The sequence below is a fragment of the Superficieibacter sp. BNK-5 genome (assembly GCF_047456055.1).
GTDB lineage: Bacteria > Pseudomonadota > Gammaproteobacteria > Enterobacterales > Enterobacteriaceae > Superficieibacter.
This window is the reverse complement of sequence record NZ_CP179893.1, coordinates 4,017,919-4,131,399: the sequence shown is the minus strand read 5'-3', so window position 1 is coordinate 4,131,399 and position 113,481 is coordinate 4,017,919. Positions and strand designations below refer to the sequence as shown.

Annotated in this window: 115 protein-coding genes, 2 pseudogenes and 1 riboswitch (2 of these 118 cut by a window edge); of the genes and pseudogenes, 64 read left to right on the top strand and 53 right to left on the bottom strand. The window is 54.9% G+C overall.

The genetic code is table 11. The annotated features are described in order from the left end of the window. Together edd and kdgA are read left to right on the top strand one after the other, a co-directional pair. Positions 1-1,464 carry the 3' portion of a phosphogluconate dehydratase gene (gene edd / locus ACMGGS_RS19855; protein WP_414164052.1) on the top strand. It extends 348 nt beyond the left edge of the window, so 1,464 of the gene's 1,812 nt are visible here — the last part of the coding sequence; the start codon falls outside the window, past its left edge; it ends in the stop codon at positions 1,462-1,464. Between the two features lie 38 nt (positions 1,465-1,502). Further along, the gene (kdgA, locus tag ACMGGS_RS19850; protein ID WP_194206609.1) at positions 1,503-2,144 is read left to right on the top strand and encodes a bifunctional 4-hydroxy-2-oxoglutarate aldolase/2-dehydro-3-deoxy-phosphogluconate aldolase; all 642 of its coding nucleotides are present in this window, start codon (positions 1,503-1,505) and stop codon (positions 2,142-2,144) included. A gap of 34 nt (positions 2,145-2,178) precedes the next feature. On the opposite strand, the gene purT is transcribed toward kdgA, so the two are convergent. Then, a complete protein-coding gene (purT, locus tag ACMGGS_RS19845; protein WP_414164051.1) occupies positions 2,179-3,357 on the bottom strand; it encodes a formate-dependent phosphoribosylglycinamide formyltransferase in 1,179 nt (392 codons plus the stop codon). Positions 3,358-3,498: 141 nt separating this feature from the next. On the opposite strand from purT, the gene ACMGGS_RS19840 reads away from it, so the two are divergent. The 4 genes from ACMGGS_RS19840 (at position 3,499) to ptrB (ending at position 7,132) form a co-directional block, all read left to right on the top strand. Beyond that, positions 3,499-3,786, top strand: a complete 288-nt coding sequence (locus ACMGGS_RS19840) for a YebG family protein (protein WP_414164050.1) — start codon at positions 3,499-3,501, stop codon at positions 3,784-3,786. Between the two features lie 79 nt (positions 3,787-3,865). Further along, the gene (gene yebF, locus ACMGGS_RS19835; protein ID WP_414164049.1) at positions 3,866-4,225 is read left to right on the top strand and encodes a protein YebF; all 360 of its coding nucleotides are present in this window, start codon (positions 3,866-3,868) and stop codon (positions 4,223-4,225) included. A gap of 100 nt (positions 4,226-4,325) precedes the next feature. Beyond that, a complete protein-coding gene (locus ACMGGS_RS19830; protein WP_414164048.1) occupies positions 4,326-4,985 on the top strand; it encodes a tellurite resistance TerB family protein in 660 nt (219 codons plus the stop codon). Between the two features lie 86 nt (positions 4,986-5,071). Beyond that, positions 5,072-7,132 carry an oligopeptidase B gene (ptrB, locus tag ACMGGS_RS19825; RefSeq protein WP_414164047.1) on the top strand — a complete coding sequence of 687 codons (2,061 nt, stop codon included), beginning with the start codon at positions 5,072-5,074 and terminating at the stop codon, positions 7,130-7,132. Here ptrB and exoX read toward each other — a convergent pair. Continuing rightward, positions 7,129-7,791 (bottom strand): exodeoxyribonuclease X, encoded by a 663-nt coding sequence (gene exoX / locus ACMGGS_RS19820; RefSeq protein WP_414164046.1) that lies wholly within the window; start codon positions 7,789-7,791, stop codon positions 7,129-7,131. The two genes, ptrB and exoX, sit on opposite strands and share 4 nt — an antisense overlap. Before the next feature lie 33 nt (positions 7,792-7,824). Beyond that, complete coding sequence (locus ACMGGS_RS19815; RefSeq protein ID WP_176918866.1) at positions 7,825-8,055, bottom strand: DNA polymerase III subunit theta; 231 nt, start codon at positions 8,053-8,055, stop codon at positions 7,825-7,827. Between the two features lie 136 nt (positions 8,056-8,191). Between ACMGGS_RS19815 and yobA the strand changes: the two genes are divergently transcribed. Genes yobA through ACMGGS_RS19800 form a run of 3 tightly spaced genes read left to right on the top strand, consistent with a single transcriptional unit; the run spans position 8,192 to position 9,795 of the window. Beyond that, positions 8,192-8,566: a CopC domain-containing protein YobA gene (gene yobA, locus ACMGGS_RS19810; RefSeq protein WP_414164045.1), complete on the top strand. Its 375-nt coding sequence runs from the start codon at positions 8,192-8,194 to the stop codon at positions 8,564-8,566. Next, entirely contained in the window at positions 8,567-9,436 is an 870-nt protein-coding gene (gene copD / locus ACMGGS_RS19805) for a copper homeostasis membrane protein CopD (RefSeq protein ID WP_414164044.1), read from the top strand. 17 nt (positions 9,437-9,453) lie between these two features. Then, the gene (locus ACMGGS_RS19800) at positions 9,454-9,795 is read left to right on the top strand and encodes a YebY family protein (RefSeq protein ID WP_414164043.1); all 342 of its coding nucleotides are present in this window, start codon (positions 9,454-9,456) and stop codon (positions 9,793-9,795) included. Positions 9,796-10,297: 502 nt separating this feature from the next. Here ACMGGS_RS19800 and ACMGGS_RS19795 read toward each other — a convergent pair. The 5 genes from ACMGGS_RS19795 to yebS form a co-directional block, all read right to left on the bottom strand. After that, positions 10,298-10,489: a YebW family protein gene (locus tag ACMGGS_RS19795; RefSeq protein ID WP_194206616.1), complete on the bottom strand. Its 192-nt coding sequence runs from the start codon at positions 10,487-10,489 to the stop codon at positions 10,298-10,300. Positions 10,490-10,594: 105 nt separating this feature from the next. Next, on the bottom strand, positions 10,595-10,834 hold the full coding sequence (locus ACMGGS_RS19790) for a YebV family protein (protein WP_194206617.1): 240 nt from the start codon (positions 10,832-10,834) through the stop codon (positions 10,595-10,597). A gap of 115 nt (positions 10,835-10,949) precedes the next feature. Next, positions 10,950-12,428: a 16S rRNA (cytosine(1407)-C(5))-methyltransferase RsmF gene (gene rsmF / locus ACMGGS_RS19785; RefSeq protein ID WP_414164042.1), complete on the bottom strand. Its 1,479-nt coding sequence runs from the start codon at positions 12,426-12,428 to the stop codon at positions 10,950-10,952. A 34-nt stretch (positions 12,429-12,462) separates the two neighbouring features. Then, entirely contained in the window at positions 12,463-15,096 is a 2,634-nt protein-coding gene (locus ACMGGS_RS19780; RefSeq protein ID WP_414164041.1) for an MlaD family protein, read from the bottom strand. Continuing rightward, positions 15,065-16,348 (bottom strand): membrane integrity lipid transport subunit YebS, encoded by a 1,284-nt coding sequence (yebS, locus tag ACMGGS_RS19775; RefSeq protein WP_414164040.1) that lies wholly within the window; start codon positions 16,346-16,348, stop codon positions 15,065-15,067. The genes ACMGGS_RS19780 and yebS overlap by 32 nt, the downstream gene beginning before the upstream one ends. 144 nt (positions 16,349-16,492) lie before the next feature. On the opposite strand from yebS, the gene ACMGGS_RS19770 reads away from it, so the two are divergent. From ACMGGS_RS19770 to prc, 3 genes are all read left to right on the top strand, one after another. Beyond that, complete coding sequence (locus tag ACMGGS_RS19770; RefSeq protein ID WP_414164039.1) at positions 16,493-16,990, top strand: GAF domain-containing protein; 498 nt, start codon at positions 16,493-16,495, stop codon at positions 16,988-16,990. Between the two features lie 98 nt (positions 16,991-17,088). Continuing rightward, the gene (proQ, locus tag ACMGGS_RS19765) at positions 17,089-17,775 is read left to right on the top strand and encodes an RNA chaperone ProQ (RefSeq protein ID WP_176918855.1); all 687 of its coding nucleotides are present in this window, start codon (positions 17,089-17,091) and stop codon (positions 17,773-17,775) included. A 19-nt stretch (positions 17,776-17,794) separates the two neighbouring features. Continuing rightward, on the top strand, positions 17,795-19,843 hold the full coding sequence (prc, locus tag ACMGGS_RS19760; RefSeq protein WP_414164038.1) for a carboxy terminal-processing peptidase: 2,049 nt from the start codon (positions 17,795-17,797) through the stop codon (positions 19,841-19,843). A gap of 354 nt (positions 19,844-20,197) precedes the next feature. On the opposite strand, the gene ACMGGS_RS19755 is transcribed toward prc, so the two are convergent. After that, entirely contained in the window at positions 20,198-20,674 is a 477-nt protein-coding gene (locus ACMGGS_RS19755) for a DUF2778 domain-containing protein (protein ID WP_414164037.1), read from the bottom strand. 579 nt (positions 20,675-21,253) lie between these two features. Here ACMGGS_RS19755 and htpX point away from each other — a divergent pair. Beyond that, positions 21,254-22,135: a protease HtpX gene (gene htpX, locus ACMGGS_RS19750; RefSeq protein ID WP_414164036.1), complete on the top strand. Its 882-nt coding sequence runs from the start codon at positions 21,254-21,256 to the stop codon at positions 22,133-22,135. Between the two features lie 46 nt (positions 22,136-22,181). On the opposite strand, the gene ACMGGS_RS19745 is transcribed toward htpX, so the two are convergent. Beyond that, positions 22,182-23,555 (bottom strand): MFS transporter, encoded by a 1,374-nt coding sequence (locus tag ACMGGS_RS19745; RefSeq protein WP_414164035.1) that lies wholly within the window; start codon positions 23,553-23,555, stop codon positions 22,182-22,184. A gap of 177 nt (positions 23,556-23,732) precedes the next feature. Between ACMGGS_RS19745 and kdgR the strand changes: the two genes are divergently transcribed. Next, positions 23,733-24,524: a DNA-binding transcriptional regulator KdgR gene (kdgR, locus tag ACMGGS_RS19740; protein WP_414164034.1), complete on the top strand. Its 792-nt coding sequence runs from the start codon at positions 23,733-23,735 to the stop codon at positions 24,522-24,524. A gap of 41 nt (positions 24,525-24,565) precedes the next feature. On the opposite strand, the gene ACMGGS_RS19735 is transcribed toward kdgR, so the two are convergent. Beyond that, a complete protein-coding gene (locus tag ACMGGS_RS19735; RefSeq protein ID WP_414164033.1) occupies positions 24,566-24,802 on the bottom strand; it encodes a YobH family protein in 237 nt (78 codons plus the stop codon). Between the two features lie 161 nt (positions 24,803-24,963). On the opposite strand from ACMGGS_RS19735, the gene mgrB reads away from it, so the two are divergent. The 6 genes and pseudogenes from mgrB (at position 24,964) to rlmA (ending at position 29,309) form a co-directional block, all read left to right on the top strand. Continuing rightward, on the top strand, positions 24,964-25,107 hold the full coding sequence (gene mgrB / locus ACMGGS_RS19730) for a PhoP/PhoQ regulator MgrB (RefSeq protein ID WP_176918849.1): 144 nt from the start codon (positions 24,964-24,966) through the stop codon (positions 25,105-25,107). A 72-nt stretch (positions 25,108-25,179) separates the two neighbouring features. After that, positions 25,180-25,467 (top strand): YebO family protein, encoded by a 288-nt coding sequence (locus tag ACMGGS_RS19725; protein WP_414164032.1) that lies wholly within the window; start codon positions 25,180-25,182, stop codon positions 25,465-25,467. 642 nt (positions 25,468-26,109) lie between these two features. Beyond that, positions 26,110-26,231, top strand: a pseudogene (locus tag ACMGGS_RS19720) (DUF2627 domain-containing protein). 39 nt (positions 26,232-26,270) lie between these two features. Further along, positions 26,271-26,480: a transcription antiterminator/RNA stability regulator CspE gene (gene cspE / locus ACMGGS_RS19715; RefSeq protein ID WP_001062678.1), complete on the top strand. Its 210-nt coding sequence runs from the start codon at positions 26,271-26,273 to the stop codon at positions 26,478-26,480. A gap of 218 nt (positions 26,481-26,698) precedes the next feature. Beyond that, positions 26,699-28,444 carry a peptidoglycan glycosyltransferase FtsI gene (gene ftsI / locus ACMGGS_RS19710; RefSeq protein ID WP_414164031.1) on the top strand — a complete coding sequence of 582 codons (1,746 nt, stop codon included), beginning with the start codon at positions 26,699-26,701 and terminating at the stop codon, positions 28,442-28,444. 61 nt (positions 28,445-28,505) lie between these two features. Beyond that, a complete protein-coding gene (gene rlmA, locus ACMGGS_RS19705; protein ID WP_414164030.1) occupies positions 28,506-29,309 on the top strand; it encodes a 23S rRNA (guanine(745)-N(1))-methyltransferase in 804 nt (267 codons plus the stop codon). On the opposite strand, the gene mntP is transcribed toward rlmA, so the two are convergent. From mntP to manX, 5 genes are all read right to left on the bottom strand, one after another. Next, positions 29,297-29,860: a manganese efflux pump MntP gene (gene mntP / locus ACMGGS_RS19700; RefSeq protein ID WP_414164029.1), complete on the bottom strand. Its 564-nt coding sequence runs from the start codon at positions 29,858-29,860 to the stop codon at positions 29,297-29,299. The two genes, rlmA and mntP, sit on opposite strands and share 13 nt — an antisense overlap. 1 nt (position 29,861) lies before the next feature. Next, a riboswitch (yybP-ykoY riboswitch) is annotated at positions 29,862-30,040 on the bottom strand. A 199-nt stretch (positions 30,041-30,239) separates the two neighbouring features. Beyond that, positions 30,240-30,695 carry a DUF986 family protein gene (locus ACMGGS_RS19695; RefSeq protein WP_414164028.1) on the bottom strand — a complete coding sequence of 152 codons (456 nt, stop codon included), beginning with the start codon at positions 30,693-30,695 and terminating at the stop codon, positions 30,240-30,242. A gap of 52 nt (positions 30,696-30,747) precedes the next feature. Next, positions 30,748-31,599, bottom strand: a complete 852-nt coding sequence (gene manZ, locus ACMGGS_RS19690; RefSeq protein WP_176918843.1) for a PTS mannose transporter subunit IID — start codon at positions 31,597-31,599, stop codon at positions 30,748-30,750. Positions 31,600-31,611: 12 nt separating this feature from the next. Continuing rightward, positions 31,612-32,412: a PTS mannose transporter subunit IIC gene (gene manY / locus ACMGGS_RS19685; protein WP_414164027.1), complete on the bottom strand. Its 801-nt coding sequence runs from the start codon at positions 32,410-32,412 to the stop codon at positions 31,612-31,614. A gap of 62 nt (positions 32,413-32,474) precedes the next feature. Then, positions 32,475-33,443, bottom strand: coding sequence for a PTS mannose transporter subunit IIAB (manX, locus tag ACMGGS_RS19680; RefSeq protein WP_276157257.1), 969 nt, complete (start codon positions 33,441-33,443; stop codon positions 32,475-32,477). Between the two features lie 440 nt (positions 33,444-33,883). On the opposite strand from manX, the gene yoaE reads away from it, so the two are divergent. Continuing rightward, positions 33,884-35,443 (top strand): CNNM family cation transport protein YoaE, encoded by a 1,560-nt coding sequence (yoaE, locus tag ACMGGS_RS19675; RefSeq protein ID WP_414164026.1) that lies wholly within the window; start codon positions 33,884-33,886, stop codon positions 35,441-35,443. A 3-nt stretch (positions 35,444-35,446) separates the two neighbouring features. Here the strand turns inward: yoaE and ACMGGS_RS19670 are convergent, their stop codons facing one another. The 4 genes from ACMGGS_RS19670 to pabB form a co-directional block, all read right to left on the bottom strand. Further along, the gene (locus ACMGGS_RS19670) at positions 35,447-37,039 is read right to left on the bottom strand and encodes an EAL domain-containing protein (RefSeq protein ID WP_414164025.1); all 1,593 of its coding nucleotides are present in this window, start codon (positions 37,037-37,039) and stop codon (positions 35,447-35,449) included. 129 nt (positions 37,040-37,168) lie between these two features. Then, positions 37,169-38,533 (bottom strand): L-serine ammonia-lyase, encoded by a 1,365-nt coding sequence (sdaA, locus tag ACMGGS_RS19665; RefSeq protein WP_414164024.1) that lies wholly within the window; start codon positions 38,531-38,533, stop codon positions 37,169-37,171. Positions 38,534-38,694: 161 nt separating this feature from the next. Next, positions 38,695-39,273 carry a CoA pyrophosphatase gene (locus tag ACMGGS_RS19660; protein WP_176918837.1) on the bottom strand — a complete coding sequence of 193 codons (579 nt, stop codon included), beginning with the start codon at positions 39,271-39,273 and terminating at the stop codon, positions 38,695-38,697. A gap of 3 nt (positions 39,274-39,276) precedes the next feature. Beyond that, complete coding sequence (gene pabB, locus ACMGGS_RS19655) at positions 39,277-40,638, bottom strand: aminodeoxychorismate synthase component 1 (protein ID WP_414164023.1); 1,362 nt, start codon at positions 40,636-40,638, stop codon at positions 39,277-39,279. 83 nt (positions 40,639-40,721) lie between these two features. On the opposite strand from pabB, the gene ACMGGS_RS19650 reads away from it, so the two are divergent. After that, positions 40,722-40,901, top strand: coding sequence for a YoaH family protein (locus ACMGGS_RS19650; RefSeq protein ID WP_176918835.1), 180 nt, complete (start codon positions 40,722-40,724; stop codon positions 40,899-40,901). 16 nt (positions 40,902-40,917) lie between these two features. Next, a complete protein-coding gene (locus ACMGGS_RS19645; protein WP_414164022.1) occupies positions 40,918-41,979 on the top strand; it encodes a hypothetical protein in 1,062 nt (353 codons plus the stop codon). A 62-nt stretch (positions 41,980-42,041) separates the two neighbouring features. Here ACMGGS_RS19645 and ACMGGS_RS19640 read toward each other — a convergent pair whose 3' ends face one another. Beyond that, a complete protein-coding gene (locus ACMGGS_RS19640; RefSeq protein WP_414164021.1) occupies positions 42,042-42,386 on the bottom strand; it encodes a RidA family protein in 345 nt (114 codons plus the stop codon). A 130-nt stretch (positions 42,387-42,516) separates the two neighbouring features. Between ACMGGS_RS19640 and ACMGGS_RS19635 the strand changes: the two genes are divergently transcribed. The 5 genes from ACMGGS_RS19635 (at position 42,517) to rnd (ending at position 48,905) form a co-directional block, all read left to right on the top strand. After that, complete coding sequence (locus ACMGGS_RS19635; protein WP_414164020.1) at positions 42,517-44,427, top strand: ATP-dependent DNA helicase; 1,911 nt, start codon at positions 42,517-42,519, stop codon at positions 44,425-44,427. Between the two features lie 63 nt (positions 44,428-44,490). After that, positions 44,491-45,195, top strand: a complete 705-nt coding sequence (gene tsaB / locus ACMGGS_RS19630; protein WP_414164019.1) for a tRNA (adenosine(37)-N6)-threonylcarbamoyltransferase complex dimerization subunit type 1 TsaB — start codon at positions 44,491-44,493, stop codon at positions 45,193-45,195. A gap of 37 nt (positions 45,196-45,232) precedes the next feature. Further along, a complete protein-coding gene (locus tag ACMGGS_RS19625; protein WP_414164018.1) occupies positions 45,233-45,814 on the top strand; it encodes a Slp/YeaY family lipoprotein in 582 nt (193 codons plus the stop codon). Positions 45,815-46,019: 205 nt separating this feature from the next. Then, a complete protein-coding gene (gene fadD / locus ACMGGS_RS19620; protein WP_414164017.1) occupies positions 46,020-47,705 on the top strand; it encodes a long-chain-fatty-acid--CoA ligase FadD in 1,686 nt (561 codons plus the stop codon). Positions 47,706-47,786: 81 nt separating this feature from the next. Next, a complete protein-coding gene (gene rnd, locus ACMGGS_RS19615; protein ID WP_414166320.1) occupies positions 47,787-48,905 on the top strand; it encodes a ribonuclease D in 1,119 nt (372 codons plus the stop codon). A 46-nt stretch (positions 48,906-48,951) separates the two neighbouring features. Here rnd and minE read toward each other — a convergent pair whose 3' ends face one another. The 3 genes from minE to minC are packed head-to-tail and all read right to left on the bottom strand — an operon-like array spanning position 48,952 to position 50,758. Further along, the gene (gene minE, locus ACMGGS_RS19610; protein WP_049840897.1) at positions 48,952-49,218 is read right to left on the bottom strand and encodes a cell division topological specificity factor MinE; all 267 of its coding nucleotides are present in this window, start codon (positions 49,216-49,218) and stop codon (positions 48,952-48,954) included. A 3-nt stretch (positions 49,219-49,221) separates the two neighbouring features. Continuing rightward, positions 49,222-50,034 (bottom strand): septum site-determining protein MinD, encoded by an 813-nt coding sequence (minD, locus tag ACMGGS_RS19605; RefSeq protein WP_414164016.1) that lies wholly within the window; start codon positions 50,032-50,034, stop codon positions 49,222-49,224. Between the two features lie 22 nt (positions 50,035-50,056). Then, positions 50,057-50,758, bottom strand: a complete 702-nt coding sequence (gene minC / locus ACMGGS_RS19600) for a septum site-determining protein MinC (RefSeq protein ID WP_414164015.1) — start codon at positions 50,756-50,758, stop codon at positions 50,057-50,059. Positions 50,759-50,884: 126 nt separating this feature from the next. Between minC and ACMGGS_RS19595 the strand changes: the two genes are divergently transcribed. The 3 genes from ACMGGS_RS19595 (at position 50,885) to ACMGGS_RS19585 (ending at position 52,396) form a co-directional block, all read left to right on the top strand. Beyond that, positions 50,885-51,160 (top strand): YcgL domain-containing protein, encoded by a 276-nt coding sequence (locus ACMGGS_RS19595; RefSeq protein WP_414164014.1) that lies wholly within the window; start codon positions 50,885-50,887, stop codon positions 51,158-51,160. Positions 51,161-51,196: 36 nt separating this feature from the next. After that, positions 51,197-51,856 carry a fumarylacetoacetate hydrolase family protein gene (locus ACMGGS_RS19590; protein WP_176918824.1) on the top strand — a complete coding sequence of 220 codons (660 nt, stop codon included), beginning with the start codon at positions 51,197-51,199 and terminating at the stop codon, positions 51,854-51,856. Positions 51,857-51,949: 93 nt separating this feature from the next. Beyond that, positions 51,950-52,396: a YcgN family cysteine cluster protein gene (locus ACMGGS_RS19585; protein WP_414164013.1), complete on the top strand. Its 447-nt coding sequence runs from the start codon at positions 51,950-51,952 to the stop codon at positions 52,394-52,396. A gap of 36 nt (positions 52,397-52,432) precedes the next feature. On the opposite strand, the gene ACMGGS_RS19580 is transcribed toward ACMGGS_RS19585, so the two are convergent. Next, positions 52,433-52,834 (bottom strand): winged helix-turn-helix transcriptional regulator, encoded by a 402-nt coding sequence (locus ACMGGS_RS19580; RefSeq protein ID WP_414164012.1) that lies wholly within the window; start codon positions 52,832-52,834, stop codon positions 52,433-52,435. Positions 52,835-52,933: 99 nt separating this feature from the next. Here ACMGGS_RS19580 and ACMGGS_RS19575 point away from each other — a divergent pair, with 99 nt between their 5' ends. Further along, positions 52,934-53,665 carry an SDR family NAD(P)-dependent oxidoreductase gene (locus ACMGGS_RS19575; RefSeq protein WP_414164011.1) on the top strand — a complete coding sequence of 244 codons (732 nt, stop codon included), beginning with the start codon at positions 52,934-52,936 and terminating at the stop codon, positions 53,663-53,665. Between the two features lie 190 nt (positions 53,666-53,855). On the opposite strand, the gene bdcA is transcribed toward ACMGGS_RS19575, so the two are convergent. After that, positions 53,856-54,569 (bottom strand): SDR family oxidoreductase, encoded by a 714-nt coding sequence (bdcA, locus tag ACMGGS_RS19570; protein ID WP_414164010.1) that lies wholly within the window; start codon positions 54,567-54,569, stop codon positions 53,856-53,858. A 78-nt stretch (positions 54,570-54,647) separates the two neighbouring features. On the opposite strand from bdcA, the gene ACMGGS_RS19565 reads away from it, so the two are divergent. Beyond that, positions 54,648-55,232 (top strand): TetR/AcrR family transcriptional regulator, encoded by a 585-nt coding sequence (locus ACMGGS_RS19565; RefSeq protein WP_414164009.1) that lies wholly within the window; start codon positions 54,648-54,650, stop codon positions 55,230-55,232. A gap of 16 nt (positions 55,233-55,248) precedes the next feature. Here ACMGGS_RS19565 and ACMGGS_RS19560 read toward each other — a convergent pair whose 3' ends face one another. The 3 genes from ACMGGS_RS19560 to ACMGGS_RS19550 are packed head-to-tail and all read right to left on the bottom strand — an operon-like array spanning position 55,249 to position 56,087. Further along, positions 55,249-55,803, bottom strand: coding sequence for a GNAT family N-acetyltransferase (locus ACMGGS_RS19560; protein WP_414164008.1), 555 nt, complete (start codon positions 55,801-55,803; stop codon positions 55,249-55,251). A 4-nt stretch (positions 55,804-55,807) separates the two neighbouring features. Then, positions 55,808-55,906, bottom strand: a complete 99-nt coding sequence (locus ACMGGS_RS19555) for a YoaK family small membrane protein (protein ID WP_103675988.1) — start codon at positions 55,904-55,906, stop codon at positions 55,808-55,810. A 19-nt stretch (positions 55,907-55,925) separates the two neighbouring features. Then, positions 55,926-56,087, bottom strand: a complete 162-nt coding sequence (locus ACMGGS_RS19550) for a hypothetical protein (RefSeq protein ID WP_414164007.1) — start codon at positions 56,085-56,087, stop codon at positions 55,926-55,928. Positions 56,088-56,641: 554 nt separating this feature from the next. On the opposite strand from ACMGGS_RS19550, the gene ACMGGS_RS19545 reads away from it, so the two are divergent. Continuing rightward, a complete protein-coding gene (locus ACMGGS_RS19545) occupies positions 56,642-56,977 on the top strand; it encodes a hypothetical protein (protein WP_414164006.1) in 336 nt (111 codons plus the stop codon). Between the two features lie 147 nt (positions 56,978-57,124). Further along, the gene (locus ACMGGS_RS19540) at positions 57,125-57,265 is read left to right on the top strand and encodes a hypothetical protein (RefSeq protein WP_176918818.1); all 141 of its coding nucleotides are present in this window, start codon (positions 57,125-57,127) and stop codon (positions 57,263-57,265) included. A gap of 451 nt (positions 57,266-57,716) precedes the next feature. On the opposite strand, the gene ACMGGS_RS19535 is transcribed toward ACMGGS_RS19540, so the two are convergent. The 3 genes from ACMGGS_RS19535 to ACMGGS_RS19525 form a co-directional block, all read right to left on the bottom strand. Further along, positions 57,717-58,031, bottom strand: a complete 315-nt coding sequence (locus ACMGGS_RS19535; protein ID WP_414164005.1) for a PTS sugar transporter subunit IIB — start codon at positions 58,029-58,031, stop codon at positions 57,717-57,719. Between the two features lie 513 nt (positions 58,032-58,544). After that, complete coding sequence (locus tag ACMGGS_RS19530; protein WP_414164004.1) at positions 58,545-59,051, bottom strand: ferritin-like domain-containing protein; 507 nt, start codon at positions 59,049-59,051, stop codon at positions 58,545-58,547. A 218-nt stretch (positions 59,052-59,269) separates the two neighbouring features. Beyond that, the gene (locus ACMGGS_RS19525) at positions 59,270-59,443 is read right to left on the bottom strand and encodes a KGG domain-containing protein (RefSeq protein WP_276157232.1); all 174 of its coding nucleotides are present in this window, start codon (positions 59,441-59,443) and stop codon (positions 59,270-59,272) included. A 424-nt stretch (positions 59,444-59,867) separates the two neighbouring features. Here ACMGGS_RS19525 and ACMGGS_RS19520 point away from each other — a divergent pair, with 424 nt between their 5' ends. From ACMGGS_RS19520 to umuC, 3 genes are all read left to right on the top strand, one after another. Then, entirely contained in the window at positions 59,868-60,050 is a 183-nt protein-coding gene (locus tag ACMGGS_RS19520; protein ID WP_414164003.1) for a hypothetical protein, read from the top strand. Between the two features lie 107 nt (positions 60,051-60,157). Further along, entirely contained in the window at positions 60,158-60,574 is a 417-nt protein-coding gene (locus ACMGGS_RS19515; RefSeq protein ID WP_414164002.1) for a translesion error-prone DNA polymerase V autoproteolytic subunit, read from the top strand. 2 nt (positions 60,575-60,576) lie between these two features. Next, positions 60,577-61,848, top strand: coding sequence for a translesion error-prone DNA polymerase V subunit UmuC (gene umuC / locus ACMGGS_RS19510; RefSeq protein WP_414164001.1), 1,272 nt, complete (start codon positions 60,577-60,579; stop codon positions 61,846-61,848). 65 nt (positions 61,849-61,913) lie between these two features. Here umuC and dsbB read toward each other — a convergent pair whose 3' ends face one another. Continuing rightward, positions 61,914-62,444: a disulfide bond formation protein DsbB gene (gene dsbB, locus ACMGGS_RS19505; RefSeq protein WP_176918811.1), complete on the bottom strand. Its 531-nt coding sequence runs from the start codon at positions 62,442-62,444 to the stop codon at positions 61,914-61,916. 286 nt (positions 62,445-62,730) lie between these two features. Here dsbB and fadR point away from each other — a divergent pair, with 286 nt between their 5' ends. Further along, positions 62,731-63,450, top strand: coding sequence for a fatty acid metabolism transcriptional regulator FadR (gene fadR / locus ACMGGS_RS19500; protein WP_176918810.1), 720 nt, complete (start codon positions 62,731-62,733; stop codon positions 63,448-63,450). 49 nt (positions 63,451-63,499) lie between these two features. Here the strand turns inward: fadR and ACMGGS_RS19495 are convergent, their stop codons facing one another. Continuing rightward, positions 63,500-65,032, bottom strand: coding sequence for a SpoVR family protein (locus tag ACMGGS_RS19495; protein WP_176918809.1), 1,533 nt, complete (start codon positions 65,030-65,032; stop codon positions 63,500-63,502). A gap of 321 nt (positions 65,033-65,353) precedes the next feature. On the opposite strand from ACMGGS_RS19495, the gene ACMGGS_RS19490 reads away from it, so the two are divergent. From ACMGGS_RS19490 to ACMGGS_RS19480, 3 genes and pseudogenes are all read left to right on the top strand, one after another. After that, positions 65,354-66,652 (top strand): D-amino acid dehydrogenase, encoded by a 1,299-nt coding sequence (locus ACMGGS_RS19490; protein ID WP_414164000.1) that lies wholly within the window; start codon positions 65,354-65,356, stop codon positions 66,650-66,652. 9 nt (positions 66,653-66,661) lie between these two features. Continuing rightward, the gene (dadX, locus tag ACMGGS_RS19485) at positions 66,662-67,732 is read left to right on the top strand and encodes a catabolic alanine racemase DadX (protein ID WP_414163999.1); all 1,071 of its coding nucleotides are present in this window, start codon (positions 66,662-66,664) and stop codon (positions 67,730-67,732) included. Positions 67,733-67,760: 28 nt separating this feature from the next. Then, positions 67,761-68,337: pseudogene (locus ACMGGS_RS19480) on the top strand (Rpn family recombination-promoting nuclease/putative transposase); the annotation flags it as partial. A 921-nt stretch (positions 68,338-69,258) separates the two neighbouring features. Here ACMGGS_RS19480 and ACMGGS_RS19475 read toward each other — a convergent pair. Next, a complete protein-coding gene (locus ACMGGS_RS19475) occupies positions 69,259-70,995 on the bottom strand; it encodes a potassium/proton antiporter (RefSeq protein ID WP_414163998.1) in 1,737 nt (578 codons plus the stop codon). A gap of 99 nt (positions 70,996-71,094) precedes the next feature. Next, positions 71,095-72,009, bottom strand: a complete 915-nt coding sequence (ldcA, locus tag ACMGGS_RS19470) for a muramoyltetrapeptide carboxypeptidase (RefSeq protein ID WP_414163997.1) — start codon at positions 72,007-72,009, stop codon at positions 71,095-71,097. Between the two features lie 95 nt (positions 72,010-72,104). On the opposite strand from ldcA, the gene emtA reads away from it, so the two are divergent. Then, positions 72,105-72,716, top strand: a complete 612-nt coding sequence (emtA, locus tag ACMGGS_RS19465; protein ID WP_414163996.1) for a membrane-bound lytic murein transglycosylase EmtA — start codon at positions 72,105-72,107, stop codon at positions 72,714-72,716. On the opposite strand, the gene ycgR is transcribed toward emtA, so the two are convergent. Further along, a complete protein-coding gene (gene ycgR / locus ACMGGS_RS19460) occupies positions 72,717-73,448 on the bottom strand; it encodes a flagellar brake protein YcgR (RefSeq protein WP_414163995.1) in 732 nt (243 codons plus the stop codon). Between the two features lie 199 nt (positions 73,449-73,647). Between ycgR and ACMGGS_RS19455 the strand changes: the two genes are divergently transcribed. Further along, the gene (locus ACMGGS_RS19455; RefSeq protein ID WP_176917839.1) at positions 73,648-73,899 is read left to right on the top strand and encodes a GlsB/YeaQ/YmgE family stress response membrane protein; all 252 of its coding nucleotides are present in this window, start codon (positions 73,648-73,650) and stop codon (positions 73,897-73,899) included. Positions 73,900-73,947: 48 nt separating this feature from the next. Here the strand turns inward: ACMGGS_RS19455 and ACMGGS_RS19450 are convergent, their stop codons facing one another. From ACMGGS_RS19450 to ACMGGS_RS19425, 6 genes are all read right to left on the bottom strand, one after another. After that, the gene (locus tag ACMGGS_RS19450) at positions 73,948-76,065 is read right to left on the bottom strand and encodes a TonB-dependent siderophore receptor (protein WP_414163994.1); all 2,118 of its coding nucleotides are present in this window, start codon (positions 76,063-76,065) and stop codon (positions 73,948-73,950) included. 193 nt (positions 76,066-76,258) lie between these two features. Beyond that, on the bottom strand, positions 76,259-77,938 hold the full coding sequence (locus ACMGGS_RS19445; RefSeq protein WP_414163993.1) for an alpha,alpha-trehalase: 1,680 nt from the start codon (positions 77,936-77,938) through the stop codon (positions 76,259-76,261). Between the two features lie 146 nt (positions 77,939-78,084). Further along, complete coding sequence (locus ACMGGS_RS19440) at positions 78,085-78,882, bottom strand: ABC transporter permease (RefSeq protein WP_414163992.1); 798 nt, start codon at positions 78,880-78,882, stop codon at positions 78,085-78,087. Beyond that, the gene (locus ACMGGS_RS19435; RefSeq protein WP_414163991.1) at positions 78,875-79,633 is read right to left on the bottom strand and encodes an ABC transporter ATP-binding protein; all 759 of its coding nucleotides are present in this window, start codon (positions 79,631-79,633) and stop codon (positions 78,875-78,877) included. Before ACMGGS_RS19435 ends, ACMGGS_RS19440 begins: the two co-directional genes overlap by 8 nt. Next, a complete protein-coding gene (locus tag ACMGGS_RS19430; RefSeq protein WP_414163990.1) occupies positions 79,630-80,937 on the bottom strand; it encodes an acyl-CoA thioester hydrolase/BAAT C-terminal domain-containing protein in 1,308 nt (435 codons plus the stop codon). Before ACMGGS_RS19430 ends, ACMGGS_RS19435 begins: the two co-directional genes overlap by 4 nt. Further along, entirely contained in the window at positions 80,934-81,998 is a 1,065-nt protein-coding gene (locus ACMGGS_RS19425) for an ABC transporter substrate-binding protein (protein ID WP_414163989.1), read from the bottom strand. Before ACMGGS_RS19425 ends, ACMGGS_RS19430 begins: the two co-directional genes overlap by 4 nt. A gap of 413 nt (positions 81,999-82,411) precedes the next feature. Between ACMGGS_RS19425 and ACMGGS_RS19420 the strand changes: the two genes are divergently transcribed. Genes ACMGGS_RS19420 through ACMGGS_RS19380 form a run of 9 tightly spaced genes read left to right on the top strand, consistent with a single transcriptional unit; the run spans position 82,412 to position 91,006 of the window. Continuing rightward, positions 82,412-83,107: a GntR family transcriptional regulator gene (locus ACMGGS_RS19420; RefSeq protein WP_414163988.1), complete on the top strand. Its 696-nt coding sequence runs from the start codon at positions 82,412-82,414 to the stop codon at positions 83,105-83,107. Further along, positions 83,107-83,874 carry an ABC transporter ATP-binding protein gene (locus tag ACMGGS_RS19415; RefSeq protein WP_414163987.1) on the top strand — a complete coding sequence of 256 codons (768 nt, stop codon included), beginning with the start codon at positions 83,107-83,109 and terminating at the stop codon, positions 83,872-83,874. The genes ACMGGS_RS19420 and ACMGGS_RS19415 overlap by 1 nt, the downstream gene beginning before the upstream one ends. Next, positions 83,875-84,648, top strand: a complete 774-nt coding sequence (locus ACMGGS_RS19410) for an ABC transporter permease (RefSeq protein ID WP_414163986.1) — start codon at positions 83,875-83,877, stop codon at positions 84,646-84,648. A 4-nt stretch (positions 84,649-84,652) separates the two neighbouring features. Further along, a complete protein-coding gene (locus ACMGGS_RS19405; RefSeq protein WP_194206666.1) occupies positions 84,653-85,633 on the top strand; it encodes an ABC transporter substrate-binding protein in 981 nt (326 codons plus the stop codon). Positions 85,634-85,645: 12 nt separating this feature from the next. After that, entirely contained in the window at positions 85,646-86,662 is a 1,017-nt protein-coding gene (locus ACMGGS_RS19400) for a quinone oxidoreductase family protein (protein ID WP_414163985.1), read from the top strand. A 10-nt stretch (positions 86,663-86,672) separates the two neighbouring features. Continuing rightward, entirely contained in the window at positions 86,673-87,086 is a 414-nt protein-coding gene (locus ACMGGS_RS19395; protein ID WP_414163984.1) for a PaaI family thioesterase, read from the top strand. 10 nt (positions 87,087-87,096) lie between these two features. After that, positions 87,097-87,885: a VOC family protein gene (locus ACMGGS_RS19390; RefSeq protein ID WP_414163983.1), complete on the top strand. Its 789-nt coding sequence runs from the start codon at positions 87,097-87,099 to the stop codon at positions 87,883-87,885. Beyond that, positions 87,882-89,387: a class I adenylate-forming enzyme family protein gene (locus ACMGGS_RS19385; protein WP_414163982.1), complete on the top strand. Its 1,506-nt coding sequence runs from the start codon at positions 87,882-87,884 to the stop codon at positions 89,385-89,387. Before ACMGGS_RS19390 ends, ACMGGS_RS19385 begins: the two co-directional genes overlap by 4 nt. Next, complete coding sequence (locus tag ACMGGS_RS19380; RefSeq protein ID WP_414163981.1) at positions 89,384-91,006, top strand: gamma-glutamyltransferase family protein; 1,623 nt, start codon at positions 89,384-89,386, stop codon at positions 91,004-91,006. The genes ACMGGS_RS19385 and ACMGGS_RS19380 overlap by 4 nt, the downstream gene beginning before the upstream one ends. On the opposite strand, the gene ACMGGS_RS19375 is transcribed toward ACMGGS_RS19380, so the two are convergent. Then, positions 91,003-92,022 carry an AraC family transcriptional regulator gene (locus ACMGGS_RS19375; protein ID WP_414163980.1) on the bottom strand — a complete coding sequence of 340 codons (1,020 nt, stop codon included), beginning with the start codon at positions 92,020-92,022 and terminating at the stop codon, positions 91,003-91,005. The two genes, ACMGGS_RS19380 and ACMGGS_RS19375, sit on opposite strands and share 4 nt — an antisense overlap. Before the next feature lie 59 nt (positions 92,023-92,081). Between ACMGGS_RS19375 and ACMGGS_RS19370 the strand changes: the two genes are divergently transcribed. Continuing rightward, positions 92,082-93,302 (top strand): MFS transporter, encoded by a 1,221-nt coding sequence (locus ACMGGS_RS19370; RefSeq protein WP_414163979.1) that lies wholly within the window; start codon positions 92,082-92,084, stop codon positions 93,300-93,302. A 44-nt stretch (positions 93,303-93,346) separates the two neighbouring features. On the opposite strand, the gene ACMGGS_RS19365 is transcribed toward ACMGGS_RS19370, so the two are convergent. Continuing rightward, positions 93,347-94,225 (bottom strand): alpha/beta fold hydrolase, encoded by an 879-nt coding sequence (locus ACMGGS_RS19365; protein WP_414163978.1) that lies wholly within the window; start codon positions 94,223-94,225, stop codon positions 93,347-93,349. A gap of 156 nt (positions 94,226-94,381) precedes the next feature. Between ACMGGS_RS19365 and ACMGGS_RS19360 the strand changes: the two genes are divergently transcribed. Next, positions 94,382-94,951: a CGNR zinc finger domain-containing protein gene (locus ACMGGS_RS19360; RefSeq protein ID WP_414163977.1), complete on the top strand. Its 570-nt coding sequence runs from the start codon at positions 94,382-94,384 to the stop codon at positions 94,949-94,951. Between the two features lie 120 nt (positions 94,952-95,071). Here the strand turns inward: ACMGGS_RS19360 and ACMGGS_RS19355 are convergent, their stop codons facing one another. Continuing rightward, on the bottom strand, positions 95,072-96,283 hold the full coding sequence (locus ACMGGS_RS19355) for an MFS transporter (RefSeq protein ID WP_414163976.1): 1,212 nt from the start codon (positions 96,281-96,283) through the stop codon (positions 95,072-95,074). 119 nt (positions 96,284-96,402) lie between these two features. Here ACMGGS_RS19355 and ACMGGS_RS19350 point away from each other — a divergent pair, with 119 nt between their 5' ends. Together ACMGGS_RS19350 and ACMGGS_RS19345 are read left to right on the top strand one after the other, a co-directional pair. Then, positions 96,403-97,182, top strand: coding sequence for an AraC family transcriptional regulator (locus ACMGGS_RS19350; protein WP_414163975.1), 780 nt, complete (start codon positions 96,403-96,405; stop codon positions 97,180-97,182). A gap of 34 nt (positions 97,183-97,216) precedes the next feature. Further along, on the top strand, positions 97,217-97,744 hold the full coding sequence (locus ACMGGS_RS19345) for a cupin (RefSeq protein ID WP_414163974.1): 528 nt from the start codon (positions 97,217-97,219) through the stop codon (positions 97,742-97,744). A 15-nt stretch (positions 97,745-97,759) separates the two neighbouring features. Here the strand turns inward: ACMGGS_RS19345 and ACMGGS_RS19340 are convergent, their stop codons facing one another. After that, positions 97,760-98,413 (bottom strand): GntR family transcriptional regulator, encoded by a 654-nt coding sequence (locus ACMGGS_RS19340; protein WP_414163973.1) that lies wholly within the window; start codon positions 98,411-98,413, stop codon positions 97,760-97,762. Positions 98,414-98,651: 238 nt separating this feature from the next. Here ACMGGS_RS19340 and ACMGGS_RS19335 point away from each other — a divergent pair, with 238 nt between their 5' ends. From ACMGGS_RS19335 to ACMGGS_RS19305, 7 genes are all read left to right on the top strand, one after another. Next, positions 98,652-100,031, top strand: coding sequence for an MmgE/PrpD family protein (locus tag ACMGGS_RS19335; RefSeq protein ID WP_414163972.1), 1,380 nt, complete (start codon positions 98,652-98,654; stop codon positions 100,029-100,031). Between the two features lie 12 nt (positions 100,032-100,043). Beyond that, positions 100,044-101,366, top strand: coding sequence for an MmgE/PrpD family protein (locus ACMGGS_RS19330; RefSeq protein WP_414163971.1), 1,323 nt, complete (start codon positions 100,044-100,046; stop codon positions 101,364-101,366). A gap of 11 nt (positions 101,367-101,377) precedes the next feature. Next, positions 101,378-102,139, top strand: coding sequence for a sulfite exporter TauE/SafE family protein (locus ACMGGS_RS19325; RefSeq protein WP_414163970.1), 762 nt, complete (start codon positions 101,378-101,380; stop codon positions 102,137-102,139). Positions 102,140-102,249: 110 nt separating this feature from the next. Continuing rightward, positions 102,250-103,302 carry an amino acid ABC transporter substrate-binding protein gene (locus tag ACMGGS_RS19320; protein ID WP_414163969.1) on the top strand — a complete coding sequence of 351 codons (1,053 nt, stop codon included), beginning with the start codon at positions 102,250-102,252 and terminating at the stop codon, positions 103,300-103,302. Between the two features lie 92 nt (positions 103,303-103,394). Next, positions 103,395-104,540 (top strand): amino acid ABC transporter permease, encoded by a 1,146-nt coding sequence (locus tag ACMGGS_RS19315; RefSeq protein WP_414166319.1) that lies wholly within the window; start codon positions 103,395-103,397, stop codon positions 104,538-104,540. A 9-nt stretch (positions 104,541-104,549) separates the two neighbouring features. Further along, positions 104,550-105,614 (top strand): amino acid ABC transporter permease, encoded by a 1,065-nt coding sequence (locus tag ACMGGS_RS19310; protein WP_414163968.1) that lies wholly within the window; start codon positions 104,550-104,552, stop codon positions 105,612-105,614. Beyond that, complete coding sequence (locus ACMGGS_RS19305) at positions 105,614-106,366, top strand: amino acid ABC transporter ATP-binding protein (RefSeq protein WP_228066021.1); 753 nt, start codon at positions 105,614-105,616, stop codon at positions 106,364-106,366. The genes ACMGGS_RS19310 and ACMGGS_RS19305 overlap by 1 nt, the downstream gene beginning before the upstream one ends. Here ACMGGS_RS19305 and ACMGGS_RS19300 read toward each other — a convergent pair. The 6 genes from ACMGGS_RS19300 to ACMGGS_RS19275 all read right to left on the bottom strand — a co-directional run. Next, positions 106,363-106,542 carry a hypothetical protein gene (locus ACMGGS_RS19300; RefSeq protein ID WP_414163967.1) on the bottom strand — a complete coding sequence of 60 codons (180 nt, stop codon included), beginning with the start codon at positions 106,540-106,542 and terminating at the stop codon, positions 106,363-106,365. The two genes, ACMGGS_RS19305 and ACMGGS_RS19300, sit on opposite strands and share 4 nt — an antisense overlap. Before the next feature lie 395 nt (positions 106,543-106,937). Further along, entirely contained in the window at positions 106,938-109,331 is a 2,394-nt protein-coding gene (locus tag ACMGGS_RS19295) for a phosphoketolase (protein ID WP_414163966.1), read from the bottom strand. A 10-nt stretch (positions 109,332-109,341) separates the two neighbouring features. After that, the gene (locus ACMGGS_RS19290; protein ID WP_414163965.1) at positions 109,342-109,914 is read right to left on the bottom strand and encodes a nucleotidyltransferase family protein; all 573 of its coding nucleotides are present in this window, start codon (positions 109,912-109,914) and stop codon (positions 109,342-109,344) included. After that, entirely contained in the window at positions 109,914-110,846 is a 933-nt protein-coding gene (locus ACMGGS_RS19285; protein ID WP_414163964.1) for an XdhC family protein, read from the bottom strand. The genes ACMGGS_RS19290 and ACMGGS_RS19285 overlap by 1 nt, the downstream gene beginning before the upstream one ends. Positions 110,847-110,851: 5 nt before the next feature. Beyond that, positions 110,852-113,059, bottom strand: a complete 2,208-nt coding sequence (gene paoC, locus ACMGGS_RS19280; RefSeq protein WP_414163963.1) for an aldehyde oxidoreductase molybdenum-binding subunit PaoC — start codon at positions 113,057-113,059, stop codon at positions 110,852-110,854. A 4-nt stretch (positions 113,060-113,063) separates the two neighbouring features. Next, positions 113,064-113,481: the final stretch of an FAD binding domain-containing protein gene (locus ACMGGS_RS19275; protein WP_414163962.1), read on the bottom strand. It continues 533 nt past the right edge of the window; 418 of the gene's 951 nt are visible here — the last part of the coding sequence; its start codon lies beyond the right edge, outside the window; it ends in the stop codon at positions 113,064-113,066.

The following is a 113,481-nucleotide window of genomic DNA, read 5'->3' as shown; positions in this document are numbered from 1 at the left end:
CAGGGCCAGGACGGGATGGAGCTTTCATTGCTGAGCCGTGAAGTCATTGCTATGTCGGCGGCGGTAGGGCTGTCGCATAACATGTTTGACGGTGCGCTATGGCTTGGCGTGTGCGACAAAATTGTTCCCGGTCTGGCGATGGCGGCGCTCTCTTTTGGTCATTTGCCGTCGGTGTTTATTCCGTCGGGGCCGATGGCCAGCGGTCTGCCAAATAAAGAAAAAGTCAGGATCCGCCAGCTTTATGCCGAAGGTAAGGTTGACCGGATGGCGCTGCTGGAGTCAGAGGCTGCGTCATATCATGCGCCAGGCACCTGTACTTTTTATGGTACGGCGAACACCAATCAGATGGTGATTGAGTTTATGGGGATGCAATTACCCGGCTCCTCATTCATTCAGCCCGATGCTCCCCTGCGCGAAGCGTTAACGTCTGCCGCCGCGCGGCAGGTGACGCGTCTGACCAGTAACGGCGCGGAATACATGCCGCTGGGTAAAATGATCGACGAAAAGGTAGTGGTCAACGGGATTGTGGCGTTGCTGGCAACAGGCGGTTCTACCAACCACACCATGCATCTGGTGGCGATGGCGCGGGCGGCAGGCATTCTCATTAACTGGGATGACTTCTCCGATCTTTCCGCCATCGTGCCGCTGATGGCGCGGTTGTATCCTAACGGTCCGGCAGATATTAATCATTTCCAGGCCGCAGGTGGCGTGCCGGTGCTGGTCCGCGAACTGCTGAAAGGCGGTTTGCTGCATGAGGATGTCAACACCGTCGCGGGCTTTGGACTTTCTCGCTATACGCTGGAGCCGTGGCTTAACGAAGGTAAGCTGGAATGGCGGGAAGGCGCAGAGGCTTCGCTGGACGCCAGCATTATTGCCTCCATTGATAAGCCCTTTTCTCAGCATGGCGGCACGAAAGTGATGAGCGGCAATCTGGGACGTGCGGTAATGAAAACGTCTGCAGTGCCGGTTGAAAATCAGGTCATTGAAGCGCCAGCCGTGGTTTTTGAAAGTCAGCATGACGTGCTGCCTGCTTTTGAAGCTGGTCTTCTGGATAAGGACTGCGTTGTGGTGGTTCGCCATCAGGGACCGAAAGCGAACGGCATGCCAGAATTACATAAACTTATGCCGCCACTTGGTGTATTATTGGACCGCTGTTTCAAAATTGCGTTAGTGACCGATGGCCGCCTTTCTGGCGCGTCGGGTAAAGTGCCCTCGGCCATTCATGTGACGCCGGAAGCGTATGACGGTGGACTGCTGGCAAAAGTATGTGATGGCGATATGATCCGCGTGAACGGACAGACGGGCGAGCTGACGCTGCTGGTCGATGAACAGGAACTTGCGAGCCGACAGCCGCATATTCCTGACCTGAGCGCACTGCGTGTGGGGACGGGGCGTGAACTGTTTAGTGCACTGCGTGAGAAGCTATCCGGTGCCGAGCAGGGGGCAACCTGCATCACTTTTTAAGATGATAAATTTGTAATTCTGGCGAGAGAAAAAGTCTGATGAAAAACTGGAAAACAAGTGCAGAAGCAATCCTGACCACCGGTCCGGTTGTACCGGTTATCGTAGTGAACAAGCTGGAACACGCTGTCCCGATGGCGAAAGCGCTGGTTGCAGGCGGCGTGCGCGTGCTGGAAGTGACGCTGCGTACCGCGTGTGCGATGGATGCTATCCGCGCCATTGCTAAAGAGGTCCCGGATGCCATCATCGGTGCCGGTACCGTATTGAATGCACAGCAACTGGCAGAAGTGACCGAGGCAGGCGCGCAGTTCGCCATCAGCCCCGGCCTGACCGAGCCGCTGCTGAAAGCGGCAACCGAAGGAACGATTCCGCTGATCCCGGGGATCAGCACCGTTTCTGAATTGATGCTGGGGATGGACTACGGTTTGAAAGAATTTAAATTCTTCCCGGCGGAAGCTAACGGCGGCACGAAAGCGCTGCAGGCTATTGCTGGCCCGTTCTCCCAGGTCCGTTTCTGCCCGACAGGTGGTATTTCTCCGGCTAACTACCGTGATTACCTGGCACTGAAAAGCGTGCTGTGTATTGGCGGTTCCTGGCTGGTGCCGGCGGATGCGCTGGAAGCGGGTGATTATGACCGCATTACCAAACTGGCGCGTGAAGCCGTTGAAGGCGCGAAGCAGTAAGTCAACGATGACGGGCGCTTACGCGCCCGTTTCTTTATCCCGCTACCTTGATTTTTGCCGCCGCCGTTTTTGCCCGTGCGATGGCGTCTTCAACATTCTCACCGGTTGCCAGCGTCACGCCTAAACGACGCGTGCCTTCAATCTCCGGCTTACCAAACAGACGCACCTGCAAGCCTGCGCCGGTGGCTTCCTCAACGTGACTAAACGTAATGTTCTGGCTGGTCAACTGCGGCAGGATCACCGCCGACGCTGCCGGGCCATACTGACGGATGCCGCCCACCGGCAGGCCGAGGAAAGCGCGAACGTGCAGGGCAAACTCTGACAGATCCTGGGAGATTAACGTCACCATCCCGGTATCGTGCGGACGCGGTGAAACCTCGCTGAAGACGATCTCGTCGCCGCAGACAAAAAGCTCCACGCCAAACAGACCAAAACCGCCGAGCGCCAGCACCACCTCGCGGGCGATGGTGTGCGCCCGCTCCAGCGCAAGCTGGCTCATCTGCTGGGGTTGCCATGATTCGCGATAATCGCCATCTTCCTGGCGGTGCCCTACAGGCGCACAGAAATGGACGCCATCCACCGCGCTCACAGTCAGCAGGGTGATTTCAAAATCAAAATTCACCACCCCTTCAACGATGACACGTCCCGCTCCGGCACGCCCCCCCTGTTGGGCATAGCGCCAGGCGTCGCTGAGCTGATCTTCAGTACGAATAAAAGATTGCCCTTTACCAGACGAACTCATCACCGGTTTTACAATGCAGGGCAGGCCGATTTCGCGCACGGCCTGCACAAAATTTTCTTCATTATCGGCAAAACGATACGCCGAGGTGGGAAGCGATAACGTTTCCGCCGCCAGCCGACGGATACCTTCGCGATTCATCGTCAACTGCGTGGCGCGGGCGCAGGGAACCACTTTCTTTCCGCTCTGCTCCAGTTCAATCAGCATATCGGTCGCAATGGCTTCAATCTCCGGCACGATATAATCCGGTTTTTCGGCTTCGACCAGCGCCCTCAGCGCCTCACCGTCCAGCATATTAATGACGTGCGCACGGTGTGCGACGTGCATCGCGGGGGCGTTGGCGTAGCGATCAACCGCAATCACCTCCAGTCCCAGGCGCTGACATTCAATCGCCACTTCTTTTCCTAATTCGCCGGAGCCTAATAACATCACGCGGGTGGCTGCCGGGCGCAGCGCGGTACCTAATACAATCATCACTTTTTCCCTTCAACGCATTTGTGCGCAGTATAAACGAAAACGTTTGCGTCTGTCTTTGCCGGGATGCTATTCACCAATTGATTCACTAAAAGTGAGGTGCTATACTGTATAAAATTACAGTGATATGGGGCTGCAAAAATGGCGGTTGAAGTTAAATACGTTGTGATCCGTGAAGGTGAGGAAAAAATGTCTTTTGCCAGCAAAAAGGAAGCCGATGCCTATGACAAAATGCTCGATCTGGCGGAAGTATTGGGCAACTGGCTTGGCCAGTCGCCGGTAACGCTGGAAGACGAGCAACGCGAAAGCATGGCGATGTGGCTTGCCGAACAAAAAGATGTTCTCGCTAATCTGCTGAAGGCGGGAAAATTACCTGCGCCAAAAGCCGTGACTGAGGATGCGCCCGCGAAACGGACTAAAGCAGCGTAATAGCCACTTGCACTCCCGCCGTTTTGTACCATGCTTTTTCTTTAACCCCAATGTAACAATGGGTCTTAAGGAGAAAACAATGAATAAGCGTGGAGCGTTTTTCTGTCTGCTACTGTTGGCCGGGAGTGCATCAGTGCATGCGGTAAGTCAGGATCCGCATTCAAAGACGGTTAAATTTCCCAACTGTGAAAAGCTGGATGCGGATGGTATCGCGGCAAGCGTGAAACGTGACTATCAGCAAAACCGCATTGTCCGCTGGGCTGAAGATCGGCAGAAAATCGGCCAGGCCGATCCGGTGGTGTGGGTAGACAACAATGAAATCAAGGGTGAGAAAGGCAAGTGGAAAGTGCCGATCACTGTTCGGGGTAAGAGTGCAGATATCCACTATCTTGTGCAGGTTGATTGCGCCGCAGGCAGTGCCAGCTATCAGAGCCGGTAGTCGACAGTAATTTGCGCACTTTTTGGCGGCTTGACAATTTCTGACGTCCCTTCGCTTACTCTGAACTTATCGTTATCAGGTAACTGAAGGGATCATCCGTATGGCAAACTGGCTTAATCAGCTACAGTCTCTCCTGGCGCAAAATGGCGTCTCTTCCTCCTCCTCTGGTGCCCAGGGGCTGAACAAGCTCCTGGTACCCGGTGCGCTTGGCGGCCTTGCCGGTCTGCTGGTCGGTAATAAATCATCTCGTAAACTTCTCAGTAAATATGGATCTGGCGCGTTGTTAATGGGCGGCGGCGCAGTTGCCGGGACCGTGTTATGGAATAAATACAAAGATAAGATCCGCGAAGCGCATCAGGAAGAACCGCAGTACGGCAGGCAAAGCACACCGCTGGATAAGCGGACGGAGCGACTCATTCTGGCTCTGGTATTTGCCGCTAAGAGCGACGGGCATATTGACGACCGCGAGCGGGAGGCTATTGAGCTGCAGATGCGTGAAGCGGGTGTCGAAGAGCAGGGTAGAGCGCTGGTGGTACAAGCCATGGACCAGCCTCTTGATCCGCAGCGACTAGCACGTGATGTGCCGAATGAAGAAGAAGCCCTCGAGTTATACTTCCTCAGTTGTGCGGCTATCGATGTCGATCATTTTATGGAGCGTAGCTATCTTAGTGCCCTCGGTGATGCACTGAAAATACCTCAGGAGGTGCGTAACGGGGTGGAACAGGATCTTAAGCAGCAAAAACAGGCGCTTCCTGAGTAATTCGTGCGGAAAGTGCCGGCGTTTCGCTTGCATCGCTGGCGTCTTTTGCCACCCTTATAGGATGTAAAACGCAAAAGAACCGAGCTATGCCACCAAAAGCCAGACGTATACCGCACAACATGAACCTTCACGGCGACACGCGCACCGATGATTACTATTGGCTGCGCGATGACACGCGCTCAAATCCTGAGGTCCTTGATTACCTTCAACAGGAAAATAGCTACGGTCATCGGGTGATGGCCTCGCAGCAGGGGCTTCAGGATCGCATTTTGCAGGAAATTGTCGCGCGTATTCCGCAGCGTGAGGTTTCTGCTCCCTGGACCCGAAACGGCTATCGTTACCGGCATATTTACGAACCTGGTTGTGAATACGCTATCTATCAGCGTCAGTCGGTACTGCTTGCGGAATGGGATGAGTGGGAGCTACTGCTGGATGCTAATAAACGCGCGGCGCACAGCGAGTTTTACACGCTCGGTGGCATGGCGGTTTCTCCGGATAATACCATCATGGCGCTGGCGGAAGATTATTTATCGCGCCGTCAATACGGCCTGCGTCTGCGTAATCTGCAAACCGGTAACTGGTATCCGGAATTGCTGGATAACATCTCCCCCGATTTCGTCTGGGGCAACGATTCGCTGACGCTTTATTATGTGCGTAAACATCCGGTCACGCTGCTGCCGTACCAGGTCTGGCGACATATGGTCGGAACCTCATCGGCATCGGACGAACTGATTTACGAAGAGCACGATGAAACCTTTTACGTCGGCCTGCATAAAACCACCTCGCAGCATTTCATCGTGATTTATCTCTCCAGCGCCACCACCAGTGAGATTTTGCTGCTGGACGCGTCGCTGGCTGACGCGCAGCCTCAACCTTTTCTGCCGCGCCGCAAAGATCACGAATACAGCATCGATCATTATCAGCATAAATTTTATATTCGCTCGAACCGCGAGGGTAAAAACTTCGGTCTTTACCGCAGTCGCGTGCGTGATGAACGGCAATGGGAAGTGCTGATCCCGGCGCGGGAAGACATCATGCTGGAGGGATTTACCCTCTTTACCGACTGGCTGGTGGTGGAGGAGCGCCAGCGAGGGCTGACCAGCCTGCGGCAAATTAATCGTAAAACCCGGGAAGTGACCGGCATCGCCTTTGACGATCCGGCGTATGTCACCTGGCTGGCTTACAATCCGGAGCCGGAAACGTCACGTCTGCGCTATGGCTATTCATCAATGACCACGCCCGATACGCTGTTTGAACTGGATATGGATACTGGCGAACGTCAGGTATTGAAGCAATCAGAGGTGGCTGGTTTTGACAGTAGCCTCTATCGCAGCGAGCATTTGTGGATCACCGCGCGTGATGGCGTAGAAGTCCCTGTGTCGCTGGTTTATCACCGGCAGCATTTCCGCAAAGGTAAAAATCCGCTTCTGGTCTACGGCTACGGTTCGTATGGGACCAGTATGGATGCCGATTTCAGCAGTAGCCGCCTGAGCCTGCTTGATCGTGGTTTTGTTTTCGCTATTGCGCATGTACGCGGCGGCGGTGAACTGGGGCAGCAGTGGTACGAAGAAGGTAAATTCCTGAAAAAGAAAAATACCTTTAACGACTACCTTGATGTCTGCGATGCGTTGCTCAGACAGGGCTACGGCGACCCGACATACTGTTTTGGCATGGGGGGCAGTGCGGGCGGTATGCTGATGGGCGCGGCCATTAACCTGCGTCCGGACCTGTTTCGCGGGGTGATTGCTCAGGTGCCGTTTGTCGATGTAGTGACCACCATGCTGGATGAATCTATCCCGCTCACCACCGGTGAGTTTGAAGAGTGGGGCAACCCGAAAGACGAAACGTATTATCACTATATGAAAAGCTACAGCCCTTACGACAATGTCGACGTGAAGGCCTATCCGCATTTGCTGGTGACAACGGGGCTGCATGATTCACAGGTGCAGTACTGGGAACCGGCCAAGTGGGTGGCGCGGCTGCGCGAGTTGAAAACCGATGAAAATTTGCTGCTGCTATGTACTGATATGGACTCCGGGCACGGCGGCAAGTCCGGGCGCTTTAAGAGCTATGAGGGTGTCGCTATGGAGTACACGTTCCTCATCGCTCTCGCCCAGGGCACGCTGCCCGGAAAAGCAGAGCGTTAGGCTTTGTCGAGATAGTGCTTGAGCGTCAGGCGCATTTCCGGACTCATTCGGTCGAGATTATTGAACAGCCAGCGCAGATAGCCCGGATCGCGCTTGGCGACTTCAGCGACCGGTTTACCGCGATATTTTCCGAAGCTGAACGTTGAAATAAGCCCCGGACGCCCGGTCACTTCGACCATTTCTTCCGGCGTCCACCCCGAAGTGTTAATAATATCGATAAGCAACGCGGCTGTGATATAGCAATCATACAGCGCACGGTGGTGATGCAGTCCCGCCGGTGTCTGCACGCTCAGATTCCGCGATTTATACAGACCGATGTTGCTGTATTTAATCCCAGGCCACAGGCGACGCGCCATTTTCATAGTGCAAATCCACTCACCGTTCATCTCGGGTAATACCCGGCGATCAAAACTGGCGTTGTGCGCGACATACCACGTGCTACCCTGATAAAACGGCAGAACGTCTTCAATCCATGGCTTGTCGGCGACCATCGCTTCAGTGATCCGGTGGATAGCCATTGCCTGCGGGCTGATGGGGCGATCCGGGCGAACCAGATGGCTCATGGGATTGGTGATCTTTCCATCCACCACGTCCACCGAAGCGATTTCAACCACTCCTCCCTGCAAATCGCAGGTTTCGGTATCAATAACGCGCAGCATGGTTTACTCCTGAATTAGCATAAAAAATCGCGCTTATTTTGCTTTGGGTTCCCACGGCAAGCGAGACAAATTGACGGACGCAAGGCGGTGGGCGATCAGCCGTTCGCGAAACCAGTCGCGTAAATGTTCGGGCTGCTCTCGCTCCACCACTTCGGCAACGATCGGCATATTGTAGCGCTCTTTAAACGCCACGGAAGCGGCCGCCAGGTCAACGTTGATTTTATCCATTTCCTGCTGGGAAAGCTGGGCCAGATTGGTTTGCATCGGTCTCTCCTTTTTCAAACACGCAAAAGTTACTAAGACTGCCGCAGAATAACAAGCCTGCCGATGACTATTCTCGACTAAGGCATTATACAGCGTTATTCTTTGATGCAATTACATAACAAAAAGGAATGGCATAATGGCCTTTACCACCACTTCTGTGCGTAACACTGTGCTTATGCTGGCGATAGTATTAACATCACCTGCTGTTTTGGCTCATGCCCATCTTAAACATCAATATCCGGCTGCCGATGCGGAGGTTGCCGCAGCACCGCAGGCGCTGACGCTTAATTTCTCTGAAGGCGTGGAAGCCAGCTTCAGCGGCGTAACGTTAACCGGACCGGCGCAAGCGGTTATCGACACCGGTAAAGCAAAGCGTAATGAAAAAGATCAAACCCAGCTGATTGTTCCGCTGAATCAGCCGCTCAAACCGGGGCAGTATACCGTTGACTGGCATGTCGTGTCCGTCGACGGGCATAAGACGCAGGGGCAATATCACTTTAGCGTGAAATAAATGCTGGACCTGGCGTGGGTTGGGCTGCGTTTTTTACACTTTACGGCGCTGATGTTGGCGTCTGGCTGGGCGTTCTTCAGCGCGTGGCTGGCCCACGAGACAATCCGCCAGCGCCTCGCCCGCCGTTTTCGTTTACCGATCCGCCTTCTGCTTGCGTTTAACGCGATAACCGCGCTGCTGTTATTAATGGTGCAGGGAGGCATGATGGCCGGCGGCTGGCCGGATGTCTGGCGGCCCGACGTTTGGTGGGCGGTGATTGGCACCCGGTTTGGTAATATCTGGCTCTGGCAAATTGTGCTGAGCGGGGTAACGCTGGCAATTGCCGTAATGCGGCCCCGGCGCAAACTTGCTTTATTGTTAGTGCTGCTCTGCGCCCAGTTAATTCTGCAGGCAAGTACCGGCCACACGGCGATGCACAGCGGGGTGACCGGACTGCTGCATCGGGCAAATCATGCGCTGCATTTAGTGTGTGCCTCAGTCTGGCTCGGCGGGTTGTTGCCTTTTGTGTATTGCCTGCGCCTGGCGAACGGGCGTTGGCGGCAGCCCGCTATCTATACCATGATGCGCTTTTCGCGCTATGGGCATCTGGCGGTGGCGGGGGTGCTGCTTACCGGCGTTAACAACGCCTGGCTTGTGCAGGGTACGTTGCTAAGCGCGTCAGACTATGGTCGCGCAGTGTTGTTGAAATGTGCGCTTGTCGTGCTGATGGTGGCTATTGCGCTGGTGAACCGTTATGTTCTGGTACCCAGAATGAAGCGTGATAACGCGCGGGTACAGACTTTTTTTATTCGTATGACTCACGCTGAAATGGTCCTCGGCGCACTGGTGCTGGTTACCGTTAGCGTGTTCTCGACATGGGAACCTTTTTGAATAACCTGGCGAAAACTATGAAAAAAATTGTGATCTCTGCTGTTTTACTGGCGACGTCAGCCGCGGCGCTGGCTGCGCCCGGTCTGATTACCGTCAGCCGTTTTGATATAGGTAAAGATAAATGGGCGTTCGATCGTGAAGAAGTGATGCTGACGTGCCGACCTGGCAATGCGCTGGTCGTCATTAACCCTTCGACGCTGGTGCAATATCCGCTGAACGATGTTGCTGAGCAGCAGATCAAAGCCGGTAAGATGAGCGGGCAACCGTTAAGCGTGATTCAAATTGACGACCCGAAACATCCAGGGCAAAAAATGAGTCTGGCTCCGTTTATTGAACGAGCACAAAAACTCTGCCAGTAACGGGAAATATCTGCCTGATTTCCAGTAAAAAAACCGCATGCTTATCTTTATGAAAAGCTGCGGTTTTTTTCTTTTTTGACGCTGATGACAGGGGCTTTTTCTGGTCGTTTTTGCGGCAGACTGGAAAACCTGGCACGGTCAACTATTCTTATAAGGCATGGCGACTAAGCCTGCATTAATGCCAACTTTTAGCGCACGGCTCTATCCCAAGAGCCATTTCCCTGGACCGAATACAGGAATCGTATTCGGTCTCTTTTTATCTGGTTGAATACGCCGGGCTTTTTTGAACCGTCCCTCTAAATGCCCTGAAAATCGCCTGGATTTTCTGTATTCGGTGTAAACCATAGCATACTCGGCCCCACGTGCGTCTACTCTTTTTCGGCACATTAGCCATTTTTTATAGCCAGAAGGCAATGAGTATCTGCGCGCATAGCGGCGTTGAGCACACTATCAGAGAGGGCCAGTAAATGACCCGGAGTGAAAAGCGGGGAGGAAGAGACAATTAAAAGTCGCTATATTCCTGAGCCGGACGCCAGAAACCATCAATGAATTCTTCTACGGGATAGCACCCGCCGTGGCGCAGCCGCTGATCGTGCATTGCCACGATACATTGCTGCTCGGTATTGTAGACATCTACCACGATGTCATCACAGCCGCCATCCAGATAACAAATAAACAATACCAGTGCGTACATCCTGTCCTCAGGCCTGCAAAATATAAACTAAGTGTAGGGGATGAAACGATGCGGGGGAAAGGTCAGAGAATAAATAACCCGCCTCATGGACGGGTTCATTATGGGTCAGGCAAGACGCATTACCCATGAATCGGTCTGTTGATCATAATGCTCGCGATAAAGAACGGAATGCTCCCCGTCAAGAATAGCCGGAACGCTGGTATCGGCATCCCAGGCATCGAGCTGCATACATAAATCCGGGTCTGAGCTACAAGGGATCACTAACGTTCGCTCACCCTGGACATCCCCTTTCAGTTCAGCATCTTCAATCTCGAAGGCACCGATACGCACATTGGTTTTCGTCATATTGCTCTCCGTTGATCCGCTAAAAACGTGGTACGACCAGTTCTGCCGCCCATCTTTTAGCGTAGTCAACGGCACTAAAATAGCCAGTCAGAAGATGCTTAATCTCTGCGTCTCGTCACGAGCTGGCTGCAAACAATCGCCCGTCGCGCACCAGCTCACGAGGATAACTGTTTTTCAAACGCGACCCGATTTTTTTCGCCAGCCCCAGCGGGAAACCCTGAAATGTCACCAGCACATCGGCTGTGGTCGGGGAGTGCTGCGGATAAACATCCCGACCGCGATACCACTCTTCAGCTTCTGCTGCGGTGAGTTCAAACGGCATTTTTTCGCGGTCGGCGAGGGCAATAACCGCCTCATGCTGCCAGCGAAACCCTTTATTGTGAGTTTCGGCAAGCTTAAGACCGATGCGTGAAAAACGGACCTGACCCAACATGGATTCTACATCGACGGGGAAAAGCCAGATCTCTTTATCGCGTTGCCACAGTTTATGGCTGTTGCCCCAGTGAAGACCAACGCTGCTGGCGGCATCGATCGCCTGCGCGGCCTCGCGAGTTTTCATCGGTATAAAAGGGAATTTGCCTACTTTATACCCTGGCGCAGGCAGTGCCTCGATGGCGGCGGTTTTACGTAGCCGGGCGACAAAGAAGCCTTCACAGTCAAAAATTTGCGGGAAGACGTGCAGAAAACCTTCCGGGGTAAGTGCATCTGTGGCCTGAGGGAAAAGATCGCCCAGTGGGGCAACCTCGACGGCCTGTGGAAAGCGCGCCAGCAGCCACTGCACCACGTTTTCGTTCTCCTGCGGGTTCAGGGTGCAGGTGGAGTAAACCAGCGTGCCGCCGGGGCGCAGAGCATGAAACGCGCTTTCTATTAGCTCGCGCTGGGTGGCGGCGATATCGAGATTGCTGTCCGGGGACCAGTTTTTTAACGCATCCGGATCTTTGCGTACCACGCCTTCACCAGAGCAGGGTGCATCCAGCAGGATGGCATCAAAGGCTTCCGGCAGGGCGGCACCAAAGACGCGCCCGTCAAAATGGGTCAGGGCGACATTACTAATGCCGCAGCGGCTGAGGTTGGCATGCAGCACTTTCACCCGGCTGGCAGAAAACTCGTTTGCCAGAATGACGCCCTGATTGCTCATCCGGGCCGCGATCTGCGTAGTTTTAGAACCTGGTGCGGCGGCAACGTCCATGACGCGCATCGGTGCTGCGCCATCAGCAAAAAGGGCCGCGACAGGTAGCATTGAGCTGGCTTCCTGAATGTAAAACAGCCCGCTGAGATGCTCTGCCGTGCTGCCGAGGGGTAATGCGTCTTCATCCTCACGCTCGATCCAGAAACCTTCTGCGCACCAGGGAACCGGCGTTAGTTGCCAACTGTACGGCGCAACCAGCATCAGAAAATCTGCCACGGAAATTTTAAGCGTGTTTACCCGGATACTGCGGCGCAGGGGGCGCTGGCAGGCAGCTATAAAATCATCGAATGACAGATGCGCAGGCATGATCGCCCGCATTTGCGTCAGAAATTCATCAGGGAAGAAGACAGAATGGGTAGACACGGCGCACACCAGAGAAAAAAACGGGTGCGCAGTGTACCACATTTGCTCCGGCGCAGGTACGCCGGAGCAGGGACGGTTAACGCGGCAGGGCTGTTCCCCACTGATGCCACTCTTTCGGCTCGCTTTCCTGCAACAGGAAGTGTTTACCTTCCTGCGCTTTCGGCGACAGCGGCGTCCCCGGCGGGGTCGCAAAAGCAATACCGCCGCGAATGAACTGATTGAAGGTCCCGGTTTTCACCATGCCGCCGGTAATGCCGAAGTCCAGGGTGTAGCCGGAAGCCAGCCAGAAGACCGAATTATTGCGCACCAGATGCTGATAGCGTTTACTGATGCGCAGATTGATCATAATGCGGTCTGAAAGCGAGCCGAGGGTCATTCCGGTCACTGTACCGACTTCAATACCACGGAACAGCACCGGTGTACCGATATTCAGTGAACCCGCTTCCGGCGCTTCCACCACCAGACTCAGTCCATCAAGATAGCGTGAATCAGTGATCGTGGCTTCCTGAAGTTCAAACTCGCGGCGGGCATTGCCCTGACCCGGTTCAACGTTGATATAGGGCTGCAACAGGGTATCCAGATGCTCAACTCCGCCGGCAGAAATCTGCGGTGTCACCACCGAGAAGCGGGTGCCCGCCCTGGCGAAAGTTTGCATATATTCCGGATAGAGTACCGCTTTAGCCTGCACTTCATTGCGCGAGGTGATGAGGTTCAGCGTCTGAACCTGGCCAATATCAATACCTAAATAGCGGATTGGCATCCCGGCGGCCAGCTTACCGGCATCAAAGGCATGCAGCGTGATTTGTCCACCCACCGCGCGTGCTTCGTTCTCTGACGCGTAGAGAATACGTTTATCGCCTTTACGCAGCCCGCCGCCCGCGCCGCTCAGATTATCAAAGCTGATCGCTCCTTTAATGGCGCGAGAGAGCGGGGAAGCCTGAACCGTCAGGCCGCTGCCGTTGAGCTGCACTTTCGCGCCGCCTTCCGCCCAGAAGACGCTGTCTTTGGTGAGCAGGTTTTGATATTCCGGCTTCACGTGAAGTTCAATGTCAAAGGCGTTGGCGCGCGGACGCACGGTGATAACTTCGCCCACTTCAAATTTGCGATACAACACCACTGATCCGGGTTGCACGTCAGGTAACGTATTGGCGGTAAGGGTCAACGTCGTGGTTGGCAAATCGCTCAGGCTATTTTCCAGCGCTTTTTCCAGATTCGCGTACAGCGGATAGCTGGATTTCATTTCCCCTTTCTTGCCCGGCAAAATGCGCACGCCACCGCTGACCCACTCGCTGGCGCTGGCACCCAGAAATTCAACGCCGTCCAGGCCGACTTTGACATCAACGCGGCTGTTCACCACGAATTTGCTATCGCCGTGGACTAAATCGCGATACTGCGGATCGACCGCGACGGCAAACGAAACGCCTTTATCGGAAAGCTTGCGCTCAAGCACCTGACCAATCTGCACGCCGTGGAGGATCAGCGGCTGCCCGATATCGATACCATAACTTTCCGGCGCAGTCAGCGTCAGCGTCAGCACGTTAGGCTCTTGTAATAGCGTTTTGTTAGCCGGGAGCACCACAAAGTGATCGCGCGGTTTACCTTCGCCGGGCACCAGCTCAAAGGTGCTGCCGGTGAGCAGAGAACTGACGCTGGCGTTGTCCAGTGACAGCTTCGGACTGCGCAGTTCAATGCGCGTTTTTTCCCGCAGCAGATTGACTACGCTCGGATCAACGGTCATTTCACCGCTGACGGCACCACCGGGATCAAGCGTGATTTTACTCAGCTCGCCGACTTCCAGCCCCTGATACATCAGGCGAGTAGAACCCGCTTTCAGGCCACTACCGCTGGGCAGGTCGAGCTTGACCAGTACACCGCGTTGACTGTGCGCCAGATCTTCATACAGACCAAATTCATCGTTTTGCGTTGCCGGTTTGGAACCTTCCGGTGAGTCGAAGGCAATTGCCCCGTTGACCAGCGCCGCCAGGCTTTCAAGCTGAATGTTCGCGCCGCTAAAATCCACATCCGCTTTAACGCCCGATACGTTCCAGAAGCGACTGCCTTTTTTCACCAGATTAGTGAAACGCCGTTCAATCAGAACATCAACGGTCACGCCTTCTTTATTGGTATTGATGGCATAATCGTAGACCCGGCCCACCGGGATCTTACGGAAATAGACCAGCGAACCGCTGTTCAGTGAACCCAGATCCGGTGCGTGCAGATGAATCATTAGCTCACCGTTATTCAGGCGATATTTCGGCTGGGTATCCAGGGCGGTAAAATGGTCTTCCGGTTCACCTTTACCGGGCATCATACCGATGTAGTTACCGCCGACCAGCGCATCAAGCCCCGAGACGCCTGCCAGAGAGGCTTTCGGCGTAATTAGCCAGAACTGCGTTTCGCTACGCAGCGCATCTTTCATATCGCTTTTGATGCTGGCTTTGACTTCAATCTTTTTCAGATCGTCACTCAGGCGAATTTCCTGTACCGTACCGATTTCCACCCCCTGATAGCGCACTGGGGTTCGGCCAGCCACAATGCCGTCAGCGGACATAAAATCGATAGTGACCGTAGTGCCACGATCCTCATACGTGTTCCAGATTAACCAGCCAGCGATCAGCAATGCGATCACCGGTAGCAGCCAGAATGGCGAAATACGCCGTTTTGTTTTAATTCGCGCTTCAGTCGTCGAAGCGGGCGTTTCCTGACTCATGTGCATCCCAAAGTAAGCGGCTGTCCAGCCATTCAACAGCAAGAATAGTCAAAATTACCGCTGCGCCGAAATAAAACGCAGCTGGCCCCATGGTAAACGCGAGTAACTGGTCGCGGTTAATAAGCGACATCGTCAGCGAAATAACAAATAAATCCAGCATCGACCAACGGCCGATCCAAATCACCATGCGCAGAAGATTGATGCGTAGCCTCAGCCCATGCGCCCATTTAAAATGAATGCTAACGAGTAGTGTGAACAGCACAATGACCTTGGTAAAGGGCACCAGGATACTGGCGACAAACACCACGGCTGCGACGGCGACATTACTACTGGCAAGCGAAAGGATGCCTGAGAAAATCGTATCCTCCTGACGTCCGCCGTTAAGATAAATAACGGAGATAGGCAGCAGGTTAGCAGGCAGCAAAAAGATTAGCGAGGCGATTAACGCGGCCCAGCACTTTTGCAGGCTGTGACGGCGACGCAGGCGCAGTGGTATATGGCATCGCGGGCAACGGCCACGTTCGTCCGGCAGGCCGGTAAAATGACATCCCAGACACACGCGCAGATTTTCATGCGCGCGGATAGCCGGGCGCGTGGGGTAAAAACGCTCCCAAAGCTGCTCAATGTTGAGGTGAATTAGCGTCAAAATACTCAGTAGCATCAGTGAAATGAACGCCAGCAGGCCGATACCCGGTTGCAGAAAGGCGTAATCCTGGACTTTAATCGCCGCCACGCCAATGCCCACCAGATAGATATCCAGCATTACCCACTCTTTGAGTTTGTCCAGCATCAGCAGTACCGGGCGCAAATTCATCCCCAGTACGTTGCCCAGCCACAGATAAGCGATAGCGCAGACCAGCACCAACGGCGCGGCAACGGTGCAAAATAGCACCATCGCCGCCGTGATAGGATCGCCCATCTCCTTCATCTGCCAGATCCCCTGAAGCACGTTGGCGTCAATACGAATGCCCAGCAGATAGACCCGTAGTAGCGGTTCGCTCCAGGCAAAGGGCATGAGCAGCAGCATGGCAATCGCCATCGCCCCCAGGCGGGTGAGTGACCAGTCGCGGCCGTCGCGGATCTTCGCTTCACACTGCGGACAGTACGCGCTCTGGTGCGATTTCATCACCGGCAACATAAAAAGCGTATCGCATTGCGGGCAACGTTGATAATGTGCGCGAGGCAGCGGATCGCTAACCGAATGTACGATAATTTTTTTTGTCGGTGTAATCGTGTTTGCTTTAAGTGCCATTTAGTGAGAACAGGAATGAATATATGAAACTATATTAACTCATGAATGGGATTCACCTTGAGCATAAACGCATTTAATGCTTATTTTATAGGGCAAAGAGTCGGGCGAAGAACCGACATCCGGATGAATACAAATGGTTGGATAATGAACAAAACAGAATTTTACGCGGATCTGAACCGTGATTTAAAGGCATTAATGGCAGGTGAAACCAGTTTTCTGGCGATTCTTTCCAATACCAGCGCGCTGCTTTTTGAGCGCCTGGAAGGGGTAAACTGGGCCGGATTTTATTTGCTGGAAGGGGAAACCCTGGTCTTAGGGCCTTTCCAGGGCAAAATTGCCTGTGTGCGTATTCCGGTGGGACGGGGCGTGTGTGGCACCGCCGTTGCTGAAAACCGCATCCAGCGGGTTGAAGATGTCCACGCCTTTGCCGGCCACATCGCGTGCGATTCCGCCAGCAATGCTGAAATTGTCCTGCCGCTGACGGTAGAAAATCAGATTATTGGCGTTCTGGATATCGACAGCACCGTCTTCTCGCGCTTCACCGCCGAGGATGAACAGGGGCTGAGCGAACTGGTCGGGCATCTTGAGAAGCTGCTTGCTGCCAGTGATTATCAAAAATTCTTTGCCCTCAAAGCAGGATAATCAACGGATAACGTAGCAATTACCGATAGCGTCATTATAATGACGCCTGTTCATGCCTGCGGGCTTGTTGGCTACGTCCGTTGTAATCAGGAAATTTCATGGAAAATCAACCTAAGTTGAATAGCAGTAAAGAAGTTATCGCTTTTCTGGCCGAACGTTTTCCTCAGTGCTTCAGTGCTGAAGGGGAAGCGCGTCCGCTTAAAATCGGCATTTTTCAGGATCTGGTCTCCCGCGTTGAAGGTGAAATGAGCCTCAGCAAGACCCAGCTCCGTTCTGCCCTGCGTCTGTACACCTCAAGCTGGCGCTATCTGTACGGCATTAAAGCTGGCGCGACGCGTGTCGATCTCGACGGCAACGCCTGCGGCGAACTTGAAGAGCAGCACGTGCTTCACGCTCGTCAACAGCTGGAAGAAGCCAAAGCACGCGTGCAGGCCCAGCGTGCTGAGCAGCAGGCGAAGAAACGTGAAGCCGCAGGTGAAGGCCAGCAGGCTACCGATGCACCGCGTCGCGAGCGTAAGCCACGTCCTCAGGTGCGCCGCAAAGAAGAGGGTGAGCGCAAACCTCGCGCCGCCAAACCTGCTCCTAAAGCGCAGCCTGTGGCTCGTGAAGAAAAACTCACTCCAGTTTCAGATCTGTCTACGTTGTCCGTAGGCCAGTCGCTGAAGGTGAAGGCAGGGAATAACGCCATGGATGCCACCATCCTGGAAATCACCAAAGATGGCGTTCGAGTACAGCTGACGTCTGGTATGTCAATGATTGTACGCGCAGAACACCTGGTGTTCTGAAACGGAGGCCAGGCCTGGCATGAACACATTTTTTAAGCTCACTGCAATCGCAGGCATGTTTTTAGCGGCAGGCCATGCTTTTGCGGTGGACGAGATCACCCGTGCCGATCAAATTCCGGTTCTTAAGGAAGAAGTTCAGCACTCCACGGTAAGTGAGCGCGTCACCTCGCGCTTTACGCGCTCGCATTATCGCCAGTTCGATCTGGATAAGGCTTTTTCCGCCAAAATCTTCGATCGCTATCTGAACCTGCTCGACTACAGCCATAACGTCCTGTTAGCCAGCGACGTAGAAAAGTTTGCCGATAAAAAAACGACCCTCGGCGACGAACTGCGTTCCGGTAAACTGGACGTTTTTTACGCGCTATACAATCTTGGGCAACAGCGACGTTTCGAACGTTATCAGTACGCATTAAAAGTGCTGGAACGTCCGATGGATTTTACCGGCAACGATACGTTTAACCTTGATCGTAGCAAGTCCCCATGGCCGAAAGATGAAGCCGAACTGAACGCCCTGTGGGATGGTAAAGTTAAGTATGACGAGCTGAGCCTGAAGCTGACCGGCAAGACGGATAAAGAGATCCGCGAGACGCTGAACCGTCGCTATAAATTCGCGATCCGTCGTCTGGCGCAATCCAATAGCGAAGATGTTTTCTCACTGGCGATGACCGCGTTTGCCCATGAGATTGATCCGCACACTAACTATTTGTCACCGCGTAATACCGAACAGTTCAATACCGAAATGAGCTTGTCGCTCGAAGGGATTGGCGCGGTATTGCAGATGGATGATGATTACACCGTGATCAATTCGATGGTCGCGGGTGGCCCGGCGGCGAAGAGTAAAGCTATTGCTGTCGGCGATCGCATTGTCGGTGTGGGACAGGTCGGACAGAGCATGGTCGATGTTATCGGCTGGCGTCTGGATGACGTGGTGGCGCTGATCAAAGGGCCAAAGGGCAGCAAGGTTCGCCTCGAAGTATTGCCTGCCGGTAAAGGGACCAAAACGCGCATTGTCACCCTGACTCGTGAACGCATTCGTCTCGAAGACCGCGCGGTCAAGATGTCGGTGAAAAACGTCGGTAAAGAGAAAGTCGGCGTGCTGGATATTCCGGGCTTCTATGTCGGCCTGACGGATGACGTCAAGGTTCAACTGCAGAAGCTGGAAAAACAGAACGTCAGCAGTGTGATCATCGATCTGCGTACTAACGGCGGCGGGGCGTTGACCGAGGCGGTATCGCTCTCCGGTCTGTTTATTCCATCCGGCCCGGTGGTGCAGGTGCGTGACAACAACGGTAAGGTGCGTGAAGACAGTGACACCGACGGCGTGGTCTATTACAAAGGTCCGCTGGTGGTAATGGTCGATCGCTTCAGCGCCTCGGCGTCTGAAATCTTTGCCGCCGCGATGCAGGACTATGGCCGGGCATTGATTGTTGGCGAGCCAACTTTTGGTAAAGGCACCGTTCAACAGTACCGCTCCCTGAACCGTATTTACGATCAGATGCTGCGTCCTGAATGGCCCGCGCTGGGTTCCGTGCAGTACACCATCCAGAAGTTCTACCGCGTGAACGGCGGCAGTACCCAACGTAAAGGTGTCACGCCGGATATTCTCATGCCGACCGGCACGGAAGAGACGGAAACCGGTGAGAAGTTTGAAGATAATGCGCTTCCGTGGGACAGCATTAACGCGGCCACCTTCGTGAAGTCAGGCGATCTCACGCCATTTGGTCCTGAATTGCTGAAAGATCACAATGCGCGTATCGCTGAGGATCACGAGTTCCAGTACATCATCAAAGACATCGCGCGTTTTAATGCGCTGAAGGATAAGCGGAACTCGGTTTCTCTGAACTACGCCCAGCGTGAAAAAGAGAATGCCGAAGATGATGCCACCCGTCTGGCGCGGATTAACGATCGCTTCAAACGCGAAGGTAAACCGCTGCTGAAGAAACTCGACGATCTGCCGAAGGATTATCAGGAGCCGGATCCGTATCTTGATGAGACGGTGCATATCGCGCTCGATCTCGCCCATCTGGAAAAAGAGCAGCCTGCGGCCCAACCCGCGAAAAGCAAATAACGATAAGCACCGAACAATTTACGTTCGGTGCTTTCTTTTTGCCATAGGGTAAGATATTTAAGATCCCCTTTCAAATTATCAGGAACGTTGCTTTGTCCTCACCTCTGGCTTCATTTTTTTAGTGATTTTAATTTTTACTGTTAACCAAACGACGATACAGTTCAAAAAATAACAGAAAGCAAAACTACCATATCCATAAATCTCATTCCAGTTTTCTTCTGGAATAAAGCGGATCTTTTCGGTAAACCAATTAAAGAGAAATAACTCCGGAGAGAACATGTATAGCAAAAAAAGTAATATTAAAAAAGTTATAAAGCTGTAGGTCCAGAATAAAACAAAATGAAAGGGTTTCATTTAATACACCTGTATGGTACCAAAAGCGGTAAATGAACTGATCCGCATTGTTGTCGTGGATAACAGAGCTCTATAAAGTGTCATATAGTCATCAACGTTGGGCAAGGTAATGCAGCCATTGCTGATACCTCTCCAGCCTGCCGGATGAAGCCTGAAGTTTCCTCGCTCGGTATTTTTGTAGAATGTAATATCATCAATTTTATTGTCATCTCTGTAGAGCGCGAACCATACCGTATGATCTGAACCCGATGCCATAGATTTTGCAAACGTTTTAAGCCGGGAGCCAAATGGCCCAGGTTCGCGTGAAACAATATAGTAGCGTCCTGGTGGCAACGGACCAACGTTTTTAATACTTGCAGCATCCGGATTGTTTCTGTTTGGACCAGCGTTTCCTGAATAAGCCAAAAAAAATCCTAATCCGGGGCAGCTTAATGTGGACATTTTTCCACCATTAAGGCGAAATGTGCAACTTATCAATTGGTATTCCTCTAAATTAAAGATATCATGATAATGGACTCTTTCCTGAATAACCGCTATAGAAACTAAAGAACTATTAATGAATTATTGTGTATCTATAATGTTCAATGTAGTTAGGCAGAATGTGTTATTTAAAATACATATATTACCCAAATATATGTATTCCCATCTTTATATGTGCATGCCTAATTAATAAAAAATTTAACTCAACAATCAAAAATGCTGCAAGACGGACAACGTCATACCGCAGAATGATGCCTGGCGGCGCTGCGCTTGCACAGGCCTGGAGATTGCGAATAGAGCGTTAACATTGGTGACTTTCGTAGGCCGAGGAAGGCATAGCTGTTACCCAGCAAAACAGCATCCAGAATAGCAAAACCAGGTTCGTCACCAATCTAAGGCACAAGAAATTGTGCCTGTTTTTTTACATATCTTGCCTGACGTAAGAAATCCCCTTCAAAGTGTAAAGTTGCGTGATTCTCGTGACTTAGCGTTGTGCTTTGCTTGAAAATAGCCGTAATACCCATACGATATGGGTATCGCATAGTGCGTTTTGTTAAACTGAGGTTAAAAAATATTATGATGCGAATCGCGCTTTTCCTGATGACCAACCTGGCAGTGATGGTTGTGTTTGGGCTGGTGCTAAGCCTGACGGGAATTCAGTCGAGCAGTATGACCGGCCTGTTAATCATGGCGCTGCTGTTTGGTTTTGGTGGTTCGATCGTTTCGCTGCTGATGTCGAAATGGATGGCCCTCAAATCCGTCGGGGGTGAAGTCATTGAGCAGCCACGCAACGAAACTGAGCGCTGGCTGATGAAGACCGTTTCAAGTCAGGCAAACCAGGCCGGTATCGCTATGCCGCAGGTAGCGGTCTACCATGCGCCGGATATTAACGCCTTTGCCACCGGTGCGCGTCGTGACGCCTCGCTGGTGGCGGTCAGTACCGGATTGTTGCAGAACATGAGCCGCGACGAAGCGGAAGCCGTCATCGCCCATGAAATCAGCCACATTGCTAACGGTGATATGGTGACGATGACCCTGATTCAGGGGGTAGTGAATACCTTCGTGATCTTTATCTCCCGTATCCTCGCCCAGATTGCAGCCGGTTTCCTCGGTGGCAACCGCGATGAAGGCGAAGGGAACAACGGCAATCCGCTGATCTACTTCGCAGTGGCAATGGTGCTGGAATTGTTGTTCGGTATTCTCGCCAGCCTGATCACGATGTGGTTCTCGCGCCACCGTGAGTTTCATGCTGATGCCGGATCGGCGCGTCTGGTGGGACGTGAAAAAATGATTGCTGCCTTGCAGCGGCTGAAAACCAGCTATGAGCCGCAGGAAGCGAGCAGCATGATGGCGTTCTGTATCAACGGCAAATCCAAATCGTTGAGCGAATTGTTTATGACGCACCCGCCCCTGGATAAACGAATTGAAGCGCTGCGTAACGGCGAATATCTGAAGTAATTTTTCCAATGGTAAAGCCTGGCCGTAACAACACGGCCAGGCTTTTTTATGCCTGCGCCCGTGGCTGGGTAATGCGTAAACCGCTGACGATGGCAGCCACCGTTGCCAGGGTTCCGGCCAGCAGCAGCGAAGTATGCGTACCAGCGTTGCCGGACAAATTAAACATTAACGCAACCAGCGCGGCACCGATGCTCTGTCCCAGCAGGCGTGCCGTACCTAACATTCCGCTGGCACCACCGCTGCGCTGACGCGGGGCGGCAGAGACAATGGTGTGGTTGTTAGGCGACTGGAACAGGCCAAAACCGGCACCGCACAGGATCATCGGCCAGATGATATTCCAGTCAGAGGGTGAGGAAGGCAATAGTGCCAGACCAAACAACCCGCAGGCCATCACGATCAGACCCAGCGCCCCGAGCAAACCCGCGTGGACTTTTTCAATGAGATAGCCAGCCAGCGGCGCCATTACCATCGTTGCCAGCGGCCACGGCGTCAGCAGCAGCCCGGTTTCCACTTCGCTGCGGCCCAAAATGGATTGCAGGAAAAAAGGCAGAGAAACCAGGGCCAGCATTTGCGCGCAGAACGAGCAAATAGAGGTGCAAATGGACAAGGAAAAAATCGGAATGCGCAGCAGATCGATTGGCAGCAGTGGCACCGGCAGATGAAGCTGTCGACGGACAAAGAAAAAGCCCGCGACCAGCATCACCGCGACCTCAACCATGATCAGTTCTTTCGACTGCCCCTGTGCAAAGCCGCTCAGGGCAGCGATCAACAAGCCAAACGTCAGGGCGTTCATCACCGCGCTCGGTAAGTCAAAACGCGGGGTGCTGCTACGTGCGCTATTGGGTGGCAAAAAACGCAGGGCCAGCAGCAGGGAAATCACGCCGAGCGGGACATTGATTAAAAATAACCACTTCCAGGACGCGACGGAGAGAATACCTGCGGCGATGGTCGGGCTGGCGGCTGACGATACGGCGACCACAAAAGAGTTAATCCCCATACCGCGCCCCAACTGATGCGGAGGGTAAATAAGGCGGATCAGGGCGGTATTAACACTCATCAACGCCGCGCCGCCAAAACCCTGCGCAACACGGGCCAGCGTCAACGTTAACAGCGAGTCAGACAGCGCACACGCCAGTGACGAAAAGGTGAAAATTACCAGCCCGATTTTATAAATACGCCGGTAGCCGAACATATCGCCAAGAAATGCCAGTGATAATAGCGAGACAACAATCGCAATTTGATAGGCATTGACTATCCAGATAGAGGCGGCGGGTGACGCATTGAGATCGCCTGCGATGGTGGGCAGCGCCACGTTGGCGATGGCACCATCCAGCACGGCCATGGCGATGCCGAGAATAATGGTGACAATTGCCCCGTAGCGTTGAGCAACGGGCAGACCCTCAGAAAAGGTTTTATCCATAGTGTAAAACGATAAGGTGAGAAAATTATTATTCAGGACATAATTTTAGCACTGATAATTCAACGTTAGTTCGCAGAATTGTAAGGAAGTAGCCGAACAACCGTTGCGGCCAGTGGTGCACGAATTTATAATAAAAACTCGTTCTGATTTTTATAAAACAAACCCCAGAGGTGATAAATGGCACTCGCAGATTTGGACAAGCAGCCAGATTCTGTCTCTTCAGTATTGAAGGTTTTTGGCATCCTGCAGGCGCTTGGTGAAGAGCGTGAAATTGGCATTACCGAGCTGTCGCAGCGCGTCATGATGTCGAAAAGCACCGTTTATCGCTTTTTACAAACCATGAAATCACTGGGATATGTCGCTCAGGAAGGGGAGTCCGAGAAATACTCGCTGACCCTAAAACTTTTCGAACTGGGCGCACGCGCGCTGCAAAACGTCGATTTAATTCGCAGTGCGGATATCCAGATGCGCGAACTGTCGCGTCTGACGAAAGAGACCATTCATCTTGGCGCGCTGGATGAGGACAGTATTGTCTACATTCATAAAATCGACTCCATGTACAACCTGCGTATGTATTCACGCATTGGCCGTCGCAACCCGCTCTACAGCACCGCGATAGGCAAAGTGCTGCTGGCGTGGCGCGATCGTGATGAAGTCGTGCAGATCCTGGAAGGTGTTGAGTATAAACGCAGCACCGAACGCACGATCACCAGCACGGAAGCGTTGCTGCCGATGCTCGACCAGGTGAGAGAGCAGGGCTTTGGTGAAGATAACGAAGAGCAGGAAGAAGGGCTGCGCTGCATTGGGGTACCGGTCTTCGACCGTTTTGGCGTGGTGATTGCCGGTTTGAGTATCTCGTTTCCGACGCTGCGTTTCTCTGAAGAACGTCTGCACGAGTATGTGGCCATGCTGCACATGGCGGCACGGAAGATTTCAGAACAAATGGGCTACAACGCCTATCCATTCTGATGCCCGTCACGCCGCCAGTGGCGGCGTGACGCAGGTGAAAATTACTGCGCTATTACCGTCTCACTTTTACGTAGCAGCGGACAATGCGTCATCCCGATAATGCCGCTATCCGAGTGAACGTACTGGGCGGTGCTGGTGCCGCGGGCGGTTAAATACTGACACTGCAGACCCATCCCCGCCGCGTTAACGTTGCTGCCAATTAACACGCCGTAACCGCTGAGCAGTAAACCAATCCACACCAGCGCCAGTAACAGGATAATGCGTATGATAAGCCGCATGAGGACTCCTTTTGTACTTTTCTCGTTGACGCCAGCTTACCGGTCTGGTTTCCTGGTGCAAGACGATAATTCTTTAAAGAAGGTGATACACATGCAGTTAACGCCCTGTTTAAGATATGCATGTTAACCTGGTCGCCTGGAGTGATGATCTGGAGTCAGGAGTGAAAAAATTTAGGTGGGTGCTGCTGGTAGGGGCAATCGTTCTCGGTTTGCTCATCTGGACCCAGTTGCTCAATATTCTGTGCGATCAGGACGTACAGTTTTTCAGCGGCATTTGTGCGGTAAACAAATTCATTCCCTGGTAAGCATTTTTTTCATCAGTGATTTCCTTCCCCGCCGCGAGTGGTAAGATAGCGTGTTTCCTTTGAGGTGGTGAAATGAATGATTTAATGAGTACCGGGGCGCTTAATCTGGCCTCACTGGTGGTTTCTCTGGTCATACTTGCTGTCGGTCTGGTGCTGTGGTTTTTTGTTAACCGGGCAAGTTCTCGTACCAGCGAGCAAATAGAGCTGCTGGAAGCACTACTCGATCAGCAAAAACGGCAGAATGCGTTGCTACGCCGTCTTTGTGAAGCTAACGAACCTGAAAAGCCTGAAGCCGTTGCGCAGCCTGAAAAGCCTGAAGCGGCAGAGGAGGATTTCATTCGTCTGGTCGCAGAGCGATAAGCCGCACTCTCCGGCAGCGATGCGTTATCGTTGCCGGTCCCCCTGCACGCTATCGGTGCAAATAGCCTGTCTCTGCTGCGGATAAACCTGCCAATTAAAACGACATTATAATCCCTGCTCTGCCGGGGCTGTATAAACCTAAAATCCTGGTGCCATTATCTCTTTAAGAAAGAGCTTATCTTCATCGAAACGTTTTTATTGCCTTCCAATGATGCAATACTTTCCGCGCTTCATTATTTTGGTGCACACTATAAATGTATTTAATTAACATTACGCATTGATTAAATTTTCGCTATTGTGGCTAACAAGTATGCCAGCGCTATTTGCTGTCTATGACTTTTTACGCATAACTATGCACAAAATCATCTAAGTTGCTGATAAACGTTGTAAGAGGCAATGGCGGCCTTTACCGTTGGAATTTAGTGTACTACCGTGCAAAACCCCGCTCCGCCTTCTTCGGCGTGCCGCCAGAAGGAGAGGGTAGTACAACGCTGGCTACCCAAAAAAGCGCATAAAATGCGGGTTGGTGAAAAAAGAACTAATAAATATGTGCGATGGATCGATACCCGTTTAAAAATGGCTTGCCATAATTTACGTTGTATGTGATAACACCTTCAGGTTAAACGAGGTACAGTTCTGTTTATGTGTGGCATTTTCAGTAAAGAAGTCCTGAGTAAACACCTTGCGTTGAATACCGCTTCTCTGCCGAACCTTTTATTAGTGCCTCATGCAGTAATGTAATGTCTCAGGTTTATCCATGTTAGAGCCTCCGGGCGAAGAAAACTCTCTAAGGAATTTTGCAAATGGCGAAGATCAAAGGTCAAGTTAAGTGGTTCAACGAATCTAAAGGTTTTGGTTTCATTACGCCTGCTGACGGCAGCAAAGACGTGTTTGTACACTTCTCTGCCATCCAGGGTAACGGCTTCAAAACTCTGGCTGAAGGCCAGAACGTTGAGTTCGAAATTCAGGACGGTCAGAAAGGCCCGGCTGCTGTAAACGTAACCGCAATCTGAATTTAAAACCACTGATCTTGTCGCGCGCAGGCGCATCACTATCAGCTTTAAAGCCTCGCCAGCGCGGGGCTTTTTTACGACATTTTTTCAAAGTGTTACAGTACGCCTCTCCTCGTCGTGGTTTGTTGCAAAACGACATCATAATTCTCACCGCTGACCCAGCGTACAAGGTATTCTCCTGCCCGATCATAGCCTTGTAATGAACGAATGGAGTCAGCGTGCAGAATAAAAGCATTAATTCGGGTAATCATTTCACTGCACTGCGTTTTGGCCTGGTGTGCGTTGCGATTTTAGGCTGTCTGACCGTTCTGCTGGTGCGTGTCGGCTGGTTGCAAATCGTAGAGCCGGATAAACTGGTTCAGCAAGAAGATATGCGTTCGCTGCGTGAAATTCCGTCAGCGGCACCGCGCGGAATGATTGAAGATCGTAATGGAAGGCCGCTGGCCGTCAGCGTCCCGGTCAGTGCCATCTGGGCCGATCCCTTTACGCTACTGCAAAAAGGCGGTCCGGGAACGGATGCACGCTGGCAGGCGCTGGCAAACCTGTTACACATGCCCTTAGATACGCTTGCACAGCGTATCAATGAACATCCGCGCTCGCGTTTCCTTTACCTGGCACGTCAGGTCGATCCGCAGCAGGCAAAATGGGTTGGCAAACTGAATCTGCCGGGCATTAATCTGCGCGATGAATCCCGACGCTTTTATCCTGCGGGTCACGTGGCGGCGAATCTGATTGGGTTTACCAACATTGATGGTCAGGGCATTGAAGGTGTGGAAAAAAGCTTTAACGCTCAGCTAACGGGCAAGGCGGGCGCACGGCTGGTGCGCCGCGATCGTCACGGGCAGGTGATTGAAAATCTTACCGACGTCACGCCGGTGCCGGCTCACAATATTCAGCTCAGCATTGATGAACGTCTGCAAACGGTGACAGAGGATGCGCTTGATAATGCCGTCCGGTGGAATAAGGCGCAGTCGGGGGCGGCGGTATTAATTAAGATTGATACCGGGGAGATCCTCTCAATGGCGAGCTACCCGGACTTTAATCCGAATAACCGGGAAAATGCGACGCTGGATGATTTTCGCAACCGGGCGATTAGCGATACCTTTGAGCCTGGCTCGACGGTAAAACCGCTGGTGATCATGACCGCACTTCAGCAGGGAATTGTGCAACCCGACAGCGTGGTAGATACCCATCCTTATACCCTGGACGGTCATCGCATTCGTGACGTGGGCTACTACCCGGAACTGACATTGACCGGTATTTTGCAAAAATCGAGTGATACCGGCGTTTCCCGGCTTTCGCTGGCCATGCCCGTACAGCATCTGCTGGATACGTATAAGGGCTTTGGCTTTGGTGAACCGACAGGGCTTGGCCTGACAGGGGAAAGCAGCGGGCTGCTGCCACAGCGTCGATACTGGGGTTTACTCGACCGGGCGACCTTTTCATTTGGTTACGGCCTGATGGTGACGCCGCTACAACTGGCGCATGTTTATGCGACCATTGGCAGTTTCGGTCTTGAGAAGCCGTTATCGATCACCCGTATCGATCCGCCGGTAATCGGCAAGCGGGTGATGCCGGAAGCAATTGTCCATCAGGTTGAGCACATGATGGAAAGCGTGGCGCTGCCTGGTGGAGGCGGGATCAAAGCGGCGGTGCGTGACTATCGCGTGGCGGTGAAGACCGGGACGGCGAAAAAAATTGGTGATGACGGCAAGTACGTTGATAAATACGTCGCGTACACGGCGGGCGTTGCGCCTGCCAGCCACCCTCGCTATGCGCTGGTGGTAGTGATTAACGATCCACAAAATGGCAAATATTATGGCGGGGCCGTGTCCGCACCCGTTTTCAGTCAGATTATGGGTGATGTATTGCGTCTGGAAAACGTGATGCCGGATGGCATGCCTGCCGATTCAAAAAATCTTCTGGTGATGCATACCTCGCCAGCGGAGACTCCCACACTGTAATGATTTCCTCACGGGGCGATAAGCGTTACACTTTCGCCCTTCAATTTTTCCCGGAGTCGTTATGTCCTACAGTTGCCCGCTTTGCCATGCCCCCCTGACCCGGCATGAAAACAGCTATCTTTGCCCGCAGCGGCATCAGTTTGACCGGGCAAAAGAGGGATACGTTAACCTGCTGCCGGTACAGCATAAACGTTCACGCGATCCGGGTGACAGTGCGGATATGATGCAGGCGCGCCGCACCTTCCTGGATGCCGGGCACTACCAGCCGCTACGCGATGCGCTGGTGGAAAAGCTGCGCGTACTGGAACCGGCAGCGCTGCTGGATATCGGTTGTGGCGAAGGCTATTACACCCATGCGTTTGCCAATATTGCCGGCGAAACGTGGGGGCTGGACGTGGCAAAAGCGGCGATCCGTCCGGCGGCAAAACGCTATCCGCAGGTGAATTTTTGCGTCGCATCCAGCCAGCGACTGCCGTTTACCGCGCAGAGTATGGATGTCATTATTCGTATTTATGCGCCATGTAATCCGCAGGAGCTGGCGCGGGTGGTTAAGCCGGGCGGCTGGGTGATAACGGTAACGCCGGGACCGCGACATCTTATGGAATTAAAGGGGCTGATTTACGATCAGGTCCATCTGCATGAACTGTCGAATGAGCAGCTTGCCGGGTTTGTGCTGCGTCAGCATGACACGCTGGGTTATGACATGACGCTCAATGGCGCTGAAGCGGTGGCACTGCTGCAAATGACACCTTTCGCGTGGCGGGCAAAGCCGCAGGTGTGGGAAACGTTAAAGGCGCAGTCGGCGTTTCGCTGCCAGACGGATTTCAGCATCCATTGCTGGCAGCGGGAGAGTTACCCGGCGTAATGGCTCCAGAGGATCTGGATGCCGATACCAATCAGCACAATACCTCCGAGAATTTCAGCCCGTTTGCCCAGTAGCGGGCCAATAAAGCGACCGATCATCATACCGGTAGTGGACATAACCAGCGTTGCACAGCCAATCGCCAGCGCGGTAGCGATAATGTTGACCTGCAGGAACGCCAAACCTACGCCGATGGCCATCGCATCCAGACTGGTGGCAATGGCGGTGGTCACCAGCAGCCAGAAACCGTGACGGTGCGGCGGGGCTTCCTCTTCCTCATTCCCGCGAAAGCCTTCAAATACCATACGGCAGCCTAAAAACAGCAGCAGGAAAAAGGCGATCCAGTGATTCCACTCCAGCACAAACTGGGTCGCCAGCATACCCAGCGCCCAGCCAATCAGCGGCGTCAGCGTTTCAACGGCACCAAAGATAAGGCCAGTTCGCAGAGCTTCAGAAAATTTAGGTTTATGGAGGGTGGCACCTTTTCCGATAGAGGCAGCGAAAGCATCCATCGACATGCCGAGGGCAAGAAGAACGGTAGCGGATAAATTCATAAAAGCGTCCTGACCGGGATCCATTAAACACACCACCACCCCCAGCAAACAGCGGTTGATGCGCCTATGGTCTCGCCTGAACGCAGTGTTGCGAACCGTACGCGCCACGTTTTTCAACGAGTATGTTGACACGTACATTTCCGGGAATATGGAAATCGGCTACTCCCCAATGACGGGCGCAACCTTAACATATTTAATTAATATCAGACAATAACAAAGAATGATTATTTCGCTATCTAGTTGATAACGATTTTCATTTAGTTTTATGGGTAAATAAAACGTTAATAAATATAAGCGTATTACACAGGTAATATAGCCGTGGCTATATTCAGGAACATCAGCGTGAAGAAAATATAGCAGCGGCTATAAATATAACCTGTTAATTTGTAACGAGTAATTTATATATTTTTTCCAGATCGTCTATATTTCGTACCCTTACCAGCAGGCGGCGTTGCTCCAGCTGGATCACCAGCACACCATCCTCGGATAAATTCATCTCTTTAATGCGGTTATATTCTATCCATGCATTGGTAAAGAAAAAGCCCGCTTTTTTGAAAATGACTTTCGGCATGCGGATCCAGAACAGATACAGACCCATTAATGCCAGCGCACTTAATAACCATGTGGTTATAATTGCGCCATGTGCATTCACGTTGTTGTAGATAAGGATGACAATTAAACCGACAAAAATAATACCGTCGATGCGGCTACGGCGCAGCAGCGGCACGGCGAGGAGGGTGGGGCCGTTGCGGCGAGGCATGATGAACTGATCGTAGAGGGCAAATCCCAGCAGCAGGGCGATAAACACGACCAGCACGATATCGGTCAGGGTCATTTATTTTCCTCAAAAAAAAGCCGGGGCAGTGCCCCGGCTGCTTAATACTTAATTACAGACCCAGCAGGCCAACAGCATAACCGGCGATACCGATAACGAAGAAGCCAACGATGATCCACAGCGGATTGACTTTCTTACGCAGCAGCCACATACAGGCAAAGGTCAACAGCAGAGGCACCAGACCTGGCATCAGCTGATCAAGGATTGTCTGTACCGTGGTAACGTTCTCTTTACCAGTCTGGTCCGTGATCCGCGATACCACGAGCGGAATATTCACGTGTGTCCACTTGTTAACCAGTGCCCCCATAACAAACAGGCCGAGGATTGACGCCCCCTCAGTCAGTTTCTGCAGGAAGCCGCCGCCCATATCCTTAACGATATCGATACCTTTACGGTAGCCATAAGCTACGCCGTAATAACGGGTCGCTAAACGTACCACGTTAAACAGAATGAAGAACAGCAATGGCCCAAGCAGGCTACCGCTCATCGCGATACCCGCACCCAGCGCGGCAAACACCGGACGAACGGTACCCCAGAAGATCGGGTCGCCTACGCCTGCCAGCGGCCCCATCAGACCGACTTTGATACCGTTGATGGCACCATCGTCGATCTCTGCGCCATTAGCACGCTGCTCTTCCATCGCCAGCGTTACGCCCAGCACCGGAGCAGCAACGTAAGGATGGGTGTTAAAGAATTCCAGGTGACGTTTGATAGCCTGTTTACGTGCATCGTTGTTTTCCGGATACAGGCGTTTGATGGCCGGTACCATGGAGAAACAGAAGCCCAGCGCCTGCATACGTTCGAAGTTCCATGAACCCTGGAACAGGTTAGAACGAAGGAACACGCCACGAATATCACCCGGAGTCAGTTTTTTCTCGGTGGTAGTTTTAGTGATATCAACCATTTCGCTCACCTGTTAGTCCAGTTCATTATCAAGATCGTTTGCACCAGCCGCCTGAACCGGGGCTGCTGCGGAACGGTTGTATTTCGGGCTGAGCTGGATGTACAGCACTGCCATCACCGCGCCGATAACACCAAGCGCAACCAGGTTAAAGTTGGTAAAGGCCGCAGTGACAAAGCCCAGATAGAAGAACGGCATCAGGTAGCCTGCGCGCATCATGTTGATGACCATCGCATAACCAACGACCACGATCATACCACCGGCGATGTTCAGACCGCTGGTGACCACTTCTGGAATGGCGTTCAGCATGTTCTGGACTTCACTGGTCCCGACAGAAACCGCTACGATAACCGCCGGGATGGCGATACGCATCGCCTGCAGGAACAGGGAAGAAACGTGGATCCAGGAGAGTGCCGTCAGGTTGCCGTTTTCCGCCGCCTTATCTGCAGCGTGCTGGAATGCAACGGTGATGGTACGAACGATAATAGTCAGAACCTGGCCTGCCGCCGCCAGCGGGATGGCCAGCGCGATACCCGCACCGATACCCTGATGACCAGCAATAACCAGAATGGTCGAAATGATAGACGCCAGCGCCGCATCAGGTGCAACCGCAGCACCGATGTTCATCCAGCCCAGGGCGATCATTTCCAGCGTACCACCGATAATAATACCGGTTTTCATATCACCAAGAACGATACCGACGAGAGTACAGGCGACCAGCGGACGGTGGAACTGAAACTCATCGAGTATCGACTCCATACCCGCGATACACGCTACGATAAACACCAGCACAATCTGAAGAAGGGTAATCTCCATTGTACTTCTCCTATAAACGTAAGACTAAAATATGAAAATTGAATGATAACCAGCGCGACGAATTACTTACCGATTTTGCCGATCAGCTCCATCATTTTCAGTTTCGGATCGTTGGAGACCTTACGGACTTCCAGCTCAATGCCACGTTCGTTAAGTTTTTTGAACGCGTCGATGTCTTTTTCATCGACCGAAACGGCGTTATTGACCTGTGTTTTGCCCTGGCGGAATGCCATGCCGCCGATGTTCACGGAGGTAATTTTTACGCCACCTTCCACCAGACGTTCAACGTCGGTTGGATTGGTAAACAGCAGCATAACGCGCTCGCCCGCATATTTCGGGTTGTTGTAAACGCGGATCATTTTATCAACGTCAACCACGTGCGCCGTTACGCCCGGAGGCGCAACCTGAGTTAACAGGGTTTTACGCACGGTATCTGCCGCGACTTCGTCACTGACGACGATGATGCGACGGACGTTGGTTTCTTTCGTCCAGCGGGTAGCAACCTGACCGTGAATCAAGCGGTCATCGATACGTGCAAGACCAATGACCATATAGTCATTTGCACCCATCGGTTTGACCGGTGCAGCGGCGCGTGGCGCAGCAGCGACAGGGGCTGGCGCGGCACTCTCAACCGGTTTCGCTTTCAGCGCTTTCACGCCTTCACGACCCGTTTCGACCGCCAGGGCAACCAGTTCATCAAACGTCGGGTTATCATCACGACCCATTAACGTCTCGACCAGCATCGGAATATTGACGCCAGCGATGACCTCATAGTGCTCTTTATCGACGACAATGCGGCTGGCAGCGTTGAACGGGCTGCCTCCCCATGTATCGACGAGAAATAGCACGCCGTTAGCGGTATCGAGTTTCGCTAACTGAGCATTATATTTTTCAATCAGTGTTTCTGCATTTTCGCCTGGCACAAAGTCAATCCAGCCGACGTTTTCCTGCTCCCCCAACAACATTTCTGCTGTCTTAAGCAGCTGTTCTGCAGCCCAACCATGTGTACCAATTACAATAGCAATCGTCACTTGCTACCTCCTTTATTATCGTTAATACATCGACTATAAGATGCATTGCGAATCGTCGTCAGAAACCGAATCGATTCAGATCTCTGCTCTGGCCCTAAAATGGTTACTACAGTGAATTATTTTAGTTAGTAAAAAAATAAATAATGTGATGAAGATCCGTAATTTAAATTTGTAGGGAGATTAATTTCGCAGCGCAAAAAATCGCACAGATTGCAAAGACAGGTAAATCTTTGCCAAATGTTATTTCTGTCTGTTATGTTTACCTTTCGTTTAACATAGCAGGAGAACAGGGCAGCCGCCCGTCATATGGACCGTCACCGACGTCTCTTTACATTCACGCACGCTCGTGCCACCTGTCACCCGTTCACTATTCCTTTCGTCTTTGTCACGCCTGAAATAACCCCGGCGCTGACCAAACTCGTCGCCAGCAGGAGCAGATCATGGAATTGCTAATGGACCCCTCAATCTGGGTCGGGCTACTCACGCTTGTCGTCCTTGAGATCGTTCTTGGCATTGATAACCTGGTCTTTATTGCCATCCTCGCGGACAAATTGCCGCCTAAACAGCGCGATAAGGCCCGTTTAATCGGTCTGTCGCTGGCGCTGATCATGCGACTGGGGCTGCTGTCGGTTATCTCGTGGATGGTGACACTCACTAAACCGCTTTTCAGCGTCTGGGACTACGCCTTCTCTGGCCGCGATTTAATTATGCTGCTGGGTGGACTGTTCCTGCTGTTTAAAGCGACGACGGAACTTCATGAGCGGCTGGAAAATCGCCAGCATGACGGCGGGCATGGTAAAGGTTACGCGAGTTTCTGGGTGGTGGTCTTACAGATCGTCGTCCTGGATGCGGTGTTCTCCCTCGATGCGGTGATCACCGCGGTAGGGATGGTCAATCATCTGCCGGTGATGATGGCGGCGGTGGTGATCGCGATGTCGGTCATGCTGCTGGCGTCGAAGCCGTTGACCCACTTTGTTAACCAGCACCCGACCGTGGTGGTGCTGTGCCTGAGTTTCCTGTTGATGATCGGCCTGAGTCTGGTGGCCGAAGGGTTTGGCTTCCATATTCCGAAAGGCTATCTGTACGCGGCGATTGGCTTCTCGATTATCATCGAATTTTTCAACCAGGTGGCGCGACGTAATTTTATCCGTCATCAGTCAACGCTGCCGCTGCGCGCCCGTACCGCCGACGCCATCCTGCGTCTGATGGGCGGACGCAAACGTAACGGGACGCAAAGCGAGTCGGACAGCCATACCCATGTTCCGATCCCGGAAGGAGCTTTTGCTGACGAAGAACGTTACATGATCAATGGCGTTCTGACGCTGGCTTCCCGCTCTCTGCGCAGCATTATGACCCCGCGCGGAGACATTAGCTGGGTTGATGCCAACCTGAGCGCTGAGGCCATCCGTCAACAGCTCCTTTCCTCACCGCATAGCCTGTTTCCGGTGTGCCGGGGCGAGCTGGATGAGGTCATTGGTATCGTGCGGGCAAAAGAGCTGCTGGTGGCGCTGGAAGCGGGTGAAGATGTCGCAGCGATGGCGTCTGCCTCTCCGGCTATCGTGGTTCCGGAAACGCTGGATCCTATCAACCTGTTAGGCGTTCTGCGCCGTGCGCGCGGTAGTTTTGTGATGGTGACCAACGAGTTTGGCGTGGTGCAGGGGCTGGTCACACCGCTGGATGTACTGGAAGCCATTGCCGGTGAGTTCCCGGATGCGGATGAAACTCCAGAAATTATTGGTGATGGTGAGGGCTGGCTGGTGAAAGGCGGAACCGATCTTCACGCGCTGCAACATGCGCTGGAACTGGATAACCTGGTTAACGATGAAGACGATATCGCCACGGTCGCCGGTCTGGTGATCGCGGTTAATGGTCATATTCCCGCCGTGGGCGAGGTGGTTGAACTGGCTCCCCTGCGGATCACTATTGTTAAAGCCAATGATTATCGCGTTGACCTGGTTCGCGTTGTTAAAGAACCTTCGGAACACGACGAAGAAGAGTGATCTTTAACGTAGCGGCATAATTGGATTTGGATGACGATCGTGCTGCGCTGGCGGAAAAGACCTTTCCGCCAGCCATTTTGGAAACTCGGCAAGTGGCATGGGTCGGGCATACAGATAGCCCTGCAACAGGAGTACGTTTTTCTGACGCAAATATGTCGCCTGCTGTTCCGTTTCTACCCCTTCCGCTACCAGTTCAATACGCAACCGTTGCCCAAGGGCAATAATAATATCCGTCACCGTCGAATTAACCGCATCGGTACCAATCGCACCGGTGAAAGATTTATCTATTTTCAGCACGTCGGGACGCAGTTTTTCCAGCCACGACAGAGAACTATTGCCGGTGCCGAAATCATCAATCGCCAGTTTAACGCCCTTATGGTGCAGCTCACGCACGAGACGATAATCCACATCGTCCAGCGCGGCACGCTCGGTTAATTCCACCACCAGTTGTTGTGACGGATGCGCGCTAAACCAGTAGTGATTCAAATCTTTCAGCAGGATCCCGCGGCGCAGATGACCGGCGGCCACATTAATACCAATATGAAACTCCGCCGGGAAAACAGCCAGATTACGCACGGTTTCAGCAATGACATACCGTGTCAGGGGAATAATTAAATTATGATCTTCAGCAATCGGAATAAAAACGTCCGGTGAAATCCAGCCCTGGCGAGGATTGTTCCAGCGCAGCAAAATTTCCACGCCGGTGCATTGATCATTTCTGGTATTCAGTAGCGGCTGGCAAAAAACCTCAAATTCTCGGGCGGCAATCCCCAGATTAATTTCCCAGGTAAAACTCATCCGTCCCGCCGTAGCAAGCCAGGCGATCCACGCCAGCAGGCTGCTGAGGATCAGTGCCAGCGGAAGCTGACTGGGCAAATCGCGTAGCGCCAGCGCGGTGGCACCGGGTGTGCTGACGTTGATGGTAAACGGGAAATGGGCCGACGCCAGACGGTAAAAGGGATGATCCGGATCTTCCGGCAACCGATCGACCACGCCGAGGCCCTCTATATAGTGACGGTCACCTAACGTCAGGCTTAAGGCCGAGATGAGCGGGGCGCGCGGACTCAGGATCAGACTGCTCAGCAGCTCAATGTTAATACTTTCCATCACGCCGTCTTCGCCATCAGCCGAGACCGGATACCATTGCAGCATGATCGGCGAGCCTTTCAACAAGGACTGATCGGTTGAGAGCAGTAATCGCGCCTCGCTGGCAGGCAGGGCGGGCTGTAGCTGATTAACCGGCGTATCGCGGCTGCCGAAAATACTGGAACAATACAGGATGCCGGATTTTACCAGCGCAATAGAGCGCACGGTTTGCAGTACCGCTGCTTTTTTGCGGATTAGAGGCTGCGCGTCATCACAGGGCAACCCCACCAGATGCACGATTTCTTCCCGGCCATCTTCGAGTGGCAACAGGATTTTATCAAGTGTCGATACGGCTTGCGTCGCCGCTTCGTGGATCCGTTCCTGATTTAGGCTACGCTGCGAAATAAATCGTATCCCTAACGTCAGGCTAAGCGTAACCAGCGCTACTATCGCACTAACGATAATACGTTTACGCTGATAATTAACGATAATCCGCTGCGCTGTCTGCATAGTTGATTTAATGGTTCTCGCGAAACTGGCGAAGGTGCCAGCGGTACCTTAAATAAAATTGTAGTGCGGAAAGGCTAATGCGACGAGAAAATAGGTTGCCCACCAGTAAGAGGTGGGCAAAGGAAGGTTTTAATCACACTGGACTTTGATCGCCAGGCCACCGCGCGACGTTTCGCGGTATTTGGCGTTCATATCTTTACCCGTTTCGTACATCGTCTCGATGACCTTATCGAGCGAAACGCGCGGCTCGCTGGTGCGGCGCATGGCCATCCTTGCTGAGTTAATCGCCTTAACCGAGGCGATAGCATTACGCTCAATGCACGGTACCTGAACCTGGCCAGCAACCGGATCGCAGGTTAAGCCAAGGTTATGCTCCATGCCAATCTCTGCTGCAACGCAGACCTGCTCAGGACTTGCGCCCAGCAGTTCCGCCAGACCCGCCGCGGCCATCGAGCAGGCGACGCCCACTTCGCCCTGACAACCCACTTCAGCACCGGAAATAGAGGCATTCATTTTATATAGCGCGCCGATGGCACCAGCGGCAAGGAAGTAGCGAATATAGATCTCCGGGCTGACCGACTCAATAAAATGATCGTAATACGCCAGTACCGCGGGCACGATACCGCAGGCCCCGTTAGTCGGCGCAGTGACCACGCGTCCGCCTGCGGCATTTTCTTCATTCACTGCCAGCGCAAACATGTTTACCCAGTCAATAACGATCATCGGATCGTTAGACAGCTTGTCGCTGGACACCAGCATCCGGCGCAGGGCAGGCGCGCGACGCGGCACGCGCAGCGGACCCGGCAGTACGCCTTCGGTATTCAGACCGCGATCGATACAGGCGCGCATCGTCTGCCAGACGTCGGCGAAATAGTCTTCGATCTCTTTTTTACTGTGCAGCGCCAGTTCGTTCTGCATCACCATACCGGACAGCGACAGGCCGGTTTCTTTACAGTAGCCCAGCATCTCTTTCGCCGACTTGAAGGGATACGGTACGCTAACCTCGCTGCTGGCATCCTGACCGAAATGCTCTTCATCAACGATAAAACCACCACCGATGGAATAATAGGTTTTGCTATAAATGACTTTATCGCCGTTCCACGCGTGAATTTGCATGCCGTTCTCATGCAGCGACAAGTTTTCGCTGCGAAAATGCATCCCGTCATTAGCGGGGAAATCCACCTCATGCGCCCCGTGCGCCAGCAGCAGGCGACCGCGCGTTTCGACATCGCGAATAAACGCCGGAATACTGTCAATATCAACGGTGGCAGGCAAATTACCCGCCAGTCCCATAATAATGGCGACATCAGTGTGGTGACCTTTACCGGTCAACGACAGTGAACCGTAGACATCGACGGTCAGGCGAGTGACGCTTGTCAGCAGATCTTTTTCGACCAGATCATCGACGAACTGTTTACCGGCCTTCATTGGCCCTACAGTGTGGGAAGATGAGGGACCAATCCCCACCTTAAACATGTCGAATAGACTAATCACGGTATGTACTCCTGACAGGGTTACTGATTCTCAGTAACGATGTAAAAATTGGGCTTAGTGTAAGAGGGAACGGCAATTTCAGCCCGACTATTCACATGAATTAAACTAATGAGTAACCACTGATTTACTAATGAGTACCGCCCCCGCCATTACAACTATAGTCAGGGTTTGAGTCCCACTTGTAGCGCCAGCTCACGAATAATGCCTGCGGTCATGCCCCAGACAAAATAGTGCTGATACCAGGAGAGCCAGACGCGATGCGAATTACCGCGTCGGTGAATATCGAGAGGATGATAGCGGCCCAGACGCAGGGCTTCTGCCAGCGGCATTTCAAACACGGCGGCAACCTCGTCTTCACTCGCGTGCCACGGCAGGTCGGGCGGAATAATGCCGACCACCGGCGTGACCTGAAACCCGGTAACGCTATCGACGGGCGGTAACACCCCGATCACCTCGACCACATCAGGTGGAATGGCGACTTCCTCCTGCGCTTCGCGCAGCGCGGCAGCAATCAGCGAGGCATCGCTGGCATCCACCGCGCCGCCGGGAAAAGCCACCTGTCCGGCATGTTTGCGCAGGTGAGGGGAACGCTGCGTCAATAATAGTCCCGGCTGCTCCCGGCGAACAACCGGGATCAACACCGCCGCCTGACGGCTGTTAAGCGTGCCGCGACCGGGCTGAGGGCGTAAGAGCTGAAAGCGCGACAGAAAATCATCAAGCGTCAGATTGGGAACATCCACGGATCACTTCTCCAGTTGCTGCAGGATACGATTTACTTTATCAAAGGTTTCCTGGTATTCGGCGTCCTCCTGACTATCCGCCACAATACCACCGCCTGCGGAACAGTATAGCTGGCCGTTATGCGCTGTCAGGGTACGGATAGTAATGCTGGTATCCATATTGCCGCACAGACTTAGATAGCCGATGCTGCCGCACCAGGCATTGCGCCGGTGTGGCTCCAGCTCGTCGATGATCTCCATCGCCCGTACTTTCGGTGCGCCGGTAATCGATCCGCCGGGAAATGCAGCACGCAGCAGATCGCTGGCGTGTAAATGTTCTGGCAGTGTCGCGGTAACGGTACTGACGAGATGATGCACCGCCGGGAATGGTTCAACCACGAACAGTTCAGGGACCTTTACCGTGCCGGGAACGGCGACGCGTCCGATATCATTACGCATCAGGTCGACAATCATCAGGTTTTCGGCGCGATCTTTCGGTGAACGTGCCAGCCGTGCCGCCTGTTGCGCATCTTCATCGGCGCTATTCAGACGAGGCAGGGTACCCTTGATGGGCCGGGTCTGGACATGGCCTTCACGCAACTGGATAAAGCGCTCCGGCGACAGGCTGAGAATTGCGCCCTGCTCAAGGCGTAAAAAGGCGCTGAAAGGCGCTTTATTGGCGGCATTGAGCTGGCGAAACATCGCCCATTCATCACCTTCGTAACCCGCCTGAAAACGCTGCGCCAGATTCACCTGATAGCAGTCACCGCTGTGCAGGTATTCCTGTACCTGGCGGAACTTCTCCCCGTACTGGGCGCCGGTCATATTCGACCGCCAGCCAGAGGTCAGTCGGAAATCCGCCGGTTCCGGTAAGCGTCTGTCTGCCAGCCAGGCCAGCCGCTGATTGACATCACCATGGCTGAGCAGCGTGACCCGCAGGCGCTGATGGTCAACAATCAATGCCCAGTCATAAATCCCCACCGCCATATCCGGCAGCGGAATATCGGCTTCAGCCTTTGTTGGCAGCGTCTCGAAACGTCGTCCTAAATCGTAGCCAAATAACCCCAGCGCGCCGCCCTGAAAAGGCAGATCGTCCTGCGGCGCAGGCTGCCAATGCAGCGCGTCGAGCACGTTTTGCAGCAGGGTTAACGGATTGTCCTGTGAACGGCGTTCTTCTCTGCCGCTGGCTGTTGTGGTGGTATCGCCTTGCGTAATTAGCGTTGTGTGTGGATCGGCGACCAGAATATCAAACCGGCTGTGCGGATGATCGGCATGGCCTGAATGCAGCAGCATCGCCCACGGCAGATGGCTAATCGCGGAGAAATAACGTTCGGCGGCGTCCGGACGCCACGGTAAAGCGATAACGGTGGGAGAATGCGTGTTCATGGTATCTGACTCTTTGCTGTCCTGCTGGCTATGCGCCGGGCAGCATGAAATAATAAGCGCCAATAATGTAGCAGGAGTATGTCATGTTTGCAGGTTTACCTTCGCTCAGCCATGAGCAGCAGCAAAAAGCGGTCGAGCGTATCCAGGAACTGATGGCGCAGGGCATGAGCAGCGGTCAGGCCATTTCACAGGTGGCGAACGAACTGCGTGCAACGCACACCGGCGAGCGGATCGTCGCGCGCTTTGAGGATGAAGACGAGTAACTCGCTGAGGAGGCGTATGTCTGCCGCTGCTTTGCCCGATGCCATTCGCGCGTTTCTTGATGCTGCCGTGACCCCCGGCGAGATGACGCTGCCTTTTCATTACTCAACGCCTGAGCGTTGGGCGGAGCAGCAGCGTGGTTTTCGCGTGCACGGCATTACGGGAGAGGACCTGACCGCCAGCCGCGCGGGAGAGTGGCAGCCCGGATGGTATGTCATCGCGCTTAACGGTTTTGACGATCCTTTTTTTATCGATTTCAGTGAGTCCGCTCAGGGCTTCCCGGTGTATTATGCGCCACACGGCGCGGGTCGCTGGAATGCTGAACGCATTGCGCCGACGCTTGCCAGTTTCAGCGAGCGGCTGCTGGCCCTGCGCGAGGCGGCCGACGATGACGCCGCGTTTCTGAATTACCTCAACACATTCCCCGAAGCTCAGTCGCCGTTCTGGTCCGACGTCCGCAGCGAAAGGCTGGCGCGTGAAGAGGAAGAGGATCACTCCGCGGCACCCGATCCAGCGGCGTGGCAGCAGGGGCGTCTCGTTATCACTGCGCCAGGCCCGCAAAAACTTAAGGTTATTCATCTCCTGCGCAAAACGCTGAACCTTTCCCTCTCTGAGGTGATGGCGTTTGTCGCCCAACCGCCAATCGTTGCCGGAGAGGATTTTCATATCCGCCTGCGCCCGCTGGAAGAGGCGCTCATCGCGCTCGGCGCGAGTGTGGAATTTCAGCCCGACGGTCCGCGCCTGAAAACCTTTCAGCTGGATACCTTCTTCACTCTCGAAGAACTGATCGACTGTGTTAAAGCCGGGCAGGAAACGGACATTGACTACGATATTTATTCTGCCAGCGACGAGCCTTTTCAGGCGGGCGAGCAGGTTTTTACTGCCGTTCCTGAAACGGGCGAGGACGATCCGCTGCCCTTTCAGGTTAACGGCGTTACGCTGCATTATGCCTATGCCGGAGATCAGTTTCGCAGCGTGGTGGAATTAGCCGTCGAGCAGAAGCCGGAAGTCAGTGCAGATGAAATCATCAGGGCGCTGAACCACTATAGTGAATATGATGATTTTCTGGATATGGAGTAAAGGTTGTTCCGGTTTATGAGTTCGCTGTCATAGCAGCGAATGCCGCTATGACAGAAATAACATTACACCGCCGCAATAATCTTAATCTCAACTTTATACTGCGGCTTCATCAGCGTCGCCTGTACGGTACAGCGCACCGGGGCATGGCCTGCCACTACCCATGCGTCCCACGCTTTATTCATCGCCGCGAAATCTTCGGCATTCGCGAGAAAAATCGTAGCATCCAGAATTTTAGTCTTATCGCTGCCTTGCTTCACCAGCATGGCATCAATCTGCGCCAGCGTGTTAGCCGTTTGCTCGAAGGCATCGGCATCAAGATTTTCCGGTACGCCAGTGTAGTACAGCGTCTGATTGTGGATAACGACATCAGACCAGCGGGCTTCGGCGTCGATACGGGTAATGGTCATGGGATTTTCCTTTTTAAATTCTCATAGATAGTGCTTAAGACTGCCATATTGTCTGCGTTTCGTCATCTCTTCGGCTGGCTAAAGCGGCTGTGCCCTGACATAATCACTGGCGATTTAACCAGGGGGTAGCGTGACGGACGATTTTGCAACAGACGGCCAGTTAGCCAAAGCCATACCGGGCTTTAAGCCACGAGAACCACAGCGCCAGATGGCGGTGGCGGTGACGGAGGCGATTGAGAAAACGCAGCCGCTGGTGGTGGAGGCGGGGACCGGGACCGGGAAAACCTACGCTTATCTTGCGCCTGCCTTGCGGGCGGGGAAAAAAGTCATCATCTCCACCGGCTCAAAAGCGTTGCAGGATCAGCTCTACAGTCGCGATCTGCCTACCGTTTCGAAAGCGCTGGAATTTACCGGCAGGCTGGCGCTGCTGAAAGGGCGCTCTAACTATTTGTGTCTTGAACGTCTGGAGCAGCAGGCGCTGGCGGGCGGTGACCTGCCGGTACAGACGCTCAGCGACGTGATCCTCCTGCGCTCGTGGGCTAACAATACCATTGACGGCGATATCAGCACCTGCGCCAGCGTGGCGGAAGATTCTCAGGCCTGGCCTCTGGTCACCAGCACCAACGACAACTGTCTGGGCAGCGACTGCCCGCTCTATAAAGACTGTTTTGTGGTGAAGGCGCGTAAAAAAGCGATGGATGCTGATGTGGTGGTGGTGAACCACCATCTTTTCCTCGCCGATATGGTAGTTAAAGACAGCGGCTTCGGTGAATTGATCCCCGAGGCAGATGTGATGATCTTCGACGAAGCCCATCAGCTTCCGGAAATCGCCAGTCAGTATTTTGGTCAGTCGCTCTCCAGCCGTCAGCTATTGGATCTGGCGAAGGACATCAGCATTGCCTACCGGACCGAGGTTAAAGATACCCAACAGCTGCAAAAATGCGCCGACCGGCTGGCGCAAAGCGCGCAGGATTTTCGTCTGCAACTGGGCGAGCCGGGCTATCGCGGCAACCTGCGCGAGCTTTTAGCGGATGCCAATATCCAGCGTGCGCTACTACTACTCGATGATGCGCTCGAACTGTGTTACGACGTGGCGAAACTCTCGCTGGGCCGCTCGGCATTGCTGGATGCCGCCTTTGAACGCGCCACGCTGTATCGCGCCCGGTTAAAACGTCTGAAAGAGATTAATCAGCCAGGCTATAGCTACTGGTATGAATGTAACTCGCGCCATTTTACCCTCGCGCTCACCCCGCTGACGGTGGCAGACAAATTTAAAGAAGTGATGGCGCAAAAGCCCGGCAGCTGGATTTTTACCTCCGCCACGCTGTCGGTAAACGACGACCTCCACCATTTCACTTCCCGGCTCGGCATTGATGAGGCCCACTCGCTGCTGCTGCCAAGCCCGTTTGACTACGCGAATCAGGCTCTGCTGTGCGTACCGCGTAACTTGCCCACTGCCAATCAGCCCGGGGCAGCTCGTCAACTGGCGGCGATGCTCAAACCGATGATTGAAGCCAACAACGGCCGCTGCTTTATGCTCTGTACCTCCCACGCCATGATGCGCGATCTGGCCGAGCAGTTCCGCGCCACCATGACGCTGCCGGTTTTGCTGCAGGGGGAAACCAGCAAGGGGCAACTTTTGCAGCAGTTCGTCAGCGCCGGAAACGCGCTGCTGGTAGCCACCAGCAGTTTCTGGGAAGGCGTGGACGTGCGCGGCGACACGCTGTCGCTGGTGATTATCGACAAACTGCCGTTCACCTCACCGGAAGATCCGCTGTTAAAAGCGCGAATGGAAGATTGCCGTCTGCGCGGTGGCGATCCGTTTGATGAGGTCCAGCTTCCGGATGCGGTAATCACCCTCAAGCAGGGCGTGGGTCGTCTGATACGCGACGTCGACGATCGCGGCGTGCTGGTGATCTGTGATAACCGTCTGGTGATGCGTCCCTACGGCGCGGTTTTTCTCGCCAGTCTGCCGCCGACGCCGCGCACCCGCGATATTAGCCGCGCGGTGCGTTTTCTGGCCGTTCCACCAGCGCGGTAATTCACGCGCGGCTGTGATAAAATAAGCCCAATTTATTGATCTGGAGTGTAAGACGCGATCCCCATGCGAATTCTGGCTATTGATACCGCCACCGAGGCTTGTTCCGTTGCCCTGTGGAATGACGGTAAAACCGGTGCTCATTTTGAACTGTGTCCGCGAGAACATACCCAACGTATTTTGCCTTTAGTGCAGCAGCAACTGAACGACGGCGGCGTCGCGCTGGCGGATCTCGACGCGCTGGCGTTTGGGCGCGGACCAGGTAGCTTTACCGGCGTGCGTATTGGCATCGGCATCGCTCAGGGGCTGGCGCTGGGTGCCGACCTGCCGATGATTGGCGTCTCGACGTTAATGACGATGGCGCAGGGAGCCTGGCGCAAAACCGGGGCTACTCGCGTGCTGGCAGCCATTGATGCCCGCATGGGCGAGGTCTACTGGGCAGAGTATCAACGCGATGAAGAGGGTGTCTGGCACGGCGAAGAGACCGAATCCGTTCTCAAACCAGACGCGGTTAACGCGCGGTTGAAAAACCTGAGCGGTAACTGGGCTACCGTAGGCACTGGCTGGCCTGCATGGCCTGCATGGCCTGATTTAGCTCAGGGCTGCGGGCTGACGCTGGCCGATGGTGAGATCCTGCTGCCGGCTGCCGAAGATATGTTGCCGCTGGCCTGTCAGCGACTGGCTCGTCAGCAAACCGTCGCAGTTGAGGCGGCGGAACCGATCTATTTACGTAATGAAGTCGCATGGAAGAAACTTCCTGGCCGGGAATGAATCTCAGTATCAGAGACTCATTAAAAGAGGTTGTATCATGGCGGTTCAAAAACAGATTGTACGCTGGATAGCCGCGGGTGCGCTGGCCATGGCATTAAGCGGATGTGTCACCATTCCTGACGCCATTAAAGGCTCCAGTCCCACTCCACAGCAGGATCTGGTTCGGGTAATGAATGCGCCACAGCTTTACGTGGGCCAGGAGGCACGCTTCGGCGGGAAAGTGGTCGGTATTGAAAACCTGCAGGGCAAGACCCGGCTGGAAATTGCGACGGTTTCACTGGATGACGGCGCGCGTCCGGTGCTGGGTGAGCCTTCTCGTGGTCGTATTTACGCGGATGTCAGCGGCTTTCTCGACCCGGTCGATTTCCGCAACCAGCTTGTTACCGTCGTAGGACCGATTACCGGCACGGCAGAAGGCAAGGTCGGCAACACGCCTTACAAATTTATGGTGATGCAGGTTAACGGATACAAACGCTGGCGAGTGACGCAGCAGGTTATGTTGCCACCGCAGCCGATCGATCCCTGGTTCTGGGGACCGGGGCCGCATCCGTGGGGGTGGGGCTATGGCGGCTGGTATAACCCTGGCCCTGCGCAGGTACAGAGCGTAGTTACCGAGTAACTCCCTGTAATATAAAGCAAAGAAGCAGCGGCCGGTCCGCTGCTTCTTTATGCTTAAGCTGAACAATAAAAATAAATAGTGACGTGCTTCGCAACCTGAATTCTGGTTGATTAATAAACTGGTACGCTGAGTTAATATAATGTTAACGGCTTGTTTATTATCTGGGGTTGTGATGACGACAAATTCTGGTTTTAGAGGTGATGCATTGAAAAAGGTTTGGCTAAACCGTTATCCCGCGGACGTCCCTGCGGAGATCAATCCTGACCGTTATCATTCCCTGATTGAACTGTTTGAACATTCAGCGAACCGTTACGCTGACCAGCCCGCCTTCGTTAACATGGGGGAGGTGATGACCTTCCGCAAGATGGAGGAGCGTAGCCGGGCATTTGCCGCCTGGCTACAGCAAGGACTGGGGATGAAAAAGGGCGACCGCGTTGCGCTGATGATGCCCAACCTGCTGCAATATCCGGTGGCGCTGTTCGGCATTTTACGTGCCGGAATGACGGTGGTGAACGTTAACCCGCTGTATACGCCACGCGAGCTTGAGCATCAGCTTAATGACAGCGGCGCAACGGCGATTGTTATCGTCTCAAACTTTGCGCATACCCTGGAAAAAGTGGTTGATAAAACCCAGGTTAAACATGTCATTCTGACCCGCATGGGCGACCAGCTTTCTGCCACCAAAGGCACGCTGGTGAACTTTGTCGTCAAATACGTCAAGCGGCTGGTGCCGAAATATCACCTGCCGGATGCGATTTCATTTCGCAGCGCCCTGCACAACGGTTACCGGATGCAGTACGTTAAGCCGGAAATAGTGCCCGAGGATCTGGCCTTCCTGCAATATACCGGCGGCACGACCGGCGTGGCGAAAGGTGCGATGCTGACCCACAGGAATATGCTGGCGAACCTGGAGCAGGTCAACGCAACCTACGGGCCGCTTCTGCATCGCGGTAGCGAGCTGGTGATCACCGCGCTGCCGCTGTACCACATTTTCGCCCTGACCATGAACTGCCTGCTGTTTATTGAACTGGGCGGACAAAACGTGTTGATCACCAACCCGCGTGACATTCCGGGGCTGGTGAAAGAGCTGGCAAAATATCCCTTCACCGCGATGACCGGCGTTAACACGCTGTTTAACGCGCTGCTTAATAACAAAGACTTCCAGCAGCTCGACTTTTCTACGCTGCATCTCTCTGCAGGTGGCGGGATGCCGGTTCAGCAGGCGGTGGCCGACCGCTGGGTGAAGCTCACCGGGCAATATCTGCTGGAAGGGTATGGCCTGACCGAGTGTTCACCGCTGGTGAGCGTCAACCCGCACGATATCGATTACCACAGCGGCAGCATTGGCCTGCCGGTGCCGTCCACCGAAGTGAAGCTGGTGGATGATGACGATAACGAAGTGGCACCTGGCGATCCGGGTGAGCTGTGCATCAAAGGTCCACAGGTGATGCTGGGCTACTGGCAGCGCCCGGATGCGACGGATGAAATCATCAAAGACGGCTGGCTGCACACGGGTGATATCGCGGTAATGGATGATGAAGGTTTCCTGCGCATCGTCGACCGGAAGAAAGATATGATCCTCGTCTCCGGGTTTAACGTTTACCCGAATGAGATTGAAGATGTGGTGATGCAGCATCCTGGCGTACTCGAAGTCGCAGCGGTCGGTGTACCGTCCGGCAGCAGCGGCGAGGCGGTGAAGATTTTTGTGGTCAAGAAAGATGACACCCTCAGCGAAGACTCCCTGGTCGCATTCTGCCGCCGCCAGTTGACTGGCTATAAAGTGCCGAAGCAGGTAGAGTTTCGTACCGAGCTGCCTAAATCCAACGTCGGTAAGATTTTGCGACGAGAACTGCGTGACGAAGCGCGCAGTAAAGTGGACAATAAAGCCTGAGCCACGATTACGTCGCCAGACGCCGGTTAAGCCGGCGTTTTTTATGGGCGCAAGTTAAGAGAATATGATTTGAATTACCAGATGATCACCACCAACGACGCGCTACTCGCCCTGTGTGAAGAGGTGCGCAATGCCCCGGCTATCGCGCTGGACACCGAGTTTGTGCGTACCCGCACTTACTATCCGCAGTTGGGTTTACTTCAGCTGTTTGATGGACAGCGCGTGGCGTTGATCGACCCGCTCGGCATTACCGACTGGTCGCCGATGCAGGCGTTATTACAGAACGGCGAAGTAACCAAATACCTTCACGCAGGCAGCGAAGATCTGGAAGTATTCCTTCATGAATTTGGCGTGATGCCGCAACCGTTTATTGATACGCAGATCCTGGCGTCATTTTGTGGCCGTCCCGGATCGTGGGGTTTTGCCGCCATGGTCGAAGAGTTTACCGGCCTGAAGCTGGATAAAAGCGAGTCGCGCACCGATTGGCTGGCCCGTCCGCTGACCGAACGCCAGTGTGATTACGCGGCGGCCGACGTCTGGTATTTACTGCCTGTTGCCCATCAGCTGCTGGCCGAAACCGACCGCGCTGGCTGGCTGTCCGCCGCGCTGGACGAATGTGAATTGATGAAAAATCGTCGCCAGGACATTCTTGACCCCGACGAGGCGTGGCGTGACATAACTAATGCCTGGCAGCTGCGTCCTCGCCAGTTAGCCTGTCTGCAACTGCTGGCGGCGTGGCGTTTACGCAAAGCGCGAGACCGTGATATGGCGGTTAATTTCGTGGTTCGTGAAGAACACCTGTGGGCCGTAGCGCGCTATATGCCGGGCAGTCTCGGCGAGCTGGACAGCCTGGGTCTGTCAGGCAGCGAAATTCGCTTCCATGGCAAAACGCTGCTGAGCCTGGTGGAAAAAGCACAGGCCATCGCGGAAGAGGCGCTGCCGGAGCCGCTACTGAACCTGATGGATATGCCCGGTTATCGCAAAGTCTTTAAAGACATTAAGACGATGGTCCAGGACATTAGCGTGGCAAAAGGGCTGAGCGCTGAGCTGCTGGCGTCTCGTCGTCAGATTAACCAGCTACTTAACTGGCACTGGAAACTTAAAACGTCGGCGTTGTTACCTGAACTGATTTCCGGTTGGCGTGGGGAACTGATGAGCGAGCCATTACTGGCGCTACTGGCGGACTATCCGCGTAGTTAAATCAGGAAAGGATACCGGGCGGAACTGACCGCCCGGTAACATGCGGCTACTTTGACTCTTCCGCTTCAGGCAGAGTGACGTTCAGTTCCAGAATAGAGATATCATCCCCTTTCTGTTCCAGTTGCACGGTGACCATTTCAGGGTCGATCTGCACATAGCGGCAAATCACTTCCAGAATATCGCGTTTCAGCTGCGGCAAGTAGTGCGGCTCGGCGTCGCTACGACGACGTTCCGCTACAATGATCTGCAATCGCTCTTTAGCGATGTTAGCCGTATTCTTTTTCCGTGACAGAAAAAAGTCGAGTAATGCCATAACTTATCCTCCGAACAGGCGCTTGAGGAAACCTTTCTTCTCTTCTTCAACGAAGCGGAAAGGGCGTTCTTCTCCCAACAGGCGATCCACCGTATCGGCGTATGCTTTACCCGCATCTGAAATAGTATCCAGAATAACAGGTTCCCCCTGGTTGGAAGCGCGCAGGACAGACTGGTCTTCCGGGATCACACCAACTAACTTGATGCGCAGAATTTCCAGTACGTCTTCCATGCTTAACATATCACCTCTGTTCACGCGCCCTGGGTTGTAGCGGGTCAATAACAGGTGTTCTTTAATCGGATCTTCACCATTTTCTGCCCGGCGGGATTTAGACGCCAGAATACCCAGAATACGGTCGGAGTCGCGGACCGAAGAAACTTCCGGGTTGGTGGTGATGACCGCTTCGTCAGCAAAATAGAGCGCCATCAGCGCACCGGTCTCAATGCCGGCAGGGGAGTCGCAGACGATGAAATCAAAATCCATCCCTTTCAACTCTTCCAGCACTTTCTCTACGCCTTCGCGGGTCAATGCGTCTTTGTCACGCGTTTGTGACGCGGGAAGAATATAGAGATTATCCGTGCGCTTATCTTTAATCATGGCCTGATTCAGCGTGGCATCGCCCTGAATCACGTTAACGAAATCATATACTACACGACGCTCACAACCCATGATTAAATCCAGGTTACGCAGGCCGATATCGAAATCGATAACGATGGTTTTTTTACCCTTCTGGGCTAAACCTGTAGCGATGGCCGCGCTGGAGGTGGTCTTGCCAACGCCCCCTTTACCCGAAGTAACTACAATAATGCGTGCCATAAAAATTCCTTGTTAAAAGGGATTACTCTAAGGGTTCGATCGACAAAGCATCATTCGTCAGACGTAAACGCGCGGCTTTGCCGTTAAATTCGGCTGGTATTTGATCGCTCAGCCAGTACTGCCCGGCGATGGAAATTAATTCCGCCGTCAGGTGCGTACAAAATATTTGTGCATTTCTGTCACCGCTGGCACCTGCGAGAATACGTCCTCTCATCATGCCATAAACGTGGATATTTCCATCGGCAATCAGTTCTGCACCCGCACTGACATGACTTGTGACAATCAAATCACACTGTGGGGCGTAGACGCGCTGGCCAGAACGCACCGGAACGTCAATCAGCCGTGTTTTTGCGATGGGAGTCACCGCCGCTGGCGGTGGCGTCTGCGCTTCAACAGGGGCAGACCGGACCACTTTTTCCTTACCTTCAGTCAGGAGAGGAAAACCCGCTCTGTCGATTTCTGCCTTAAGTGCAGGGTCCTTACAGCCGCTCACACCGATGATACGCAAACCTGTTGCGGCTATTGCTTTCTGAATGGGCAACCAGTCGAAGGGAGCCTCCAGCGTACTTACGTTAACCACAACCGGGGCATGACGTAAAAACGCCGGTGCCTGAGCGATTTTGTCTTCTAACGCCTGACGAATAACTTCCGGCTTTGCCTCATGCAAATGAACCACTGATAAGGTGAAACTACTTCCTTTAAGTTCGATTGGCGTGTTTGACATCCTGGCCTTACTCAATTTGCTTTTTACCATCACCGATGTGGGATGATATTCCGAAGACTCTCTGGCATGTTATAGTCACTATTATATTGAGGCAAGCCACCTCCCTCTTAATTCAGAGTAAAAGTTATGTTTTGTGTGATCTACAGAAGCACCCGACGCGAGCAAACCTATTTGTATGTTGAAAAAAAGGACGATTTCTCGCGCGTGCCGCCTGAACTGATGGACGGTTTTGGCAAGCCGCAACTCACGATGCTCCTGCCGCTCGATGGTCGCAAGAAATTAGCCGGTGCGGATCTGGATAAAGTGAAGCAGGCATTAACGGAGCAAGGCTATTATTTACAACTTCCGCCACCGCCGGAAAATTTACTCAAGCAGCATCTGGCATCTGCGGGCAAAAAATAACGGCAATCGAACATTTGATTAACTGTAGGGGAAAATATGTATCAGCATCATAACTGGCAGGGCGCTCTGCTGGATTACCCGGTTAGCAAAGTGGTCTGTGTTGGTAGTAATTACGCGAAGCATATAAAAGAGATGGGCAGTGACGTGCCGGAAGAGCCGGTACTGTTTATCAAACCTGAAACGGCGCTATGCGATATCCGTCAGCCACTGGTGCTGCTTCAGGGCTATGGCTCGGTGCATCACGAAGTGGAACTGGCGGTGCTGATTGGGGCAACGCTTCGTCAGGCATCGGAAGAACACGTCGCTAAAGCGATTGCCGGTTACGGCGTGGCGCTCGATCTGACCTTGCGCGACGTGCAGGGGAAAATGAAGAAGGCCGGGCAACCGTGGGAAAAAGCCAAAGGCTTTGATAATTCGTGCCCGCTATCAGGTTTTATTCCGGCAGCGGAATTTAGCGGTGATCCCCAGGCCACCCCGCTGGGGCTGAAAGTGAACGGCCAGGTTCGCCAGCAGGGCACCACTGCGGACATGATCCACAAAATTGTTCCACTGATTGCCTATATGAGTCGCTTCTTTACCCTGAAAGCCGGGGATGTGATATTAACCGGCACGCCGGATGGCGTTGGTCCGCTACAAAGCGGCGACGAGCTTGAGGTGAGTTTTAACGGCAACTCTCTGACCACCCGCGTACTGTAACGCTCTCTTGCCGTCGTTTCCGGCGGCAAAACTTGCATCAGGGTGCCAGAGTGGTTATAAGGTGCACCCTGGATCTTAATCGTGGACGTTTTTATGAGCAATTTACCCTTCTGGCAGAGCAAAACCCTCGACGAGATGTCCGATGCAGAGTGGGAATCACTGTGTGACGGCTGCGGACAGTGCTGTTTGCATAAGCTGATGGATGAAGACACCGATGAGATCTACTTCACCAATGTTGCCTGTCGCCAGCTCAACATCAAGACCTGCCAGTGTCGCAACTACGAGCGTCGTTTCGACTATGAGCCGGACTGCATTAAGTTAACGCGCGAAAACCTGCCAACTTTTGAATGGTTGCCGCATACCTGCGCCTATCGATTGCTGGCTGAAGGTAAAGACCTGCCGCACTGGCACCCGCTGTTGACCGGCTCGAAGGCGGCAATGCACGGCGAGCGCATTTCCGTACGCCACATCGCCGTGCGTGAGTCTGAAGTGCATGACTGGCAGGATCACATCCTCAACAAGCCAGACTGGGCGCAGTAAAGCGCGCCATTCTTCCTCAAGCCAGCACATTCGCAATCATGCCCGATTATCAGACGGATAATCCTGCTTATCCGCCTGGTTAAGATCGTACGCGACCTGGGCCTGCTCAAGGGCCGGTCCATATTCAAGCGCCCAGTCATAAAGCGCTAAAAACGGCTGCTGTAATGTCTGCGCCAGCGGAGTGATGCTGTACTCTACGCCTATGGGCGAAACAGGCAGCACTTCGCGATGTACCAGTCCATTTCGTTCAAGCCTCTTCAATGCATCTGCCAGGGCTTTATGCGTAATGCCATCTAAACGCCGGCGGATCTCATTGAAGCGGGACGGCTTTGTACAGAGTACGGTAAGAATTAAAATCGACCACTTATTCGTAATGTGCTCCAGCACCGGGCGCGTTTTTCCTACGTCTCTCAAGCAGTTAACGTGATTTTCTGCCATAGCGATATACTCCGTGATATCTGATATATACAAAGTGCGTAATTGATATTAAGTATAAAATTTATATCATTTGTTTTCCATCCAAATCGGAGATAACAAATGAACAGACTGGAGAATAAGGTGGCCGTCGTACTGGGCGGTGCAAAAGGGATTGGACTGGCAATCAGCCAGCGTTTTGCAAATGAAGCTGCTACCACCTGGTTTACTTCTCGCCGTGATGAAGAGTTAGCGGCGGCCAGTAGCAAAATGTCAGGTACTTTCCGGCCATTGCGGGCAGATGTCAGCCAGCAAACAGAGTTAACTCGCGTTATGCAGACGGTCAAAGCAAGCAATGACCAGATTGATGTGTTGGTGATTAATGCAGGTGTGGCTGGTTATGCGACAATTGATGAGATAAACCCGTCGCACTTTGATCAGATTTTTGACGTAAATGTACGCGCCCCCGTGTTCGCTCTACAGGCAGCTCTGCCATTGCTAAAACCCGGTGCCAGCGTGGTATTAATTGGTTCCATTGCCGATGTGATTGGTACCCCGGGCTATGGTGTTTATGGTGCGAGTAAGGCAGCGCTTCGCTCCTTCGCAAGAACCTGGACGAGGGAACTTTCTACGCGTGGCATCCGTGTTAACGTCGTCGCGCCCGGGCCTGTCGACACGGATATGATGGCTGCTGCTTCTGATGAGATGCGCGCAGAAATAATCAAAGCCATTCCCCTGGGAAGAATGGGTAAACCAGAAGAAATTGCTAATGTCGCGTTGTTCCTTGCCAGTGATGAAAGCCGCTATATTGCAGGCGCAGAAATTTGCATAGATGGCGGCCTGACGCAGGTTTAATCGATTTTATGTGTCGTTTTGCCGGGTGGCTTTTTTGCCTTGCCCGGCCTACGAAAAGCATCAATATCAGAAGGTTACTCGCGATGCGTAGGCCTGTGCAAGCGCAGTGTTGGCAGGCATCATTCCACGGTATAACGTTTTTCAGCAGTCCGGGCGGGCGCGTAGCCCGCGCCGTTTGCGGCAAAAAAATTTATGCGCCGAACGCCCCATCAATGGTATGCATCGCGCCGGTCACAAATGACGCTTCCGGTCCGGCAAGCCAGGCCACCATTCCTGCCACTTCCTCAGGTCGTCCGTGGCGCTTAATCGCCATAAAGCTGTGCATCAGCTCCTTCATCGGCCCCTCTGCCGGGTTAGCGTCCGTATCAATTGGGCCTGGCTGTACAATATTGACCGTGATCCCGCGTGGACCAAAGTCACGCGCCAGTCCACGCGCTAAGCCTTGCAGTGCCGATTTACTGACGGCATAAGATGCCATGCCCGGAATGGGCATCCGGTCACCGTTGACGGAACCGATGACGATAATCCGTCCGCCTTCCGGCATCTGACGTGCCGCTTCCACGGAGGCATGATACGGCGCGTGGATATTGATCCGAAACAGACGGTCTATGGCATCAGGATCCTGCTCCAGAGCGTCACCAAAGAGGGCAATCCCGGCGTTGATTATCAGAATATCCAGCGGTCCGGCGTCGCGCACCAGCTTAATGATGGCTTCTCTGTCAGCGCTGTCCGCCTGAATAGCCGTGCTGCCCGTTTCTTTTGCCAACTGCACTGCCGCGTCGCGGGAGCCGGCATAACTGAAGGTCACAGAAGCGCCTTCAGCGGCAAAACGCTGTACGATGGCTGCGCCAATACCCCGGCTGCCGCCGAGCACGAGAACCGATTTATGTTGAAATACTGACATGCGCGTTTCCTTGAATCATATTGTAGTGATCGTTACAATATGATTCAGAGAAGAAGCCTGTCAAGGAATTATGTATCGATGACTAAAAAACCAGGTCGTACCCCGGGGCGCCCCCGTCGCTTTGATCCCGAAGAGGCGATCGCGACGGCGCAACGGCTATTTCATTCGCGTGGCTACGATGCGGTCAGCATTGCGGATCTCACCGACGCGTTCGGCATTAAGCCGCCGAGCTTTTACGCGGCATTTGGTAGCAAAATGGGGTTATATACGCGGGTTCTGGATCGCTATGCCTGTACTGGCGCGATCCCGCTGCAGGCACTTTTACGCGCCGACAGGCCGGTCGCGGAATGTCTGGCTCGCGTGCTGGAAGAGGCCGCCACGCTTTACGCGGCCAACCCTGATGCTGCGGGCTGCCTGGTGCTGGAAGGGACGCACTGCGACGATCCTTCTGCCCGTGAAGCCGCCTGCAGTTTTCATTCCGCCGCCGAGACGCTTATCCGCTGTTATATCGCAGAACGTCACCCGCAGGACGCCGAGCGGCTCACCGACTTTGTGGGAACCATTATGGCCGGTCTTTCAGCCAAATCGCGGGCGGGATATAGCCCGCAACGTTTGCGGGAAATTGCACGCCTGGCGGGGCAGGCGTTAATAGCGCAGAAATAATCTGGCGGAGCGTCTGTTACCTGTCGCCAGACAGGTGTGAATAATGCTCACGCCATTGTAACGAGGTCAGGCGATAGACCAGGCTGGGGGCCGCATCCGGAACATCGTTTACCGTCGCGGTTTTTATCATGCCTGCTTTTTCCAGCACCCGCTGTGAGGCGAGATGTGCGGGCCTGACCACGGCGGTGACCTCGTGCAAATCAAGAGTGGTAAACGCGTAACCCAGCGCGAAATGGCAAAATTCGCTGGCGATCCCTTTTCCCCATGTCTCAGGCGAGAAACGATAACCCAGATTATGCGTCAACGCGCCCTCAAGCTCCCTGACCGTTATCCCGGCAAAACCGACGATTCGCGCGGGCGTTTCACGCAACGCGATGGCCCAGTTGCCATAACCGTATCGCTCGTATTCTGCCATCCATGCGGCGAGCCGTCGTTGCGCATAATGAAGGCTGGGATAAGGTCCGGCAGGGTTAAACGTATTTGTTTCAGGATCGCCGTAGATACGATAAAGATCGTCGGCGTCCCCGATAGCTAATGGTCTTAGCAGCAAACGCGTGCTGGTTAGCAACATAGCGTTATGAGCCTGGAGTGGCATAGCCGCCAACGACAAACCACGTCAGAAAAGCCACCGCAACAAAAAAGATGACTACTGGAAAAGCAATACCTAATCTCATAAATCCCCTGTCATAAACGTTAACGTTGTACCGCCATCCCTATCACTGCGTTCACCAGCGAAGACGCCATAAATACGCCGCCGAGGATAAACCAGACCTTTTGTCTCTGCCGGAAGGCTAACAAAAGAAAAACGACCGAAACGATAAAAAAGGGTATCGCGATGATAGCAAACGTGGACATTATTCTCTCCTGAATGAAATACTGCCTGATGTTTCATCCTCTGACGACACCGCCGGAAGATGTCACTATAACTTTGAATATAAGACTAATCTATATGTATCTTCTTTTAGGCTATAGGCGTTTTGCTTCTGTTACCTGCGCTGCCTGACCCTTTATAGCCGTTACCCGCCTTCGAGTGAAAGGGTAAATGAATTCATCCACCATTTGTGGTAGGAAAAGTGCGGCTGCGATTTAAAAGGTGTTGGACGTTTATGGGGAAATCAATTTACAATGCGTTTGATATTAGCTGCCGTAAAAACTGAGATAATAACTCTTTGAAATGCTGGAATTTTCTTAAAAAATAACATGCTAATATCTGCTTTTTATAACAAATGCGGTGATTAACTTATTGTTATAGAAGCATTATTTCTTCTGCGCCAGCGATTGTCGTGCTCTTGCAATGAACTACGTCTATTTACCTTTCGTGCGCTTCTAAAAAAAGCGCGGTAAAAAAAATGTAGTATTGAGTTCCAATTTAAAAATTGAAAAGTAACTCATCGCATCGGGAGAGAAATATGACAGAAACACACACAGCCTATACTCATTGCCCTTCATGCAATGAGCTTATCCCCAGCGAAGCTGAGGTTTGTGAGCATTGCCATGCCCATAAAATAAATAACTATGTCTCGCGCGAAGCCCGCACTAAAATACGAATGCTGGCCGGTATTGCAGCGGCTGTTCCTGTCGCTGTGTTTTTGCTGACGGCTTTTTTTACCGAACAGGTGTGGTTACTGGCGGCGGTCTGTGTATTGTTGTCACTGGCGGCGTGGTTTTCGGTTTACCGTTCATTGCTGGCACAAGAAAAAAAGAAAAATATCACCGTATGGAAACGCCGAACACTAACGTGGTAAGAACATGCATAAACCAGCAGGGCGTTGTATTTAGTCGGTTACGGCTGTCAAATGTCAGAACCGGCCTTCAGTATAATGATAATTACTTGTTAAAACGCGTTTTTTCTTCCAGGCTTTACTGACGACAAGCTAAATGGAGGAAGTGATATGAGCCAGCACGACGCCGACCGCGATCGCAAAAAAGAAGACGACCGTCCGGTCACCGGTAGCCCGAAAGAACACGGTGAGATCCCGCGCACGCGTGACAGTAGTAAGGATCACAAAGAAGACCCATATAAAGATAAGTAAATCCTCATCCTCAGGTCAGCATACGAAAGACCTGAGGGTGTCTTTACCGGTTTATTACTGTATATAAAGGAGTGCCTGAGTCTCATCGTAAAAATCGATGATTATTCGGTCAAATAACTGAATGACATTTTGCATAATTTATGCTTTTTTTATTGATTGTTTAAATTTATCTTAGCTAAGCACGCAGAGCTAAAAATAATAGTAATGGACTGTATATTATCCTGCGCACTGACCTCGTCGCCATGGATTGGTAGCTAGTTGGAATATTCCGCGAGGTCAGTCCATTTCCTTTTTTATTGAATCTCTTGATTTATATAAACTTCCTGGAATGCTTAACCATTAATGAGTTCACGGCATTATTGTCTTTTTTGGTTGTTTGATTATTATCCTTTTTATATAAGAGGTGGCCAGATAATGCGTTGAATCTGCACATTATCCAGCCAGTCATTTATTATCCTGCCATTTCTGGCATCCGCGCCAGAGCATAGTCGAGAACACTTTCACCATTCAGCGAAGCATAAGGATAACTTTCAATCACTGCAAAGGGATGTTCTTTTGCTATCTCCTGAGTCAGTTCCTGTAACTTATATTGAATATGAGGAGCGAACAGATAGCCGTCGAACGCTGGAGCAACGCTAACAAAATTTTCGATACCTACGGCGCTGATGATCATTGCGTAGCCGCGCTGGTCAGCCACAGTCTGCATCTTTTTCGCCAGTGATCCTGCCGTCGCGCCATAAATGCAACATATTAGTAACTTTTTCATGAGCCTGTCCTCCTGAGGGGATCCTTACACTATTCCCGCTCAGAGCAAGAAAATGCGCGTGGCTTCTCTTTTTCTCTTTTATTTTTCAACAGATCACTTCAGAGCGTTCTAAGGTGAGTAAAGGCGTAGAAGAATATTTTCCCGCTTTAACACAGACTGCTAATCATATAGCGCAGAATGGTAAGCAAGGAAATATTTTCAACCGATCATGATAACTCTGGGGAATCATTTTTAAGGCCGATTGATAATTTTTGAGGTGGTTGTTTTTTATACTATTGATCGGTTGTGACGATCAATATGATTGTTTTGATTGATAAATATTTTTATCCGCGTAAGATCTCATCTGACTCTGCTGTTATGCCAACACCAGGCGGCAGAGTTGTTTTTGTTGGCATTAAAGTAATGCACTCGGTGGCTCCTGTCGCATTGCTTTTTCTAAGGCCCACGAAAACACATAAATAAAGGTCGCGCCTGAGCGTGACCTTTTCTTTTTCAACGCTAAACGCATTCCGGTTACTTTTTGGCTTCAACCCCGGGCGCTTCAGAGCGTAGAAGGAACTGCTGCGTGACGTCGGGAAGGTGATCCAGCGCCCATTTTGCCATGGCTTCTTCCTCGGCGAGAATGGTCTTAAACACGGAAACCCCTTCGATATCGCCTGCCTTTTCGGCTGCGGCAATTAATGACGTATAGCAGGCAATTTCGAACTGCTCGAAAACGTAACTGCTGATTGCACCTTTGACAATTTCGTCAGAGGTAAACACTCCGCCAATAGACTGGCCGAATGCTGCCATTTTACTCATTGAATCTTTGACTACCGAACGGGAAATATTGTTGCGTTCGATTACGCCTTCAAGAAGAGTGATCTGGTGCTTAGTTTCGGATAAGTGTTGTTCAATACGCGCTCTCAGATCGGGATAGTTATCGATCCTTTTGGCCATGGCTTCAAGCATGGATTCTGCTTGTTTTTCCATAGCATGCGCGTCACGCAACCAGTCATGATAATTTTCTTGATTAGTCATGATCATTCTCCGAATTAAGTTGGATAACCGTAATGAAAATAAACAGCTAATCGTTAGTTTTTATTTAGGTCAGCCATATACATGGCGCGGAATTACGGTGAGGTAAGCATAATAAAACGAATCTGGCGAGCCACTAACGACTCGCCATTGCAGCTATAAAAATAATGTATTTTCAGTTGTGACGTTACATTGCTTTCAAGCGTTATTTAGTAGCAGCCTTATTTTTTACCGCCGCTGCTCTGTCCGCCTTTTTTACCGGCTTCAGAGGCTTTCTGCGGATCGTCTTTGAAGTTACCGCCACCGCCGCTGCTTTGTCCGCCTTTCTTACCGGCTTCCGAAGCTTTCTGCGGATCGTCTTTAAAGTTACCGGAACCACCACGATGTTCAGCCATAATATATCTCCACTGTATGTTAGACATATAATCGATACTTATGATGCATATCGACTGCTTTCAGTATTTAAAGTTAGTCTAAAAAGCCAGACCGTCAAATTATAATAAAAATTTTATTGCCGTTTCGCTTAGCGGATATTACCGCTTCGCTGAGGGAATACTCATTTATAACAATATGAAAACTACTCGTTTTTTTAGTTACGATATTTTTTTCGGCTTTTTTATTTGTGCTATAAACGTGCTGTTGCTTACCTTTGCTTACAGGTTAGTCTTTTTTCTGTGCCGTTTTTAAATATCCGTTTCGCTGGCAGTACGGCGATGTTTTGCCAGTAATAATTGGTAAAATTGGGATGCCTCTTCAGTCCGGCCATAGGTTTTGCGTATATCCTTAAAAGGTTTTTATAAATTCAACAGGAATGGCGGCATGAACTGGATTTTTTACCTGGGCAGATGGTATCAAATTTCGCAGGCATACGAAGGGCGCGAGTATCGTTTAACCGTGCCTGGTGAGCGCGTTTTTCTTATCATATCACGCTCGGGTCTCGAAAAAGCGCTGCGAGATTACTACGGATTACGTCAAAAACACGGCCTTTCGCCTCCCTCATGAGTGGTTTCTTTCAGTGTCAGAAATTAATAGTTATTCCCTGTCTTGATCTCAAGGGCAACTCAAATTACTGTTTAAATATACAGTAATTCATTGAGGTGTTCATTTTGATGTTTATTCAACCAGCGGAACTGCGTCCGGTCGTTTTGCTGCCTTTGTTCAGCGACCTGGTCCAGTGTGGTTTTCCCTCGCCTGCACAAGACTATGTCGAACAGCGCATCGACCTTAATGAACTGATGATCCATCATCCCAGCGCCACCTATTTTGTCCGCGCTTCCGGTGACTCCATGATTGAAGGTGGTATTAGCGATGGGGATTTACTGATCGTCGATAGCTCAAGAAAGGCGAAACATGGCGATATCGTTATCGCCTCGGTAGAAGGGGAGTTTACGGTAAAGCAGCTCCAGTTACGGCCGGTCATCCGCTTAAACCCGCTCAACAAAGCTTACCTCCCCATCCTGATTGGCCATGACGAGGTGCTGGAGATATTCGGCGTCGTCACTTACATCGTCAAAGCGACGGGCTGAACATGTTTGCGCTGGTGGATGTGAATTCTTTTTATGCCAGCTGTGAGACGATTTTCCGGCCCGATTTAAAAGGGTGGCCCGTGGTGGTGCTGTCGAATAACGACGGTTGCGTCATTGCCCGCAGCGTCGAGGCTGCACGACTGGGGATCAAAATGGGAGAGCCGTACTTTAAGCAAAGGGCGCTTTTTCAGCAGCACCGCATTGCCGTTTTCAGCAGCAATTATGAGCTTTACGCCGACATGAGTCAGCGGGTGATGTCGATTCTGGAAGAAATCATGCCCGGTACTGAAATTTACAGTATCGATGAGGCCTTTTGCGATCTATCCGGCGTTAATCACTGTCGGGATTTGACGGCATTTGGCCTGGAAGTGCAGAACATTTTGCAACAGAGAACCCATTTAACCGTCGGCGTGGGTATCGCCCCGACGAAAACGCTGGCCAAGCTGGCGAACCATGCTGCTAAAAAATGGCCGCAAACCAAAGGGGTGGTCGACCTGTCAAATCCCGAACGCCAGCGTAAACTAATGGCTCACCTGCCGGTTGAAGAAGTGTGGGGCGTGGGCAGGCGGATCGCCAAAAAACTGGCAATAATGGGTATCGAAAATGTGCTGCAACTGGCCGATGCTGATATCCGTTTTATCAGAAAGCACTTTAGCGTCATTCTGGAAAGAACCGTGCGTGAACTCCGCGGCGAACCCTGTCTGCAGATAGATGAATTTATCCCCGAGAAGCAGGAGATCATGTGCTCCCGTTCTTTTGGCGAGCGTCTAAGCGATTATCAGCCCATGCGTGAAGCAGTAAGCTGGTATGCTTCGCGTGCGGCTGAAAGAATGCGGGGTCAGCATCAATACTGCCGCTTCATTTCCGTGTTTATTAAAACCTCGCCCTTCGATCCTTATCCCGCGCGCTATGACAACAGCGCTTCTCTGCGCCTGCATGTTCCCACCCAGGATACGCGTGACATTATCGACGCAGCCATAAAGTGCCTTGATGCCATCTGGCGGGAAGGGCATCGCTATCAGAAAGCGGGCGTTATGCTCAGCGACTTTTTCAGCCAAGGGGTTGCGCAGCTCAACCTGTTTGACAGCAACGCGCCACGCGTTAATAGCGAGCCGTTGATGGCGGTACTGGATGCGCTGAATAAGAAGCAGGGGAGAGGAACGCTATTTTTTGCCGGGCAGGGTATTGAGCAGCACTGGCAAATGAAGCGTGAAATGCTCTCGCCGCGTTATACCACGCGTTTTTCTGATTTACCGCGGGTACGCCTGCGATAAACAAAAACAGCCCGGCAGCGCTGCGCTTACCGGGCTTACAAACGGAGGGTACTGATAACGCAGAATTAACGGCCGAACAGATCGCGTTTTTTCGGCTTAAAGGGCTGAGCAATCAGCACCAGAACCGCGACAACCAGGTAAGCGGCAAAAATACCGAGCAGCCATTGCGGCATTTCCAGCGTCAGGAACGACCATTGACGCTCGGCACAGTCGCCGGAGGCAACAAACACCTGCGGTAGCCATTTGTCCAGCGGCAGCCAGCTCGGGAAGCGTGCGGCAAAGTCACAGGTCTGGAACGGCGACGGATGCAGCTGGATCATGGTGTGTTCCCACGCCAGTTGGACACCGCGCCAGGCGCTATACAACCAGATGAGGAGCGCGACATAGCGCAGCGGCGTTTTAGGCGCTATCGCACCCACCAGACCTGCCCCCATCACACCGAACAGCGCGCTACGCTCGTAAATGCACAGCACGCAGGGCTTGAGCAGCATAACGTGCTGGAACCACAGCGCGACCATTTCCAGCGCAAAGGCGGTCAGCGCCATCAACAACCATGCCCCGCGACCGCGTGAGCACTGGTTTAAAAATCGCAACATAATCATTTCCCTGGAACATGCTAAGAGACCGCAGTGTAAACGAAATCATTCAGGACGCCACTAGCAGCACAGAAAATATTGCGTAAATGCGTACTTACTATGCAGAAAGTCAAATCAAACGATAATGCTGCCAGCGAAGGATAAGAAATCGATATGCCAGCCGACGAAATAAAAGCTAAAAAATGAAACGGCGATCCCTTTTTAATTGATTATCCGTGCTATCTGCGTCGGGGTAGCTCTGGTATGATGAGTGAACGTTGCAACGCTGAGTAATGGAAACATCACTATGGTAATTAAGGCGCAAAGCCCGGCGGGTTTCGCTGAAGAGTACATTATTGAAAGCATCTGGAATAGCCGTTTCCCTCCGGGATCTATTCTGCCTGCTGAACGCGAACTCTCTGAATTAATTGGCGTAACGCGCACGACTTTACGTGAAGTATTGCAACGCCTGGCACGTGATGGCTGGCTGACCATTCAGCACGGTAAGCCGACAAAAGTGAATAATTTCTGGGAAACATCCGGGCTGAATATCCTCGAAACGCTGGCGCGCCTCGATCACGAGAGCGTCCCGCAGCTGATCGATAATTTGCTCTCTGTACGCACCAATATTTCAACCATCTTTATCCGCACCGCCTTCCGTCAGCATCCGGAGCGTGCGCTGGAGGTGCTGAATAGTGCCAGGGCAATTGAAGATCATGCCGATGCCTTTGCTGAGCTGGATTACAACATCTTTCGTGGGCTGGCCTTTGCATCAGGCAATCCAATTTATGGTCTGATCCTCAACGGCATGAAAGGATTGTATACGCGCATTGGCCGCCACTACTTCGCCAATCCTGAAGCCCGCAGCCTGGCGCTGGGGTTTTATCATCGGCTGGTGGAGCTTTGCGAGCAGAGCCTGCATGAGCAAGTCTATGAAACGATCCGTCGCTACGGACGTGAAAGCGGTGAGATCTGGCATCGGATGCAAAAAACGCTGCCGGGCGATTTAGCCATTCAGGGGCGTTAATTAAGCATCTGGCCGGGTGAGGCACAATGCTCACCCGGCGCAATCCGTACTATAGCGAACTCATCTTCGACGAACTGCGTTCCAGCAGTTCAATACTGCCATCGGCATTCTGCTGTTCCAGCTGCACATCAAATCCCCACAGACGATGCACGTGTTTCAACACTTCGCGCCGCCCCTTATCCAGCGGTACGCGATTGTGCGGAATATAGCGCAGGGTCAGTGAACGGTCTCCGCGCAAATCCACGTTCCAGACCTGAATATTCGGTTCCAGATTACTCAGGTTGTACTGCGAGGAGAGGCGAGAGCGCAGTTCGCGATAACCCTCTTCATTGTGAATGGCGGAGATCTCCAGATAATTGTGATGATCGTCATCCACCACGCTAAACAGGCGGAAATCGCGCATGACCTTCGGCGACAGGAATTGGCTGATAAAACTCTCATCTTTGAAATCACGCATTGCGAAATGCAATGTTTCCAGCCAGTCGGAACCAGCAATATCCGGGAACCAGTATTTATCCTCTTCCGTTGGCGACTGGCAAATCCGTTTGATGTCCTGGAACATCGCAAATCCCAGTGCATAAGGATTTATCCCGCTATACCACTGACTGTTATACGGCGGCTGGAAAATCACGTTGGTGTGACTGTGCAAAAACTCCAGCATAAACCGCTCGGTCACTTTTCCTTCATCATAAAGATGATTGAGAATGGTGTAGTGCCAGAATGTCGCCCAGCCTTCGTTCATTACCTGCGTCTGTTTTTGCGGATAAAAATACTGGCTAACCTTACGCACGATACGCAGGATCTCACGCTGCCACGGTTCCAGTAGCGGCGCATTCTTCTCCATAAAATAGAGCAGATTCTCCTGCGGCTCGGAGGGATAGCGCCGCGCTTCAATCACCGCTCGTTCTTCTTCGCGTTTGGGTAGCGTGCGCCACAGGGTATTCACCTGGCTTTGCAGATACTCTTCACGGCTTTTTTGCCGCGCCTTCTCCTCCTGGAGCGAGATTTTCTGCGGACGTTTGTAGCGATCCACACCGTAATTCATCAACGCGTGGCAGGAGTCCAGTAATTTCTCAACCTCATCCACACCGTAGCGTTCTTCGCACTGGGTAATATAGTTGCGCGCGAAAATCAGATAATCGACGATGGAACTGGCGTCGGTCCAGCTACGGAAAAGATAATTATTTTTAAAGAAGGAGTTATGGCCGTAGCAGGCGTGCGCCATCACCAGCGCCTGCATGGTGATGGTGTTTTCTTCCATCAAATAGGCGATACAGGGATTGGAGTTGATCACAATCTCATACGCCAGCCCCTGCTGACCGTGCTTATACAGGCGCTCCGTCTCAATGAATTTTTTGCCAAACGACCAGTGCGGATAGTTAATCGGCATCCCAACGCTCGAATAAGCGTCCATCATTTGTTCGGAGGTGATGACTTCAATCTGGTGCGGGTAGGTATCCAGCCGATAGTGTTTTGCGACGCGATCAATCTCCTGGAGATAAACTTCCAGAAGCTCGAACGTCCAGTCGGGTCCATCGCTCAAACGTATCGTGTCCTTATTCATGGAATCAATCGTTGCCATTAGCGCGCCCTCATTGTTGGCGACCCTCTCTGTCTGGAGAGCCTCATTTCAAGCATAGAACACCGGATAAAATGCGTGCAGGGTGAGAAATCTTTTCTTTACCGTCTTTCCCACACAACGTAATAAAAAATGACCGTTTATTGGTTTTTTATGCTGGATAAAAATAACCTCCAGCAGGAGATGCCAAAAGCAGGCTTTCCATAGCTGACGGGCATGATGTGAGGTAGCTCACCATAAAAAAGTCGAATGTTGAATAATATTTTCATCTGGGTTATCAATTTGTAATCAGACGATTGTTCTTTTACTCATGATGGAGTGGATATGCACGTTGTCGTACTGGGAAGTGGCGTTGTAGGCGTGACCAGCGCCTGGTATTTACGTCAGGCAGGGCATGACGTAACGGTAATCGACAGGGCAGCCGGGCCGGCACTGGAGACCAGCGCCGCCAACGCCGGACAAATTTCCCCCGGTTATGCTGCCCCATGGGCCGCGCCCGGCGTGCCGCTCAAGGCTATTAAGTGGATGTTTCAGCGCCACGCGCCGCTGGCCATCTCGCTTGACGGCACGCCGTCTCAGCTCAAATGGATGTGGCAAATGCTGCGTAACTGCGACACCCGACACTATATGGAAAACAAAGGGCGAATGGTGCGTCTGGCCGAGTATAGTCGCGATTGCCTGAAGGCGCTGCGTGCTGAGACTGGCATCCAGTACGAAGGGCGGCAGGGCGGCACGCTTCAGTTATTCCGCACCGCGCAGCAGTATGAAAATGCCGCGCGGGATATTGCGGTGCTGGAAGAGGCGGGCGTGCCGTATCAGTTGCTGGAAGCCAGTCGTCTGGCGGAAGCCGAGCCTGCGCTGGCAGAAGTCTCGCACCATCTTACCGGCGGGCTGCGGCTACCTAATGACGAAACCGGCGACTGCCAGCTTTTCAGTCAGCGTCTGGCGGAAATGGCGCAGCAGGCAGGCGTGGTCTTCCGCTATAACACGCCGGTGGATCGGCTGCTGTATGAAAGTAACAAAATTTACGCGGTGAAATGCGGGGATGAGATTGTCAAAGCCGATGCCTACGTGATGGCCTTTGGCTCGTATTCAACCTCAATGCTTAAAGGGCTGGTCGATATTCCGGTGTATCCGCTGAAGGGCTACTCGCTGACGATCCCTATTGCCGAGGAGGATGGTGCGCCCGTTTCAACTATCCTTGATGAAACCTACAAAATCGCCATTACCCGCTTTGAGCAGCGTATTCGCGTCGGCGGGATGGCGGAGATTGTCGGCTTTAATACCCAGCTATTACAGCCGCGTCGGGAAACGCTGGAAATGGTGGTTCGCGATCTCTTTCCGCGCGGCGGACGGGTTGAACAGGCGACCTTCTGGACCGGTCTGCGGCCAATGACGCCGGACGGCACGCCGATAGTCGGGCGCACCGGGTATAAAAATCTGTGGCTGAATACCGGTCACGGTACGCTGGGATGGACCATGGCCTGCGGTTCCGGCCAGCTTATCAGCGATCTTATCTCCGGGCGGACGCCTGCCATTCCGTTTGACGATCTTGGCGTGGCGCGCTACGAGGCGGGTTTCAGACCGTCATCTTCCACGCATTTGCACGGTGCACACTCATAAGGAGCCGTTATGTCCCGACCTGTTCTGGCCACGCTGGATCTCAGCGCGCTGCGGCAGAATTTGCTCATTGTTCGCCGCGCCGCGCCTGATGCCCGCATCTGGTCGGTTGTTAAGGCAAACGCCTATGGGCATGGACTGGATCGTGTATGGAACGCCTTAGGCGCGACCGATGGCTTTGCACTGCTCAATCTGGAAGAGGCGATTCTGTTACGCGAGCGCGGCTGGAAAGGGCCGATCCTGATGCTGGAAGGCTTCTTCCACGCGGATGAACTGGAGCTGTTTGATAAGTACCGCCTGACGACCAGCATACACAGCAACTGGCAAATTAAAGTGATTCAGAACGCCCGTCTGCATGCGCCGCTGGATGTTTATTTGAAAATCAACAGCGGTATGAACCGTCTCGGTTTTATGCCGGATCGCGTTCACACGGTCTGGCAGCAGTTGCGAGGCCTGAGCAACGTCGGCGGACTGACACTGATGGCGCATTTTGCCGATGCGGAAAAACCGGACGGCATCACCCATGCCATGCAGCGTATTGAACAGGCGGCCGAGGGGATTAATGCGCCACGCTCGCTGTCTAATTCGGCGGCGACGTTATGGCATCCAGAAGCCCATTTTGACTGGGTACGTCCGGGGATTGTGCTGTACGGCGCCTCGCCTTCCGGACAGTGGCAGGATATCGCCGACAGCGGCCTGAAGCCAGTGATAACGCTGTGCAGCGAAATCATCGGCGTGCAGAATTTGAAAGCAGGAGACACGGTTGGCTACGGTAGCCGTTATCGTGCAGGTGGAGAGCAGCGGATTGGGATTGTCGCCTGTGGCTATGCTGACGGTTATCCGCGCCACGCACCTGACGGCACGCCGGTGCTGGTAGATGGCGTGCGCACCCGCCTCATTGGTGCGGTCTCAATGGATATGCTGGCGGTGGATCTCACGCCTTGTCCCCAGGCAGGTATTGGCACCTCGGTTGAGTTGTGGGGGCAGGAGATTAAAATCGATGAGGTCGCGGCAGCCGCTGGCACTATCGGTTACGAATTAATGTGCGCCCTGGCAGCGCGGGTGCCGGTTGTGACGGTGTAACGTTTGCTGGGCTGTACTCATTTGTTGTGGTCTGGATGCATTACCGTTAGTCGTTCCGGTTCTGTTTTTACGCCGGAAAACGCAGCCCTTATCCATACTCTACATGCTGGCTTCAGGAATTTGATAACCCTGCGTTGGCTGAAAAATTATACAATAATGCCTTTCCGCTGGTGGATGTTACGGTCATTCCGGACGATGAGATCATGGAACACCGCAGCATGGCGGCGCTCACCCTGCTGCAAAAACACATTTACCAGCGCGATTTGATTGAACTTATTGATAAACTGGGGCGGGTTTTGCGGGCGGATTACAATACCGGACAACAGGTAATATCGCTGGTAAACTACATTATACAGGTAGGGGAATCGGCAGACGCAGACGCTTTTTTACGCGAACTGGCACAGCGTGTGCCGCAGCACGGAGATAAACTCATGACCATTGCACAACAGCTGGAACAGAAAGGGATTGAGAAAGGTATGGAAAAAGGGCGAATCAATGAAGCGCTGAAAATAGCCCGTAACTTATTGCAACGGGGTATATCGCACGACGTTATTCTGGAAGTCACCGGTTTGAGTGAGCGAGAATTAAAGCAACTGCATTCCTGAGAGTGAAACCGGCTCTCATCATTAATCAATTTGCTCATCCTGTGCTGCCTGCCCGGTGGCGCTGCGCTTACCGGGCCTACACTCTTAGTGCCGCAATCAACCTTTACTGTAGGCCGGGCAAGGCGAAGCCGCCTCCCGGCATAGCGCCCACAATAGCCAATGCCGTACCTCATGCCCGGTGGCGCTGCGCTTACCGGGCCTACACTCTTAGTGCCAGACTCAACCTTTACTGTAGGCCGGGCAAGGCGAAGCCGCCTCCCGGCATAACGCGCACAATAGCCAACGCCGTACCTCATGCCCGGTGGCGCTGCGCTTACCGGGCCTACACTCTTAGTGCCGCAATCAACCTTTACTGTAGGCCGGGCAAGGCGAGGCCGCCTCCCGGCATAGCGCCCACAATAGCCAATGCCGTACCTCATGCCCGGTGGCGCTGCGCTTACCGGGCCTACACTCTTAGTGCCAGAATCAACCTTTACTGTAGGCCGGGCAAGGCGAAGCCGCCTCCCGGCATAGCGCCCACAATAGCCAACGTCGTACCTCATGCCCGGTGGCGCTGCGCTTACCGGGCCTACACTCTTAGTGCCGGAATCAACCTTTACTGTAGGCCGGGCAAGGCGAAGCCGCCTCCCGGCATAGCGCACACAATAGCCAACGCCGTACCTCATGCCCGGTGGCGCTGCGCTTACCGGGCCTACACTCTTAGTGCCAGAATCAACCTTTACTGTAGGCCGGGCAAGGCGAAGCCGCCTCCCGGCATAGCGCCCACAATAGCCAATGCCGTACCTCATGCCCGGTTTCGCTGCGCTTACCGGGCCTACACTCTTAGTGCCGGAATCAACCTTTACTGTAGGCCGGGCAAGGCGAAGCCGCCTCCCGGCATAACGTGCACCATAGCTAACGTCTCTGGCCGCTAACGGCATGTCATCCCACTGATTCATCTTCCGCCACGCGCACGCCGACTTTGCGCACGTCGTTATCTTCTTTTTCTGCCACCGTCCACACCATACCCGCAAATTCCACCTGATCGCCTACCACCGGTGCCGCACCGAGCAGACGCTGTACAATCTCACCCAGCGACTGCTGGCTGTCACGGAATTCTTCGCCGCCTTCCAGCCCATAAATCATCGCCACATCGGCGAATTTGGCGCTGGCTTCAAGGATAAAGTCGCCAAAGAAACGCTGATCGAGCGATACCGGTGGTGAATGGCTGAATAATTTACCGAGCGCCGGGAGATCGCGCTCGCGGCCAATCACGCACAGCACATCGTTTTCCCGCAGCCGCGTGCTGCCGGTCGGATGCAGCAGCGCATTGTCGCGAAACAGCGCGGCGATGCGCGTTTCACGCGGCATATGCAGATCGCGCAGGGCGGCACCGACGCACCACTGATCGGCGCTGAGTTGATAAATAAACTGCTCCCATGGATTATCCGGGTGAATATCCAGCCCGACCCGCGATTCCGGCCAGCCGACGGGTGGCACCACCACTTTGGCCTTTTTCGCCGCCCAGCCGAGCGACGTTCCCTGTAACAGCAGCGAAATCAGCACCACGAAGAAAGCGACGTTAAAAAACAGCCGCGCGTTTTCCAGGCCGGCCATCATCGGGAACACCGCCAGAATAATCGGCACCGCGCCGCGCAGTCCCACCCAACTGATAAAAATACGCTCGCGCAGATTAAACCCGCGAAACGGCAGCAGGGAGGCGAACACCGATAGCGGGCGAGCGACGAAAATCATCCATGCCGACAGGATCAGCGCCAGCACGGCGATGGGCAGCAGATCCGATGGCGTTACCAGCAGGCCCAGCACCAGAAACATGCCAATCTGCGACAGCCAGGCCAGACCATCAAAGTTTTGCAGAATGCCGAAGCGGTTGCGGATGGGACGATTCCCCAGCCAGAATCCGCACAGATACACCGCCAGAATGCCGCTGCCGTCAAGGGAGGTGGTCAGGGCAAACACCAGAATCCCGCCGCTCAGTGCCAGCAGCGGATATAATCCCGCAGGCAGGCTAATACGGTTAATCATCTGCTGTAACAGATAGCCGCCGGAAAGCCCGATCACAATACCCAGCCCGAACTGCTGAATAATATGTACCACGAACATCCAGCTCAGCGCGGTTTCACGCTGCTGGATCATCTCAATCAGAGTGATGGTTAAAAACACCGCCATCGGATCGTTACTGCCGGATTCAATCTCCAGCGTCGACCCCACGCGTTCATTAAGCCCCTTGCCGCCAAGCAGCGAAAACACCGCCGCCGCATCGGTGGAACCAACAATCGCGCCGATCAGCAGACCTTCAATCATATTGAGATGAAACAGCCACGCCGCCATCATGCCCGTCAGCCCGGAGGTGATCAACACGCCGACCGTCGCCAGCGAAATAGCCGGACCCAGCGCCACGCGAAACGAGCTGGCCTGGGTACGCATCCCGCCATCGAGCAGGATCACCGCCAGTGCCAGGTTGCTGATCATATAGGCCAGCGGGTAGTTATCGAAGGGAATGCCGCCAATGCCATCGACACCCGCCAGCATGCCGATAGCCAGAAAGATAACCAGGATAGGAATACCAAGACGCGACGAAAATGAACTCAATAAAATGCTACTGGTGATTAACACCGAACCCAGAATGAACAGACTAATTATCGCCGTGGCGTCCAAAGTTCACGTACTCCTCATCTTCGTGAATGGTCTTTACAAAAAAGTTACCATATTTGCAAGAATTCGATGAGACTAATACGTGCCATGAATGGATTTTTTTTAGGTATTTAGCACCGGATGACCGCTCACCGTCAGCGTCGAGGTTGCCCCGTGGTGAACCAGCGTCGCCTGCGCCCCCAGCGGTAACGTCACGGTGCGCGGCTCATGACCAAAATCCAGTCCGCTAATGACGGGCACGTGAAGGCGCGAACGTAAATAGCGGCACATGCTCTGCAAATCGTAACCGGCATCATAGTCATTGGCGGCAACGCCGCTAAAACTGCCGAGCACGATGGCCTGCTGGCGGTTAAGGACGCCCGCATAATGAAGCTGGAGCAGCATACGCTCAACGCGGAACGGATGTTCGTTAATGTCTTCAACCACCAGAATGCCATTTTCAATCGTGGGCAGCCAGGGGGTACCGATAAGCGAGACCAGCATCGCCAGGTTGCCGCCCCACAGTGTCCCCGACGCCTGACAAGCCGGGCCTTCACCGTTCCACTCAAGCGTAAAGACAGGATTACGCAACGCCTGCCAGAAATGGTATTCGGTAAATGCGTCCAGCGTTTCAGCTCCGAAATTGCCGGCCAGCATCGGGCCGCTAAAGGTAATTACGTTACCGGCCGCCAGCAGACCCATCTGAATGGCGGTGAAATCACTGTGGCCGCAAATCAACAGCGGATCCTGTTGCTGGCGCGCGACCAGCGCTGACCAGTCTATATCCTCCAGCAGACGGCTGGCCCCGTAGCCACCGCGTACCGCCATCACGATCCGGTTTTGTCCTTCAAGGGTCGCCAGACTATTAATATCCGCCAGTCTGGCCTGCTCCGTACCAGCAAAACGCTGCTCGCGGCGCAGAATAGCCTCACGATTTTCCACCTGATGCCCGGCGGCTTCGAGACGTTCAACGCCGCGTGCGGCAGCAACCTGGTTAATGCAATAGCCGGAGGGGGCAATAAGATGAATCAGAGACATGGCATTTCCTTGCTGGGAATGAAACGGTTATCATGCATTTAACCCCAACCGTTGTCATCCGCAGCGGCGGATCGCAGGTATAAAAGGATTGATGCGTGAAATTAAGATGGTTTGCTTTTTTGATTGTATTACTGGCCGGATGTTCTTCAAAACAGGATTATACCAACCCGCCGTGGAACCCTGAGGTGCCAGTGAAACGGGCAATGCAATGGATGCCGATAAGCCAGAAAGCGGGGGAGGCGTGGGGTGTCAGCCCGCGGCTGATTACGGCGATTATCGCCATCGAATCCGGCGGTAACCCGACGGTGGTCAGCAAATCGAATGCCGTAGGATTGATGCAGCTTAAAGCCTCAACGTCGGGGCGCGATGTGTATCGTCACATGGGCTGGAGTGGGCAGCCATCCACCAGCGAGCTGAAAAATCCGGAGCGTAATATCTCTATGGGCACCGCCTACTTAAGCATTCTGGAACATGGCGCGCTGGCGGGGATCAAAAATCCTGAAACCATGCAATACGCGCTGGTGGTGGCGTATGCCAACGGGGCAGGCGCATTGCTCAGAACCTTTTCGTCCGATCGCAAAAAAGCGATTGAAGAGATTAATGATTTAAGCCCGGATGAATTTGTTGAGCACGTTGCCGACAAGCATCCTGCACCGCAGGCTCCGCGCTATATCTGGAAGGTGCAGAAAGCCATGGACGCCATGTAATCAGCGAACTTTTTTGGCGCGTTCGCGCGCCTCGCGCTCCAGCGAGAAAATAATTCGCTGAAGCTCGCGTTCCGCCGCCGGGTTGACGTTAAGGAAACGGAAACTCAGGCGCGGCGTGCTGATGGTTTCATTCTTGCCGTCCACCACCTTGCGCTCGGTAATGGCAATCAGCTGCACATCAAAATGAAAACGACCCCATTCACCCATATCCAGTTCAATCTGTGACAGACGCACACCCGGCTGCAAACTGTCCGGCGGCGCGTTGTCCATTAATGCGCCCATCCCGCCCAGCGACAAATCGTATAAACGGAAGCGAATGACACTGTTATCGGCAAGTTTTGCGTGGCAGAAATAGGCCGGATGCAGCGGCGCGCTGATGCGAAAATATTCCCGGCGCTGTAAAAACCACAGCGACGGTGGCAGAGGGGTGACAAACGCCGGAAGCTGCTGCCAGGCGGCACAGCGCAGCGCGGGCAGGTGAAATTCCACCTTCGCGCCCTGGGTTTCGGCGGTGATCTCAATATTCTGCGCGCGCTGAACGGCGCTATTTTCATAATCCTGGCTGCCGAAATCGATGATCAGCTGTTCCTGCGTCACGTCCAGAATGCGACTGATAAATTGTCCGGATGCCCAGCACACGCGGATCGGAATCTGCTGCTTGTGCAGATCGCGCAGAACGCCCAGTACCGCCAGCGGGTTCTGTTTAAGAAATTGTTCACTGTGATGAGTCACGCTCAATAATTCCCTGATGATATTTCTTTGCTGAAGTATCGGCGGCTGGCGGCAGAACTTCATAGCAGTGATTTTATTTTTTTGCCAGTGAGAAAAATTTTCTCCTTCGCCGCACTTTTATCAGGATCTACCTATACTTGAAACGTTAGCGCAGGGAAACAACACCTGCATTTTGTGTGACTTACAGGAGGATGGACTAATGGGTATTATTGCCTGGATCGTATTTGGACTTATCGCAGGTATTATTGCCAAACTGATCATGCCGGGACGCGATGGGGGTGGTTTCTTCCTCACCTGTATCCTCGGGATTATTGGTGCGGTGGTCGGTGGCTGGCTGAGTACGCTGTTTGGTATCGGTGGCCCGGTAAGCGGCTTTAACCTGGGTAGCTTTATGGTCGCGGTGGTGGGTGCCATTGTGGTCCTGGCTATCTTCCGTATGGTACGCCGATAACCTGCATTGCCGTTTTCGCCGGGCAGCGTCTGCTGCCCGGCACATTCATCAGAAGTCGTAACCTACCGTCGCAATCACGCTACGTTCCGCGCCTACATAGCAGTTTCCCGTGCCGTAACAGCCCGCCACATAGTCACGATCGGTCAGATTGTTGGCGTTAACCTGGACAAACGCCCCTTTCAGAGAAGGCGTCCATGCGCCCAGATCGGCTCGCACCGACGCATCCAGCAGCGTTGTCGACGGCAGACGCTCGGTATTCTGATCGTCAGCCCATTGCTTACCAATGTAACGCACGCCGGTGCCAACACTGATCCCACCCGCAAACTGGTAGTGCGCCCAGAACGAGGCCATCTGATCCGGCGTCAACTGCGGCATATTACCGTCGTTGCCGTCGAGCGAATCCTGGAAACGCAGGCGGTTCCAGGTATATGAAGCAATGGTGCTCAGCTCAGGGGTGAGTTGATTACGCGCTTCCAGCTCCACGCCCTGTGAATGCACCTTACCGGCCGGAATAAAGGTCGCGGTGGCGATGTTAATATCGCGGGTTGCCACATCTTTCTGCGTTAAATCATAAATCGCCACGCTATACAGATCGGACGTCCCCGGCGGCTGGAACTTCAGACCGGCTTCATACTGCTCGGCGGTGGTCGGTTTCAGCAGCGTGCCGTCGGCACCCGCCAGCGTGGCCGGGGTAATGGCTTCACTGTAGCTGATATACGGCGATAAACCGTTTTCGAAAGCATAAAGCAGTGACGCGCGCGTGCTGACATGATCGTCCGAGCGACGGCTTTTGGTGCTGTTGGTATCACTGACCTGCTCAGACACAATGCGGTCGAAGCGCCCGGATAAGTCAAGATGCCAGCGGTTCCACACCATCTCATCCTGCAGATACGCCCCGGTCTGATAGTAACGACGATTGTTATAGTCGCTGTAGGTAATAGTGTGTCCGGTTTGCGGCGTATAGCCGGTATACGGATTCAGCGCGGCGGCATCACCTGCGCCGGTCCACAAATCATTGCGGAAGCGGTGATATTCTCCGCCGAGGACGACGGTGTGTGCCACCTCACCGGTGGAGAAATCAGCCTGAACGCGGTTATCGGTTGACCAGGCATCCAGCGAGCCGCGCGAGCCGCTGTACCCGCGAGACAGATTGTCGGAACCGTCGATCCAGCCGACCTGGTAGACCTGATCCAGCGAGACATTGGAGTGGGTGTAGCTGCCGCTGGAATGCACCGACCAGATATCATCAAACTGATGGTCGAACTCCATGCTGTAAATCTGCTCGCGGCGCTTATAGCCATCGCCCGGATCGCCTTCATTGGTGCTGTTCGACAGTTTGCGACCGTTGTGCGCATAACGCGTACCGTCCAGCGGCAGCGAGCCGTGATAGCCTGCAGACGGATCTTTTTGCAGATACGCGCGCAGCAGCAGGCTGGTGTCAGTGTCCGGCTGCCACAGCAGGGAAGGCGAAATGGCATAACGCTCTTCGCGGGTATGGTCGTACTGGGTATCGCTGGTCCGGGTCATGCCGATAATGCGGTATGCCCACTGGTCGTTGATGGCATCCGTATAATCAAACGCGCCACCTTTGGTATTCTGCGTCCCCCCGCTCAGACGGAAATGGCCTTCTGACGTAAACTGCGGGCGCTTAGAGGTCAAATTCACCAGTCCGCCCGGCACGCTCTGCCCATACAGCGCCGACGAGGGGCCTTTCACTACGTCCACGCGCTCAATGAACCACGGGTCGATCTGAATCACGTTATGGCTGCCGCCATCGCTCATCAGGCGCATGCCGTCGAGGAACAGGTTGTCCACGTCGCCGCCGTGGAAACCGCGCAGTGATACGGTGTCAAAACGGGTCGCGCCGCCGCTAAAATTGGAGTACACCCCCGGCGTATAATTGAGTGCCTGACTGATGGTATTGGCACCCTGATCGTCCATCTGCTGACGCGTGACCACTGAGACTGACTGAGCGGTAGTAATCAGCGGTTCATCTGTTTTAGTGGCGCCGCGCGAGGTTTTCGCGGTATAGCCTTTGGTTGGCGCAACGGCAGATTCAACGGGAGCGGCGGTCACCACCACCGTTTCTTCCGCCAGCGCAAAAGGGGGCAGCGCCAGCGCCAGGGCGCAGGCCAGCGTGGAGCGTTTAGCAATCAATCGGGTCATCGCACATTCCGGGGTTGTGTAAAATCGTAACAATGGAATGCGAATTATTATTGTTATCGTTTCTGTATTCAAGCGTTTTAAGCGTAGAAAGCCTTGCCAAATCAAGGGATTCAGCATTAAGTCGATATCAGAAAAGGAAAATTAATGATGCAAGAGATGGCCCACTACCAGAACGGGTAGTGGGCAAGAGCGATTACTGCGCCTGTTTTTGGGACAGGGAATCGTCATTGGCCGCCTGAGGGCGAGCGGAAGGCACATTGTCGCAGGGTTTTTCTTTCGGACAGACCAGGTCGAGCATTTTCAGCGTGACGCCGTTAGTCCAGCCAAAGCCATCCTGAAGCGGATACTCGCCGCCGCCACCGCCAGTTCCCGTGGAGCTGACATCATATTTTTCCACCAGCTTCTTCTCCCTGTCGTAAGTGTGCTGAACGTTAGTCAGGAAGCGCCAGGTGACATCCATCGCCACTTTTTCATGACCATAATTTTGCAGACCTTCGGTCGCGACCCACTGGAGCGGTGCCCAGCCGTTCGGCGCATCCCACTGCTGCCCGGTGTTGACGGTGGTGGTGGTAATGCCGCCGGGTTTCAGCAATTGTGATGCGGTGGCGGTGGCAACTTTATCCGCCCGATCTTTCGCCGCCGCATTCACGTACAGCGGGAACAGGGCGGCGGCAGTAAGCTGATTACGCACCTTCTTCGTTTTCAGATCGTAATCGGCGTACCAGCCCTCTTTATCGTTCCACAGGTAAGTTTCCATCGCCCGCTGGCGCGCGCTGGCCTCGGCGTCGTACTGACTGGCTTTGGCGCTATCGCCTGCGGCTTTACTGGCGCGGGCCAGCACTTTCTCCATCTTGAACATCAGCGAGTTCAAATCAACCGGCACGATGCTGGTGGTGCGCAGGGTGCCGAGCTTATTCGGATCGTCCATCCAGCGCGAGCTGAAATCCCAGCCGGAAGCCGCCCCGGCGCGCAAATCGCGATAAACCTCGGTCGCCGGACGATTCGGCGTATTTTTCGCGGTGGTCACATCGTCAAGCCACGATTCGGTACGCGGCGCGTCGCGCTCATCCCAGTAACGATTGAGCACCGCGCCATCATCCAGTTTAACCACCCGTTTATTGGTTTGTCCGGCGGCCAGCGAATCCGCACCTTCCATCCAGTAGTTATGCTCTTTTTCCAGCTGCGGCAGATACTGTTTTAACACCTCATCGCCTTTGTGATCGGCCAGCAATTCCACCATAAACGCAAAGAACGGCGGCTGCGAGCGGCTGAGATAGTAGCTGCGGTTGCCGTTCGGAATATGGCCGAAGGTATCAATTTCATACGCGAAGTTGGCGATCATATCCTCGATTTTATCCCAGTGACCGCTCTCTGCCAGACCCAGCATGGTGAAGTAGCTGTCCCAGTAATAGACCTCGCGGAAGCGCCCGCCGGGGACCACATAGGATTTGGGCAACGGCAGCAGGGAATCCCACTTACTCGCGCGATCGGTGGTGCGGGTCAGCACCGGCCACAGGTCGTCGATATGTGCGCGCAGACTCTGGCCCGCAGGCGGCACGTACTTGTCGCCTTCGCCCGGCAGCGTAAAGTTCACGTCGACAAAGTGGCGCAGATCAAAACCTTTCTGGCTGCGCTGCATCCGGTAATCGGCGAGGATCATCAGCGGATCGCCTTTTGGCACCGCGTCGGCAAAGGTCTTCTGATCGGGGAACAGTTTGGCGCTCTGCACATCGGTAAAAAGCGGGCCGAGCAGGATATCTGGCGGTTGTTTGACCGCATCATCCGCCAGTGCGGATCCGGCAGCGAACAGCAGCGTGCCGAGGGCAATGTTCAGCGCCAGCACAGAAGGGCGGCGCGTAGCAGGTATTGTCATCGATTATTCTCCTTAGGCCAGGCAATCAGCGGATCCGCTGCAATCAACCATCTGAAAACCTTAGACGAATATCGCCCGCTGCGCGTGACGAATGTGGCATTTTGCGGGGTGGCAGACATTTTCGCGCGGCAAAACGGCGCTAAAAACTATTCGCCACCTGGCATTTTGCGTCGCTGGTGACGTACCGTCGCGCCACTCTCCCAGAATACGACCCGGTGCTGAAGCCAGCGCACCGCCTGTGCGCCGCATAAGCCAATCAGTGCCAGCAATACGACGCCAGCAAACATGGTCGACAGACTCATACTGACCGAACTTGAGGCGATCAGATAGCCGAGCCCGCTCTGCGCCGACAAAAATTCCGCCACCACCGCCCCGATTAACGCCAGCGCCACACCAATCTGTAGCCCGGCAAAAATCTCTCCCGCCGCTGAGGGAAGCTTAACGTGAAACAGCAGATAAATGCGCGACGCCGAAAACGCGCGGCAGGCATCCAGCAGGTCGACATCGGCACGACGAATGCCGTTCACGGTATTGACAAACAGCGGAAAGAAACAGACCAGCGTTACCAGCACGATTTTCGACAGCATGCCAAAGCCGAACCACACCAGAATGATCGGCCCCAGCGCCACTTTTGGGGTGGCCTGAAGGGCAATCAGCAGCGGATAAACAAATTGCTCAAAGGTTCGGGATTCTGCCAGCGTCACGCCAAGCACAATTGCCAGCAGGCTGCCGATCGCATAGCCGCTCAGCGTTTCACCCAGCGTGGTGGCGATATGCGGCCACAGACTGCCGTCGCGAAAGCCATTAAGCAGCGCCTGCCAGACCGCCGCCGGAGAGGGCAACAAATAATCCGGAATGGCGAAAAAACGCACGCAGCCATCCCAGATCAGCAGCAATACGGCGAGGCTAATAACAGGATACAGCAGCGGCAGAAATCTACGCATGGGTAAAATACCTCCTTAAATGCTGGCACAGAGCCATAAATTGCGGATCGGCCAACGTTTCAAGGGTTCGCGGGCGCGTCAGCGGAACGGCCAGTTCCTCAACGATGCGTCCAGGACGTGGCGACATCACCAGCACCCGGTCGGCGAGAAACACCGCCTCCTGAATGCTGTGAGTAATGAACAGTACGGATTTACGTTGCTGCCCCCAGATGCGCTGTAATTCCAGCGTCAGCGCCTCCCGCGAGAGCGCATCCAGCGCGGCAAAAGGTTCATCCATCAATAAAAGCTGCGGATCGTGTAGCAGCATCCGGGCAATGCCCACCCGCTGCTGCATCCCGCCCGACAACTCAAAAGGGTAATCCCCTGCAAACTCGGCCAGCCCCACCAGATCGAGCATCTGGCGGGCTCGGACTTTTGCCGGTTTGAGTGGCATTCCCAGCGTGCGCGCAGGAAGGAGAACGTTATCCAGCACGCTTTTCCACGGCAGCAGGTTAGGTTTCTGAAACACCACACCCGCATCGCGGCCTGGACCGTTAACCCGTTGTGAGGCCAGTAACACCTCGCCACGGGTGGCGTTTATCAGCCCGGCGGCAAGCTTAAGCACGGTGGATTTCCCACAGCCGGAAGGCCCCAGCAACGCAACAAACTCCCCATCGCCCACCTGTAAATCCACACCATTAAGAGCATCGATTTCACCCCGCCGGGTCGCATAGGTCAGGCCGACCCCGCGCAGTTCGAGGGCGGCACTCATGTTTCCTCCCGATGGGCAGCGACGGCTTCAGCGAGAAAGTCGAGTACCTGCGCCCAGCTTTGGCGATTCGCGCGGGCATTAGCGGCCGGTGTTCCGCCACCGTCAATGACCACGCCCGCGACCGGATGGACCCTGGCAATTTCGGTAGTGGGAACAAAAGGAAAACCGATGGCATGCCCGCTGCGATCGTTTTGCTGATGTATTACCGGCCAGCGATGCTGGCGCGCGGTCAGCTCTGCGTTAATCCGTTGGCAGTAAACGTCAGAGGGCCAGAAGCCATCGTCCGTGCCGGAGATCAGCAGTACCGGCCCGGCAATACGCTCCACCGGAATACGCGCCGCTGCCAGACTTTGTGCATCCCGTTCGACATTAACAAACGCCGGGGCCTGGCGAATATGTACGCCAGGCTGCGCGGGGTGATCGAAAGCGTGCCAGTCGGCATGCGGGTTATCCTGCCAGATATTACGCAGCGGCTGACCGCGCCACGTCCAGGCAGTGGCATCACGAGGTTCATCCGGGCGGCCCGCCCGCAGCGTGCCGTGGATCACCGCGCTGGGGACGTAGCCAATCACCGCAGAAACGCGATCCGGGAAAGTGGCCCCCAGCAGCAGCGCCAGTTCACCGCCGCGCGAATGTCCGGCCACAGCAATAAAGCCGTTTCGGGGATGCAGCGTTTCATGGACCCAGTCCAGCGCGGTGGCAAAATATTCCAGCGGCGTGGCGGAAATCGTCTCCGGCCGACCGGGGGCCTTAAAATACGCCAGCGCAAAACCGAGATAGCCGTGAGCGGCCAGCAGCGCCGCCCGCTGCTCGGGCGTTCCCCCGCCGGAGCCGTTTAACACGATCACCAGCGGATGAGGGCCGTCACCTGATGGGCTAAACAGCGTACCGGAAAGCCCGTTAGCACGTACTTCGTGGCGGATGACGCCCGCCGCCAGAAAACGCTGGATGATGACTGTATCCGCCGTCTGACCTGCGGCGTCAGTGATGCTCAGCGTAACATGTCGTGGCTGAAGAGTATCACTGAACGTCGGGTCCACCGGTGGCGTGATCCGGCGCAGCGCCCAGATCGGTGCCATCGGCTCGCTTTCCGCCCAGTCGCCCTCAAGCGGCAGCGCAGTATCAGGATCCAGAGCGCCATCTTCCCCTACCAAAAAGGTGGCGCTACTCTGCCAGCGGCTGCCGTCAGGATGGTCCAGCGACGCCGTCAAGCGGGCGATGCCCGGCGTTAACTGATAGGCATGAAAATGACGCGGCTGGTCTATTAACCCGTCGATTACATCAACCTTAATGACCGGACTCACCTGGCTGCCTCCGCCCTGGCACGCAGGGCTTGTTTATCAAAATCGTCAAATGCCGGGACAAAGTCATTAGAGAAAATTTTCTCGACCGGCACCTCGGCGCTGGGGAATTCTCCCGCCTTTGCCATTGCTGCGATGGCATTGCGGATCACCGCCAGATCGTACTCGCCAGGCTGACGGCGGGTACCGTCCGCGCGGTAGAGCGTGCGCTGGAGGCGGTTAGTGAGCAGCGTTTTGGCTTCGATAAAACCTTTGCCGTCGGCATCCGCTGGTTTGCTTTCCGGATGCTGTCGCCAGAAGGCGCGCACGCAGTAACCGGGGTTAATTTCGCAGACGTACTGCGCCTCGGTGTAAGCACGGCCAAAACGGCGGATCAGGTCGGGATGTTCTTTAAACGTATCCTGATGGGCAATAAAGCCATTACCCGGCGCTTCCTGGAACACGTCAGGGTAGGGGATGCGGTGAATTTTGCTGCCGGTGAGTTCAAAGATATCGCCCCAGCTATTGTTGTAATTCAGGGCGTCAACCTGATGACTGCGTAAGGCCTGGAAGCCAGAACCCAGCACGCCGACGGCGACGAATTGCACGTTTTTGCCGGGTTTCAGCCCGGCTACTCGCAGCGCTGCACGACTGCCAGGCAAAGTGCCCCAGGTGAGGGCACCTACGCCGATGGTTTTTCCTTTTAAATCGGCCAGCGTTTTAACTGGCGAGTCGGCCAGTACGGTATATTCCATCGTTTGAGCGGGCGTTCCGTTATAAAAATAGCGCAGCGGCAATGGATTTTTGCCATTGAAATAGCTGGAGATAACAGGCTCTGCCACTGGATAGCCAAACGTCACGCGTTTACTGGCAACCTGCGGCAGCAGCGCGCCCGCTCCCTGAAAAACCAGTACCTTGACGGCGAGATTCTGCTCTTTAAACAGTCCCAGCTCTTCCGCCGCCGCATAAGGTGCGCCATCGTGAACAGCAGGCGGAATGGCTAAGGCTACCGTTACGTCATCCGGCGTCTGTGCGTGTGCGACACCGATAACGCTGACAGTAAGTAATAACGAGGTTAAGCGCATGGTAAATCCTTGACCGTGTGAAAACGGCCAGGTTAGAGCATGCCTGTCTTCAGCAGAACGAACATTTCTCGCTATTGATATGAGCAAAATGTGTCAACTGAGGTGCTTAACCCATAATCGTCTTTTTGCGCTCCTTTTACGGTAGAACCACACGACCAATGATTCGCCGCCCATATCCCTGCAACCCTGCGTCAATCCTGGACGGATGCATTATTGAGCAGACGTTTTAGTCCGCAGTAGCCCCTTCTCATCATAATAGTGAGCATCCCAGAACAGACAAATTTGCGCATTCGATTGCTGTTTTTGTTATTAGAATTCCGCGCGAAACCGATCCTAGAATGGCCCCACTAAGAACATCAACGTCAGGCGGTGGGATGCCCACAGAGGCCACGTGATCCGCTGAGAGGGGAAGAATGACGCAGTCTTTATCATTGAGCGATCGGGCGTATCAGGCTATCCGCCGCGACATTCTGACCTGCCGCATGATGCCGGGCGCGCTGGTAACAGAATCTGAGCTGATGGAGCGCTACTTGCTGGGAAAAAGCACCTGCCGTCTGGCGCTGGCGCGGTTAAGTCATGAATATCTGATCGAGTCCCGGCCGCGCAAAGGCTATCGCATTGCGCCAATCACTCTTCAGGATGTGGAAGAGATCTTTACCCTCCGCGCTCAGCTTGAACCGCTGGCGGCACGGTTGGCGGTAGGGAAGGTGAATATCGACCTGCTTAAGCGACTTGAGGCTGACTGCCGGGTCGAAGTGGCCGCTCCGCTCTCCACGCGGATCGACGTCTTTATGAATGCCAATAAACGTTTTCATCTGGCGATTGCTGAAGCGGCGGGGAATCAGCATCTGCTGCGCACGCTCTCCACGCTGATGGATGAAATGTCGCGGCTGGTGGCGCTGGGCTTTAACGTTCAGCAAACCAAGCCGGAAATTCGCCACGATCACAACGCCATGATCCAGGCGTTTGAAGATCAGGACCGCAAGCGGGTGGAATTTATCGCCCGTCGGCATATTGAGACCTTCCAGGCGATGACTCTGGAAAAAATCTACGCCACTTTAACCTCCGGCGGCACGCTGCTGCCCATCCAGAACAGGAGTCCCGGCTGATGAGCGCACTGCTAAACGAGTCACCAACTCCCGTCGCGCCGGTGATCCAGCTTGAAGGCGTTAACAAACGTTTTGACGGTCAGACCGTGCTGGAGAATATCTCTCTGCAAGTGTGGCCTGGCGAAATTGTGGCGCTGCTCGGGGCTTCAGGCGGCGGGAAAAGCACGTTGCTGAATATTATCTCCGGACTGTTGTCCGCTGATGGGGGCGACATCACCCTCCAGGGAGAGAATATCGCCCGCTTCAGCCAGTGGCACGACGTGGCGTATCTCTTTCAGGAGGACCGCCTGCTGCCGTGGCGGACGGTGCGCCAGAACGTCAACTTTGCGCTGGAAAACACGTCGCTCACGCGACGGGAGCGGCAGCAACGAGTGGAATCTGCGCTGCAACTGGTGGGAATGGAAAACGTCGCTGCGAAATGGCCGCACCAGCTCTCCGGCGGAATGCGCAGCCGTATCGCGCTGGCCCGCAGTCTGGTCGCCGAACCGCAAATATTGCTGATGGATGAACCGTTCTCACGGCTCGATCCGCAAACCCGCAGCGCGATGCATGGTGAACTGCTGCGCATCTGCGCGCTGAAAAAAATGACGGTGGTCATTGTGACCCATGACGTCGAAGAGGCGGTGATCCTTGCCGACCGGATCGTCATTTTGCAACCCAATCCGGGACGCATAAAACAGAGCGTAGCGCTCTCGCTGCCGCGTCCGCGACTGCCTACCGGACGGGACGTTGCGGAAAAAGTTCGCCTGCTGCGACTGGAGGTCTAGATGCATTTGCTGCGTAAAAAAGGCTCGCTGATTATTCAGCGGCTGATCCTGCTGGGGATCTTCTTCCTGCTGTGGCTGCTGGCCGCACACAATATGCCTTCCTTCGTCCTGCCGGGGCCGGAAAAAACCTTTCAGGCGGTGCTGGCGCTATGGCGAAATCAAACGCTGCTACAGGATATCGGCGTGACCTTTTCGCGCGTATTCAGCGGATTTCTGCTGGCGACGCTGGTGGGGACGCTCGCCGGGTTAGCACTGGGCGCAAGTCGTCGACTGGCGCAGTTTTTTGAGCCGTTGCTGGCGGTATTTAACACCGTGTCCTCTGCAATTTGGGCCATCTTCGCCATCATCTGGTTTGGCATCTCTAACGCCACCACCATTTTCGTGGTGTTTATGACCGCCATGCCGCTGATCCTGACTAACGTCTGGCAGGGGGCGCAAACCGTCGAGCGACAATACGTTGAACTGGCGCGCAGTTTTCGCATGAGCCGCCTGCAAACCCTGATCAAAATTTATCTGCCTACCATCCTGCCGTATTTCTTTTCCGGTGCGCGACTGGCATTTGGCTTTGGCTGGCGCGTGTCGCTGGTGGCGGAAACTTTGGGCGCGTCGGACGGTATTGGTTACCGACTGCGCCAGGCCGGGGATTTAGTACAGACCGATCAGGTCTTTGCATGGACGCTATTGCTTGTCTCATTGATGCTGCTGCTGGAAGGTGGACTACTTAAGCCGCTGGAGCGTCATCTTTTTCGCTGGAAATCACTCACACAGGACTAACAGTATGAAAAACGGGTTAAAGGCGGCCATCCTGGCTGCCGGGGCGCTCTTTGCCCTGCATACGGCGGCAGCAGAAAAGGTTCGCATCGGCTACTGGAGCAGTGGCGTCAGCCTCGGCTACGGTACCGTGCTGGAAAATAAAGACTTTTTAGCAAAACGCGGCATTGACGCTGAGTTTGTTCACTTCCCGGACGTTAACGCGCCGATTAAAGCGCTGGCATCTGGCTCTATCGATCTTGCTTTTGGCGCACCGCTGGCAGGTGTCTTCAGCAGTGCGGCACAAGGCGTGCCCATCAAAATCTTTGCTGCCACTCAGCCTGCCGACGTGCAGTTTGTGGTGCCGCAAGGCTCACCGATCACCTCGCTCGATCAGCTTAAAGGCAAGAAGATTGGTATGTCGCCTGCGGGATCATCGGTGGCGGTGATCGCCTCTACGCTGTTGCAGAACAATCACCACATCGGCGCGAACGAGTTCCAGTTGATCGGCGGTAACGAGTCGCGTCTGGCACAGTTCCTGGTGCAGAAACAGGTGGATGCGGCTGCGCTACGTTCGTTGACTATCGCACAGCTTGAGGAACTAAAAGTGACCCCGCTTGGCAGCTTTGCCGACGAATGGAAAAAGCTGACTCACAGCGACGCGGTACCGTATATCGGCGTCGGCGCGGTACGCAGTCAGCTGATTGATGAGCATCCTGAGACCGTCGCCCGGGTGATTGCCGCACTGCGCGACACGCTGGCGTGGGGAAAATCTCACCCTCAGGAGGTGATTTCGCTGCTGCAAAAAAACGCCAATCTTCCGCAGCATGACGCCGAAGTCTATTTCAGCCGTTGGGACAGCATGAACCGCATCACCTTTGAGGCTGCTGATATCGCCACTCTCAAGCGCCAGCACCAGGTGTTTGTCGCCAGCGGGACGGTACAAGGCGACGTACCCGACAGTCTGTATAACGATTCCGCGTACCGTGCGGCCCAATCCATCAAATAACCGGAGATAACCGTGAGCCATACCATGAAAGCGCTACAGCTTAACGAACACGGCAGCCTGGACAATCTGTCCGTAGTGACGGATAAGCCACGCCCCACGTTGCAGGCCGGGCATGTGATTATTCGCGTCAAAGCCTCGTCTTTTAACTACCACGACGTATTCACCGTTAACGGCATGCCGGGCATCAAAGTGCCGCTGCCGGTGGTGCCGGGTCTCGATTTAGCCGGGATCGTTGATGACGTGGCGGATGATGTGACGGGCTGGAAAACGGGCGATCGCGTACTGGTGAATCCACTCAAACCCGGCGTGGGCCTGATGGGAGAAATGATTGACGGCGGCATGGCTGAATATGCACTGGTTGACGCCGCGCAATTGATCCCGCTGCCGGAGGCGGTGAGTTTTTCCCAGGCTGCTGCGCTCCCGGTCGCTTACGGCACCGCGCACCGGATGTTGGTCACCCATAACACGATCAGGAAAGGGGACAGGGTACTGATCCTCGGTGCCAGCGGCGGGGTGGGTACCGCCTGCGTCGTACTGGCAAAAAAACTGGGGGCTGAAGTGATCGCCTGTGCAGGCAGTGCAGAGAAAGGTGAGGCCCTGGCCGCGCTGGGAGCAGATCACGTGGTCAACTACCGGGAGGAAGATTTCTCGCGCTGGGCTATTAACCGCTACGGCAAGCCGCAGCGTCGAACCTATGAGGGGGGCGTGGACGTGGTGATTAACTTCACCGGCGGTGACACCTGGCGTCCGTCGCTGAAATGCCTGAAGCGTGGCGGCACCCTGTTGGTCTGTGGGGCGACGGCAGGCTACGACCCGGCGGAAGATCTGCGCTACGTCTGGAGTTTTGAGCTGAACATTAAAGGCTCCAACAGTTTTTATCAGGAAGATCTTGAAGCCTTACTGCACCTGGTGGCCGACGGCGACATCGTACCGTTGATTGACCGGGAAGTGCCGCTGGAACAGGCAACGGAAGGGTTGCGCCTGATCCGCGACCGGGAAGTGTTGGGCAAAGTGATTGTTACCCCTTAAGGAGACCGCGATGAGCGAAACACGATTAAACGCCGCAGAGGTGCAGGAAAAACTACTGAAAGGGCCGTATCACCAGTGGCTTGGACTGGAGGTTGAGGCGGTGGCGGAGGGGGAAATTACCCTGCGCGCCCGCTTTCGTGAAGAGTGGGTGGTGAATCCGGCGGGCGGCTACATTCACGGCGGTATCCTCGCCGCGCTGGTGGATCTGACCGCCGACTGGGCGCTGGTGGCCTGGACCGGCAAGGGCGTGCCGACGCTGGATATCCGTGTCGATTACCATCGTGCGGCGCGCGGGGATCTACGCGTTAAAGGCAAAGTCATCAAAGTCGGTAAACAGGTTTCCAGTGCGGAAGCCTGGGTCTATGACGCGGAAAACCGCCTCGTGGCGAGCGGGCGCGGCCTGTACGCCATGCCCGCAGCCTGAGGAGATCAACATGCCACAGGTTCTCGATCATCTGGTGATTAACAACCATTTTAATCTGACGCCCACCCGCGAGCTGTTCGCCGCGCTGGGATTTACCCTGACGCCGGAGAGTCACCATTCTCTGGGATCGATGAACCAACTGGTGATGTTCAACGATCACTATCTGGAGTTGATTGGCCTGCCGCGTCATAGCGCGACGGTTCGCCAGGAACTGCTCGACAGCCCGCGCGGCATAGACGGCCTGGTCTTTCGCAGCAACGAGGCGGAAAGCACCGCCAGGCAATTGGCAGAACAAGGGTTTTCCGTACAGCCGGTGCAGCATTTTTCCCGCGAGGTGGAAGCAAACGGCGAGCGCGGTGAAGCGCGTTTCAGCACCGTGCGCCTGGCACCGGGTAGTTTCGCGGCAGGAAGAGTCTATTTCTGCCAGCATCACACCCCGCAGTGGTTATGGCGTGACCCATGGCTACAGCATGCTAATGGCGTGGAAGGGATTGAGAGCCTGACGCTGGTGGCGCAGAACCCTGAACAGGAACAACAGGCGTGGCAGCGTCTTGGCCCGCTGGCCCCCGGATTTGTACTCCGGATACTCACCCCGGAGCAGTGGTCACGGTATTGCGCCGGGCTACCGGGACGGGATGAGACGCGGCGCAGCCAGTTTGCGGCAATGACCTTTCGCGGCGGTGATCCGGTGACACTCGTCCAGGCCGCAGAAAATGCCGGGTTGCCGCACGTTCATACTGCGGAGCGGTTACTTATCGCCGTTCCGGCGATCCACACTTTACTTGAGTTCAGGCTATGACCCTTATCAACCTTGGTTCGTTACCCTTGACGGCCCGTCACAATTCACAACCGGCATTTATCTATTCAACAGAAGGCGGCGCGCAAACTATCACCTTCGCTGAGCTGGATGCCCAGGCCGATGCGGTAGGGGCCGCGTTACGTCAGCAGGGCTATCAACCGGGCGAACGCGTGGCGCTGCTGGGACGCAACTCAATAGCCTATATGGCCGCCTTTTTAGGCATCTTGCGTGCCGGCCTGGTGGCCGTGCCGGTGAGCATAAAATTTCCGCCAGCGATGCTGGATAAACTGCTTGCCGATTGCGATGCCCGGCTGGTGACAGGCGAACGTGAGCACCTGGACAATCTCGCATTTTCCGGTCCAACGTGGGAGTTTGAAACCCTAAACGCGCTTCCTCCCGCCTCCGATTTCACCGTCTTTCAGCCACAGGCAGACAGTCTGGCGATGCTGCTCTATACCTCCGGCTCCACCGGAATGCCAAAAGGCGTGCGCCTGACCCACGCCAGCCATCGCTGGGTAGTAGAGACGCGTCTGGCTGCTAATGAATTAACCGACCAGCGGGTACTGATTGCCGCACCGTTTTACCATATGAACGCCCTCGCGCTGGCGCTGCTGACCCTCGCCAGTGGCGTAACCACCGTCCTGCTGCCGCAGTTTCAGGTGCATGACTACGTTGCAGCTATTGCTCGCTACCGTTGTACCTGGCTGACCGCGGTGCCGCCGATGATCGCCATGATGATGAAACAAAAAACGCTGCTCGCCCAGCACGATCTTTCTTCGGTACGGGTGGTACGAATGGGTTCGGCACCGGTCAATGAGGGCTTGTTCCAGCAGATCCGCCAGATTTGGCCGCGGGCACGGATTATTAATGCCTACGGTACGACTGAAGGCGGGCCGATTGTCTTTGGTTCGCATCCGCAGGGACTTGAGACGCCGTTATCGTCGAATGGTTACCCGCATCCGGCAGTCTCCCTGCGTCTGCGCGATGAACAGGGAGCGTCTGGCGATCATGGCGTGCTGGAGATCAAAAGTCCGGCCCTGATGCAGGGCTATCACCAGCGACCGGATGTCGCCAGCCCGTTTACCGCTGATGGCTATTACATCAGCGGCGATGTTTTTTACCGTGATGAGCAGGGCTTTTACACCTTTGTCGGGCGTCGGGACGATATGTTTGTTTGCGGTGGGGAGAATATTTATCCCGGCGAAGTCGAGCGGTTGCTTGAACAACATCCCGATGTCCAACAGGCGTGCGTGGTGGCAGTACCTGATGAGATCAAAGGCAGTAAGCCGGTAGCCTGGGTGATCCCGCGTGAGGGGCGTTTTCCTGACCCGAAGGCGATAAAAACCTGGACGCTACAGCACGGACCGGCCTATTTACATCCCCGGTTTATTTGGCTGGTTGAGCACTTTCCGCTGGCGGGTACCAACAAAGTCGACCGTCACGCGTTACGCATGCAGGCCATAAAGTTGCTTGCTGAAAAAACCACAGGAGACGCGGCATGACATTTAACTGGGAGAATCCTTATTCAACCACCCGAACGCCGTTATTTGCCCGCAATGCCGTCGCAACCTCGCATCCGCTGGCGGCGCAGGCGGGAAATCAGATCCTTATCAGCGGAGGAAATGCCGTTGATGCGGCGATTGCGGCAGCAGCGACATTAACCGTCGTTGAGCCGGTCTCTAATGGCCTGGGCAGCGATGCCTTTGCGATGGTCTGGGACGGACACCAGCTTCACGGTCTGAATGCGTCGGGCACAGCCCCTTCGCACTGGGATAGCGAATGGTTTGCCCGACGATATGGTCTTGATGAACGTGGCCATGCCCGGCGACCGGAGCGCGGCTGGGACAGTGTTACCATTCCCGGTGCGGTTGCCGCGTGGGGCGCGCTGCATCAACGCTTTGGTAAATTACCTTTTTCCCGCCTGCTGGACACCGCCATCGATATTGCCGAGCGCGGCGTCACAATAGCGCCGATGGTGGCACGAAAATGGCAGGCGGCGGTGCCCATTCTCAACGATCAGCCAGGTTTTGCCCGCACCTTTATGCCCCATGGCCGCGCTCCTGTGGTCGGGGAAAAATTTGTGATGCCGGAGGCAGCACGCACCTTACGACTGCTGGCGGACCAGGGCGCTCGCGCCTTTTATGAAGGAGAAATCGCCGGGTCTATCGTGCGCTTTGCCGCGCAGAGTGACATCCCTCTCTCAGGGGAGGATTTTGCCCGTTATCAGCCAGAGTGGGTAACCCCTGTTTCGCGTAACTATCGGGGGTACGAGGTTCATGAATTGCCGCCTAACGGACAGGGGATCGCGGCGTTAATCGCGCTTGGCATTCTCGAAAAATTCGATCTCAAAAGCCATGAATGTGACAGCGTCACCTCTCAGCATTTGCAAATCGAAGCCATGAAACTGGCGTTTGCTGATGTTTACCGCTACGTTGCCGATCCCCGGTCAATGGACATAACGCCAGAGCAGATGCTGGACGATAGCTATCTGAGTGAACGGGCGAAATGTATTGATCTGCATCATGCCAGCCAGCCGCTGGCCGGAATACCGCGCAGCGGAGGCACAGTTTACCTGACCACCGCCGACGAGAGCGGAATGATGGTTTCGTTTATCCAGTCCAACTATATGGGATTTGGGTCTGGCGTAGTGGTGCCGGAGTTTGGGATCAGTTTGCAAAACAGGGGCGCGGGTTTCTCCAGCGATCCGCGTTCGGCGAATGTCGTTGCGCCAGGAAAGCGTCCGTTTCATACCATTATTCCGGGCTTCCTGACTAAAAACGGGCAGCCACAAATGAGCTTCGGCGTAATGGGGGGCGATATGCAGCCGCAAGGGCATGTGCAAACGTTGGTACGAATGCTTGATTATCAGCAGCAGCCACAGGCCGCCTGCGATGCGCCGCGCTGGAAGGTTAATCGTGATTTTACGCTGGATCTGGAAGCGCGATTTGACCCCACCGTAATGCAGCAGTTAGCCGGACGCGGACACCAGTTTAAATCTACCCACGTTCCGTATATGGATTTCGGCTCGGGACAGTTTATATGGCGACTGTCCGATGACCGCAGCGAAGGCTACGTGGTCGCCAGCGACAGCCGCCGCGACGGGCAGGCGGTTGGCTTCTAGTCGCTCCCGGCAGCCAGTAGCGATGATTTCAGTCGGCTGGCTCCCGGCGGCTGTCCGGTAACCCGTTTAAACGCCCGGCTGAACGCGGCCTGTGAGGTATAGCCCAGCCGCTGAGCCACAGTATCAATCGGCAGACGATGTTCGGTAAGCCACTGGCTCGCAAGGTGCATGCGTAATTGGGTCGCATAGCGTAATGGGGAAGTACCGATGGTGGCCTGAAAGCGGTCGGCAAAGACGGAGCGCGAAATATGGCATTCCGCTGCCAGCTCGCTCACCGTCCAGTCGCGGCCCGGTTCACGGTGCAGCGCCAGAATGGCGCGTGCCAGCCGAGGATCGCGCAGGGCAGCCACCAGCCCCGACGCGTTATCGCAGCCGCATTCCACCCAGCCACGGACGATCATCGCCGCCACCACATCGGCCAGCCGGGCGAGGATCCCGGCAAAGCCAACGCGGGAGGAACACATCTCCCGCTGCATCGATTCCAGAATCGGCACTAATCCGGGGTAGCGGCCGCCAGTGGTATCAACCAGCATAAGCTCCGGCATCAGCGGACCCAGCCCCTGCATGCCCCCCAGATCGAACTCCATACAGCCGTAAAAGAAAACGGCCCCCGATGCCGGGTCAGCTTTTGCGCAGGTCTTTACCGCGCACACTGTTTCACCCAGCGGCGCGGCATCAAGACTTTCCAGACACTGCACCGACGCCTCGGGATGCGACAGAAGCTGGTGCGCCGATCCTTTGGGCAGAAACACCGCGTTCCCTGCGCTTAGCGGGTACAGCTGACCATCCTGCATGCGCAGCATCACGGAACCGACGGCGAGAAAATGGAAATAGGCGTGTCCGGTTTTGGCCGGGAAATGAAGTCCGAAGGTCTGACCTGTCACCACGCGACGGTACTGCACGCCGCGCAGGCGCATCCCGGTTAACAATTCGCTGATGAGTTCGGATGACAGGGCAAAAGAGGGTGATTGGTTCATTTCAGGTGTTTCGGTCAAAAATAACGGGTTTATCATCATAGACCATCCGGCGTTTAGTCTCCAGAATTTCACCTCTCCCTTTTTTCAGGATATTTACGATGAGTCACACTGTTTGCGATAGCCGCGCGCCGTCACCTGAGCACGTTGCGCCCATTACACCGGCCTGGATGGCGGTATTTTCTCTGGCGATGGGAGTATTTGGTTTATTGACCGCCGAATATCTGCCCGCCAGCTTATTAACGCCGATGGCAGCGGAGCTTGGCGTTTCTGAGGCACTGGCGGGGCAGGCCGTTACTGTTACTGCCGCGGTGGCGCTGTTTGCCGGATTGCTGGTGCCGGGGCTTACCCGCGGCATTGACCGCCGGACGGTGCTGCTGATGTTTACTACCCTGATGATCGCCTCAAACCTGCTGGTCGCCTGGTCTTCCAGCCTGGCGGTGCTGCTGTTGATGCGCGTGCTGCTGGGTATTGCCCTTGGTGGTTTCTGGAGTATGGCGGCAGCGGTGGCGATGCGGCTGGTGCCGTCGGCACTGCTGCCACGCGCATTATCCATCATCTTCAGCGGCGTGGCGGTAGGCACCGTCGTCGCCGTACCGCTCGGCAGTTATCTGGGTGGATTGTACGGCTGGCGTAGCGCGTTTATCGCCTCGGCCGCCGTGGGGGCGATAACGCTGGCGGTTCAGTTCTTCGCCTTACCGTCGCTGGTGCCCGGCAAGCCTGCGCGGCTGCGAACCATTATTGAAGTATTGTTGCGTCCCGGCATTGCGATGGGGATGTTCGCCTGTATCCTGGCGCATGCCGGTCACTTTGCCTTATTTACCTATATTCGTCCTTTTCTGGAGAGTACCACCCGCATGGACGGTGACGGCATCGCGCTCATGCTGCTGGGATTCGGGGTGGCCAATTTTTCCGGGACGCTGCTCGCGGGCTGGCTGCTTGAACGCAGCGCCCGCGGCACGATGGCTTTAATGCCCGCGCTGGTGGGCCTGGCGGCGCTGGCGTTGGTGATGTTCCCTGACTCCGTGGCCGTACAGACCTTACTGGTCGCGCTATGGGGGCTGGCGTTCGGCGGTATTCCGGTGGCCTGGTCAAACTGGGTAACGCGCGCCGTGCCTGACCGCGCCGAGAGTGCCGGCGGCATGGTCGTGGCATCGGTACAGTCCGCTATTGCCACCGGTGCCGCAGGCGGCGGAATGATGTTCAGCTTTAGCGGTATCACCGGTGTCTTTATTGCTGCGGGCATAGTGATGCTGGTCGCGGGCGTGCTGACAGGACTTCGGGTGCGGGTAGATGTCGCCACCGCACCGACACAGGATTAATAAAACTGCCGCGCGCACTGTCGCCGCGCGGCGTTTTCACCTGATTACACCGCCTCGCCAATGACCTCGCGAATGCGTTTAGCGATATAACCCACATGGGTTTCCAGCGCAAAATGACCGGTATCCAGCAGTTCCACCACCGCGTGCGGATTATCACGTTGCCAGGCTTTCGCGCCGGGGGGAATGAAGAACGGATCGTGTTTGCCCCAGATCACCAGCGTTGGCAACTGTCTGGCGCGGAAAAAAGCCTGAAAATCCGGGTAGCGGGTTAAGTTGTTGGCATAGTCGAGGAACAGATCCAACTGGATCGCTTTGTTGCCCGGCCGCTCCATCAGCAGCGTATCCAGATGCCAGGTTTCCGGCGCGACGCTCTGCGGATCCTGCACGCCATGCAAATACTGCCAGCGTATTCCTTCCATATTTAACACCGCGTCGTTGACCACCTGCCGGTTTGCCGCCGACGGATCGTCCCAGTATGCGCGCACGGGTGCCCACGCATCGCCCAGCCCTTCAAGATAGGCATTACCGTTTTGCGAAATCAGACCGCTGACCCGCTCAGGATAATTCAGGGCCAGACGCAGCCCGGCGGGCGCACCGTAATCAAACACGTAAAGCGCATAACGCTGCAGGTCCAGCGCATCAACAAACGCGGTCAGCGTCTGGCCGAGGGCGTCAAAGGAATAGGGATAATCGCGCTCATCCGGCACCTCGGTAAAACCAAAGCCCGGCAGGTCGGGGGCTATCAGATGGAATTTATCGGCCAGCAGCGGGATCAGCTCGCGGAACTGATGAGAAGAGCTGGCAAATCCGTGGACCAGCAGCAGCACAGGTAGCGAGGGTTCGCCTGCTTCCCGGTAAAACACGCGCACGCCGTCGGCCTCGGCAAACTGATAGCGAACCGGATAATGGATGTTGATAGTCATCAATGCCTCCAGAATGTAACTGTTAAAATGATAATAAAAAGGTTACATGGTTGAGTATGCGCGAAATAAGTAACCAGTCAAATTATTTTTTAGAGGTTACAAAGGCGCACGTTTCGGCTACCATTAGCGAAAGTGTCTTTATCATTGAGGTGTTCTATGGCTTCTGACCACATCCCACTATTTCTGGCAGATCATGGTGCGCTGGATTTTCTGAATACGGTCATGCAGGTAAACGGCCAGCCGCAGGACATGTGGCAATCCGACGAGGATGTGATGGACTGGCTTACCCGTGCAGGTCTGGCGAGTCCGGGTGAGAAAGCATCGTGGACCGCGGGAGAGTTACTGCAACAGGCGCGACGACTGCGGGAGATGATTCGCGCCCTGGTGGCGCAAAAGAAAGCAGGGGAAACATTGCAGCCAGAGGGCTTAAATGATTTCCTGGCCTCGATCCCCGCCTGTAAACAACTGCGTAGCGGCAGCGGTAGTAGCGTAGAGATAGTGAAAATCTATCCTGGCCACAGTGCGACGCATTTGCTGGGACCGGTGGCGGAACTGGCGGCCTCTTTGCTCGCGGAAGCCGATTTTGAACTCATCAAAACCTGCGAGCATCCCGACTGTAGGCTGTGGTTTTACGATCGCACCAAATCACATCGCCGCCGCTGGTGCAGTATGGCGCTGTGCGGCAACCGGGCCAAAGTCGCGCGTTTTCGCCAGCAGCAACATTAGCGGCGGGAAAGGTTATAGCATGAAAAAAGGGAGGACTCGTCGGATAACAGAGCGCCTCCCAAAACATCAGTCATATGGATGGCGTCGGTGCGCACATCTCTTATAACCACTCACATTGCACTACGCGTGTTGCTCAGGCGTTACTGCGTCCACAAGCGGCAGATGACGCGCTCTGCCGGCCAGATAGCCGAGCACCGCCAGTACCAGTGCCAGCACGGTGCAGCCAGTCAGCGGCAACGTCCAGCCACCCAGACTGTCGTGCAGCAGGCCCACCAATGGCGGCCCGCCGGCTGCCAGCAAATAACCCACGCACTGCGCCATCCCGGAGAGCGTCGCCGCCTGTACCGCATTACTGGAGCGCAGGCTGATAAAAGCGAGGCCGAGGATCACGCCTGCGCCAGTGCTGATCCCAATCAGTACCACCCATAATGTTGCCAGCGATGGCAGCAGCAGCAGCCCGCCCAGACCGGTCGCCCCGATCAGGGCAAAACCTACCCCCGGCACGCGCTGATCGCGCAGTCGGCCGAGCAGCGGCCCGATAAAAAAGCCGGGGACCGCCGTTGCCAGTTGCAGAACGCCATGCAGCGATCCGGCTTCTGCCGTACTAAAGCCGAGGTTTGCCAGCATTGCGGGTAGCCAGGAAACAATGATGTAATAAATAAACGAGTTAAGGCCGAAAAACAGGGAGACCTGCCAGGCCAGCGCCGCGCGCCAGACCCCGGATGCGTGACGGCGATGCTCGCTGTGCTGTGCCGCAGGCCGCGGCGTATGACGCGATAATTGCGGTATCCAGACGGCTAATGCGATGAGCGGAAGCAGCAATGTGCTTAGTAGCGCATGGTGCCACCCGGCGTGAAGTGATTGTGCCAGAGGGATCATGACCGCTGACCCCAGCGCGGCGGCAAGGCCCATGGTCAGGGCATATAGTCCGGTCAGGCTCGCCGCGCGATGCGGCAGATCGCGCTTTAAAATGCCCGGCAGCAGCACATTACCGATAGCGATGCCCGATCCCACGATCAGGGTCCCGGCATACAGTCCGGGCAGCCCGGCATACGAGCGCACTACGATGCCGACCGCAATAACGATCAGCGCCAGAAATAACGCCTTCTCCATCCCCAGCCGGTGCGCGACACCGGCGGCAAATGGTGAAAAAGCGGCAAAGGCCAGTAATGGCAACGTCTGCACCAGGCCCGCCAGGGTCGCCGTTAAGCCCAGTTCAGCACGGATCATCTCCAGCAGCGGCGCGACGCTGGTAAACGGCGCGCGCAGGTTGGTGGCGATCAGCAGGATGCCCAGAATAAGCAGCAGGTTTTTTTTATGCACGTTACGCATGATTTTTGCTCTGAATCAAATTTCAGCCTTACTATAAAGGCTTGCCGCTTTGCCGTAATATCGATATAACAACAATCCATCGCTACATTTCGCCAATAGTGGCGCACGAAACCTTTCCTATGTCTTTACTGCATTCCCTTAAAAATTTTGCTATCGATCACAATCCCAATCCGGTAGTGGCGCTGAAGGTGCACTCTGCCGGGCAGCAGGAAGAGGTACCGTTTCACCGCCATCGTAAAGGGCAGCTGATTCTGACGCTGCGCGGCGGTGTCACCTGTCTGGCTCCGACGGCGTACTGGATGGTTCCGGTCAACTGCGCCGCGTGGATCCCCGCCGGGGTTGCTCACAGCAATCGGGTGACGACCCATGGCGACGTTCTGTTTTTATATATTGAGCCGGATGTACAGGGTATGCCGCAGGCGTGTTGCACCCTGCAAATCAGTCCACTGCTGCGCGAGATGCTGAAACATTTTGCCGATCTGCCGCAGGATTATTCGCCCGATAGCCCCGTCGCCCGTTTTGCGCAGGTGATGCTGCATGAGTTGACCCTGATGCCGGTAGAACAACTGAGTCTGCCAATCAGCGAGCATCCCCGGATCAAACAGCTGGCGGACAGTCTGATGGCCAATCCGGCAGATCGTAGCCCGCTCGCGGTGTGGGCCAGCCGCCTGGCGATGAGTCCCCGCAGCTTTGAACGTTTTGTACTGAAAGAAACCGGCATGACCTTTGGCCGCTGGCGGCAGCAGCTTCAGGTACTGGTGGCTATTCGTCTGTTGGTGACCGGAATGTCGGTGCAGAATACCGCCTGGGAGCTGGGCTACGACTCGGTAACGGCCTTTATTACCATGTTTAAAAAGACGCTGGGCACCACGCCAGGGCAGTATCTCAATAACGACTAGTGTTAAAGGGTGTCGACAACAACGGAGAATAACGATGCCCGACCATCATCAACACCCGGTTTTACCGCAGACGCAACATTTTGTGGCCCATGAATGGGTCCCCAATCATCCTTCTCTGACCGTGCTGCTTTATCAGCGCGTGGTGAACGAAGGGGATATCGCCAGCCAGTTTGAGCAGCGCTTTACTGATAACGGCTGGCCAGCGCAATGGCGCGATGGTGTCTTCGATTATCACCATTACCACTCTACAGCGCATGAAGTGCTGGGCATTGCCGCCGGCTCTGCTCGCCTGCTGCTGGGTGGTCCAGGCGGTAAGGAGTTCAACGTGCGTAAAGGCGATGTGATATTACTGCCGGCGGGCACCGGGCATCGTCGGTTATCCGCCTCCGACGATTTTCTGGTGGTTGGTGCGTATGCACTCGGGCAGGAGGCAGATTTGTGCACAGCGGCGGCGACGTCGGAGATGCTGGCCCGGATAGCCTCGCTGCCGTTTCCTGAAAGCGATCCGGTGAATGGGGAAGCACATGCGCTTAGCGAATACTGGCAGCGGGCAGAGCAATAGTGCCTCGCACGTATTTTAGTTATCCAGTTGACTGATAATCGCGAGGCGGGCGCGATAGCCGTTGCGGATATGTTGACAGGCGGCGTCCTGCGCCGCCTCAGCATCGCGGCGGGTGAGGGCATCAACCATCGCCTGATGCTCGCACTTTGCCTCTTCCGCCCGGTCCGACAGCGCATAGGTGGTACCGCGCAGCAGTGACAGATGAATGCGCAGATTATCCAGCATCTCATTAAGATACGGATTGTGGGTGGACCGATAAATCTGCCGGTGAAACAGGCGGTTATGATCGTGCAGCGCTTTACTGTCGGTCAGCGTTTTTTCCGCATCCACCATACGTTGCAGGAGCGCAATTTCTTCATCAGACGCGGCTGCCACCGCCAGCTGCATGGCAATCTTTTCCAGCCCTTCACGGACGGCAAAAAGCTGACGCAAACGGTCATAGCTGATATTGGCGACGATCAAACCGCGTTGCGGCCCCGGCTCTGCCAGACCCAGGGTTTCCAGGCGATGCAGCGCCTCGCGGATAGGCGTTCTGCTCAGGCCAAATTGCGCCGCCAGTCGGGTTTCCTGTAGTCGTTCGCCGGGCAACAGTTCGCCGCGTTCAATCGCCGTGATCAGTATCTCGAAAGGTGACATTGTCACATCACGCTCGCCAGGTTTTACGTTCATAATTTCAGAGGTTTTTTTCCAGTTTACAGGCCAGAAGCGCGCACCATGAATGTAGCGCCATATTGCCACAGTAAATCATGTTTCATCGCTCATTTTGTTCTTAGCATAGCTAAAAATCGTCTTTTGACCTTCGCGCCATCGCTGGTATGTTGAGGGTCTGATTTATTGTATACAAATGAATTCAATTAATCATCTTGTTGTTTTATAAGTTTTTTAGTCAGCATCAGGGAATTTTACCATGACCAAAACAGACACTGTATCTGGCGCTTATCCCCGGGGAGATCAACTCAGTCATTTTATCCATCGCGCTCATACGATGCCGATCCCGGAGACGGTGCTGCATGAGGCCAAACGCGCGCTGATTGATTACCTCGGTGTGGCGTTGGGGGCGGTGAATGACGATGCGGTGCGCGCCGTGCGCCAGGTGGCACGCCAGTGGAATGCCACCGGCGTGGCGCGGGTTATTCTTGGCGAAACCACCACGCCGGGTCTGGCGGCGCTGATTAATGCCACCATGGCCCATGCGGCAGATTATGACGATACCCATCCTGCGGGCGCGGGCCATCCCGGGGGGCCGTGCTGGTCAACGGCGCTGGCGATGGCGCAGGCGCATCCGGTCAGCGAGGAACGGGTACTGAAAGCCTTTATCGCCGGGTTCGAAGTGATGGCAAAACTTGGCGGTGGCTGGGTGCCGGGAGTGGGCCGCAATCTGCAACGCCGCGGTTTTCATCCGACCGCCATCGTCGGACGCGCGGGTGCGACAGCGGTCGCGTCCTCTCTTCTCGGGCTTAGCGAGCCACAAATTCAAAACGCGCTCGGCGCGGCGGCGACTATGATGGGTGGGCTGCAAAAGTCCTCGGGCACGCATGGCAAGCCTTTCCATGCGGGGAAAGCCGCGATGGACGGGATCCTCGCGGCGCAACTGGCTGCGGAAGGATTCGTCGGCGCGCATCATTTTTATGAAACGGACGGCTGGGTGAAAAACTTTATCCAGGACGGCAGCGCGGAAATTCCGCCGCTGGATTTTGGCGAAAGCTGGGAACTGCTGACCAACGGCTACAAGCTGTATGCCAGCTGCCGGGGGACGCACGCCTCCATCGAAACCGCACGACAGCTTTACCCGCAGCTACAAGGCCGCGCCATTATCCGCATTGATGCCAAAGTGCATCCGATGGGGATGGTTAACGCCGGGATCCTCAATCCGCAAACGCCGCTGGAGAGCAAATTCAGTATCCCGCACTGCATCGCGCTGGCGCTGAGCGGATATGCGCTGACCGATACCGATTTCACGCCGCAAACGGTGGCCGATCCCGCGCCGCGCGCGCTGCTGGAGTTACTGAATGTTGAGGCCGTCGAAGGGCAATCCGCCAGTTCGGCCTTTATTGACGTCTGGCTGGAGGATGGCGAGGTACTGCACGCCCATACTGAAGTGTATCGCGGTCATGCGCAAAACCCCTTAACCGACGAGGAACTGCGCGCCAAGTTTGATTCGCTGGCAATCCCGGCACTCGGGGCGCAGAAGAGTGAGGCGCTGTATCAGGCGGCGGCGCATTTTGAACGTCCAGGCTCCCTGGCAACTATCACCGCGCTGCTGGCTGGCGAAAACACGGAATTTTAAAGGAGTAGAGGTATGAGTATTGCCGGACAACTCGCTGCAAATCTGTTGAGTTTCTCGCAGCAAACCTTTTCGCCAGCAGCCCGCGAGCAGGCGCGAACCGCTATTATTGATACCCTCGGCGTGACGCTGGCGGGCGGCGTCCAGGACGGGGCAGAAAAACTGCGCCGCGTCATTGTTCCTTCGGCCGCGACCGGGAATAGCCGGGTTTTTGGCACCGATCTGCGTCTCAACGCGCTGGATGCCGCGCTGCTCAACGGCACGTCATCGCATCTGCTGGATTATGATGATTCAAACTCCTGGCTGCACGGACACATCTCGGTTGCCGTCTTGCCTGCGGTGCTGGCACTGGCGGACGAGCACGCGCTTAACGGCGAGGCGATAATCCGCGCATATCTCTGCGGCTATGAAACCGCCGTGCGGATGGGCAAAGCGGTCAGCCCGTTCCAGTACCGACACGGCTGGCATCCTACCACCACGGTGGGCATTTTTGCCGGCGTTGCTGCTTGTGCGGTGCTGCTCGACTTAACGCAAGAACATACCGCGACGGCGCTGTCGATCTGTGCCTCGCTCGCTTCCGGCATAAAATCCAACTTTGGCAGCCAGACCAAAGCGCTGGCCGTCGGTCAGGCGGCACGCAGTGCGGTGATGGCGGTGCAACTGGCCCGGGAAGGCTTCAGTGCCGGGCAAACGGCGCTGGAACATCATCATGGCTATTTCAACGTTTTTAACGGCAGCGAAAATGTCGATCCTTCCGCGCTGACCGAACGCTGGGACGGTACGCCGTACATTCTTGATACCGAAAAGAGCAACAACTTCAAGTACTTCTCCTGCTGTTACGCCATTCTTTCACCCGTGGACGGCGTGCTGGCGCTGCGCGAGCAGACGGGGCTGAAAGCGGAGCAGATCGAACGTATTGAGGTGCAGGTGCATCCGATCCGCTTCCCGCATATCAATATTCCGCAGCCGGAAAATCCGCTGGCGGGGAAATTCAGTCTGCACTACTGCGTGGCGCGGGCCTTTGTCGCCGGGACGCTGACGCTGGACGATTTTATCGACACGGCGCGTTTTGCCGATCCGGCAACGCAGACATTAATGCACAAGGTCACGCTGGGTTGCCATGACGAGGCGACGACGCATCGTGCGTATGTCACGCTGACCACCACAGACGGGCGTCAATTTCACCAGGCGATTGCCGGGGCGCGGGGTTCCAGCCCGGATAACCCGCTGGCGGAAGGTGTGCTGGCGCAAAAATTTATCGATTGTGCCACTCGCGTGATGTCTGCCGATAACGCGCAGGCGCTGTATTCCCGCCTGCTGCAAGACGATTATCGCTAAGTGGAATCACTATGACCTTATCGCTTATTCCTGCTGACATTTCGCCGCTGTTTGCCGGGGTGATGGTGTTTTGCAGTTTTCTGACCTCGGCGCTCACGGCGGCGATGGGACTAGGCGGCGGCACGGCGCTGCTGGCGGTGATGGGCCTGGGAATGCCGGTCGCCAGCCTGATGCCAGTGCACGGAATGGTGCAGTTAGGATCAAACCTGAGCCGGACGCTGATCCAGCGCATGTATGTGGTCTGGCCGCTGGTGCTGTGGTTTTTGCTCGGCAGCGCGGTCGGTATCGCCCTCGGTGCGCCGCTGGCCGCGGCGATCCCGGACAGCCTGGCGCGTATCGCATTAGCGCTATTTATCCTCTGGACGGTCTTTCACAAACGCAGTGAGGCAAAGCCGACCAATAAGCTGTTTTTTGTCATCGGCGGCGGGATCAGCAGCATCGGGACGATGATTGTGGGCGCGACGGGGCCGATGGTCGCGGGGCTAATCAGTTCTCAGGGGCTGAAGAGACAACCGCTGATTGCCACCCATGCAACCTGCATGGTCCTTCAGCACGGATTAAAAATACTCGCCTTCGGTCTGATGGGCTTTGCCTGGGCGACCTGGCTGCCGGTACTAACCGCGATGATTATCAGCGGCGCGCTGGGCACCTGGCTGGGATCGCGACTGCTCGACAACCTGCCGGAAAAACTGTTCCGCGTAGTGTTCCGGGTGACGATGCTGCTGCTGAGCCTGCAACTGCTGTGGCAGGGCGCGCAGGGCTGGATGGGTTAGATCATTTTTGCATGTGCTACGCCATATTCCTTCTTTGCCAGAGGTCGGGCGTAGCGCGGAACATAGTCAGACGCGTTGTAAATACAAAAAATTAACCGGGAAAAGGGTCGATGATGATCAATAAAATGAAAATGCTGGCGGCGGTCTTGCTGATCGCCAGCGGAAACCTTGCCTTCTCAGCGCAGGCTGCAGACGCGCCCGCCAGCAATGGGGAGACGCTAAAGAAAATTAAAGCCCGGGGCGAACTGGTGTGCGGCGTTCATCCGGCACGACACGGATTTTCTTCCATCGACAGTAAAGGCCAGTGGGTCGGGCTGGATGTGGATTTCTGCCGGGCGCTGGCAGCGGCGGTCTTAGGCGATGCCAAAAAAGTTCGCTTTACGCCGCTTTCCACGGCGCAGCGTTTCCCGGCCATTCAGTCCGGTGAAGTGGACGTCCTGTCGCGCAATATTACCGCCTCGCTGACGCGCGATGTGTCGCTGGGCCTCAACTTTGCGCCGCCGAACTTTTATACCGGCACCGGGTTTATGGTCCGCGCCAATAGCGGCGTGAAGAAAATTGAGGATCTGGACGGGGCCACCGTCTGCATCACGCCGGGCAGCAGCACCGAGCAGAATGTGGCGCAGATCTTCACCTCCCGCCATCTGCACTACACCCCGGTGGTGATTGAAAATAATAAAGAGTACGTGGCGGCCTACCTCGCCGGACGCTGCGATGTGCTGGCCCGTGACAAAGTCGCCTTACCCGGCGTAAAAAACGTAGATGCCGAAAACCCGGACGACCATGTGATCCTGCCGGGGATCTACTCGAAAGAGCCGCTGGCGATGGCGGTGCGTAAAGGTGACGATCAGTGGTTTGATATCGTCAAATGGGTGGTGTATGCCACGTTTAACGCGGAAGAGTTGAAAACCAGTCAGGCGAACGTCGATCAGCAATTGAAATCCGCCGACCCGGATGTGCAGGGGCTTTTAGGCGTCAGTGGCGATTTCGGTCAGAAACTGGGGCTGGATAATCAATGGGCTTACAACATCGTTAAGCAGGTGGGTAACTATGGCGATATTTATAACCGCCACTTTGGTCCCCAAAGCGCAGAGCCGCTGGATCGCGATCTGAATAAATTATGGAACGACGGTGGCCTGCTGTATGGCTTACCGATCCGCTAACCTCCGTTTGTGCGCCCGATCCTGACATGATGAAACAATCACAACATACCAACACGCTTGATGCGCCGGGGCAGGTCAGCACCGCTGGCCTCATGACGCTTATCGGCAGTAAAACGACGCGAGCCTGGTGCTATCAAATCCTGCTCGCCGTGCTGCTGGTCGGCTTTTGCGGATGGCTTTATCACAACGTGGTGGATAATCTGCAAACCCAGCGTATTACCACCGGGTTTGCGTTCCTCAAGCAAAGCGCCCATTTTGCGATTGGCGAAACGCTGATCGACTATACGCCGCGCGACAGTTATGCCCGCGCGGTTCTGGTCGGCTTACTTAACACCCTGTATGTCATGGCCTGCGGCATTGTGCTGGCGACGGTACTGGGGTTTATCGTCGGCCTGGGGCGGGTGTCAAAAAACTGGCTGCTGAAGAAACTGGCCGAAGGCTATGTGGAGTTGCTGCGCAACGTGCCGGTGATTTTACAGGTGATTTTCTGGGCGGTGACGATCCGTAACCTGCCGTCGCCACGCGGGGCCATTGAGCTGGCCGGGGCCGGTTATCTGACAAACCGCGGTCTGACCTTTGCGGTGTTACAGGCCGATCCCGGCTGGCTGTGGACCTTGTGGGCGCTGGCGACAGGCGTGGTGCTCAGTCTCGCACTGGCGATGCTGGCCCGGCGGTTGCGGGAGCGGAGTGGTCGCCTGCTGCCAGTGGCACGTCTGCGAATGTTACTTCTCGTCGGTTTACCGCTATTGGTCTGGTGGCTGAGCGGTGCGCCGCACGCCATCGATCGCCCGGAACTGCGTGGTTTTAACTTTCGCGGCGGCTTTACGATCAGCCCGGAATTCACCGCGCTGCTGCTGGGTATCGCGCTTTATTCCTCGGCGTTTATTGCCGAGATCGTCCGCGCCGGGATCCAGTCGGTGCCAAAAGGACAACTTGAAGCGGCACGTTCACTCTCCTTTTCGCCCTGGCATGTGATCCGCCACGTCATAATTCCGCAGGCAATGCGGGTGATTGTCCCGCCGCTGGCCAGTCAGTATGTCAGTCTGGCAAAGAACAGTTCCATTGCCGTGGTGGTGGGATATCCGGAACTGGCGAATATCAGCAATACCCTGATGAATCAGACCGGACAGGCACTTGAAGCGATCGCCATCATGATGGTGGTGTATCTGATTATCAGCATTACGACCTCGCTGCTGATGAATATCTTTAACCGTTACGTCGCCATTAAAGAGCGCTAAGGAGAGGCTATGCAACCTACGGCAATTGACTGGCTGCGTCGCAACCTGTTCAGTAGTGCGCTGCAGACGGTATTAACGCTGGCGCTGCTGACGGTCATCGTCACCATCGGCGCAAAACTGCTGCGCTGGGGCGTCACGGAGGCGGTATTCAGCGGCGGGGCGGCGGAGTGTCGAGTCGCCGCAGGTGCCTGCTGGGCGGTGATCGGCGAAAAGTACCGGCCTATCCTGTTCGGGCTGTATCCGTATGAACAGCAGTGGCGTCCGGCGCTGTGCATGTTGATCTGGTTTGTGAGCGTCGGGCTGTCGCTGTCGCCTGCCTGCTGGCATTCACGGTTTCTGTGGCCGCTGTGGGCCGTCGCGCTGGTGGCGATGTACTGCCTGATGAGCGGCGGGGTGCTGGGGCTGTCGCCGGTACAGTCGGCCGACTGGGGCGGACTGCCGCTGACGTTGTTACTGTTTTCCGGCACGGTGATCCTCGGTATGCCGGTCTCGGTGGCGCTGGCGCTGGGCCGTCGCTCGCCGCTGCCGTTTTTCCGTGGACTGTCGGTGATCTTTATTGAGGGGCTGCGCGGTGTGCCGCTGATCACCATTCTGTTCGTGGCGGTGAATGTGTTTCCGCTGTTCCTGCCCACCAATATGGAAGTGAACAAACTGCTGCGCATTATTGTCGGTATCGCGCTGTTTTTTGCCTGCTATCAGGCGGAAGTGATCCGCGGCGGTTTACAGTCCGTGCCGCGCGGGCAGTATGAGGCGGCGACGGTACTGAATCTCGGCTACTGGCACACAACCACCAAAATCATTCTGCCGCAGGCGCTACGCATCTGTCTGCCAGCGGTAACCAACCATATCATCGCCGCGATGAAAAACACTTCGTTCGTGATTATCATCGGCCTGTTTGACATGCTCACCGCGACCAGCGCCGTGATGCAGGACCCGCAGTGGCGACGCTATTACATCGAAACCTATATTTTTATCGCGGCTATTTATATTTTGTTCGGCTTTATGCTTTCGCGCTACGCCATCTGGGTAGAAAAACGCATTGACGCCAGCCACCACGTAGAAGGAGCCTCCTGATGTCCGCAGCTTTACCTAAACCGATCATCGAAATGAATGCCGTCAGTAAATGGTACGGAAAGTTTCAGGTTCTGGACAATGTCTCTCTCAACGTGGCGAAGGGTGAGCGGGTGGTGATTTGCGGCCCGTCCGGGTCGGGTAAATCGACCTTAATTCGCTGCATCAATCGGCTGGAAGAGCATCAGCAGGGGCAGATCCTGGTCAACGGCATCGAAATGAACGACAACGTGCGCAATATTAATCGCATTCGTTTGAGCATAGGCATGCTGTTCCAGCAGTTTAATTTGTTCCCCCACCTTAGCGTGCTGGATAACCTCACCATCGGCCCACGGCTGGTGCGCAAGATGAGCCAGAAACAGGCGACGGAGCTGGCGATGCATTATCTGGAGAAAGTGCATATCGGCAATCAGGCGTACAAATTTCCGCTTCAGCTGTCGGGTGGTCAGCAGCAGCGGGTGGCGATAGCCCGCGCGCTGTGTATGCAGCCAGAAATTATGCTGTTTGATGAACCGACGTCGGCGCTTGATCCGGAGATGATTAAGGAAGTGCTGGATGTAATGCTGGATTTAGCAGAGGGTGGGATGACGATGATCGTCGTGACGCATGAGATGGGCTTTGCCCGCACCGTGGCGGATAAGGTGATCCTGATGGCCGACGGGCGGATTGTGGAATCCGCACCACCAGAGCAGTTCTTCAGTCAGCCTGAACATCCACGCACCCGGCAGTTTTTAGAGCAGATTTTGAGCCATTAACGTACCAGGTGCGCGGCAAGGATGTCGGGTACAGGCGTCAGCGCCGTACCCCTGATGCCCGGTGGCGCTGCGCTTACCGGGCCTACGATCATGGTGTAACCCGCTAACGTTGTGGGCGCAGGCCGGGTAAGGCGAAGCCGCCACCCGGCATTATCCGGTACAGGCGCCAGCGCCATACCCCTGATGCCCGGTGGCGCTGCGCTTACCGGGCCTACGATCATGGTGTAACCCGCTGATATTGTGGGCGTAGGCCGGGTAAGGCGAAGCCGCCACCCGGCATTATCTGGTACAGGCGCCAGCGCCATACCCCTGATGCCCGGTGGCGCTGCGCTTACCGGGCCTACGATCATGGTATAACCCGCTGATATTGTGGGCGTAGGCCGGGTAAGGCGAAGCCGCCACCCGGCATTATCCGGTACAGGCATCAGCGTCGTGCCCCTGATGCCTGGTGGCGCTGCGCTTACCGGGCCTACGATCATGGTGTAACCCGCTAACGTTGTGGGCGTAGGCCGGGTAAGGCGAAGCCGCCACCCGGCATCTGTTCCACCATCAGCCACAGGGGCGCATCCCACTACTCCGGAATATTTTCGTCGCCCTGCTGCGACGGCCATTTCCATCCCTGCACCTCGGGCAGATCTTCGCCATGTTCGCGCACGTAGCGATGATGTTCGGCGATTTTCTCCTGTAACGTATCCAGAATATCGTCGGCTTTGCCCTGCAACGCCGGAACACGCAGGATCGCCTCCTGAGCGAGGTGGAAACGGTCCAGCTCATTCATCACCGTCATGTCAAACGGGGTGGTGGTGGTGCCTTCTTCCATAAAGCCGCGGACATGGAAATTGCGATGGTTGTTACGCAGGTAGGTTAGCCGGTGGATCAGGCTTGGGTAGCCGTGGAAGGCAAAGATCACCGGTTTATCCGGGGTGAACAGGGCATCAAAATCGTCATCACTCAGCCCGTGCGGATGCTGATCTTTGGTTTGCAATGCCAGCAGATCCACCACGTTAACTACCCGCACATGCAGGTCGGGAAGGTACTCGCGCAGCAGATCCACCGCCGCCAGTGTTTCCATGGTCGGCACGTCGCCTGCGCAGGCCATCACCACATCCGGTGTGCCGCCGCTCTGCTCGTTTCCGGCCCAGTGCCAGATACCCATTCCCGCCGCGCAGTGCTTCTGCGCCTCCTCCAGCGTCAGCCACTGCGGCGCGGGTTGTTTCCCGGCAATAATCACGTTAATGCGATCCCAGGTTTTCAGGCAGTGATCTGCCACGCACAGCAGGGTATTGGCATCCGGCGGTAAATAAATGCGCACAATATCCGCTTTCTTATTGGCGACGTGATCGATAAACCCCGGGTCCTGATGGCTGTAACCATTGTGATCCTGCCGCCAGACATGAGACGACAGCAGATAGTTAAGCGAAGAGACCGGTTTGCGCCACGGGAGGGTGCGGGAGACCTTAAGCCACTTGGCGTGCTGATTAAACATCGAATCGACGATATGGATAAAGGCTTCATAACAGTTAAACAGACCATGCCGACCAGTAAGTAAATACCCCTCCAGCCAGCCCTGACACTGGTGCTCACTGAGGATTTCCATCACCCGGCCATCCGCGGCCAGCTGTTCGTCATACGGTTTTATCGGCTCCTGCCAGGTGCGGCTGGTGACGTTAAAGACTTTACCCAGCCGGTTAGAGGCGGTTTCATCCGGTCCGAACAGGCGGAAATTATCGGCGTTGCGCTGGAAAATACCGGCGAGGTAGCTGCCGAGCGCGTCGGTGGACTCGGCCTGGGTTTCTCCCGGTGACTGAACGTCTATCGCGTAGTCATGCAGCGACGGGGTAATCAGTTCGCGGCGCAGCCTTCCGCCGTTGGCCCAGGGCGTAGACCCCATCCGTTTATCACCTTTGGGGGCCAGCGCCTGCAACTCAGCCTTAAGCTGTCCACGCTCATCGAACAACTCCTCCGGCTGATAGCTGCGCATCCAGCGCTCCAGGATCTGCCGGTGCTGGTCATTTTCCCGGCAGGCGGAGACCGGAACCTGGTGGGCGCGCCAGAAATCTTCGACCTTTTTGCCGTCCACGGTTTGCGGCCCGGTCCAGCCTTTTGGGCTGCGCAGAATAATCATCGGCCAGCGGGGCAGCTCATCGGCAACTTCGCCGCGTCGGGCCTGTTGCTGATAACGCTCAATAGCGTCCAGCGCTTCAGCCAGCGTCTGCGCCATTTGCCGGTGCATTTTTTCCGGTTCGTGTCCGCTGACCAGTAGCGGATCATAGCCCAGACCACTGAAATACTGGCGCAGGCTGTCGTCGCTTTCGCGCCCCAGAATAGTCGGGTTAGCAATTTTATAGCCGTTAAGATGCAGGATCGGCAGCACCATGCCGTCGCGGGCGGCATTAAGAAATTTGATGCCGTGCCAGCTTGAGGCCAGCGGCCCGGTTTCCGCTTCACCATCGCCAATTACACAGGCCGCAATTAACGACGGGTTATCAAATACCGCGCCAAACGCATGCGAGAGTGAGTAGCCAAGTTCACCGCCTTCATTAATCGAGCCGGGCGTTTCTGGCGCGGCGTGGCTGGGAATACCGCCGGGGAATGAAAATTGTTTAAACAGTTTTTTCATTCCTTCAGCGTCCTGACTGATATCAGGATAAATATCGCTGTAGCTGCCTTCCAGCCAGGTATTCGCCACCATCCCCGGCCCGCCGTGGCCCGGACCGCAGATATAAAGAATATCCAGATCGCGCTGGCGAATGGCGTGATTAAGGTGGGCATAGATAAAATTCAGGCCCGGCGTGGTACCCCAGTGGCCGAGCAGGCGCGGCTTAATGTGTTCCGGCTGTAATGGTTCGCGCAGCAGCGGGTTATCCATCAGGTAGATTTGCCCCACCGAAAGATAGTTAGCCGCGCGCCAGTAGCGATCGAGCAGATGAAGATCGTTATCGGTGAAAGAGGATGCCTGGGTCATGCCGTTCTCCTTAAGGTTTATCTTCTGCGAGGGCGCGTTTTTGCCGGGAAAGGAAATGTCGGCGCGCCCTGGCGAGATCGGAAAGGGTATCAACGTCATCAATAATGCCAGCGTCGTTAAGCGCTAAATCCTGTACGCGTCCTTCCGCTCTGGCGGTGCGAACAATGGCCGCCGCGCCAGCATCCGCGCGCAGCGAGGTCAGCGCTGGCAGATGTTCGTGCCCGAATCCCACCGGGTGGCCGTGACGTTGATGAAAATGGGGAACCACGATGGAGTGGGTCTTAAGCGCATCGGCGACCTGTTGCAGGGTACGCGGGTGGATAAGCGGCAGATCGCCTGGCAGGATCAGCCAGCCTCCGGCATCGGCAGTGGCCCGGACGCCCATGGCAATCGATGCGCCCATCCCCGCCGTGCCGCCTGCGGGGCGGACCAGATACCAGCCCAGACCGGAGGCTTTAACCGCCGTAATAACATGCTGGAGGACGGATTGCCCCTCCAGCAGCGTGTCGAGCTTGTGGCTTATTCCACCCGACGCATAAAAGCGTTCGCCCTGACCGGCCGCCAGAATAATGACCACCGGCATCAACGCGCTTCCAGCATGGCCGTTCGCGCGGCCGCCACATCGGCCAGCACCGACAGCGCCAGCGAACCGGCATCGCGGGCTTTCGGGAACAGGCCGATGGGTGCACTGATTCGCGCGATGGCCTGCGGAGAGTAGCCGCGCTGGATAAGGCTTTCGCTGCGCCGTTGATGAGTGCGTTCACTGCCCAGGGCGCCAATATAAAACGGCGCGGCATGCAGGGCCGCCTCAAGAAACGGTAATTCCTGATGCAGATCGTGGTAGAGCAGCACCACGGCGGTGTCGTCATCAATAATCCCGCTGGCGGAATGCACGCTGTTGCAGGAATGCACCTCATACCCCGCAGCTTCAGCAATCCTCGCAGTGATGTCAGCCGCCGCTGAGCGACCCGCCAGCATAATGCGCGGACGAGGGCGATAGCTTACCTGAAAAGTCTGCTTATCGCGTCCGGTGTTGAGTGCGTGGCTGACGGCGCTGAAACCCGGCGCGTCAGGATGCCAGCGTAAGCCTGCTGCCTGTCGCTGTTCCAGCGCGGTGAGCACCGACAGCAGCGGCTGTGCCGAACGTATCAGGCGGATATGCAGAGTGATACTGCCGCCGCAGGGCAGAACGATATCCATATAAGGCGAACCCTGGCCGTAGATAACATCGCGATCGCGCCCGCTATGAATCGCCTCCAGCGCCTCATACGCCGCGGCGGCTTCGACGCAACCGCCGGAGACCACGCCGCAATACTGTCCGTCTTCCCGCACCGCCATCTGTGCGCCGCGCGGACGCGCAGAGCCGCCGTGAATATCGGTGAGGGTCACCAGCGCCGACGCCATGCCGGCGTGCAGGGCGTCGGTCGCGAAGCGCAGAATAACCAGCGGATCGTCGGTCTGAAACGCCGCCCGCGGCGTGCACTGGCTGTGTTGAGCCGTCACGTGCTGCAACACGGCGGTCATCCTTTCAGCGCCGGTTCTGGCATCTCTGCCAGCAGTTTGTCGAGGGTAATCGGGTATTCCCGCACCCGGATGCCGGTCGCATTGTAGATGGCGTTGGCGATGGCCGCGCCGACGCCGCAAAGTCCCAGTTCACCGACGCCTTTGGCCTTCATCGGTGACGAAATCGGGTCCGTTTCGTCAAGGAAAATCACCTCCTGTTCGGTGATGTCGGCATGCACCGGCACTTCATAACTGGCTAAGTCATGATTGACGAAGTAGCCCCGGCGCGGATCGACCACCAGTTCCTCCATCAGCGCGGCACCTGCGCCCATAGTCATCGCGCCGATCACCTGACTGCGGGCGGTTTTAGGATTCAAAATCCGACCCGCGGCACAGACCGCCAGCATCCGGCGGATCCGTACTTCGGCGGTGAATATATCCACCCCGACCTCCACAAAATGCCCGGCAAACGTAGACTGCTGGAATGTTTTATCCAGATTGCCATATTCCATGGTGTCTTCCGCCGTGATCCGTCCGTCCTTCACCGCCTCGGTAAGGGCAAATCGCTGTGGACCCGCCAGCACTTCACCGTCACAGAAATCGAGTCCGTCACTCTCCAGACCGAGTCGCTGCGCGACCTGTTCGCGCAGTTTGACACAGGCGGCATAGACCCCTGCGGTGGAGGTATTTGCGCCCCACTGGCCGCCGGAGCCGGCCGAGACAGGGAAGTCGGAATCGCCAAGTTTCACCACCACCTTTTCCAGCGGTATGCCCAGCATCTCAGCCGCCGTCTGGCCGATGATGGTATAGCTGCCGGTGCCAATATCGGTCATGTCCGTTTCGACGGTTAACGTTCCGTCCGGGTCAAGATGGACCCGCGCGCCGGATTTATCCACCATGTTATTACGAATGGCAGCGGCAACGCCCATCCCCACCAGCCAGCGCCCGTCGCGGACCTGCGCGGGCCGGGCAATACGATCCTGCCAGCCAAAGCGTTTCGCGCCTTCGCGCAGGCAGGTATTTAGCTGACGATGAGAAAAAAAGCGTTCAGGCTGGGTAGGGTCAACCTGGGTATCGTTGAGAATGCGAAATTGCACCGGATCGATACCGACTTTCTCCGCTATCTCGTCAATGGCGATTTCCAGTGCCAGAAGGCCCGCTGCCTCGCCGGGCGCGCGCATGGCATTGCCTTCCGGCAGGTCAAGTTCGGCAAGCCGTAGCCCCGTCTGGCGATGGTTACCCGCATACAGCAGATTGGTTTGCTGCACCGCGTTCTCCGGCGTGCCGCCCGGAAGATTACCGGACCAGCTCAGGTGAGAGATAGCGGAAATATGTCCGGCCTTATCAGTGCCGATGCGGATCTGCTGAATAGTTGCCGGTCGGTGCGTGGTGTTGTTGGCGATCAGCGGGCGTTGAAGCATTACCTTCACCGGACGTTGCAGCGCCCGCGCGCCAAGCGCTGCCAGCAGGGCATCGCTGCGCAGGAACAATTTACTGCCGAAGCCACCGCCAATATAGGGTGAATAGATCCGCACCTTTTCCGGCTCTATCTTCAGCGTAGCTGCCAGCTCTTTGCGACACCAGGCGATCATCTGATTGGATGTCCAGACCGTTACCTTATCACCGTCCCAGGCGGCCATCGAGGCGTGTGGCTCCATCGCAAAATGCGACTGATCCGGGGTAGTATAAGTCGCATCAAGTTTGACGTCGGCGGCGGCAAACGCAGTGGAAAAGTCGCCGGTGATGCTGTCAGGAGTATCTTCTGGCGGCGTGTTAACCTCCGGTCTGGCTTCTGCCAAATCGAAGCTGCCCTCCTGCGGTTGGTAGGTCACCTCCACCAGACTCGCCGCCGCACGCGCCTGTTCAAATGTCTCCGCCACCACCAGCGCCAGCGCCTGATGATAATGTTCTATCTCCGGACCGCCGAGCAGGGTGGCGGTATTCATCTCGCCTTTGCCGAGAGGCCCGGCATTCTGCGCGGTGACGACCGTCAGCACGCCGGGAGCACGACGTGCGGCGTCGGTATCAATGGCGTTGACTCGTCCTTTGGCGATGGCGGAGCCGACCACATAGCCATAGGCCACATTGTCGACTTCATCATGCCATTCATAGGCATAGTGCGCGGTACCGGTGGTTTTAAGCGGCCCGTCGATACGATCGCGCGGCTGGCCGACAACGTTCAGACGGTCGATGGGATTTGCGCTAGCGGGTTTGTCGAATTTCATCTGCTTATTCCCTCGCTTCTGCCAGGACCGAGGCGAGCGTGCGCTCTGCCAGCGTCAGTTTGAATTGATTGTCGTCCGTGGGGTGGGCGTCGGCGAACAGTCGCTGACAGACCGCTTTCGCCCCGTGGGGAAGTTCCGCATCCGCGTCCGGCGTGCGCCACGGTTGATGCGCCACGCCGCCAAGGGCGACGCGACCGCTGCCATCGGAATGAATGATGGCTGCCACCGAAACTAACGCAAACGCGTAGGACGCCCGGTCGCGCACTTTGCGATAAATATGCACCCCGCCCACCGGCGGCGGCAGGATGACGGCGACGATCAGCTCGCCGGGAGCAAGATCTGTTTCAATATGCGGCGTGTCACCCGGCGCGCGGTAAAACGCATCCAGAGGAATGCTGCGCCGGGTGCCATCGGGCTGGACG

Bases quoted from the DNA above. Each gene is read 5' to 3' on its own strand.
- kdgA (WP_194206609.1), top strand. From the start codon at position 1,503: ATGAAAAACTGGAAAACAAGTGCAGAAGCAATCCTGACCACCGGTCCG.
- purT (WP_414164051.1), bottom strand. From the start codon at position 3,357: ATGATTGTATTAGGTACCGCGCTGCGCCCGGCAGCCACCCGCGTGATG.
- ACMGGS_RS19840 (WP_414164050.1), top strand. From the start codon at position 3,499: ATGGCGGTTGAAGTTAAATACGTTGTGATCCGTGAAGGTGAGGAAAAA.
- yebF (WP_414164049.1), top strand. From the start codon at position 3,866: ATGAATAAGCGTGGAGCGTTTTTCTGTCTGCTACTGTTGGCCGGGAGT.
- ACMGGS_RS19830 (WP_414164048.1), top strand. From the start codon at position 4,326: ATGGCAAACTGGCTTAATCAGCTACAGTCTCTCCTGGCGCAAAATGGC.
- ptrB (WP_414164047.1), top strand. From the start codon at position 5,072: ATGCCACCAAAAGCCAGACGTATACCGCACAACATGAACCTTCACGGC.
- exoX (WP_414164046.1), bottom strand. From the start codon at position 7,791: ATGCTGCGCGTTATTGATACCGAAACCTGCGATTTGCAGGGAGGAGTG.
- ACMGGS_RS19815 (WP_176918866.1), bottom strand. From the start codon at position 8,055: ATGCAAACCAATCTGGCCCAGCTTTCCCAGCAGGAAATGGATAAAATC.
- yobA (WP_414164045.1), top strand. From the start codon at position 8,192: ATGGCCTTTACCACCACTTCTGTGCGTAACACTGTGCTTATGCTGGCG.
- copD (WP_414164044.1), top strand. From the start codon at position 8,567: ATGCTGGACCTGGCGTGGGTTGGGCTGCGTTTTTTACACTTTACGGCG.
- ACMGGS_RS19800 (WP_414164043.1), top strand. From the start codon at position 9,454: ATGAAAAAAATTGTGATCTCTGCTGTTTTACTGGCGACGTCAGCCGCG.
- ACMGGS_RS19795 (WP_194206616.1), bottom strand. From the start codon at position 10,489: ATGTACGCACTGGTATTGTTTATTTGTTATCTGGATGGCGGCTGTGAT.
- ACMGGS_RS19790 (WP_194206617.1), bottom strand. From the start codon at position 10,834: ATGACGAAAACCAATGTGCGTATCGGTGCCTTCGAGATTGAAGATGCT.
- rsmF (WP_414164042.1), bottom strand. From the start codon at position 12,428: ATGTGGTACACTGCGCACCCGTTTTTTTCTCTGGTGTGCGCCGTGTCT.
- ACMGGS_RS19780 (WP_414164041.1), bottom strand. From the start codon at position 15,096: ATGAGTCAGGAAACGCCCGCTTCGACGACTGAAGCGCGAATTAAAACA.
- yebS (WP_414164040.1), bottom strand. From the start codon at position 16,348: ATGGCACTTAAAGCAAACACGATTACACCGACAAAAAAAATTATCGTA.
- ACMGGS_RS19770 (WP_414164039.1), top strand. From the start codon at position 16,493: ATGAACAAAACAGAATTTTACGCGGATCTGAACCGTGATTTAAAGGCA.
- proQ (WP_176918855.1), top strand. From the start codon at position 17,089: ATGGAAAATCAACCTAAGTTGAATAGCAGTAAAGAAGTTATCGCTTTT.
- prc (WP_414164038.1), top strand. From the start codon at position 17,795: ATGAACACATTTTTTAAGCTCACTGCAATCGCAGGCATGTTTTTAGCG.
- htpX (WP_414164036.1), top strand. From the start codon at position 21,254: ATGATGCGAATCGCGCTTTTCCTGATGACCAACCTGGCAGTGATGGTT.
- ACMGGS_RS19745 (WP_414164035.1), bottom strand. From the start codon at position 23,555: ATGGATAAAACCTTTTCTGAGGGTCTGCCCGTTGCTCAACGCTACGGG.
- kdgR (WP_414164034.1), top strand. From the start codon at position 23,733: ATGGCACTCGCAGATTTGGACAAGCAGCCAGATTCTGTCTCTTCAGTA.
- ACMGGS_RS19735 (WP_414164033.1), bottom strand. From the start codon at position 24,802: ATGCGGCTTATCATACGCATTATCCTGTTACTGGCGCTGGTGTGGATT.
- ACMGGS_RS19725 (WP_414164032.1), top strand. From the start codon at position 25,180: ATGAATGATTTAATGAGTACCGGGGCGCTTAATCTGGCCTCACTGGTG.
- cspE (WP_001062678.1), top strand. From the start codon at position 26,271: ATGGCGAAGATCAAAGGTCAAGTTAAGTGGTTCAACGAATCTAAAGGT.
- rlmA (WP_414164030.1), top strand. From the start codon at position 28,506: ATGTCCTACAGTTGCCCGCTTTGCCATGCCCCCCTGACCCGGCATGAA.
- mntP (WP_414164029.1), bottom strand. From the start codon at position 29,860: ATGAATTTATCCGCTACCGTTCTTCTTGCCCTCGGCATGTCGATGGAT.
- ACMGGS_RS19695 (WP_414164028.1), bottom strand. From the start codon at position 30,695: ATGACCCTGACCGATATCGTGCTGGTCGTGTTTATCGCCCTGCTGCTG.
- manZ (WP_176918843.1), bottom strand. From the start codon at position 31,599: ATGGTTGATATCACTAAAACTACCACCGAGAAAAAACTGACTCCGGGT.
- manY (WP_414164027.1), bottom strand. From the start codon at position 32,412: ATGGAGATTACCCTTCTTCAGATTGTGCTGGTGTTTATCGTAGCGTGT.
- yoaE (WP_414164026.1), top strand. From the start codon at position 33,884: ATGGAATTGCTAATGGACCCCTCAATCTGGGTCGGGCTACTCACGCTT.
- ACMGGS_RS19670 (WP_414164025.1), bottom strand. From the start codon at position 37,039: ATGCAGACAGCGCAGCGGATTATCGTTAATTATCAGCGTAAACGTATT.
- pabB (WP_414164023.1), bottom strand. From the start codon at position 40,638: ATGAACACGCATTCTCCCACCGTTATCGCTTTACCGTGGCGTCCGGAC.
- ACMGGS_RS19650 (WP_176918835.1), top strand. From the start codon at position 40,722: ATGTTTGCAGGTTTACCTTCGCTCAGCCATGAGCAGCAGCAAAAAGCG.
- ACMGGS_RS19645 (WP_414164022.1), top strand. From the start codon at position 40,918: ATGTCTGCCGCTGCTTTGCCCGATGCCATTCGCGCGTTTCTTGATGCT.
- ACMGGS_RS19640 (WP_414164021.1), bottom strand. From the start codon at position 42,386: ATGACCATTACCCGTATCGACGCCGAAGCCCGCTGGTCTGATGTCGTT.
- tsaB (WP_414164019.1), top strand. From the start codon at position 44,491: ATGCGAATTCTGGCTATTGATACCGCCACCGAGGCTTGTTCCGTTGCC.
- ACMGGS_RS19625 (WP_414164018.1), top strand. From the start codon at position 45,233: ATGGCGGTTCAAAAACAGATTGTACGCTGGATAGCCGCGGGTGCGCTG.
- rnd (WP_414166320.1), top strand. From the start codon at position 47,787: ATGATCACCACCAACGACGCGCTACTCGCCCTGTGTGAAGAGGTGCGC.
- minE (WP_049840897.1), bottom strand. From the start codon at position 49,218: ATGGCATTACTCGACTTTTTTCTGTCACGGAAAAAGAATACGGCTAAC.
- minD (WP_414164016.1), bottom strand. From the start codon at position 50,034: ATGGCACGCATTATTGTAGTTACTTCGGGTAAAGGGGGCGTTGGCAAG.
- minC (WP_414164015.1), bottom strand. From the start codon at position 50,758: ATGTCAAACACGCCAATCGAACTTAAAGGAAGTAGTTTCACCTTATCA.
- ACMGGS_RS19595 (WP_414164014.1), top strand. From the start codon at position 50,885: ATGTTTTGTGTGATCTACAGAAGCACCCGACGCGAGCAAACCTATTTG.
- ACMGGS_RS19590 (WP_176918824.1), top strand. From the start codon at position 51,197: ATGTATCAGCATCATAACTGGCAGGGCGCTCTGCTGGATTACCCGGTT.
- ACMGGS_RS19585 (WP_414164013.1), top strand. From the start codon at position 51,950: ATGAGCAATTTACCCTTCTGGCAGAGCAAAACCCTCGACGAGATGTCC.
- ACMGGS_RS19580 (WP_414164012.1), bottom strand. From the start codon at position 52,834: ATGGCAGAAAATCACGTTAACTGCTTGAGAGACGTAGGAAAAACGCGC.
- ACMGGS_RS19575 (WP_414164011.1), top strand. From the start codon at position 52,934: ATGAACAGACTGGAGAATAAGGTGGCCGTCGTACTGGGCGGTGCAAAA.
- bdcA (WP_414164010.1), bottom strand. From the start codon at position 54,569: ATGTCAGTATTTCAACATAAATCGGTTCTCGTGCTCGGCGGCAGCCGG.
- ACMGGS_RS19565 (WP_414164009.1), top strand. From the start codon at position 54,648: ATGACTAAAAAACCAGGTCGTACCCCGGGGCGCCCCCGTCGCTTTGAT.
- ACMGGS_RS19560 (WP_414164008.1), bottom strand. From the start codon at position 55,803: ATGTTGCTAACCAGCACGCGTTTGCTGCTAAGACCATTAGCTATCGGG.
- ACMGGS_RS19555 (WP_103675988.1), bottom strand. From the start codon at position 55,906: ATGAGATTAGGTATTGCTTTTCCAGTAGTCATCTTTTTTGTTGCGGTG.
- ACMGGS_RS19550 (WP_414164007.1), bottom strand. From the start codon at position 56,087: ATGTCCACGTTTGCTATCATCGCGATACCCTTTTTTATCGTTTCGGTC.
- ACMGGS_RS19545 (WP_414164006.1), top strand. From the start codon at position 56,642: ATGACAGAAACACACACAGCCTATACTCATTGCCCTTCATGCAATGAG.
- ACMGGS_RS19540 (WP_176918818.1), top strand. From the start codon at position 57,125: ATGAGCCAGCACGACGCCGACCGCGATCGCAAAAAAGAAGACGACCGT.
- ACMGGS_RS19535 (WP_414164005.1), bottom strand. From the start codon at position 58,031: ATGAAAAAGTTACTAATATGTTGCATTTATGGCGCGACGGCAGGATCA.
- ACMGGS_RS19530 (WP_414164004.1), bottom strand. From the start codon at position 59,051: ATGACTAATCAAGAAAATTATCATGACTGGTTGCGTGACGCGCATGCT.
- ACMGGS_RS19525 (WP_276157232.1), bottom strand. From the start codon at position 59,443: ATGGCTGAACATCGTGGTGGTTCCGGTAACTTTAAAGACGATCCGCAG.
- ACMGGS_RS19520 (WP_414164003.1), top strand. From the start codon at position 59,868: ATGAACTGGATTTTTTACCTGGGCAGATGGTATCAAATTTCGCAGGCA.
- ACMGGS_RS19515 (WP_414164002.1), top strand. From the start codon at position 60,158: ATGTTTATTCAACCAGCGGAACTGCGTCCGGTCGTTTTGCTGCCTTTG.
- umuC (WP_414164001.1), top strand. From the start codon at position 60,577: ATGTTTGCGCTGGTGGATGTGAATTCTTTTTATGCCAGCTGTGAGACG.
- dsbB (WP_176918811.1), bottom strand. From the start codon at position 62,444: ATGTTGCGATTTTTAAACCAGTGCTCACGCGGTCGCGGGGCATGGTTG.
- fadR (WP_176918810.1), top strand. From the start codon at position 62,731: ATGGTAATTAAGGCGCAAAGCCCGGCGGGTTTCGCTGAAGAGTACATT.
- ACMGGS_RS19495 (WP_176918809.1), bottom strand. From the start codon at position 65,032: ATGGCAACGATTGATTCCATGAATAAGGACACGATACGTTTGAGCGAT.
- ACMGGS_RS19490 (WP_414164000.1), top strand. From the start codon at position 65,354: ATGCACGTTGTCGTACTGGGAAGTGGCGTTGTAGGCGTGACCAGCGCC.
- dadX (WP_414163999.1), top strand. From the start codon at position 66,662: ATGTCCCGACCTGTTCTGGCCACGCTGGATCTCAGCGCGCTGCGGCAG.
- ldcA (WP_414163997.1), bottom strand. From the start codon at position 72,009: ATGTCTCTGATTCATCTTATTGCCCCCTCCGGCTATTGCATTAACCAG.
- ACMGGS_RS19455 (WP_176917839.1), top strand. From the start codon at position 73,648: ATGGGTATTATTGCCTGGATCGTATTTGGACTTATCGCAGGTATTATT.
- ACMGGS_RS19450 (WP_414163994.1), bottom strand. From the start codon at position 76,065: ATGACCCGATTGATTGCTAAACGCTCCACGCTGGCCTGCGCCCTGGCG.
- ACMGGS_RS19445 (WP_414163993.1), bottom strand. From the start codon at position 77,938: ATGACAATACCTGCTACGCGCCGCCCTTCTGTGCTGGCGCTGAACATT.
- ACMGGS_RS19440 (WP_414163992.1), bottom strand. From the start codon at position 78,882: ATGCGTAGATTTCTGCCGCTGCTGTATCCTGTTATTAGCCTCGCCGTA.
- ACMGGS_RS19435 (WP_414163991.1), bottom strand. From the start codon at position 79,633: ATGAGTGCCGCCCTCGAACTGCGCGGGGTCGGCCTGACCTATGCGACC.
- ACMGGS_RS19425 (WP_414163989.1), bottom strand. From the start codon at position 81,998: ATGCGCTTAACCTCGTTATTACTTACTGTCAGCGTTATCGGTGTCGCA.
- ACMGGS_RS19420 (WP_414163988.1), top strand. From the start codon at position 82,412: ATGACGCAGTCTTTATCATTGAGCGATCGGGCGTATCAGGCTATCCGC.
- ACMGGS_RS19415 (WP_414163987.1), top strand. From the start codon at position 83,107: ATGAGCGCACTGCTAAACGAGTCACCAACTCCCGTCGCGCCGGTGATC.
- ACMGGS_RS19410 (WP_414163986.1), top strand. From the start codon at position 83,875: ATGCATTTGCTGCGTAAAAAAGGCTCGCTGATTATTCAGCGGCTGATC.
- ACMGGS_RS19405 (WP_194206666.1), top strand. From the start codon at position 84,653: ATGAAAAACGGGTTAAAGGCGGCCATCCTGGCTGCCGGGGCGCTCTTT.
- ACMGGS_RS19395 (WP_414163984.1), top strand. From the start codon at position 86,673: ATGAGCGAAACACGATTAAACGCCGCAGAGGTGCAGGAAAAACTACTG.
- ACMGGS_RS19390 (WP_414163983.1), top strand. From the start codon at position 87,097: ATGCCACAGGTTCTCGATCATCTGGTGATTAACAACCATTTTAATCTG.
- ACMGGS_RS19385 (WP_414163982.1), top strand. From the start codon at position 87,882: ATGACCCTTATCAACCTTGGTTCGTTACCCTTGACGGCCCGTCACAAT.
- ACMGGS_RS19380 (WP_414163981.1), top strand. From the start codon at position 89,384: ATGACATTTAACTGGGAGAATCCTTATTCAACCACCCGAACGCCGTTA.
- ACMGGS_RS19375 (WP_414163980.1), bottom strand. From the start codon at position 92,022: ATGATGATAAACCCGTTATTTTTGACCGAAACACCTGAAATGAACCAA.
- ACMGGS_RS19370 (WP_414163979.1), top strand. From the start codon at position 92,082: ATGAGTCACACTGTTTGCGATAGCCGCGCGCCGTCACCTGAGCACGTT.
- ACMGGS_RS19365 (WP_414163978.1), bottom strand. From the start codon at position 94,225: ATGACTATCAACATCCATTATCCGGTTCGCTATCAGTTTGCCGAGGCC.
- ACMGGS_RS19360 (WP_414163977.1), top strand. From the start codon at position 94,382: ATGGCTTCTGACCACATCCCACTATTTCTGGCAGATCATGGTGCGCTG.
- ACMGGS_RS19355 (WP_414163976.1), bottom strand. From the start codon at position 96,283: ATGCGTAACGTGCATAAAAAAAACCTGCTGCTTATTCTGGGCATCCTG.
- ACMGGS_RS19350 (WP_414163975.1), top strand. From the start codon at position 96,403: ATGTCTTTACTGCATTCCCTTAAAAATTTTGCTATCGATCACAATCCC.
- ACMGGS_RS19345 (WP_414163974.1), top strand. From the start codon at position 97,217: ATGCCCGACCATCATCAACACCCGGTTTTACCGCAGACGCAACATTTT.
- ACMGGS_RS19340 (WP_414163973.1), bottom strand. From the start codon at position 98,413: ATGAACGTAAAACCTGGCGAGCGTGATGTGACAATGTCACCTTTCGAG.
- ACMGGS_RS19335 (WP_414163972.1), top strand. From the start codon at position 98,652: ATGACCAAAACAGACACTGTATCTGGCGCTTATCCCCGGGGAGATCAA.
- ACMGGS_RS19330 (WP_414163971.1), top strand. From the start codon at position 100,044: ATGAGTATTGCCGGACAACTCGCTGCAAATCTGTTGAGTTTCTCGCAG.
- ACMGGS_RS19325 (WP_414163970.1), top strand. From the start codon at position 101,378: ATGACCTTATCGCTTATTCCTGCTGACATTTCGCCGCTGTTTGCCGGG.
- ACMGGS_RS19320 (WP_414163969.1), top strand. From the start codon at position 102,250: ATGATGATCAATAAAATGAAAATGCTGGCGGCGGTCTTGCTGATCGCC.
- ACMGGS_RS19315 (WP_414166319.1), top strand. From the start codon at position 103,395: ATGACGCTTATCGGCAGTAAAACGACGCGAGCCTGGTGCTATCAAATC.
- ACMGGS_RS19310 (WP_414163968.1), top strand. From the start codon at position 104,550: ATGCAACCTACGGCAATTGACTGGCTGCGTCGCAACCTGTTCAGTAGT.
- ACMGGS_RS19305 (WP_228066021.1), top strand. From the start codon at position 105,614: ATGTCCGCAGCTTTACCTAAACCGATCATCGAAATGAATGCCGTCAGT.
- ACMGGS_RS19300 (WP_414163967.1), bottom strand. From the start codon at position 106,542: ATGGCGCTGGCGCCTGTACCGGATAATGCCGGGTGGCGGCTTCGCCTT.
- ACMGGS_RS19295 (WP_414163966.1), bottom strand. From the start codon at position 109,331: ATGACCCAGGCATCCTCTTTCACCGATAACGATCTTCATCTGCTCGAT.
- ACMGGS_RS19290 (WP_414163965.1), bottom strand. From the start codon at position 109,914: ATGCCGGTGGTCATTATTCTGGCGGCCGGTCAGGGCGAACGCTTTTAT.
- paoC (WP_414163963.1), bottom strand. From the start codon at position 113,059: ATGAAATTCGACAAACCCGCTAGCGCAAATCCCATCGACCGTCTGAAC.